The following is a 96,569-nucleotide window of genomic DNA, read 5'->3' as shown; positions in this document are numbered from 1 at the left end:
TCCCCTCTCTTGAGGCAAGAGAGGGGATTGAGGGGTGAGTTCGGGTTGAGAAAAGGGGCAATAACCAAATCAAAAACAATACACATGCCGGTAAAAGCCCTATTTACAAGATTTTTCGAATATTTATTACAATTTTAACCGGACACTACTGGGATTCCCGATTGAAGATTCGGGAATGACGGCGTTACGGGAACTCACAATACGAATTTCCACATCGCAGTGTCTTAATTCCGGATTATAAAGCATTGCAGAGACATACGATAGGAGGCAGGGGCTTTTACACCGGGAACCGTAGATGCATTTTCAGATAAATCCGGGTTACATACATCTTTAATCTTTTTGAAAAGGAGACAGTATCCGTGACACGAACCATCAACAGACGACGAGCCCTTGCGGCAGGAGCAGCCACGGTGGGCATGGCGACCGCGCTTACGGGCAGGAACGCCGAAGCAGGCCCTCTCCCCGATGTCTGGGGCCAGGATTTCCTCATGCAGTGGAGCCCGCCGAATGATGTCAAACGCGACCTCACTCCCGGCAAGTCCCATGTCCGGCTGAGCTGCTCCTCATACCGTCTCTCCAACAAGGAAGGCACCGATTACGCCGCCCTCGTGAAGTCGATCCGTGACGCCGGCTGGGCGGCATGCGAAGCGGGAAGCGCCGGCTGGCGTAAAATGCCCGATTCGGAGATGCGCGAGCTCAAGGATGTGCTCAGGCAGAACGATCTCCTGTTCTACGCCCTCCATGTGTGGGTCAATATCATCCATCCCGACGCAGCGGAGCGCGAAAAGGCCCAGCAGCATGTCATCGAATCGGTCGCCCGCGCCGAAGAGATGGGCCTCAAGTTCATCCTCACCCATACGGGCGGAAGGGACGCGAAGAACAAGGACAAGCCCCATCCCGAAAACTGGACACGCGAGACATGGGAGCAGTCGGTCAGGGCCACCCGGCGCATCATCAAGGATACCTCCGGCAGCACGGTCGCCCTTGCGTTCGAGGCGGTGAACTCCTGCAACAACAATACTCCGCAGTCGCATGTCCGGCTCATGAAGGATGTGGGCGATCCGCGGGTGAAGGTGACGCTCGATCCGACGAACATGCTCCATCCGGGCGTCGTCTTCCGCACCACCGAGCTCATCAACACATGCTTCGACCTCCTCGGCGAGGACATATGCTATGCCCACGGCAAGGACGTGCAGTGGAACGACATGCTCCCCGGCCTCGAATGGGTGATTCCCGGCACGGGGGTCATGGACTACGCGACCTACCTCGTGCGCCTGAGCAGAATGAAGGAGCCGCGCCCGCTTTTACTCGAATTCCTCAAGAAGGAGCAGTTCCCCGAGGCGAAGAAAAATGTCGAGGACATCGCCCGGAAAGTCGGCGTGACCATCTATTCGTAAAGCGCCCGGCTGTCATGATAAAACGCAGACGCCCCGCTCCTGTGTTCTCGGAACGGGGCGTTTTTGCCGGTGATGTGGAGTACAAATATCGGTTTATTCATAACTCACCCCGCGCATAACACTTTAATAATACGAATGCTGGCGGCGCTTCCCCTCTCTTGAGGCAAGAGAGGGGTCAGGGGTGAGTTCGGGTGGAGAAAAGGGGCAGCAAGTATCTCCGTAATGCGCAGCCGGTCATGCACGGGTTCGGACTGGCAGGATTAAAACAGGTCCTGATAGTATCCGGCCGGATAGAATCCCACCGATCCCTGGCCGAAATCTCGGATTTTCTTACCGTTCAGTTCCTCTTCGCTCTCGACTTCGACCTTGATTTCATGGGACGCCCCGTACAGTCTGCCGTCCGCGGGATAGACCTGGGCGATATACATCACCTGGTAAAGGTCATAGCCGTCGTATTCGGGAATCTGTGTCAGGCTGAGAACCGGGTGCGGCTTCCCGTCGATCCAGATTTTGACGTTTTCCGCGGTGAGCTCCGGGCCGATGGCGGTGCAGGAATGTTTGAGCGCTTCGCCCATGGCGTTACGTTCGCTTCCCTCGACACGGCCGTTGCCATCCTTGTCGAACCTGAGTATCCGTGAGAGCGCGCTTGGCCGGAACGCCACAACGAGCGTCGGGGGCCCGCCGATGATATCGAATGCCCGTATGCTGTAGAGTTCGGTGCGCCCTATGGTGAACTCGTCCTCACGGTCTCCGGTCAGATCGTAATCCCATCCCCAGCGTTCCATGCAGTTGTAAGCGTATCCCGTGCCGCATACATTCATCACATGGTAGATGCGGGCCGGAACGATCTCGTCGAAACTGCCGTCCTTTTCGACCGGGATGTTGATGTATCCGGGGGCATTAAAGCCGATCGGCTGGAGATCGATGGATACATCGGATGCATCCTGCGGATTTTTGAAAACGACCTTCCCATGGAACCGTGACCACCTGAGCGGCGCGACACCATTGACCGGCGGGATGTCCTGTCCTTTCAGCTCCCACCGCACCTGTTCCGCCGAAGGGTACCGTTTGTCGAGTTTCACCTCCTGCGCAAATGCGCCTTTTTTCACCGTCCCGGTAAATGAGCTGTCACAGAGCGCTTTCCCTCCGCTTTCGATGGAATACGTGACCCGTACCTCGCCATCCGGCAAGCCGATTCCGGCGATCACCAGGTACGGATGATATTCTTCCGTTTTGCTTCCCTGCTGATACGGAACGGTAAACGCAGCCGAATCCTTTTTCGGATTGTAGAGATACGCCTTCACCCTGACATCGGCGAACGCAGTGGCTGTCAGGACGAGAACGGCGAACAGGATTGCCGCAGCCCGTACATAGCGCATGGTCGAACCTCCCATTTTGTGTAAGTCATTGAATTTTTTGCGGGTATACCTGCCATTCCCCGCGAACGGGAATATGAACCGCTGCTGTTTTCTTACCATTAGACGAGAGCCGGTGAGGAAAAATTGTACGGATGGCGAAAAATTTTTTGAATCTACCCTCACCATCAAAGGCGCTGACTTAAGGTGAATTATAATAAATTTTACTGAGGAAGATTATAATGAACAGTCTGAACCGCTGATTACGCTGATTAAATGATTTATATGATTAAATTTACTCAAATCTAAAATACCTTGTAAACAGGTCATTTATCAGTATGTGGAGTGTTTTGGATGTGATTATTACCCCCCTTTCTCCACCCGAACTCACCCCTGCCCCCTCTCTTGCCACAAGAGAGGGGAAGCGCCATCAACATCATTATTATCAAAGTGTTATACGCGGGGTGAGTTTCCATCATAAACAGTGTTAACCAGTATATTCTGCTGTATGCAAAGGATGCTCGATACTTTTACCGGACAGTTCTGGATTTATATGATTAAACCCGGAAAATTCACCATGTTATCATGGCAATCAGTTAATCAGAGTAATCAATGGTTCAGACAATTTTAAAAAATTCTTCAGAACATTTTATGTCACTAACGCATATGCCCCTCACCCTCATTACCCTCTCTCCCACGCTGCGCGCGGGCAAGGGGGAGTTTCGATCCGGGCGTTGAGAACGGCCGCATGGGAGAAGGAATCAAAAGGTGAGGGAATATGAACGCGGAGAGAGGTTGGATTTGGGAGTGTTGAATAAACACATTATTTTAAATATTTTTCTTGCTTATGATGCACAAAAGAGATTTATTTGCAATATGGGAATAGTATTATAGTGTGAATGAGGGAGTTTTTCACTAACATACTCAACCGAAGCAGTCGAGGGTTATTTAGTCCTTATGACATCCTGTGAGGAGGAAGCGGTTGCGTATTATACTGAAACCATATAACACTTAGGATAATGCGGAATATTTCTGTAATGTATTGGCGGTTATGCGCTTAGGATAGTTTCATTTCGGCGTGTTATACTGATAGGCCGAACCATGGTGAGTGTTATATAGAAACTATATTAACAGTAGTTAGGCATCAAGAGAAAGAATCGTATGACGAAAAAATCTAACCCTCCGTCAATTAACAAGCAAGCTTTTGATTGCCCGTACTGCGGGGCATACACAACACAGTATTGGTACAATGTACTCAGTGATAGTAGAAAAGATAATGCCCCACCAACCATAACTACCAGTGAATATAGAGAATATCTAAATCAGTATAATGAAGAGCAAAAAGATGATAAGATCGAACGTCTTGAATGGTGTGATATGATGGATTCTGGGATAATATTCTTTAGTGAAAGAAGAACAACCCATCCCGATTATTCTGCTGACAATATTCACTTTAGCAAGTGCTATCACTGTAAGAAAATTGCAGTCTGGATACACGGAAATCTTATATTTCCAAATGAAAAGATAGGTGTAATTCCAAACCCTGATTTACCAGAAGAAATAATTCGAGATTTTGAAGAAGCAAGATCAATTCTTGGAGAATCACCCAGAGGTGCAGCAGCTTTACTTCGACTTTGTGTTCAGAAGCTATGTATACATTTAGGGGAAAAAGGAAAAAATATTGATGATGATATCGCGAGCCTCGTGAAAAAGGGCCTAAATCCGTTGGTACAAAAATCACTTGATATTATACGCGTCATCGGAAATGAAGCTATCCATCCTGGAGTAATTGACTTAAACGACGATAGAGATACCGCTTCACAACTTCTCAGTCTTATTAATTCGATAGCCGACCAAATGATTAGCCATCCAAAGAATGTTGAAGCAATGTATGAGAAATTGCCTGAAAGTAAAAGGAATGCTATCGAAAAACGGAATGAAAAATTAAAAAACTAACAAAATACATCTAACAAGGTACTCCATCCGACCACTTAAAGCGGCGGGTAAGTTTAGTAGTTAGCGTCTTGATTCCACCGGTGATACCTTTGTACAATCTCCTCGACAATTTTTTTTATTAAACTCTATATCATATTCTATTACATGCCGGTCTAAACCAATAAACAGAAAAAACCCATTTATTTTCCCCCTTCCCCCTTCCCACCATAGCGCCAGCTTTAAAATGTAAAGTATCATCTGGCTTACCGACCTGCCGTGTCGAACAGGGCTTCACATTCATGAATTAAAAAGAACAAATCCGCGTATATCCGCTCAATCCGTGTTCTATTAGAAAAATCAATTTCTCAGGAAGGCTTCTCTTTTATCCTCACGGCTTCAGCTGGCACATATAGGTCCAGGTATTGACCTGAGAACCGCCTTCCAGCTCGGTGTCGTTGACATTCACCCGCCTGAGCAGCATGACCGTTCCGTCATCCCGCTTGTAATCGTATCCCGTGGAGTGAATGACATAGTGCCTGCCGTTCACTTCGCCCAGGTACAGGATCACATGATCGCCGCTGCCGAGCAGGGTTATGGCCGGTTCGCACTCGCGCAGGTACTTGTATTTCACTTCGGACGGCGTTTCCTTCGGATACGAGATCACATGGTCGGATGCATGGAGCTGGAAGGTTGTGGAGTCCATGACCTTTATACCGAAAGTCCTCAGCACACCGCGAACGGTCCCGCAGCAGTGGCGGGCCTCATAGGCATCGCCTCCCGACCAGGGATCGTTGAGCTTGGCGAAAAAGGTGTTGATGATATTCCGCTGGGTAAACGGCTGATAACCGGCACAGACTCCCGCATCCGGTTTCACACGGCCGGGAACAGTCTGGAACGTGCCGTCCGGCTTACGGAACGGTACGAGAACATGGAAGCCGTCCGCTTCCTTACTCACGAGCCTGACCCGGGCGCCCATGTACAGGTCCATCAGGAAATTATAAGGAGGATTGTCGCTGTACACCGGAACCTTGCCGGTCGTCACCATGATGAAATCCCTTGCTTCCACATAGTTCCGAATCTCATCTTCGGAACCTGTGGCGATATCGAGCGCGGGAATCCAGCCGAAGTTGAATTCGCTGCGTACATAATACCAGTCGCCATCCCTGGAAGTATGGAGAATTGCCACCGGCGAGGCGGCATCGGCGGCGTTGAATGAGGTACTGGAAATCCAGCCGTTCTGCTCTCTCCACCGTTCGTTGTGTGTCGGTATATATCTGTGGGTCGAAGGGGCGACCAGAATCCCGTACCGTGGGGTGACGATGTCCGGGATAGCGTCGGCATTGCCCTGCTCGGTGATCTTTTTCTTTACGTCGTCTTCATATTTCTTCTTGCGGAAATCATAATACGTGCCTGTTTCCATGCCTTTTAAATTATTTTTTATGAGGACACGGAGGCTGTCGCCGGGAAAGGATCGTATGGAAAGCGGGTCTTCCACCAGCGTGTTCGTCCTCAAGGTGTACGGCTTCCCGTTGATATCCTTGTAATCGTACGATTTGGTGCTGTTCTTCCTGTTCATATCAGCGATCTGCTCCGCGGTCAGGATCACCCGGTCGGGATTCCCCCTGATATTCGCGATCCAGAATTCCGGATGCTGCATTTCCTCTGTGGTATTCGGCGACAGTCTCGGAGCATTTTCGGATGCGACTTTGCTGACATCATACTGCGCTTCACTGCTCCGGACAAGAAAAACAAGCAGTATACCGCACAGGATGGATTTGATGGTTGCAGTCATTTGAAGGGCCTCCCATGCAAGAAAACAGAATTACTTCTTTGAATACAGGGCAGGGTCTAAACCCGGATTTATCTGAAAATATCCATAAAAATATAACCACGGAGACCTGAAGGAGGGGTAATTCATGAATTACCCCTGCAATAGATACATCGGTCAGGTACGAAAACCATATCCGCGTTCATCCGCTCGATCCGCTCAATCCGCGTTCTATCGAATCTTTTGAACAATCCGCCCCGGCATTCATCACTGGTTCATCGTGCCGAACGAGATCGTCTTCGGTATATGCTTGGCCACAAAGTTGCACTCGATGAAGCTCGGGTGCCCGGCGACGCCGAATTTCGAGACAGCCCGCATTTCGAGGCGGTTCGCGCCCTGGTGGAAACGCCAGACATACCGGTCGTCCGAGTCCTTCCATGCGCCGCCGTCCGTGCGCACCTGGTACGTTTTGAAGCTCGGTGTGAAGGTTGTCATGGTGATGAATACCATGTCCCCGTTGATCTCGGGAACGGCTTCGAAGTGCACACGGTTGATGGTGGGCCAGAAGTCGCATTCACGGTCGGTGTGCCACGAGTACTGGAGCTTGGGCGTCGCGAAACGGTCGTACCAGTTCAGGTAGCCGTCCCACGGCCACTGGATCGTACCCTGGGCGAGCGGCTCCGGTATGGTCGTCGTGGAGAAATCGTTCCGCGGCATCATCCTCATGAAATCGAGGAGCTCGTAATATCCTTCCCACCCGACATGGGAGAGCTCGATACGCGGATCGGTCGTGGAAAACGATGTCGGGAGGCTTGCGGCGTCCGGCTTCTTTGTCCGCCAGGCTGATGGGGCTTTCATCCAGTCGATGGGTGTGGAGACTCCCCAGTACTCGTAGTAGATTTTGTGCATGTCATAGAGGCTCAGCGGCACTCCCGTCTTTTTGTCGTACATGTAGAGATCGACGGCCTGTGTCGGATCGAGGTACACCCACTTGTCGAAATCGTTCGACCAGACCTCGACCACCTCGTGGTACTGGATGTTCACATGACGGGCATGGAATCCCATGACGGTCAGGATATGGGCAAGGTACGCCGAAAACTGGATGCACATTCCGCCGCCGCCGAAAGAATCTATCCGCTCGGAAATGTCGACCGTGTTCCACTTCGGATATTCGAGCGTCGGGCTGCCCCACACCCACCGCCGCGCGGAGTAGTCGAGCAGACGGATGATGGCGTCGAACTCGCTTCCTGCGCCCTCGATAACTTTGTCGAGGTCGTCGCGCCCTATCACGATCTTGTTCAACGGCTCGTCGGCGGACTGGTAGGTGAAGCCGGTGGATGAATACATGATTTCGGGGTTGTGATACCCGCCGACCATGATGTTTTTCGGTACTTCCATGATGCGTGTCATCTCACGGTCGACCGAGACCGACTCGACGGATGGGGATTTGAGCGGATCGGTCGTTCCGAACACTGCCCGCCACTGGAAATATCTGATCTTCGGCAGGGTTACGGCGCGTTCCGGGTCCCAGTGGGTCAGCGGCATCGCGACTCTTCCCTTCGGTTCGACCACTGCTGAAGGTCCTGTCGCCACGGTTATCCATTCAGACCAGTCGTCTGTGCTGTACGGGTCCATGCTGAGCCCCGCCCGTATCTGCCAGGTGAGGCTCGTTCCCTCCGGCGTCGAGCCTTTGAGGGTGAGCGTAAGCTTTTCGACCTCGGTTAACGGAATGAGCGCAGCAGGGTTGTCGGGTTCGCTCCAGAGGTCGATCACCGGTGAAATGAGCGTGCCCTCGCCGACGAAACGACGGAGGTTGAGGCGCACGGTGTATTCTCCGATGACGCCGTCACGGTCGTTGATCGTTTCGGTTCCGTACGTGTCGGTGATGCGCGGATGAAGGCCCTTGCCTTTGACCGACCACGATTTCCCGCCGTTCGTGCTTATCATGGAGCCGCTGCCGATCGCTCCGGCCGGTTCAGTTGTCACCGGGGTTTCCGCCTGCCCTTTTATGAGGAGGTTTATGCCCCCGTACGGGCTCGGCTGCCCGGAAACGGCGGGTATTGCGGGATTTCCGCCTCCCGGAACATACTCGTCGGCGCGGGCGATGTAAAAGATGTAGCCGGTATCCTGGTCTTTCGCTTCAGGGCAGGCGAATGTAACCTCGTTCGCTCCCTTCCTGAGCCACGAGGGCTGAACAGGTACGTAGAGGTAGGATTCGGGCCCTTCGACCTTCGCCGACACCTTGTGGCCGTTGAGCGTCATGACGAGCGGCGGCTTGTCCTGGAGCTTCACCTTGCCAAACGAGGAAAGGAATATCACGACATGAGCTTCATCGCACCGTGGATCGTCGACTGCGAGCACCTTTTTGATCATGCGTTCGCCGTATACCGGCTCCAGGAACGCTCCCTTGTTGCTCGTTCCCGCGCCGGGCCCGTCATTTTCGATAAGCTGGTGGTTCCAGAGCCGGACTGCACGGTCGCCGTCCCGCATGATACCTTTCGCAAATCCGTGCTCGTAAGCATCCACAGCCGGTCTGAGGTCCCTGACCGCAATCTTCCTGCCGTTCACCGCGTGGGCGGGCGTGTGCGCCATTACGGCCATCAGGCATAGAACGGCGCTAAAACCATATATCTTCCGCATGATCGAAGTGCCTCCTCTGTGAAACCATTTACCCAAATAATTTAAAAAATCTCGCTGTGAAGCAAAGCTCAAATAATTGTAATATCACATTGTGTTCATTTAACTAATAACGTATGCAATAGTCTTTCAAATACATTCAGGGTGTCATGAGCGCTGTCATGAGCATGAGATGATGGATTCCCGTTTTCACGGGAATGACGCTTGACATGTAAAAAAACACTCATTCGAAAATTTTATGCATAAATTGAATAATCAGAAAATTTTTATTCGTGTAATCCGTGTTTATCCGTGGTATATCGAATTCTGGAACATATATCTCGCTTTTTCAGTTTATTTCTCTTTCACCCGATTCCGCCGTTATACGATGCTCTGCGCTACCCGGAATCCCATGTACCAGCTCTGGTTGATGTCCGCCCAGTTACAGAAACAGGATCGCGCCGCCGAACGGCACACGGAGGGCTCGCTGAACCAGCTTCCGCCGCGTGTCATATTGAGGCTGTGGTAATAGTTGAATATCGGAACAGGCTCGTGTTCGAGAAGGTACTTCCCGAAGCACATGGCGGGAATCCAGTCGTCGTCGCAGTATTCGAACACATTGCCGTGCATGTCGTGGAGGCCCCATGCGTTCGGCTCCTTCTGCGCCACCGGATGGGTTTTACCGCCGCTGTTGCCGATGTACCACCCGGCCCTGTCGAGGTCCTTCTCGGTATTCCCCGTGTAAAAGTGCGTGGTCGTCTCCGCGCGGCAGGCATATTCCCATTCGGCCTCCGTCGGCATCCTGAAACCGTTCTTCGAGAAATCGCACACCCGCGTCTTTTCGTCGTAACAGGCATCGAGACCGGCGGCGCGGCTCGCCTTGTTGCAGAATCTGATGATCTCGAGCGGGCCGATGTTCGTTACAGGAAGATTGTTCTCCCCCTTGAACGTGGAGGGATTTGCCTCCGCGATACGGGAATACTGTTCCTGCGTTACCGGCGTCCGGGCAAGCCGGAACGTCCTGAGAGCGATCTTCCGTACAGGCTGCTCGTCCGGGTAATAGGCGTTGACCGTGTCGGGGAGGGACGGGTCATATTTGTACACATGCCCCATCAGAAAACTCCCCGCCGGTATGGTTATCATGGTGATTCCTGCTATGGTATCCGATTTATTCATGGATGACTCCTCGTATGGTTTGAAACTCCTGTCCGGTATGTTTTGAAATTACTTATAAGGCGGAATGTCGCGTTTCAGCGCCCAGTGAGCGCCGCGCCACAGGAGGGGAAGATAATTCGGGTCCTCGTAAGCGAAATAGGTGTGACCGGCGAGGAATCCGACAACGCGTCCTTTCCCCTGTTCGAGGCACCATCCGCCGATATCGTGACGTTTGTCGATCATCCCGGTCGTCTCGTAGAGCGGCACGACATCTTTCCGCACCACCTCGGCACCGAAGTTTTCATCGATGGGTATTTCAAAATCCTTCATTCCCTGCGTGATTGGATGGCTCTGGTTGAAATTGTGAAGTTTAACAGTCTGCAGGGGGCCGTGAATGATAGGATTGACTCCGAGCAGCTCCATGAACTTCGGTTTCCGGAACGACCAGACCGTGCAGTGGAGGCTCATGAATCCCATGCCGCGGTTACGGACATTGTCTGAGATGGCATCGGTGAGCGCATCGCTCATGTAGCCGTCCTCCTCAGGGGCTTTTTCGTAGATTGGACCCGGAACCCATCCGGGGAGGGAACCCATCCAGCGCTGGATGACAAGCAGGTCCGCGGTGCCGACCAGTTCCGGCGTTACATACCGGGCGTCATGCACCGAAAATACCTTCCAGCCCGCTTTTTCGCAGATTCCCCGGATCGCGGGCTCCTGCGCCATGAAATTGTGGAGCACATCGCCGCCCAGGAATATCACCCGGGTTTCGCCCGCAGCTTTGGGCTTTATATCCTTCGGCAGAGCCGCATGAGCCCCGGGAACGGCGACAGCGGCCGATGCCGCCGATGCAAGACCCGCCTTCAGCATGGTGCGGCGGGTTGTTTTTGACGTTATTGACACGTATGCCTCCTTGTGCCGTCGAGTGACCGGCCCGATTCAACGGATGAATACACTATTGTCATTATCAATATAATTCAATCACAGGAATAACCGGTTTATAGTATACGTGCTTCGGCGTATACTAAATTCGGCGAATTCAGAGTTTGCCGATCAAGCGGATACGTACGATCGACATACGGCTTTATACAGATAGTGGTATAATCCGGATTATTTATAAGAATATATTTAACCACAAAGACACAAAGGCACAAAGATATATAATATACAAATCCGCGTAAATCCGTCCGATCCGCGTAAATCCGTGTTCTATTATAATTCGAAACCTTTGAAGTAATTATCAGCAATATGCTCGAATGCCTGTTTTAATGCTTTTCTTCCCTCTCCTGTTTACGGGAGAGGGACCGGGGGTGAGGGTAATAATTCTATGAAATACAGTAAATTGCACTTATCTCTAACCCTTATTCCAAACAGGGAATAAGGGGACTGATGATCAACACGAGTATGATCTTTTTATTTTTTCAAAGGTTTCAATTCATGATTATTTATAGATCAGACAGTTTTTCCCTACTTCAAAAACAACTCGACAACCGGAATCGCCACATCGGGCTTGACAATCGGCAGATCGAGCGTCAGCGTCTGACTCCCTGTTTTTTCCACCGATGCCTGCCACTCATGTATGCCCTGGAATTTGACCTCGGATGCATCATGCAGAAGCTGGGCGTACTTGACTTTCCCGGCGTACCCGTCGAGATGCAGTTTGCCCATGGGCCAGTCGAGGATATGGACATACAGGCGGTTCGTTTTCGGATTATAGGTCAGCAGGCAGTTATCCGGCTTTTGGAACTCATCCGGCGCCTGGGTGCAGCCGTAGATCGAGCGGCCGTTCACCCTCATCCATTCGCCGATGCCGTCCAGACGGTCGTATGCCCGGTTGTCGAACGTACCGCGCGCAGTCGGGCCGACATTGAGCAGCAGATTGCCCCCTTTGCTGACCGTATCGATCAGGAGTTCGAGCAGCTGGTTTACACTTTTCCAGGTTGCTTCGTCACGGTAGTAGCCCCATGAGCCGGAAAAGGTCTGGCAGGTTTCCCAGGGCACACGTTTGCCGTCCATCTTGATCCATTCGCGGGGTTTGAACTGTTCGGGCGTCCTGTAATCCCAGCCGCCCGGCACATCGAGCAGGTCGAGACGGTCATTCACGATGATGTCGGGCTGAATCTCGCGGATCATCTTGAGCAGTTTCACCGACTGCCAGTCATCCCTGCCCTTTCCGTCCTCGCCCGGATACGAGAAATCGAGGAAAAGGCAGTCGATCTTGCCGTACATGGTCAGGATTTCGCGCACCTGATTTTGCAGGTATTCCTGATACTTGGTGATGTCACGGTTTTTTTCCTTTTCCCTGAACTCCTTGTTGTCACGCATGGGGTGAATACGGTCGACAGGAAATTCGGGATGGTGCCAGTCGATAAGGGAATAGTAGAAACCGACCTTAAGGCCCTCGTCACGGAACGCTTTGACAAAGGGTTTCAGCAGATCTTTGCCGTAGGGTGTGTTGGTCGCTTTGTAATCGGTGTACTTTGAATCGAACAGGCAGAAACCCTCATGATGTTTCGAGGTGATGACCACATATTTCATGCCCGCTTTTTTTGCGGCGCGCGCCCATTCAACAGGATCATACAGGTCGGGATTGAAAAGCTCGAAGTACTTCTGATACTCTTCGTCCGGAATACGTTCAACGTTTTTGACCCATTCGTGACGGGCGGGGAGCGCATAAAGCCCCCAGTGAATGAACATGCCGAACCGGGCATCCGTCCACCATGCCATACGGGCTTCTCGCTGCTGTTCGGTTTCCCCGAATATGTTCTGTCCCGATGCCTGCGCGATACACTGCTGCGACGGCGCAAGTAATCCGGCCGCTAAAAATGCGAGCATAATAACTGCCAGTAAACGTTTCATGATCCCTCCCTCAGGATATGTTGTGCTGTAATATGCGATTTGTAAATATGGTAATCGTTTTCGGCAAAGAAGCAAGACAAAAAATAATACAGTATAAAACATTTCAGACAAGCGGGATGGTGTTTCAAAAACAAAATACTTGCGATAGAATTATTGAAAGGTAATATTTGCCTATCACTAAGGGGGCTATGAAAAAGTATATTTTTCACAAGCCCCATGATGAAATGTGTTATTTCGGTGCTGTCAAGGGCATGTAAATCGGCACTTCGTGCCAACCCTTGACAGCTTTTATCCACACAAACGGGATTTTTCACAAGGCTTCTAAGTTTTTGGAGAATATTGACTGCTCATGATTTTGACATGGGAAAAATCCGGATAAAAAGCTGGAATAATCTGTATTGACAATTCTCATCAAAGGCGGGGGGTTATTCATGAAACGTTTCGCAATTCATAACAAGAACCTTTGGAATACAATACTCCAGGTAATTGCATTGTTGGCTCTTTTTTTCATTCCTGCGGATTCATTTGCCGCCGCGCCACCGGCGACGGTTGTAACATGGGAGGCCGATGCCGAAAAGGTTTACGATACCGGCTTTATGCACATGCTCATGAAGAACGAAAACAAAGAGGTCATGCTGTTCGATATGGATCTTGTGGAAAATGACTCCCCTGGCGCCGGAAGCAGTGAAAAAGGTGTTGACCGTGATGTCATCTGGGGGCATGTCATGGCAAGGAAAGTACTGACCATTCAGGATCCCCGGACCCGTGCCGCGTACCTGGTCGTTTACAACCATAAACAGGGCAATTATCCCCTGACTATCAATGTGAACGGCAAGGAAACCACCATGAAAACATGGAACGTCTCCTCCTATTATCAGAATTATCTGTGGGGAGAGTTTCCGGCCCAGTGGTTGAAAAAAGGAGAAAATGTCTTTACTCTTTCCTGTCCCCAGGCAAAAAGCGAAAAAGAGGGCTGGGTGTTGTATTTATCACGCGCAGACGAATTCGAAAGAGGCGGCGGCGATCCGGCTGATGTGGGAAAAACTTCCTTTAAAACCACTGACGGCGGCGAAACATGGAAGGAAAGCCCTTTCGGCCCGCTGGGTGACACGCGCGCAGAGTATTCGATACGCCTGAGTATGGACCGTCACGTGAATGACGGCTGGCTGGCAACTCCCGTTATCGATCTCTGGCGCGGCGATTCGAAAGATTTCTATGTCAGACAGCACACCATACAGAAGCTGGAAATAGCGTTGAAAGCCGATGTTCCGGAAGGGGCCCGAATCGAGTACTATATGCGGAGAGGAACAAGCCCCGATCCATACTCGGACAAATGGGAAGACTATGTGTTCATAGGCGAAGGACGGAATGTCGACTGGACAGCGGGACGTGAATTCAACCGCCGTTACCTCCAGCTTCGCATGGTGTTTACAACAGACAATCCGCTGGTGAGCCCGAAATTCAAGTCACTTTCGGTCAGGGCTGAGCTCCAGGAGCGTTTCCCGATCCCCGAACACAAAAACATCAGGCTGCTTGCCGTATATAATCCTGAAATCGAGTATTCTTCACTTGAGTGGGAGTGGGAAAAATGGGACCGTCCCGAGTTCAAGGAGCTCCGGGATCGAGAGAATCTCGACGAACTCCTCGAGGGAGCGCAGACAGAGTTCGAAAAACAGGTAAGGCTTCTCGAATACGCTTCCGAACGCTGGAACTGGACTGAGCCCCAGCCGGATTATCCCGACTGGGACGCCCTGTCGATAGTGGAACGGATCAATATGGCGGGCGGCGGCGGCATGTGCATCCAGCACAATAACTTTCTGGCAGGACTGTGCATGTCGTACGGCTGGCAGGCCCGTCTGGCCAATGTGGACGGCCACGAGGTATGCGAAGTATGGAATGACGATCACGCCAAGTGGATATATATAGACGCCTCCTACAACCATTACCTCTGGGATGAGGAAACCATCGAGCCGATGAATATGATGGATATCCACTGGAAATATCTGGACTACTTCTTCCCCGGGAAATCAATCGACTGGACGACGTATTCGCGCGGCAACTTCGATCCCCAGACCGAGGATGCCGGCCTCAAACGCGGTTCGCTTTCTCATCATTTCCGCTCGTCCCTGGGTGGTTTTTTCAACGGTGCCTTTTTCCGGTATGTGCCCCGTAACAACTTTTACGAGAAGAAATACCCTCGGCCGTTGAGTCATGGTAATTCACTCTGGCCATGGAACGGTTATATCAACTGGTACGACACGCGCACACCCAGACGCCGCCAGTACACATGGTATACCGACCGCAAACGGGATATCTATCCCGACCTGAACACAGTCCATATCCATGCCACCGTAGGGCCGCCCAAAGACCGCATTTTTCTTGAATTCGAGACTTACACACCGAACTTCAGTCATTTCGAAGTAAATTCCAATAACACCGGTTGGCGGGACGCTCCGGCCAACTGGACATGGATACTCCGGTCCGGCAGAAACATGCTCGAGGTCCGATCGGTCAGCATGATGGGAGTAACCGGCAAGCCATCGACAGTAGAGTTGAATTTTGCCGATGTTCAGTTCGAAACGCCCTTCTGAAAAAATCACAGGGACTGCAGGGGGGCGATACCCGAAAGGATGTATCGCCCTCATTCGGCAGTCGGTTTCCCCGGAGATGAAAAGGCAGAGCGAACGCCTTCCTGCATTGATATAATAGAATATCAGGAGGAAATTACCGTCATTTTCTTGACAATTTCTCCGGAACCCGATTTCAGACGGTAAAAATAAACTCCGCTCTTAAGCTTGCCGACATTCCATTTCACGGTGTATTCGCCTTCCGATAATTCCTTGTCGACCAGAACGGCAATTTCGTTCCCTTTAACATCATATACTGCAAGAGCCGTATGGCCGGACTTCGGAAGGGAAAATATGAACGTGGTCGATGTGTTGACGGGATTCGGGTAATTCTGCTTAAGCACCATTTCCTGTCCGGGACTTCCATCCGTTCTGGCAAGGACGATACCTTCAATTTTAACTGATTCTTTTCCGGCGCTGGCACATGAAAGGGTAAAACTCACCGCTGTCACGATAAACAGCATAAAAACCGACAACAATGTAAGACTGGTGTATGGGGTATAGTCTTTTCGCATGATTCGTTTGATCCTTTCGCTTATCGTGGAGTTCCTTTCCGAAAAACCGATCCCGATATAACCGGGCACCGGCATACGACATGTCTCTTCCATGACCCTCAGCATGCTCATGGTATAATGTTTCCGGCCGGAAACGAGATAACGTACGGCAGTATCATCGCACAGTTCCTCGCGGAAATACCGCAGTCGTCTGTTAACAAACCATACGAGGGGATGGAAGAAATAGACCGCCTGAACGATCATCTGCAGGCAATTGACCATAAGGTCAAATCTCTTTATATGCGCGAGCTCATGAAGCAGAACCGGTTCGATATCCGTCAGCTCCCATGTCTCGACTATAACGCGGGGAAGCAAAATTCGCGGTTTCATGATTCCGATTACCGCCGGAACAGCGGCTGCCTCATCTTCGAAGGAATACAGAGAAACAGTCTGCCTGACCCTCAGACTGTGTCTCAGTGTATCGAGCAGAGCACAAAGATCCGTCCGCCCGGCACGTATCCATGTACCCGAGAATTTCCTGATATGATATATTCTGAACACGATCGATACCGCAACCATTCCACACACGGCCATCCAGACAAAACCGGCAGATGTGTACCAGTGCGCCGGGAATGATGATTCGGGAATGAACGGGAAGGCGACGGCGCCGAATGAATCCGACATCCATGCCCGACCGGGAAATCCATTATCCGTGAGAATCCCGTTATGTGCAGCATATTTAACAATCCATCGAATTCCGCCCGGAATATCGAGGTTTACCGGAATACACAGCCGCGCAAGCACAATAAGCCACAGCCAGTAGCGAAAGAGCGATGACGCCCTGAAGCTGAGACGGTCGACAATCCATATGACAGCAACGAGCACGGTCACCTGGAGGCTCACAGTCCAGAGATGACGGGCTGTCGATTCAGCCATAAAGCCGAGAAAATCCATCACTCTTTCTCCTCGTCATGTTCCACGATAATTTTTTTCAGGGCATCGATCTCTTCGCGCGAAAGGTGCTCTTTTTCCGCCAGACGGGCGAAAAGAGGAGCGAAGGTCCTGTCGAGCACAGTGTCGACAAACGTGTCTATCTCACGTGCCAGAACCTGAGCCCGTGATACGGCGGGTTTGTAGAGCCAGATGGGGCCGAACTTCTCACGTTCGAGATACCGTTTGATAACGAGACGGTCGAGCATGGTCTTCACCGTCTGGTAGCCGCGCTTTTTATTTCTGAGCGTTTCATCGTATATGTCGCGAGCGCTTGCCTGCCCCTTTTTCCAGCATATGTTCATGATGGACCACTCCGTTCTGGACAGGTCTGATCGTTTTATCGTCATAGCCTTCTCCTTTCAGTAAGCTGTATTAATAATAATACAGATGTATTATTCTGTCAAGCACAAAATTAAGACAAGTGTATTATTCGTTTGACGGCACTCGTATAACTTCCGCAACAATTAGTATTTGCAGATTGTTGCGTGATATTTATATGTGTGTATTCATGCTTCGATGAGCGCTTTTATTATATCTTCACCAGCTCCTCGACAGCGATCGGCCGCTGTTGTTCGATGCTCCGCCGCGCGGTCACGCCGATCATGATGGAAAGGGCGCCCGCCCTGCTTCCCGCGGTCTGATGAAGAGGATCGGGTATCGGCCCGCGGAATATCATATCCTGCATTTTTTCGTCCGCGCCCCAGTGACCGGGCCCGGCGTTCGGAACGGTGTATAACCGCGAATCGCCGAAAATCCTGGTGACCCTGATGTCGGCGAGACGGTCGACTTCCCAGGGCTGCTGGTGGTATTCACGGGCGTCGAGACGTCCCTTGGTGCCGTTGAAGCCGACCAGATACCCCTCGTAGGGCATGCATGAATTGAGGGAATAGTTGAGGAGCACATCGTTGTGGTACCGCACCTGAACTGACATCGTGTCCCAGATGTTGATGTCCTCGCTGAAGAGGCAGTGATCCCTGATGTAGCCGTCCTCGGTCTCCGGTTTGACATAGAGGTTCATAAGGAATTCGTTTGTGGTAATGTCCCAGAAGAAGGGGCAGGTTTTCTTGTGCTGGCAGGTCATGCAGCGCTCGCCGCGGAAGGGACTGTTGAAGCCGTAGTGACGGAGGTCGCCGTGGGCGTTGACCATCATCGGTTCGGCATCGAGCCACCAGTTGAGAAGATCGAAGTGGTGGGTTGCCTTGTGCACGAGGAGCGAGCCCGAGTTCTGCTTGTAGCCGTGCCACCGGCGGTAGTACGAAGCACCGTGGTCGGTATTGAGGTAGTAGGAGAAGTCGACCGAGGTGATCCGCCCGATTTCGCCGGACATGAGTATCTCCTTGACACGGGCCGCGGCAGGACCGTACCGGTAGTTGAACGTCACCCGGATATGCCGTCCCGTGCGCTTTTCGGTATCCATGATCTGCTGGCACATTTTCTCGTCGGTGCACAGGGGCTTTTCGGTGATGACATCGCAGCCGAGCTCCATGGCGCGGCAGATGTACTTGGCATGGAAGCAGTCCATGGTGGTGACAATGACCCTGTCGGGTCGGGTTTTCTCGATCATCGTGTCGAAATCGGTGTCGATAAACAGGGGGCATTTCAGGCCGAGGTACTGCTGCACGAACTCCATCCGTTTCGGATTACGGTCGCAGAGACCCACGAACTCGATGATATCGCTGTAATTATCGATGAGCGGTTTACCCCAGGTGCCGCTGCCGCGGATTCCGGTTCCCACAAGAGCAACCTTGAGTTTCTTCCCCGTTTTTGTCTGCGCCGAAGCGGACTTCACGAGCGGAGTGGCCGCCGCTGCAAATGCCGTTCCGGCTGCGATGCCCATGAATTTGCGCCTGCTTGCGCCGGTTTTCCGTTCAGACATGATGCTCCTCCTTTTTAGTGGTATTCTATTAAGAGTATTATCATTAATTTTCTTGTGTCACTATGCGATTTTCGAAACAAAAAATCAACCGGTTTTGTTACCCTATTTATTCATAAATGTGAATTAAGAATCCCGGGATGAATGCCCGGGCTATTACCGAAAAGTTCCTTAGGCGCTCACCCGGGGCATCGGCGGTTCAAGGAGTCACGAAGGACTTCTCGACCATAGACAGGCATTTCAATACCGGGTATACGGAAGCATAAACGCTTATGCCCACTGTTGGGATAACATCACACTGGTGTTCAGAGAAAGGCTCACGACCGTATCATGGTAAGAATCATCTTGAACCGCTCCGCCGCGTTGACTGCATGGGGTATATTCGCGGGCATGATGAAGAACCGTCCGGCGGAAACAAGCACTTTTTCGCCGCCGATCGTAAGCTCTGCCTCACCTTCAACCACATGGACGAGGGCATCGAAGGGAGCAGTGTGCTCGCTGAGCTTCTGTCCCCTGTCGAACGCAAAGAGGGTGACAGTGCCGGTTTTTTTCTCGATGATGGTCTTGCTCACGATGGAATTTTCGGCATATTGGATGTGGGACGTTACCGCTGTCGCTTTTTCATTCGATTCGTCCTGCGCACCGCTCATGGGGAACTCCTTTTCTATATCTAGACATTGTTTGGTCGGGTAAAAGACAACGACTGTTCCGTACCGCTGTCACTCATCCGGCATCTCCTCGTAAAACTTGTAATTCGCTTCATGCATGCCGAGGGCGGCGTATGTTCTCTGGGCAGCTGTGTTTCTCTTTTCCACATAGAGCCTGAAGCCGCATACGTTTTTCTGCGCGGCCGCCATCTTCTTCACCTCCGCATAGAGGCTTCTGTAGACTCCACGGCGACGGTATTCAGGCCGGACATACACACTCTGTATCCACCATATAACTCCGTTCCGCCAGTCGCTCCATTCGTATGTCACCATGAGCGAGCCGGCGACCTCTCCATCGATTTCCGCAACCACGTAAAAACCGTGCTCCGGATGATTCAGCAGATATCGCACACCTGCCGAAAGAGCCTCGTTTGAAAGTTCCTTTCCCTCGGTTTCATATGCCATGGCTTTGTTGAAGCTGACGAGCGCATCCGCGTCGCGTTCTTCGCCGGGCCGTACCAGAATGTTCTGTTTGATGACTGACCTCCATGTTAATCATTTTTAACCGGTTATTCGATAACAACGTGATCGAGAGTACATTTCCGGATCGCTGCCGGATCGGGCTCGACGCCGATGCCCGGCGCATCATGTGCGGTGAACTGCGATGGCCCGGAATGAACCATGGGCGGCGCAGCGATGTCGAGCTCATAGAACCGTGCGGTCGGGAAAATATCCGACGGATAACGGATGTTGGGAAGCGTTGCGAGAGCAAGGCAGTGTGAGGCTCCGACAGCGGATTCGAGCATTCCGCCTATCCAGCAGGGTATTCCCGCATCGCGGCAGACATCATGTACGATCAGGGAATTCGTGATTCCGCCGACCCTGCCGGGCTTGATGTTTATATAGCGGCAGGCGCCGATCCCGGCAGCTTTGCGGGCTTTGTCGGGAGAAGTGATACTCTCGTCGAGGCAGATCGGTGTACTCAGATGCCGCTGGAGGGCGGCATGATCGATGAGATCGTCGTACGCGAGCGGCTGTTCGATCATGGCAAGGCCGTAACGGTCCATCCGGCGGAACATGTCGAGATCATCGAGGGTATAGGCGCTGTTGCAGTCGACGTGGATGGTGATATCGGGAAATTCCCCGCGAACCGTATCGATCATGTCGAGGTCCCATCCGGGACGGCATTTGAGCTTGATCCGCCGGTATCCATGTTCGTTCGCCTCACGGATTGTATCGAGCAGGAGGCCGAAACTCTCCATGATACCGAAATCCGCGCCGGCATCCACGGTCGGCCCTACTCCCCCGATAACCTTCCACAACGGTTCGCCGAGTATCCGGGCATGAAGGTCCCACCACGCCAGGTCAAAGGCGGCTTTGGCGAACTGATTGCCCTTTATTCCCGACAGCAACTCCGAAAGCTCCGCTCCCGAACGGATATCCCTTCCGAGTATCAGTGGGGCGATGATATCCCGTGACAGGACAAACTGAGTTACGGAGCATTCCGCCAGATAGGAAGGCTCTTTTCCGGAAGCCGATTCGCCCCAGCCGTACCGGTCGCCCGAACCGAGCCGTACGATCACCGATTCGGTGGTGTAATCGTCGCCGCACGCCGTTCTGAACGGGTAGACAAGCGGCATGCTGACACGAAAAATCCCGATTGAATCGATGTCCATTCGAATGATTCCATTCCTGCTATGTCGGTTTTATCATAGAGCGATTCGGCAGTGCCCGAATAAACCGATCCACTGCGGATTGTGACTGAATGAATATTAATGTGTGTTTTTCCGGAGTCAATTAAATTTTTTGAGACAGGGTCGGGATAAAAACCGGAGGATTCCCGTTTTACCTGACAAGCAGTATTTTCGCCAGCGAGATTCTGTCGCCCGATTGCAGGCGCGCGATATAGAGACCGGTCGAAACCTGATGCCCGTTCTCATCGGTTCCGTTCCATGAAACGGTGTAGTCTCCCGCCTGCCGGGGCTCGTCGACAAGCGTACGGACACGTTGGCCGTTGATCGCGAAAACGGCCAGCTCGATGGAATCCCCGGCACGAAGTGTATACCGTATTGTGGCCGCAGAATTGAAGGGATTCGGATAAACACCCTGAATGATGCACCGTTCGGGAACGGCGGAAGCCGGTTCGATATTCGAAGGATCCTGACCCGGTTGGTCAAGGAAGCTTGTTATGCCGTTATACGAGGTGAACCATTTACGATTTTTACTGTCGACTGCAATGTCGGTCATCTGGTCGGATGCAAGCCCGTCGCGGCAGGTAATCGTCTGCCACGAGGAACCGTCGTACCTGATGATACCATAAGGCTGACCGTACGCGAACCATTTTACATTGTTCCTGTCGACCGCGGCTCTGACGATCGAGTTGTCAGCGAGCCCGGAGTTTTCGGTGGTGAACATTGTCCACAAGGAGCCGTCGTACCGCCCGATTCCGAAATAGGTACACACCCAGACTGTCCGGTCGAGATCAATGGCAATATCCTTGACAACTTTTCCATCGAACAGACCGTGTGAGTCGCCCGTTGTCCATTCCAAGCCATCGAAACAGGCAAGACCCCGATTGGTTCCAACCCACAGACAGTTGCGTTCATCGACGGCGATGACCGTTACGGCCAAATCCCCCATCCCCGCGCCGACCGTGTACGTTTCCCAAGCGGCCCCGTCGAATTTCGAGACACGGCCCTCCATTCCGAACCATACGGCTCCGTCGTGATCGACCGCCACCGCAGTCACGTTATCCGAAGCAAGCCCGCTGTTTTCGACAGTGTAGTGAGTCCACCGGGAACCGTCGTAGCTCAGCGCCCCGGCGCCCGTCGCGAACCAGCAGACACCGCCGTTCGCCGCAAAATCGTAAAATGTCCAGTATGAAGGTAATTCCGGCGGTGTGACCTTTGTCCATGTCTTTCCGTCAAAGATCGATGTTCCATAGCCGACAAAGGCAAACCACCCGATATCGTCAGCGCCGATTCCAATCCGCAGGGCGGTGTTACTCGGCGGCCCTTCGGTCTGATGGATGCGCCATACGGAGCCGTCGAAACTGGACAGGGCGTGCACCGGAGACCCGGCAAGATACGCGAACCACTTGGTGTTGTCGGAGTCCACTGCGATGTTGCGGATTTCGCGATCCTTGAGCCCGCTGTTGCCGGGTGTGTACACTGCCCATGATGTCCCATCGAACGATGCGGCACCCCATGGCGTGCCAAGCCAGACGACGCCGGTGCTGTCGATGGCGACGGCATACACGGGATTCCAGACTATATCGTCGTTGACGGTTTTATCGGTATAATACTCCTTTGAATACGACCTCCACGATGCACCGTCGAATACCGCCAGGCCTTTCGATGTCCCGGCCCAGAGATTACCCCTGCCGTCCGATTCCAGTGAAAGAATCCTGTTGTCGGGGAGGCCCGATTCAGTCGTATACGTTATCCGGTCAGCCCCATCGATACAGACGAGTCCCTTTCGCGTCCCGATCCATACATGACCGTCGCCGTCCATGACAACCGGCTCCGAGCTGCCCTCGCCGAGGGCGCAGTCGGTCCACGAATCACCATCGAAGCGCCAGGCCGAAGCGCCCGTACACCAGACGTTTTCTTGGGAGTCCACGGCTATCCGCTGCACGTTTCCACCGTACAGGCCGGGATTGTCATATGTGTGAAAAGTGCCGCCGTCCATACTGGTGAGGCCGTACCAGCTTCCGGCAAGCCAGAGCACTCCACCCGGTGTTGCGGTGACGGCATGAACATCGTTCGACGGGAGGCCGTCCAGGGATGAAAACACACGGTATGTGTCATCCCTGATGTCCCATCGCACGAGTCCGCCCGATGTGGCGCACCAGATGTGACGGTCATCGGCGGCGATATCGTTCACATCGTTGCTGTTGAAATAGAGCGTGATTCCATCGATGCAGTATGAGCGATTACAGAGCATGAGAAAACATAGTGCGGTATATGAAAAAAAGCGTTTCATGGTAAATCTGCATGGCAAATGAAATAATTTAATAAACATAAGCACTGATTGATTTTAATATACATACTTTTATTGTATCGTCAAGAAATTTTAACAAAATTTATATAGTCAGATACAAGTATGAATACACCAGATAAAATCAATATTCTATATGTATTCAGGCAACCACTCACTGTCAAAGGGATACGTTCCTTTCTTTACGTTTCATCGTGACGGGTGAGAGTGCAAAAGAATGCATAATCTTAAAAGGTTCTCTTAAAAAATGGGAGAACCTCCAATTAAAAAATATTACCTGACAATTATTTTATTATCATTATATTTACCATAAGACTTTTGTAGAAATCGTTTTACGATGTTATAAAAGGCCGGTACAATTCATACGATTACCGGATATTGATACCCGGGGAATACCATGAGTAAACTTTCATACAGGGCACTTGAAGAAAAAGTCAGGGAACTCGAAAAAACTCTTCAGGGCCATAATCCCGATTTTTTCTGGGATATTTATGCTTTAAGCCCCGTTCCCACGCTCATAGTTGACGTTGAAGGGGCTCTTATCAGGTATAACCAGGCCATGGCTGAGCTGACAGGTTATATGCACGAAGAGCTGCCCGATATCGAAACAATGCTGCCGAAGTTCTTTCCGGATGAAAAATACCGGAAAAAAGCGTGGGAAGAATGTAATAATTCCCTGTTGGTAAAGCATGCAAGAACCCATGAGTATAGTATCATCTGCAAAACGGGCGGAAAACACACTGTCCGGTGTATCATGCTTAATATACCCTCGATGGATGAGCAGAAGGGCTTTCATATCATTCAGTTTATCGATATTACCGAACATAAAAAAACCGAAGAAATGCTTGAAAAAGCCCGCGAGGAGCTCGAAAAACGGGTCAGTGAACGCACATCCGAGCTGGAAAAATCCAACAAAGAGCTCCAGCGGGAGATCATAAGCCGTTTTTTTGCGGAAGAAAAGCTTCGCGAAAACAACGAGCTTCTGGAGAAAATATTTTCCAATACCCATCTCATGATCGCATACATGGACAGGGATTTCAACTTTATCCGGGTCAACCGCGCTTATGCCGAAGCGGATGGCAGAACACCGGAATTTTTCAATGGTAAGAATCATTTCACTTTATACCCGAATCAAGAGAACGAAGCAATTTTCAGACGGGTGATCGAGACCGGCAAAATATTTACAGTGTACGCAAAACCCTTCGTGTACCCCGAACACCCCGAGCGGGGAATGACATTCTGGGACTGGTCCCTGATACCGGTGATAGATATCTCGGGAAAAGTTGAGGGAGTTATCCTCGGACTCGTGGACGTTACCGCGCGGATCAGGGTTCAGGAAAAACTCGACGAACGCGAGAAGGTATACAGGGAACTCATGGATTTTCTGCCCCAGACAGTCGTCGAATTCGACATGAACGGTAACCTGACCTTTATTAACAGGAGCGGTTTCGAAATCTTCGGTTACTCCATCGATGATTTCAAAAAGGGTATAAACATTTTCGATATAATCAGCCTCGAAGACCGTGATAAAGCGCGGAAAAACCTTGGTGATGTTATAAAAGGGCTGCGATCTGGTCCCGGTGAATATGCCATCAAAAAGAAAGACGGCACGCCGGTTCACATTATTACCTATTCGAACGCTATAATCCGGGACAACAAACCTGTCGGAGCGAGAGGTATTATCATCGACATCACCGACCTCAAACAGACCGAGCAGGCTCTCCGTGAAGAACGGTCGAAAATGGAAGTTTTGCTCAATAACGAGCGTTTGCTTGCCACAGTCGCCTTCAGCCTCAATTCCTCCGATTCTCTTCATGAAAGCATGAATGATATACTGAAAATGATCTCCTCGGAGCTTGAAATCGATAATGTCTGCATGTGGAATCCCTTTTCCCGGAGCGATGATACGTTGAGCTTCCATTATCGGATACAGGGCAAATCCATGCGGTATGCAGAAGACAGGCCGGCTTTTTCGCCCCATTTCCAGAAATTACTGCAGGAAGGGCAGGCAATCATCGTTTCGAATCTCGATGGTCTGACAGCGGAAGAAAAAAAGTACTTCGCCGAGCGAAATATCCTTTCGGTTGTCAATTTCCCGATGAAGATATCCGGGGACCTCATGGCATCCATCTGTTTCTGCCAGAACCATCCATACACATGGCATCAGGAAAAACTCGATCTTTTAAAAACAATCACCGAAATAATCGCAAGCACCCTGAAAAGACACTATCATATCCATGCCCGTATCGAGGCGGAAAAGAAGCAGACCGAGGCGATTCAGATTGTCGAGCGCGCATCGCGCCTCGCTTCCATCGGTGTGATCGCCGGCGGAATAACCCATGAAATCAACCAGCCCCTGAGCGCCATAAAGGTAACGGCGGACAGCATCCTGTTCTGGCACAAGCATAACGAAGGAATCCTGCCGGAAACATTTATCACCATGCTCAATAAAATTTCGGAAAGCGTGGACCGTATCAGCGACATTATCCGGCATATGCGCTCATTCTGGGTAGCCACCGATCAGATAGAAAAGACAACCACCGACATGAACAAGGCCGTGAACAAAGCAGCTTCCCTCGTCAACCGTCAGCTCCATGCGCATGGCATCAAACCGGTGCTTTCCCTGTTCGACCGGAATCTGATGGTTTCAGGAAATCCCATTCATCTCGAACAGATTGTCATCAATCTGGTTACCAATGCCATGAATGCCCTTGACAGTACCAGCCGGAAAGATAAAACCATAACAATTTCCACCGGTCAGAACGACACGGAAGCGGTGCTCGAAGTTATCGACAACGGAACCGGTCTTCCCGAAGGAATCGGCGAAAAAATATACGATCCGTTCTATTCCACGAGTAAACCGGGAGAAGGAACAGGTCTCGGGCTTGCCATAGTGAAACGATTTGTTGACGAGCACAATGGATCGATCGAAGCATGTAATAATTCTGACGGGGGTGTAACCTTCACCGTTCGTTTTCCACTTTCACCTGACACTGTGAGGCCGGACAATGAACATTCTGCTCGTTGACGACGAACCCCTTGTCAGAGACTCTCTGGCCGTTTTTCTTGAGGATATACTCGGACACCGGGTTTTACAGTGTGATAACGCGCGGGAAGCTATCGATCTCTTTAAAAACAATCCGGTTCCCCTTGTTCTGACCGATATCCGTATGCCGGAGATGGATGGACTCGAGTTCCTCCGTAACCTGAAAGCTCTTCGGGAGGCTCAGAATACCCTTATCGTCATCATTACCGGGTTCGGAGACATGAAATCGGCGATTCAAGCTCTCCGTGCCGGCGCCTATGACTATCTCCAGAAGCCGGTCAATGTCGACGAGCTCGCTGCCGTCGTCAACCGTATAGCCGACCATCTGTCCTTACGGCATGAGTACAATGAGCTGACACACCGGTTTGAAGAAAAAGTTGCGGAAGCAACCCGTGAAACCGTATCAAAGCTCAGCAGCCTGAGAGAGGCATATGCAGAGATCGTCGGCATAGGCAGAATCGGTGTTTTTTCCGATGAAATGCGTCATGTCGTGACCATGGCGGAACAACTCCACGGGGACCGTTCCGTTCCGGTGCTCATCGAGGGTGAAACCGGAACCGGGAAAGAGGTTGTCGCCCGCCTGGTACATTATGGAAAAGGAGATGAGACCGCACCGTTCGTATCAATCAACTGTTCGGCTATTTCACCTACTCTTTTTGAAAGCGAGCTGTTCGGGTACGAGGGCGGTTCATTCACCGGTTCACGGAAAGAGGGCATGAAGGGCAAACTCGAATCGGCGCAGGGCGGCACGATATTCCTCGATGAAATCGGCGATCTTCCGATCGAGCTCCAGCCCAAACTGTTACGGTGCCTCCAGGAACGGGAAATGTACCGTGTCGGGGGATTCAAAAAAATCATACTCGATGTCCGCTTTATCTGCGCCACCAACCGTGACCTGGCAAGGCTTGTCGAGGAAAACTCGTTCAGACGGGATCTCTATTACCGTCTCAACATGGGCAGAATGTTTATCCCACCGCTCCGTGAGCGGAAACAGGCCATAGCCCCTCTGGCGCAGATGTTCCTCGAACAGTATGCCCGCGAAAAAAAGCGTAGATTCAGGTTTATATCGAAGGAAACGGTAAAAATTCTCGAAAACCATTCCTGGCCCGGTAATGTCCGCGAGCTTCAGAATGCCATTGAACGGGTGGTAATCCTCTATGACGATATTGAAATCAGACCGCACCATATCCGGTTTCTCCTCTCCGATACGGAAAAAACACCCGAACTCGATAGTGTACTGCTCGATCCGGATACACTGTGCCTCCCTGCGGATTGTCTCGATCTTCAGAGCCTCGAAAACACCATTATCAAAAAAGCGCTTGCCATGTTCGAAGGGAATAAAACAAAAGCAGCAGCCTACCTCGGCATGACACGGAGCGCTCTTCGCGGAAAGCTCAGGAAACTTCTGTGAATCTTCTGCATTACCGCACCCGTCACCGGTTAAAATGAACCATCGGCCCATTATAACCGGCTGGAATGAGCCACTGCATTATATCGCCCACCAAATACTTTTTTCACAATATAATCTATCATCTTGAAAATAATTTATTTGCACGGTTTGTACTTACGATACGGGCACATTGGCACGAATTTACAGTATACAAGCAGCCATAAGGCCCTTTAAAGGTTCGGGAGATGATGAATATAAAGCATCCCGGATAAAGCTTCATTATTCGATTCAAAGGACGGAGTTACCAATGAACATTCTTGTGATCGACGATGATATCCGTTCGCTTGAAATCATGAGTTTCGCGTTTGATCTTCTGGGGCTTCCTCACCAGGCGTTTTCTGATCCTCGTGAAGCGGTTGAGGCATATAAAAGGGGGAATTTCGATGTCGTCGTATCGGATTTCTCCATGCCCGAGATGACCGGTCTCGATGTGTTCAGGACTGTCAAAGAGCACGACCCTCAGGTAAAAGTGATAATACTGACAGGATATCCCTTTGAAACGACGGCCATGAAAGAAATCAGGGAAAAAGCATATGCCTTTTTTCATAAACCATTTGAAATCAACATATTCATGAATGCTATAAATGCCATAGGGAACGATTGAACTGCGCACGCGGGTTAACACACCGCAAAACATGCAGAGAGTACTGATGATTTCGGAGCGAATAACAGCGGATCACGATAATTATCGGTAACAGACAGGATCATGGAACATCGGCGGGACTGATGCAGACGTTGTCCAATACAGTAAGGCGGAAACCATGCACAACAGGACGATCAGAGTAATTGAGCATCCCGGATATTTTGAAACAATCGGGGATATTTATGACATCAATCCCGGGACTTATCAGTTTGAAGTGGAAAATAAATCGAACAAGGATGCGGGATTTGTTTTGATGAGGGAAGGTGAGAAACCGATAACTCGCATGATAAAAACCGGAGAAAAAGTGTCCGTGCAGGTGGAACTGAAGAGCGGCGACTATACATACTACTGCCCGCTTATCCCGACACCGTCCTATCCGCTGAGAGTGAAATAACCGGCGGTAAGCGATAAGGCATCACTATTTCATATTATCCTTGTTTTACTAATAGATACACATTTTAAACAATTAAAAAATGAGCGTACTATGAAAAACGATACTGCACTGTTTTCGGATAAAGACATTCTGTACAGTGTCAGAGACGGAAATGCCGAACATTTCGATATACTGGTCAACCGGTACAAAGACCGCCTTCTTAATTTCGTATTCCGTTTCACCAATGATTACCAGACTTCGGAAGACATTGTGCAGGAGACGTTTTTACGGGTATTCACAAAGTGCGGTGAGTACAGGGCTATCGCGCATTTTTCAACATGGCTTTTCACTATTGCGGGAAACCTTGCCAAAAGCGAGCTCAGGCGAAGAAAACGGTGGAAATACCTCGTCATCGATGCGGATAATGACAATCAGGTAAAATACGATATCCCCGATCCCCATATGAAACCTGACCAGATAGCCGCTTTCAGAATTCTCGATGAGAAGGTACAGGAAGCCATCGATACCTTAAATATGAAATATAAAGAAATTCTCATTCTCCGCGATATCGACGGTATGAGTTATCAACAGATTTCAGAAATTACCGGTCTCCAGGTCGGTACGATTAAATCGCGGGTAAGCAGAGCCCGTAAGAGACTGCAACGGAAGCTCAAGGGGCATTCCCCCAGCGATGAGCTTTTCCAGTGGAATGTCCCGCTGCCGAGGTATGAAGGTGTCGAACAGCCCGTGTATATTTAACCTAAGGGACAGAGCGACAAAGCGGTAATACGAGCATTCCATGCGGTGAATATCAGGCAACCATCTCCCGGTATAACCGTTTCCGCTCAACAGTATTGTCATCGTTTTTCACTTCTTTTTATTTATATATACATTTACTTCGCTTATTATTATACTATCCTGGCAGGCAATGCCGGAGACAGAATACTTTTCTCCCATTGGCAGAGAACGGAGCTATATGGATCATTACGGATGCCGCGATGCAACCGAACTCATGACCGATACGAGTATGATCTTTTTCATGATTTCTAATGTTCCTGTACATGATGACGGAAACATAAAAGATCGTGAAAACAATCATGCATCTTATACTATAACCGAAGTGCAATCACCAACAGGAGTCGTTTATGATATCATTTCCGGTAAAAAAAGACGACATTACCATTGTCCTCTGCGGCGCCGCAGGCCAGGGAGTGCAGACGGTCGAGCAGCTCCTTACTCACCTGTTCAAACAGACCGGGTACAATCTTTTCTCCACGAAAGAGTATATGTCGCGTGTCCGGGGCGGCAGCAATTCAACCGAGCTCCGGGTGTCCTCACACAAAGTTCAGGCTTATCTGGACACCATCGACCTCCTGTTCCCCCTGAGCCGGGAAGCCCTTGACCATGTCAGGCGACGTATTTCGCCCGGCACAATCATAATCGGCGAAAAGGAAAAACTCGCACCCGGCGGCGATGACATTCCCGGAATTGTCGATATTCCGCTTTCCGGGCTTTCGCAGAAAATCGGCGGCGCCATCTACTCGAATATTATCATCGTCGGTGTAATCGCCGCGCTTTTCAACATTGACCGGAAAGCTATCGAAGAGTATCTCAGGGATCGTTTCGGGAAAAAAGGCGAGCAGGTTGTCGCAAAGAACATCGAAGCTGTTGACGCAGGTTATGAATTCGGGGATGGATTGACCTCATCGGGGACGGTATCCATCGAGCTGACGAGGGATGCCGGTGTTGAGGACGATATCATCATCAATGGCGGTGAAGCTGTCGGTCTGGGAGCGATTGCAGGCGGATGCAATTTCATGTCGTCATACCCGATGACTCCCTCAACGCCGGTCCTGACATTTCTCGCCCAGCATTCGAAGGAATTCGGCATCATCGTCGAGCAGGCGGAGGACGAGATCGCGGCGATCAACATGACTCTCGGCGCATGGTATGCGGGAGCGCGCGGCCTGGTGACCACATCGGGAGGCGGATTCGCCCTCATGGCGGAAGGATTGAGCCTCGCCGGTATCATCGAATCGCCGATGGTTATCCATCTCGCCCAGCGCCCCGGACCGGCAACCGGCCTCCCGACACGGACGGAACAGGGCGACCTCGAGTTCGCACTTTATGCGGGGCACGGCGAATTTCCCCGGGTTTTATTCGCGCCCGGCACTCTCGAGGATGCGTTCCATCTCACCCGGAAGGCATTCGCTGTCGCCGACAAATACCAGGTTCCGGTTTTTGTGCTGACCGACCAGTATTTCATCGATTCCTACTATAACATCCCTCAACTCGATATATCCGACGGAAAGATCGACCGGCATATCGTGGAAACCGACACCGGGTACAAACGGTACGCTTTTTCCGATAGCGGTATCTCTCCCCGCGGGATTCCCGGTCTGGGCAAGGGACTTGTCGTGGTTGACAGCGACGAGCATGACGAGGAAGGCCATATCACGGAAAACCACGACATGCGAATCCGAATGATGGATAAACGGCTCAAAAAACTCGATGCGGTTGTCAATGAAGCGGTTCCGCCCGAGCTTATCGGGAAAAAAGACGCCTCGACGGTCGTCATATGCTGGGGCTCGACCTTCCCCATTGTCCGCGAGGCGGTCGAGCGGTTAAGTCGTAACGATATGGCGGTGCTCTATTTCAAACAGGTCTACCCGCTCCATCCCGGTACCGGCAGTTTTTTCAAGCACGCCCGTAAACGGGTGATCGTGGAAAACAACGCGACATCGCAGTTTGGCCGCCTGCTGAAACTGCATGCGGACATTGACATTACAACCAGGATTCTCAAGTACGACGGTCTTCCGTTTTCGGTCGAGGAACTCGAAAAGAGACTTCTTGAAGTTATATAAAAAGGGGGAAATCATGGAAACGAATATATTTGACAGCGGCGTCAGGGATATGGCATGGTGCCCCGGGTGCGGCAATTTCGGAATACGGAACGCCATTATGAAAGCCCTGACGGAACTCGGTATCGAACCCCGCAACCTCGTCATGGTATCCGGTATCGGGCAGGCGGCGAAAATGCCGCACTACCTGAGATGCAACACGTTCAACGGCCTCCACGGCAGGGCGCTTCCTCCCGCGACTGGGATAAAAGCGTCGAATCCCGGCCTTACGGTCATCGCTGAGAGCGGCGACGGCGACATGTACGGCGAGGGCGGCAACCACTTCATGAGCACCATCCGGAGAAATCCCGATATCACGAATATAGTCCACGACAACATGGTATACGGCCTCACAAAGGGGCAGGCATCTCCCACGAGTCCGAGAGGGTTTGTCACGCCGGTTCAGGTGAACGGGGTCATTCTCGAGCCGTTCAATCCGCTCGCGGTCGCGGTGGCGCTCGATGCTTCGTTCGTTGCACGGGCATTCAGCGGGGACATGGACAAGACGGTGGATATTCTCAAAAAGGCGATTACCCACAAAGGCTACGCCCTCGTCGATATTCTCCACCCCTGCGTTTCGTTCAACAAGATCAATACCTTCGCATGGTTCAGGGAACACACCTATTATCTCGATGATTCCCACGATTTCCACGACCGGAATGCGGCGTTCACACGGGCGACCGAAAAGGGGCGGCTTCCCCTCGGCATCCTGTATGAAAACCCGGACAAGCCAACATTCGAGGAAAGCCTTGCTGTCTACCAGGACAGCGCCAGCCCCATCATAAAACGCGAGCTCAACATGGAAAAGCTCAGCGAACTGATCGATTCGAAACAGTGAGTTTGTGGTTAACCGGTAAATTCAGGCTACATCCGGGAAAAAAGCACTGCTCCAGTTTACCGGCTGTCATCGAAACGGCGGCCCGGCGAAATCCACAACGCCTGCAATCCCATGAGTCCTTTCCGAAAAGGAGTCATCACCATGAAAACACCACAGTTCCTCACACGCAAATTGTCGTCAGATTATGTTGATGCACAGATAGGATTGGTATTATTCAGTATCATAGGAGGCGGGGCATTATTTCTCGGAATCCAGATTCTCTTGTCCCTCATACTTACTGCGCCCGAGAGATTATTAGGGTTCCTTCTCTTATTGGTTATTTTTCTCCTTTTCATGATTACGGGTATGCTGATACCAATTACTCAGTACTGTTCCAAGAAATTGAAGGAAAGTCAAACACGGGACTGAGCATAGCTTCCTGCGAAAATCGCAGCGGGAGCCGATGTATTTTTCCCTTGTGCCTTATGCCTTATGCCTGTCTTTACCCCTTCCATGTCGGATCGATACGGCCTCCTGTTTCCCTGATGATACCGAACATTCTCTTTTCGAGGTCGTTCACGAGATTCCTGAGCTCCGGCTCTTTGAGCAGGGTGAGCACGTCGTTGGGCTCGGAAGTTTCGCGAACATGGCCGAGGAGATTGACCATCTCGTCGGGGTCTTTCTCGACATCGTACAGCTCATACACATCCCAGACTCCCTGATGGCGCATGTACGCGTACCTGTCCGTTCTGAGGCCGAGCACGGTCGGTGTCTGGGCATACGCGCGCTCCCAGAAGTATTCGTAGAGGAATTCGGTGCGCCATTGCGGTTTTTCGCCATGGATGAGCGGCAGAAAAGACCGTCCGTGCATGGACTGGGGTATCTGAATCCCCGCGGCATCGAGGATTGTCGGCCCAATATCGATATTGAGCACCATCTCGGTGCGGGTTGAATTTTTCCCGGTAAGCGCGGGACAGTGCGCCAGCATGGGAACGCGCATGGAAGGCTCGTACATGCACCGCTTGTCGATGAGCCCGTGCTCGCCGAACAGGAATCCGTTGTCGCCCATGAAGATGACGAGGGTGTCGTCCGCAAGCCCGGCCTCTTCGAGCGTTTCCATGAGACGGCCGATGCTGTCGTCCACCCCGAGCACCGTCTCGCAGTAATCCCGGTAAAACTGGTCGAAATCGGTCGTATGGTTGTACATCCCGTCGACACCGTGCCAGCTCTTGCGTTGACGGCGGACCCAGTCGGGCTTCCCCCGGTAGTTTTCCTCGGTGTTGTAAAACGAAGCCGGCTTGGGGACTGTAACGCCGTTGTATTTCCCTTTGTGACGGGGCGCCGGGACAAAGCTTGCATGCACCGCCTTGTGCGACATGTAGAGGAAAAACGGGCGGTTCCTGTTCTGTTTGATGAAGTCCACCGAATAATCGGTTATGAGGTCGGTAACATATCCCTCGCGTTTCACCTGCTGTCCGTCGATGTTGAAGGTCGGGTTTTCGTACACTCCCTGTCCCCTGAACGACACCCAGCGGTTGAACCCGGGCCGGGGCTCATCGGTCTCGCCGCCCATATGCCATTTCCCGGTAAATCCGGTCGTGTAGCCAGCTTTCTGGAGCAGTTTCGGAAAGGTGATCGTCGAATCGGGCAGACGGGTTGAATTATCGAGAATCTGGTGCTCGTGCGCATAGAGACCGGTGAGGATCGACGCCCTGCTCGGCGAGCAGAGGGATGTAGTCACGAAAGCATTTTTGAGATGGACGCCGTTCCCTGCCAGACGATCAATGTGGGGTGTCCTGAGCACAGGATGTCCCATGAATCCCATGGCATCATACCTGAGATCGTCGATGAGAACGAAAACGATGTTCCGCCGTGAGGATTGTGCTCCCGCGACAAGCGGCGAGGCAGCAGCAGCCGCTCCGGCGACTTTCATGAAATTTCTCCGGCTGAACGTGTTCCCCGGGCTCGAACCATGATGACTGTTCATGCGTATTCTCCTGTCATGAGGAATCAGGATTGATATGAAAACAGACCATTCACATTGCGAATTTTAAGAATTTGTAAATCTGAAATCGTAAATCGTAAATCGAATTACATATCCCCGTATGTTTTGAACATATTGCACCGGGGGGCGTTTGTCAACGAATGTATTGTTTTGATAAAATTTTTTAGGAAAAAATCACTTGACAAAAATAATTTACTATGGTAGATTTCCCTTAATAGAAGATGCACAAATACCCATTCAGTGGTTTTCAATTCCGGACGAATGATTTTAATCGGTATAACAGCAGTCACACTTTCAATGCAAAGGAGAAAAACCTTGAAAACTGTTAAATCGTGTATTCTGCTCCTCGCGGTCATGATGATCGCCGCCCCTGTTTTTTCGCTCGACTATGGCACCATGGTTCCGCTCCGGTTCGGGACGACCGAGAATGTTACTTTGTGGAAAACAGACTGGTCGCCAGACGGGAAATGGATTGCATTCGGGGGGGATGAGGATATATGGATCGTTTCTACCGAAACCGGCGAAATGAAAAATCTCACTGCCGATATCGACGATCGTTGCAGTGTTCCGGAATTTACCCCTGATGGGAGCGCAGTCACATATTCAAGGATGATCGTCGATTCGGAAACGAAACAGGCGCGATGCAAAATAGAAAGTATCGACATCGATTCCGAAAAACGCATGACGTTCATGAACGAGGCATTCGCCGGTACACTGTCACAGGATGGTTCCCTGTTCGTTTATATTTACTGGCCCGATCCGGAAAAAAAAGAGAACATGACCTATGCAGTATACGATTTCGGAACTCAAAGTCCCATAAACCTCGGTATCGATTTTCATAACGGAGAGCCGATTTTTAATTTTGGTCATTCGTCAATCAGCCCCGATAATACCAATTTCGTGACCACACTCATTGAGCCTTCGGAAAACAGGGATGCAAGTAATATGCATGCATTCTACAGGATTTTTTTTGATGGACGAGCGCCGGAAATGATACTTAACGACGCTGATCCGTGGTATCCGAAGTATTCGCCCGACAGTAAGTGGATACTGTACACACGTCATGACTATACCGACATGGACACTGCACGGAACCTGCCCGCCCGCGACATGTATGTCTTTAACACCGAAACGGGTGAATCAACGAATCTCCTTCCGGACAATCCCTATGGCAGCCTCTGTGGAAGCTGGTCCCCGGATGGAAGTAAAATCTGCTATATTCTCGATAAAAACGGGGAGTATGAACTCTATATCCGTAATTTTGAATTTTATACTCCGGTCGACGATGGCCTTCAGCTCGGTGTCGATGAACAATCACCTATGCCGTTCGCACTTCGCGGTAATTACCCGAACCCGTTCAACCCGACAACGACCATCGAATTTTCGCTGCCCGATGCCGGACAGGTCAACCTTACAGTCTACAATGCGGCCGGCCAGAAAATCCGTGACCTCGTGTCCGGTATGGTGAATACCGGCGTTCATTCTGTAGTCTGGAACGGCCGTGACAATACGGGTGCCCCTGTTTCCGCCGGCGTATATTTTTCGAGGCTCGAAATGAACGGGCAGACAGCGACCGGAAGAATGATACTCGTGAAATGAATTCTCTGACTACTTTTTTTTAAAAGGAGGCAGTGTATGAAACCGGTCACTATATGTATGCTTTCCGTCGTAATCATTGTTGCGGTCCTCACCGGATTCGCTCTGGCGGACAAGTACGGAACTCCCGTATCCACCGGCGGGAATAGCTTCAAATCCGTTACCGCAATTGACTGGTCTCCCGATGGCAAATGGATTGCGATGGCGGTGCAGGGGAAAAGTATCATTATTCACGCAGAACAGGATGCCTCCACAAGCGATATCTGGATTGTCCCCACCGAGGAAGGCACCGCGATCAACCTTACGAAAAACGATCCCGCACAGGGGATTTACACTGGTTGTTTCGGCTGGCCGGATTTTACATACGACAGCAGCGAAGTAACCTTCACAAAAATGTTCGATGTGTTCGATGGGGATGATCGCAGACAGGAATTTACCATAGAAGGCATCAATATCACCACCGGCGAAAAACGTGTTATCCTGGGGAAAAACTCAAATCTCGGGTATTGGAACAATGACGGGCGGTATATGGTTTATATCGACATGACGGACAGGCCGGTGATAGAGAATCAGGATGAATTTGAATTCAGAGTGGTGGAATATGACACCGGCAGCGAAGTATATGCCAGCACGTTTCCGGGAGATGCATGGCCCCGGTTCGGATTTGGGATTTCAAGTATCAGCCATGACAATACACACTTTCTTACATCGCTCTATGAAAAAGAGGACACCGATATCGATGACGAGTGGGCACTTTACAAGATTCCATTCGACGGTGGCGCTCCCGTGCTGCTCGTATCGCAGGGATCGCCGTTATATCCGGTATATTCTCCTGACGGGAAATGGATTTTATATACGAACTGGTGGCTGAAAAATTATGGGGGTACCAATTACGGACCTTATCCGGACCAGTTCGCCCAGCTCTGTGTCTACAATGTCGAAACGGGGGAAGTGACCACACTGCTCCCTGATTGTCCTTACTGGAATTACTATGGGTGCTGGTCTCCGGACGGCAGGCAGATATGTTACATTCTTCGAAACAAAGACACCTCTGAACTGCGCATTCTCGATTTCGAGTTTGCGGAGGAAGAATTGCAGCTGGATGTCGAGGATAATGCTCCGGTGGACTTTGCCCTGAAAGGCAACTACCCGAATCCGTTCAATCCCTCGACGACCATTGAATTCTCGCTGCACGATGCCGGACAGGTAACGCTTTCCGTCTACAACGCAGCGGGTCAGAAAATTCGTACCCTTGTTTCAGGGTCCATGAGTTCCGGTATTCATTCGGTTGTCTGGAACGGCTGTGATGATGCGGGCATTCAGGTTTCGGCCGGTATATATTTTTCGAGGCTCGAAATGAACGGTGCTGCTGAAACCAGCAAGATGATACTCATGAAATAAGCTTTACCCGCAACACCTGCCTGTAAAGCTCCCGAAGGGTGTCCGGTACTATCGGACACCCTTTTTATTGTATACTCCACAACCGTATTCTAAAACAAATACTTGAAATTTCTTACAGATTATATGACATTTATATTCATGATTAATATTGTTTCTCTCTGTTGAACAGATTTACTAAAAAGGACTGCGGCATGAACAAGGTAAAAATCACCGTCGTCAAACGTCTCGATTTCAATGAGATTCATTCCGGCTCGAATCTTCCCTGTTCGACTGATCTCGCCCCGGTTTGCGAGGTGTTTTCAGAGGGACAGGAATTTGTCACCGACATGACCACTGTGCCCGAAGGCTTCTGCACCTTTGCGTTTGTGGACCTTGCGCGGTATATGAGCGGTCTTAGGGCTGGCGCCGACTATCACTGGATGAACGAAAAAGGGAAAGTGCTGGCCTGCTGCACCGATGGTTTCAGACCGGTCGTTTTCTGCCTTGAACGTATCGAGGAGTGAACAATCCGGGCTTAATTCCCGCATGCATATCTTACAGATGTGATGTTTACGTTTCTATTTGCTTTAACTGAAGGGACCAGGCATGGGTAGCAGAAATAAAAATCTCTGTTTCGTGAAAAAGCATATCATTCCGGGTATTGTCATTACAGCCGCTCTCCTTGTCTTCGCCGGTATTTCCTGTTCCGGCGGAAACGGAACGAAACCGTCAGGTGAAACATGCGATATCCTGATCGCCGGCGGAGGTACCGGTGGTGTCGCTGCGGCGCTTCAGGCCTGCGACATGGCAGATGAATGCGGAATAAAAAGGATCATCATTACCGAGGAGACATCATGGCTCGGCGGACAGTATACCTCGCAGGGAGTGACCGCCTCGGACGACAACGGTCTTGTGGAGCAGGGCCGCTATTATGAAGCCGCTTCCGAGCTCTATTTCCGGTTTCACGAGACTGTTCGCGACCTTTACAGGCCGAAGGCCCTTGAAACAGCCGAAAAAACCGGGCGGACAGGCGCCGGAGAAACAGCAGCGCGAAAAGCCGAGATAGAGTGGATACGGGGTACGAAATTCTCGCCGGGGAACGCATGGGACTCGCGTATGAGTTTCCTTCCGGAGGACGGAGTCAGGGCAATCGATGCGATGCTCAAACCATATCTCTCAAGCGGCCTGCTTACTGTCATGTACAACACAGTCCCGGTTGCGGTGATTAAGGACGGCGACCGTGTAACGGCGGTGAGAGTACGTGATACCAAGAAAGGCGGAGAGACTGTCATCAGAGCCTCCATTACCCTCGATGCGACCGAACTGGGAGACCTCTTCCCGCTCTCGGGAACACCCTACCGCGTGGGAATCGAGGCATCGACCGATACGAACGAGCCCTCGCTGTTCGACGAGAAAGGAAACGTTCTCTATCCCGAGCCGCTTCCTCACTGCACGCAGGCGTTCACCTATCCGTTCGCAGTCGAGTGGCGCCCGGAGGGCGAGGACAACCGTCTCCCATGGGAAAACCGTCCCGCAAGCTACGAGCGTAACCGTTACCGGTTCACCATGGTTGACAGCGACCGCTGGTTTCTCATGACACGATGGAACGATTACGCCCGTGCAAAGGTTTGGGAAAAAAACCGCAGAACCGGCAGTAAGGATATCCTGCCATGGATACCCTCGTTCTGGACCTATCGCCGTATGCTCGATGCGCGGCTTCTGAATCCCGACATCAAGGCCGATCTTTTCCCGCGCTTTATCGACGGCTCTTGGAAAACGGCGTTCGATCCTGAAAAAGACCCCCTCTATTTCATCCCGAACTGGCAGCACAACCGTCCCGCCGCAGGCGATATCATTGAGGTCAACTGGATCAGCAACGATTACGCCGGCGAAACCATCATCGATGTCACTCCGGAGGAATGCGCAGAAGTTCTTCAGCGGGCGCGTGAACTGTCTCTCGGATTCATGTTCTGGCTCTGGTATGAAGCGCCAAGGGACCCGGGCGACCCGAAACTCGATCCATCGAAGGAGGAAAACTGGTCGGTCGACCCGGTCACCGGTAAAAACCGCGGGTGGGCAAACCTGAAATACCGCCCCGATGTCATGGGCACGGAGGACGGGCTGAGCATGTACCCCTACATCCGTGAATCACGGCGTGTGAAAGCGCTCTATACCGTCCGTCAGCAGGAACTTATGGGACCACGGACCGGACGCGCGAAACTGTTCCACGACACGGTCGGTATCGGGCACTATTTCCTCGACATCCACCGCTGCGATCTTCACACCGACAAGAAAATCGACGTTCAGTTCAAGCATGTCCAGTTCGAGGACGGAAGCTGGGGCGGAGAGAACTCGACCGGCCGGTTCCAGATACCGTTCGGCTCGCTCGTACCGGAGAAAACCGACGGTCTCCTTGCGGCGGCAAAAAACATTGGCCTTTCGCGGATCGCGGCATCCACGTACCGTCTCCATCCCGTTGAATTCCAGATCGGCCAGGCTGCCGGAGCCGCTGCCGCCCTCTGTCTGAAATGGAACTGCCAGCCCCGCGACTTCTGGGTCGAGGCGCCGGGCGCAACTCCGGGAGAAGCGGAACAGCGGCTCAGACAACTCCAGCATGAGCTGATCCGCCGTCATGTGCCTCTGTTCTGGAACGAGGACTGCGGCTGGGATACCGGAAATTTCGAATCTGTTCAGTGGGCATGCCTCCTCGAAATTATGGAACCTCACGGTCCCCGGTTCGAGCCGGATGCACCGCTCAGCCGCGCGGAAGCGGCGCTCGCTCTCGCCCGCATGGCTCCGGAGCCGCGCAAAGACGGCATATGCACCATCCGGTTCACCGATGTGTCGTTCGATAACCGCAGCCTGATCGAGGCGCTCTCGTTTCTGGAACAAAAAGGCGCGCTCGGATGGATCGGGGGAAGTATATTCGAGCCTGACATGCCGATATCGACAGAAGAATTTTCATCGATGCTCGCATCGGTTGTTCCTGATATACAAGCAGCTGCTCCCGGAGGTCAGCATGACAATATAAGCCGTGGCACAGCGGCGCAGATACTGTACAAGGTGGTTGCCCGACGGTTCATATTATCCGGTATACGGTAATGTATTTTCCGATTAAGATTTCCTTTGTCTTAACGAGAATACGGTGACTCGCCGTGCTGCCGTTCTGACGCTGCAAAGTTGGAGCCGATTGTTAACTGATAAAAATATATAACCGGGATATTTTTTCTCTTTGATATTTCAAGTTTCAATGTTATACTTTAAATAATGATTACTAATATTTTTTCCTGATACATATATAAGTTGTTCATTGAATTGTTTTTTACTCCCCAAACATTTTAATCCTTCTATATTCAGTTTCATTCGTGCCTCTGATTGAACGGTTTTGCGGTTTAAAGCATTTAGAATATATGTTCATTTGTATATTTTAATTATAATTTATATTCGTTATTATCACCATTTGTACTGTTTCATTTTCACGAAAGGAGCTACATGTGAAAAAGATCCTTGCACTGCTCTTGATCGTTTCCATGGTCTTTGCCGTCGGGTGTCTGACCAGTGACAGCAGCAAAAACGATGACGAGGTCGATAACGGCGGCGGAACAGGTGGGTCGCTCAAAGCGGAAAACTACATTCCGCTGGTGAAAAACGCCACATGGAAATGGCAAAGCACCGATGAATCAGGTTATTCCTACACCTATACCGATGTATTGACCGGCACAACGACACGGGACGGGAAAACATACTGGGTCATGAATGAAGATAGTTCAGACAATCTGTTCCGCCTGTCAAATAACATCATGTATTCATACGCGGAGGGTGAATACCTCGAAAAAGCTCATGCCCAACAGTTCAATCTCGGGAGTACCGAAATCCCGTTATATAATTTCAACAAATCTGTCGGCCAGACATGGACAATTTTTTCCGATACCATGTCCGAAGAGGGATATTCTGCAACCATAAACTGGACCGGAAAGTATATCGGCCTCAAAGACGTAACCGTTCCTTCCGGAACGTTTAAGAACTGCGCTGTATTCGAAAGTACCATGAAGACAGAATACACATCAGAGTGGGGAAAAGGGAGCTATGACGAGATCAGCACCACCTATTTCGCTCAGGGCATAGGTCCCGTCAAAACCATTGATAAATACACGGATTATGAAGACGGCAAACTTTCCTATGATTATACCTCTACCGACGAGGTGATTTATTACAATATTCCCGGCGGTCCGAGCGGAGGCGACAATACCGGCGGCGGCGGAAGCGGAACATACAATGTCTCGGGATATATCACGGATTCCACCGGCAAACCGCTCCAGAACGTCCTGGTAAGCATTACCGTTTCCGGCGAGAAGCTCGAAACATATACCGATTCCGATGGCGAATATCTGATAATCGAAGTCCCCAACGGAACCTATACCCTCACTCCTTCAAAATCGGGTTATACGTTCACACCCGCATATATAACCGTTACAGTCAATGGAGATGATTTCTCAGCGACAACGGCAATAGTCGGAAAAACCGAAAGCGGTGGTGGCGGCGGAACTACCGGCGGTACCTATTTCCCGACTACAAAGGACGCTACATGGAACTGGAAGTCTGTCATCAAGAATGCCGACGGCGACCTCTTATACGATGATACGTACCATGTGACGATGTCGATCTCGAGCCCCTTTGACGGTAAAGATTTCGTCCTCATGGACATTTCAAACGACTGGAACGATCCGTTCGTCAGGTATGAAACTTCCGAAAATGTTGTCTATTTCCATTACGATGACGATTCATATATCTGGTTTAAAGCAGCTGCAAACGCCGCGGACGAAGGAGGTACTTTCCCCTTCTATAAATTCGGCGTTTCGGCGCAGGCATCCTGGGATGTGTTTTCATACCAGTATGACGAGAACACGCTTATCACCTGTAAGGGAACATACCTCGGAAAAGAAGCGGTGACGGTCGCGGCGGGAACATTCTCCGATTGCGCTAAAATCCTGCTGACATTCACGAAAACCGAAAAGCACTACTCGCTCATCACCAACAGCTACATAACCGAAACGACGGTGCTTGCTTCCCAGCGATGGTTCGCTGCCGGTGTAGGAATGATCAAGAAAGAATCGACCCGGACAATCGATATGGTGGTCTCCGATATTACTGTTGACGAGGTAACGGGCTATACAATTCCTTAACAGGCGGCAATAACCCTGATATATTATTCTTCAAACCGAAAAATCAAGATGGCTGGGTGTTCTGACCCAGCCATCTTTTTATGCTGTTACGTCGAGTTCCGAAACCATAAAACCGGATTCTGTTGAATTATACGAATGGATCCGTATTTCACCGGTTGAGCACATCGACCGGGGGTGCAGGTTCCCAGCCGTAATCAGGCTCGAAATGCCGCCAGAGGAGCCTCGATATATCCCGCAAGAGCACAAAACCCTCGTTGGTCTCTTCCCAGCTCTGGTCTTCCTGGTTCTTGGTGATGACACAGAACACATAATCACCGGATGGCGCATTGACGAGCACAACCTCGGATCGCGACCGGTTCAACGCCCCCTGTTTCGATGCGGCCTGCACATACGGCGGTATCTGCGAGAGCGCCTCGCCGTTCCAGTAAATGCGGGTGAGTATTCGGTACATCGCCTCACACGCAGAGGGGCTTATGATATCGTTCCTGCGGATTCTGACGAAGAGATCACACAGCTCGCGCGGTGATGTCTGTCCCCAGCCGTACTGCTCGTAGGCGTCCTCTCTTCCCGGTGTGCGGGCATTGATCCGTAGCGATCCGAAGCCGTTTTCTTCGAGCACACGGTTGATATTCATTCCCGAACCGGCGAGCTCCTGGCACCAGATGGAGGCGGAATTGTCGCTGATGGTGATCATGAGCATGATGAGCTTGCTGAGCCTGATTTTTTCGCCAATCTTGAAACAGGCGAGGATATCCTCGTTCATACCTTTGTATGTATACGTCCCGTCATATTCAAGCACCTGATGGAACGAGAGTTCTCCGCGGTTCATGCGGTCGAAAAGGGCGAGCATGATCGAAACCTTAATGAGGCTGGCTGTGGGAAAGAGCTCATCGGCGCGGTGCTCCGCCGTTCTCCCGCTCGGCAGGTGGTGAACATAGACTCCCACATCGCCGCGAAACGGCTTGATGAGATTTTCGATCTTTTCGGTCAGCTTACGGTCGGGTTTCATACGTGTTTTTTGTGCGGCGGCGGCATGTGCATCGGTCGGGGTCATGCCTGATGATATATACCCCAAGCCTGTCAGGCCAACCGTTGAATTCACGATAAAGGAGCGACGTGTGCTGTTGCTGTCCATACTGGTAACTCCGGCATTATTCGTTTACGCTTTTTCCGTGAAAAATTATGGCTGTCGTAGTGCTTCGACTGTTATTCCTCCACTATCTTCGAGTCCTGGTATATGTGTACCGTCCTCTTCGACCCGCCGGGAACAGTCGTTGTCACCCGGGCATGCCACCCGTCGCCGGTCGTCTCCATTACCGGCGGACCATCGAGGCTTTCCTGACGCGCAAAGGTGTAGCCGAGCTCCTTGAGGGTTGCTGCCCACCGTTTATTTTTACCGTAAAAATCGCGCTGTGCATAATAGATATCGAGCAGCACACGACGCGCAGATATAGTCGGGTCCGGACGAAACGTATCCGTTCCCATGGGTGCTGTGGAAAACTGGACATACCCGAACATTTCCGGGCAGTGCATGTTGCAGACACCCTGATCCGACCATGTCCAGTTGTCACAGGCGATGGGGCCTTCCCGTCTGGTACGCTTGTAGGCGTTGTTCGGTACATCCTGCGGTGTCAAGTCGGCGGTTACGATCTCGAAGGGCCATTCGACCCGCGAAAAATTGACTCTCCACTGGTCGCCGTTACGGGGCGGGCAGGGACGGTGTGCGTATTGTTCGAGCGTTGTCCATGGCATGGCTATCTCGATAGACCATCCCCGGTCGGTGTCACGGGGGTCGTTGATCGTGCCGTCTACAAATACCGCTGTCCTGAGACCAGCGATATTCCACGAACAATCCGCCGGGCCGCCGTCACGGTACGCTTTTTTCAGGAAAAGGTCCCACGCGACGTTGAGCACGTTCATTTCGAGCTCGTAGTATTCCTGGTTGTCTCCGTTCGGGTCGATGAAAACCTCGATGTCGTTGTCGTTGCAGATAATCTGGTCACGGTAAAGGAGCGTTCCCCAGACGTGCGGTTCCTCGATCTCGACTCCGAAATAGAAGTAGTAGTTGTCCCAGAGCATCTTCGCCCGTGTCCTGAACCGCGGGATCGGCTGAAGCCCCCCCTCGATATCGGTAAAATAGTTTGTCCACGGCGCCTGTTTCCAGGACGTTTCGTCGAGCCTGCCATCGAGCTCGATGCCGCCGGCGGTTCGATAACAGATGTACTGCTCCTGGTCTACTGTTCTCATATGCTGCCACCGTGCACGGTCGGGTACCTGGGCATATGCTGCACAGGCAGATACAATAATGGCGCATACCATGAAACAGACGCTGGTGGTTTTCAACCCGGGCATAAGTACCGGTCGCTCCTGTGCTTTTTGACATTTCATCGTTTACAGCCTCCGTTGTATCTGTTATTCGACGGTTACTTTTGAAAACTGGTCTATGCTCACGGTTTTCTGGCTGCCGTCCGGCAGTTTGACCGTAAGTGTGGCAGTGTATCCGTCGCCGGACCGTTTGATGACCGGCGCCTTGACCACGCTCTTGTGTGTCGGAACAGCGAGACCGAGATCATCGATCGTCGTTGCCCACCGGTTGTTTTTCCTGAAAAAATCGCGTTGTGCATAATAGATTTCATGGAGGATCATCCGGGCGGGTTCAGTCGGGTCGGGCCGGAACTCAACCGTTCCGGGAATACCGGTCGAGAACTGGACATATCCCCATTTTTCCGGACAATGCATATTGATGATGCCCTGGGGCGACCATATCCAGTTTTCGCACCGCGTTCCATCCGCTTTCGTGAGGAAACTCTTTTCCGTTTTCCGGACATTCGTGGTAAGGATGATTTCGGGAAGATACTCGACCCGTGAAAAGTTCACGCGCCACTGGTCGCCATCACGAGGCGGCGCCGGTTTATGGGCAAATTCCTTGAGCACTGCCCACGGCAGCGCAAACTCGACCGACCATCCCTGATCCTCATCCTTCGGGTCGTTGAGTGTGCCGTAGACATGAACCGCGGTCTTGAGACCGGGGATTTCCCAGCCATTATCGGCACCCATGCCGGGACTGAAATCCTTGTACGGCCGCTTAAGAAAGAGGTCCCATTCTGTGTTGAGGGCGTTGATTTCGATTTCGTAGTACTCGTGGTTGTCGCTGTCGGGATCGATGAATATCTCAAAGTCGTTGTCGTAAAATATAACCGCATCGTGTTTGGTGAGCGTCGCCCAGACATGGGTATCCTCGATGAATGCGCCCACGTAGAAATAGGTGTCGTCCCAGAGCATTTTCGCCTGTGTGCGGAACCGCGGCCTCGGTTTTGCATCGCCCTCGATATCGCCGAAATACTCGGTCCAGGGAATGTATGTCCATGCCTCTTCATCGAGTTTGCCGTCGATCACCACCGGTTTTGTCGCACGGTAGCACACGTATCCCCTCGGCACGATGAACCGCATGCGGGTGAAATCGTCCCAGCCCTGTGCTTCGGCAGCGTGGACATACAGCATTTCCGGACAACAGATCACAGCGAGCAAAAACATACCCTTTATCATCTCCTGAAATCGGAGCTGCGCAACCATGCTGCGGAATCCGTTAACCATTACCAGCCTCCCCGGTCTATTGATGTTGTATCATCTGGTGCTCTCAGTTTTTTTCATACCACCGCGAACGGAGGACAGTCACCGTATCGCAAGCCTGAACGGGATAATCCCGTACGGTTATGGTGTTCCCCGCCACGGATTCGATTTCGAAGCCCGTCTCGCCCGCAAGAACATAACTGCCTTTGAGATCATTGCCCGCCGAAACGGGATCGGCACAGGTGAAGTTCCTTCCCCCGGCAGCCGAAACCCTGAGAGTCGTGCGGGCTTCGGGGATTGTAATGGCAGTCTCTCCGCAGCGCAGCCCGGTGCCGTCGAGCAGGTATCCCTGCATCATCGTTCCGCCGGAATCGAGCGATACGAATCCGAACCGTCCCGCCATCGTGACAGGCCCGTACGAACGCTGCTCATCGTCGGGTGATGATATAATGTAATCGGTTCTTCCCTCGAGCTCAACAGCAACCGCCATAGCGCCGCTCACGGGATCCTCGGCCACAAGATGTGCCGACCTGACCGGAGATACTCCGCCGGTGTAAGGCGCGAGAACGACCGCATATGCGCTTTCCGCATCTTTCCGGGCGGTCCGCTCGGCCAGTATCTGCTGAATGGGCGGGGCATTGAGTTCATCGCCGTGGTAGCTCCGCCAGCCCGGCGCATCGGCGATGATGAGACGGTCGACTCCGGTGAGCATGGTCATGTCCATACGGACGCCGTCCTGTTCCCATGTCGCGGTGAACGGTCCTTTCGGCTGCATGGCGCGGAGATTGCCGAGCCATTCGATCTTATCCCTGCACGGCTGGGGTTTGCCGCCGGTTACAGCGACCAGGTTCCCGTTGCAGTTGAAACAATACTGGTGACGGGTACCGCCGCGGACGCGGAAAAAATCGACCGCATACGTCTGCCCGCCGGGTATCTGCACGAGCGCCGTCGTGCGGCGGTAACGGTCGCACTGTTTGTAGGCATTGGCCGAAGCCTGAACGACTTCCACTCCGGGAGCGGCGCCGAACAGCTCAAGCACAGAATGGCATCCTTCGCCGTCCTGCGACATGCCGTCCACGGTCACGATGTTGTGCGACAGGGTGCTCTTCGTCCAGGCGTTCCGCGGGTCGTCCCAGATATATCCGCGGTCGGTGGCAACTTCCTTGCCGTGGGCGATATAGATGAGGCCGAGAGTGTCGTAGTGACGGTGTCCGCCATGCTCGTAGCCGTTCAGATAGAGTGCGGTATGCTTCTTTGCGGAACCGCCGCGCAAGACAGCCACATGCCATCCGGGGAACCATTCGGTATACAGAGGAAAACCTCCGCTTCCGGTTACTTTCAGGTCGGGGTCACGGTGCCAGAGGGCATATTCGCTGCCCTTTTTAGCCAGCGGGGCGCCCTGGGCCTCTTCGAGCAGACCGGCGTACGAGGGATCGTAACGGTCGGCAAGAAGCTCGGCGTACATTGGATTGATCCCCTCTCCGTAATGAGTGTCGCCGACAACCGGATACCGGCGATTGGGATCGAGCATGCGCACCATGCTCTCCTGTGCGAGACGGTAGCGGTCGAGGCTTGTGAACGGGTTGAAATCGCGGAGCGGTTCGCCCTTTTCCGGGACATATCCGGAGGGGTCGGAGTAACCCGCGAGAATTTCGGGAATATCGCGCATGAGACCGAGATGCATTGCCGAATAGGAAGGCGATTCCCTGCAGAAGCCATCGAAATGGAAGCTGTGCTCCATGAGCGCTTCAAGACCCTCGAGGGCACGGCGGGCGCTTTCGGGACGGTTGAACAGGATGCCCACTGCGGCGCTCAACGCACGGGAGGGTCCGCATTTGTTGTTGATCTCATCCCAGTTCTCCGAATCGACGCAGCCCGCAATGATGAGGTCGTTTACGATGTGTTTTTTCATCTCAACGCTGATGACCGGTTTCCCATCGGCTGTTCGTGCATTTCGTATGAGATCATAAGCGACCGTCATATCGAGGATAAAATCGCCGTCGGTTCCGCTGCAGCCGAATCGCCCGGCTCCCCAGAATCCGTTGTTCAGCACTGCATGATCGCCCTGGGTGTGGAGGCCCGGGAAAGCGGTTATGATGGTTTCGATGGGAAATCTGCCGCCGCGGGGATATTCGCCGAGCGATTTCGCTGCTTCGGCGGGCGGGCAGTCCGCATAGGTTCCGTTGTAGGAATGATACAGCCAGTTCGGATACCGCCGTGCCATAATATCCATGATCAGGGCGGCGCGCTCGGCATATTTCACATCGCCGGTGACCGCATAGAGTCTGGCAAGTGTAAGTACCCTGCCGATGCACCAGCTCGCCTTGCAGTAGCGGATGACGCCGCTGAAACTCGTATGCACCGGCCATGAAGCCCATCTGAACGCGTATTTCCCCGATGTATCACCGGGGTGCGCCCGCTCTTCATCGGTCAGGAAGAAAGTGAACGTCTGCCCTGTTTTCGGAGCTGTCATGCTGCCCGTTTCCGGGTATTCGGGATTGGGATACACCGTGCCACAGTACTTGCAGGTCAGCTTGTCGGGGTCTTCGACACTCCACCGGTAGAGGCCCGTCTCGCCCATCGAGGAAAGCCTGCCCACGCAGGCGGGACAGTTCTGGCCGTAGGTGGGCCACATGGTCAGCTCGGAGATCATGTGTTCGAAGAACTCAGGTTCCTGCTTCATGGCATAATCGACATTGCGCTTCCAGCCTTCCACGATTTCCTGCGCCCAGGGGTAGCGCTTTACATTCTCGCGGGCACGAGCGACATCCTGCTCCTTATACAGTGTGAATGGCCCGGTACCGGTCTTTTTCGAGCACCCCGGACACAGCGCAACCATCAAAAGCATAAAAAACATCGACCATCTTACCATTGCTTCCTCCGCTTTAACAGTTCCATGCCGGGCGTAACCAACTCAAGTCTCCCGCAGGAGCCACCTGACCGCGTTTTTCTGGAGTTTCATATACTCCGGGTTCCACATCACCGAGATCATGTGTCCCGGCGCCATGAAGCACACACGTCCCTTGCCATACTCATACGCCCAGCCTGCCTCACACGATATACCCTGGTCGCCATAGACAAGGCCGTCAGCGTTAACACTCCGCATGAGCACGTACTTCGGGTCCTTATCGTACGTCACATAGTGCTGCTCGTCGGTGACAAGGAAATCGTTCACTCCCCTCGTTATGGGATGGCTGCGGTTCGTGATCCGCACATGAAAGGGGCGGACCGCCGGATGCCCGGTGTAGATGGCACCCTCGACATCGCGGTAGTCTTTGTTCGAGAGCGACACGTGGCTGTTGTTGTGGAAGAAAAAGGCCGAGCCGCCGTTCTCCACGAATTCCTTCACCGCACGGCCCTGGTCGGGCTGCATCCACATGACCGGCTCGCTTTTCATTTCCGGCAGTGGCGGAACGCTCTTGATATCCGCGCCGGACCCGGATTCGTACCCCGGATACGAGCCCATGTAGCCGTCCGGCCAGAGCATGCCGTCCCGAAAGACGATGAGCATCTTGTAGCCATCGAGCGTCTCCGCATTGAGCAGGGTGACCTCGTCAGTGAAATCGATTGAGAGACCCGCCTCACGGACGAGTGTCCTGCCGAGCGAAGTGCGGATGTAGTCGGAGTTGTGATAACGGTCTCCGACGAGGGCGAACGCCGTGGCTTTTTTAAGGGCTGCATGTGAACGCTTTGGAAAAACAGCCGTCCCGAGCGCTGTCAGCGCACCGATGCCGCCGAGCCGGAAAAGCGACGAGCGGCGGGAGAGAGATTTACGTGATTTCATACAGCGGACTCCTTGATTTTATAAATTATAAAGTTTGAAATCATTCCCCGATGTATAAATTTTCATTCCCTATCAATCCGCTTAATCCTTGATTCATACATCCCCTGTCACATGAGCTCCAGAAATGTCACTTTCTCCCTGAGAAAATTCCGCGGCAGGCGCATATCCCCGACAGTACACCGTCTGACTTCCCACCATACACCCTTTTCGTCGGGATAACCGTAGCCATGCTGGTCGAAAACAATTGGTTTTCCCCTGTATTCTCCAAGATAGAGCTGGCAGTGGTCGCCGCAGCTCTGGAGGGTGACAAATGGCTCGTTTTCATTCATCTTTTCATAATATTTCTCCGCGCCCATGTCGGGGAGAAGAACCGTGGCATTGTTGTTGTTATAAAAGGTGAACAGGGCGTTGTGACAGGGCAGAACGAATCCGAAACAGGCAAAAATATCGCGGTAGATTGTCTCGTGCTGACGGCCGAACCAGGCGCCGCTCCAGTCATAGGGAGTGCCGAGGAGCCTGAATGCTATCGTGACAATGTTGCGCCGCGTATAGGGAACAAGGCCGACATGGACATCACCCGTATCGGCAATCCACGCCGTCTCGGTGGCGAACTTCCCGTTCATTTTACGGACAGGAACCTTCACTAGACGGGGATTTGCTCCGGAAACAAGGGGGAGCCGTGTTCCAAGGCCGAACCACCCTGAAGCATAAGTACAGCTCTCATCGGTATAAAACTGCACACGGTCGTTTGTTGCCACAATAAAATCAGGGGCATTGACAAATTCATCGATCTCTTTCACGGTGCAGAATGCGATATCATCGCTCCTCGTCCAGCCATATCCCGCCTCGCACAGCACGAACAGATACTCGCCCGATTTCGATACATGGAGTATCTGCACCGGCATGCCTATTTTGATTACTCCGATATTCCAGAGGTCCCAGCGTTCTTTCCTCGATTGCGTCAGACCGGTCTGCTGGGGGAAAAAAGAGGGTATATTCCTGAGCCGTGCGGTGCGGACAGCGATACCATGATGTACGGTGACCGTATCTTTCGCCGTATCGAGCGATATTTCGCGTTCGAATGCATCGATTTCCTCTGCGCTGTACCGTATGGCCAGCGCGTTTCCATACTCCTGCTGACGGAGATATGCTGTTTCGGCCTGGAGCCTGTTTCTGACCGTATCGGCAACAGCCTGAGGAGATAAAGAGCCAATATTCGGAACGGAAATAGAAAATCCGGGCCACCATTGAATCAGAACTGGCCTGCGTTCCGGCGGAACATCCCTGAAGGGATCGGGAGAGGTTATGAACCGTTTGTAGACCGCATTCATGATCTCAATTTTATCCGGGGTCAGTATAACCTCATCCGGGTTTTTCATCCGCGCTGTCCAGTAAGCCGGATCGAGCATTTCAGGAAGAATCCAGGGAAGGGGATCGGGAGCTCTGTTATAGAGGGCATCTCCGGTTTCGGGAATAACAAACTGCGTTTCAGGGTCAATTTTATCGGAAATAATTACCGTGGAAAAGCAGCCAAACACAACGGCAATAAAAAGAAAGACCCTGACCTGATTCTTCATGCAGAACCTCCGGAATTGAAAGATTACCGGGATTAAAATTTATGCTGATCCGGATTATTTAAAAATATTTATAACAAATCTGCGAAAATCCGCATTCTATCAGATTATTATGAACGGCTCGGATCAGGGAATTCCCGTTTCAATTATTCCATAATGAAAAAAGTCTGTCCCTGTTTGTCTTATCGTCGACGCTTCTGCCCACCGGGATATACCGTATGGTGGCCTTTCCCGCGAGCTCTTTTTCGAGGATGCGCCAGAAATCGAAAACAACGACCTTTTTATCTCCGAAATCCTCTGCCCTGAGAGCCTTGAACTCCGGGTCCGGTGTGGTGATGAGCACGACATCAGCCTGATCGAGGCATTCTCTAAGGGAATCGAGTATCACCGTTCTGTCGCCAATCTCGTTCCGGGCGGCATTCCCCGCGAGCGGGTCATATCCGATGACTCTGACCCCCGCTTCCGATAAAGCCTGTGCTATATACAGCGATTGAGATTCTTCGACAACGTCCGAATACGGTTTATATGCCAGCCCAAGTACTGCCACGGTAGCGGGGTGTTTAATTTCGCTGATCAGCCGTCTGACAATTTTTTCTGCCCACTGAAAGTTTGAGCGATGGGTGGTTTCCGCAATTTCGGCTTTTACATTCATGCGTGAAGCGAAGAAGCTGAGCGCCAGGTTATCCCTCGGGAAACACGGGCCGCCATAACCGAGAGCGCCCTTGAGGTACTGCTTCCCGATGCGCGAATCGGTTCCGATGGCATCGGTAACCGCATCAACATCGCCGCCGGGAATCTGCTCGCAGATTTCGGCGATCATGTTGGCATAGGCGATTTTCGTGGTTACGAAGGTGTTGAGCGCAACTTTCGCGAGTTCGGCGTTTTCGAGGGTCATACGTTTGCACGGGGGACTATTGAGCATGACCTGCGAGTAAAATTCCCCGAGAAGATCGCCCGAGCGCCTGTCGAATTCGCCGACGAGATTAAAATCGGGATTCAGATAATTATGTATAATACTCCCGAGCGCGATGAAATCGGGACTGTAGCAGAGCCCGAAATCGGGCCCGCATGTTTTCCCCGATCCTTTTTCCAGCACTGGAAGCAGGCCGTAACGGGTGGAACCGGGAAGTACCGTGCTTACGAGAACGACGAGATGATATGAATTTTTATCTTTGAGCCCCCTGCTCATTTCACGGAACGCCCATGCGGCATACTGGAGAGAGAATGCGCCCCGTTTGTCACTCGGCGTGGGAACGATGACAAACGAAATGTCAGAATGTATCACCGCATCGTAGTGACTCATGGTTGCACGGAGCCGTTCCCTGTTGGCGGCAACATAGTTTTCGAGGTCCGTCTCATGCACCGGAGCATGACCGGCATTGAGCAGATCGACAGCTTTTTTATTTATATCAACGCCGATAACCTGAAATCCCCGGCTTGCAACAGCCGCGGCCATCGAAGCGCCGAGCTTCCCGAGACCGATTACGGAATAAACTTTCTCGTTATTCATCACGCTTTCCCTTGTATCTTGTTATGGTATGTGAAAAGTCATGGATAATTCCATACTGCACCGGTATATAAAAGATAATAGTGATTGATTCAATAAAATACAATCTGATTATTCAATGAGCTCATAATCACTAATTTATTGTACAAGTACTGTCATTCCCAAGAACGAAGTGAATTGGGAATCCAGTATTGACACTACTCTTTATCGAGTATGGGGCGATGGATTCCCGCCCCCGATTAATGATTCGATGGGTGACGTCTTTTACGGGAATGACATTTTTAATGTGTCAAAACATCACATCCGTTAATTATATGCACTTATTGAATAACCAGAAAATACAATTAAAAAACCTTCCCGATTTGCATTTCTTTCTCGGGAAATAACCCATGAATATTATTGCGTTTGACTTTATACGACTTATTTTTGTAACTTGTAGCTTTATAAACGAATCGGTGAATGTGTCACAGACACACACAACAGCATAATAACGGTGAATTGTGCTTTTGACAGAACAGGAAGAATTCCATGTGTGGAATAGCCGGTGCTCTTGTTTTTAAAAACAGTAATTTTATCGTTACACCTGCCTATATCATGAACATGCGTGATGTCATGGATCATCGGGGACCGGACGGCGCCGGATTATGGATCGATGAAAAAGGGCGCTTCGGTCTGGGGCACAGGAGGCTTTCCATTATCGATCTCTCGGAAAGCGCCACGCAGCCTATGAGCAACGAGAACGAGACGCTCTGGGTATCGTTCAACGGCGAGATATACAACCACCAGGAAATACGCGCCGAGCTCGAAGCGATCGGCGGCCACCGCTGGAAGACCGATCACTCCGATACCGAGGTGATCATCCATGCGTTCGAGCAGTGGGGCATCGAATGTCTCCACCGTTTCAGGGGTATGTTCGCCATAGCGCTCTGGGACTCGGTAAAACGCGAGCTCTGGCTTATCCGTGACCGCATCGGCATCAAGCCGCTCTACTACAGCATCCATCATGGCCGTATCGTCTTCGCCTCCGAGATCAAGGCCCTGCTCCAGGACCCCGAACAGAACCGCGCGGTCAACGAGGAGGCCCTGTATCATTTTCTGACGTTCATCACCACTCCCGCTCCGCTGACCCTGTTCGAGGGCATCGGGAAACTTGCCGGCGGAACATGGCTCAAAGTACATGAGGACGGCCGGATTCAGGAGAACAGGTACTGGGATGTCTGGGATCATACCGAGCCTCTCACCGGAGTCAGCGAGGACGAAATAGCCCATCGCATTGTCGATGAGCTGCGCACGACGGTACGGTACCGCAAGGTGAGCGACGTCCCGGTGGGCGTTTTCCTTTCCGGCGGGATCGATTCGAGCACCAATGCGGCATTTTTCTCGGAGGGCGAAAAGAACCCGGTCAAGACCTTCACCATCGGGTATGTCGGCGAATACCAGAGCTACAAGAACGAAGGCTACTATGCAAAAAAGATGGCTGACATTCTTGGAGCGGAACATCATGAAAAGCTCCTGACCATCGACGATCTCCTCGATTTTCTCCCCCGAATGGTCTGGCTGCAGGACGAGCCGATAGCCGATCCTGTATGTATTCCCGTCTATTATGTATCGAAGCTGGCCAGGGACAACGGCGTCATCGTCTGTCAGGTCGGCGAGGGCGCCGATGAGCTCTTCTGGGGATATCCGTGGTGGAAGAGTCCGCTCAATGCGGCGAATTTCAGCGATTATTTCCTTTTCCCCTGGCTGAAGAATATCGGGATGTCTTTTTTGAAAGACCGGCCCATATTCCGTAATGATTTCAAGCTCGAATGGCTTCGCCGCATATCGCTCGGCCAGCCCATCTTCTGGGGAGGGTGTGACATTTACAGCGACAGTCAGAAAGCCACGATACTGAGCCCGCGCCTGCGGCAGAAATTCAAGAATTTCTCCACATGGGAAGCGCTCCAGCCAATCCGGAAACGGTTCGAAGAAAAAGCATGGGAAAAATCGAACCTGAACTGGATGAGCTATGCCGATCTGAGCGTCCGGCTGCCGGAGCTGCTCCTGATGCGGGTCGACAAGATGAGCATGGGAGTGAGCCTCGAATGCCGTGTGCCGTTTCTCGACCACAAATTCGTGGAGCTCGCCATGAGCATCCCGGAAAAAGTAAAAACGAAGAACGGCGTGACAAAATATATCCTGAAAAAAGCGGTTCGCGGCATCATCCCCGATGAGCTCATCGACCGTCCCAAACAGGGATTCGGAGTGCCTGTGTACGAATGGTTTTTCGACCGTCTCGGGGAAAAATCGAGAACCGAGATGAATTCATTCTGCGACAAAACCGATTTTCTCGACAAAAAACAGATTTCCCAATTTCTGGACAACGGGCAGGGAGTCGATATTTGGTTTTTGCTCAATTTTGCGCTGTGGTGGAAGGAATATATCGGTTCATGAGATAACCCTGCCCCCTGTCAGGGCCATTGGCTCACGGGAATGAGATTCACCTGTCTGCGGATAAATTGTATTCCTCTTATGTATTGTTATACTTGAAGAAACATTTGAAATAATTATGAGTAACATACTTGAATGTTTGATATAATGCTTTTCTTCCCTCTTCTGTTTACGGGAGAGGGACCGAGGGTGAGGGTAATAATTCCATGAAAAAAAAGAGCGATACGCCCCCCGGTTCGCGTTTTACATTGCTGGAATCCTTCCTGCTTCCCGCCGGCTCAGTCACCGCGCTCGAGACGGGGAGAAAAAACGGTCTGCTCATGTACGGATATTTTCAGGATAACCGGACAGTATCATATCTTGTCATCAAAGGGAAAGTCAACGATGATATCGTGGCATATTGTTCGGAATATTCTCCCGAAATATACTCGGTTCTCGAACAGTGCATGGAAAAGGGAAGTCTCCTTCTGGATTTCGACCATAACGAAGCGTACACACCTTCCGGGAAAGACACCCGGCCTCTGACTCTGGCGCTGCTCGATGCGCTGGGAACTGTCGCTCAATTCCCGAAGAGAACGATCGATGCCTCTTCCGGGATCGTCTCCGTTATCCTCTGCGGCGGCAAGGGAACCCGGATGCAGTCGAAAGACCTCCACAAGGTCTGTTTCCCCATTGCCGGACGGCCCGCAATCAACCGTCTTATCGACCAGCTCGAATCGGTGGGAATTCATGAACATATCGTTGTTGTCGGCGAAAAGGGGAGACAGGTGGTGAACGAAGTATCCGAAATCAGGGACAATGTCGCATATGTATTTCAGATAAACCAGAATGGTACCGGCAATGCCGCCAAGCAGGCCGCTCATCTTCTCAAAGCCCGGAGTTTCAAGGGTAATGTGCTGGTTATATACGGCGACAAGGTTGTCGAAACGAGCGCTCTCGAACGGCTGCTCGGTAATTTCAGGGAAAGCGGAGCCGATCTGGCTGTCATGACCGCCGAAAAGACATTCTGGCCGGATTCGGGACGGGTCGTTTTCGACCGTAAAGGACGCCCGATAGACATCGTGGAGAAACGCGACATCCAGAAGATGATCCTTGCCCGAAGGCTTCACACCCTGAAACGTGAAAAACCGAAAACCTCGCCGCGCATGCTGCTCAGGGAAATCCTCGATGTGATTCCCTCGCTTGCGAAAGCTCACAAGATGTTTCCGGGTCTCATCGAGGTTCTTGAAAAGAATACCGCTCTGTCGTTCGGCGAGCTCAATACTCTGGTCCCGGAACGGGATACGTTCTATATGGTTGATACGGAAACCGGCGAGGAAGCAATATCGGGGGAAGCGCTTGAAAATACTACTCCTGCGATCAATGCCGCTGTTTATCTGTACTCAGCGGATGCGTTCATCGATTCTTTGTTCAGGATACGCTCCGATAATGCCCAGAAAGAAGAGTATATCACCGATACAGTCCGGATTCTGGCCCGTGACACCGCGCAATCCCGTAAAATCATCCCGGTTCCCGTCAGGGGGCAGTATGAGGTCATGTCCTTCAACAATCCGGAGGAGCTGTTAAAGATAGAGGAGTATTACAGCAGGAAGGAATCCCAGCCATCGTTTGAAAATTCCTGTTTCGGACGGATCGATATAAAGCATCTCAATAAGGCGCTGAGGCCCGTGGATGAATGGCTCCGTATCTTCGAGGATCTGAATCCAGAGGTGAAAGCCGGTCTTGCCGGTGTGTACGGAGGCGACGAAGATGTGCTGGAGGAACGCCGCGAGGCATATCATCAGGCTCTGCTCAAATATCTCAGGGTATTCGGAAAAAACAAGCCGGTCATCATTGCCCGCAGCCCCGGGCGTGTCAACCTGATGGGCCGTCATGTCGAGCACCGCGGCGGATACACCAACTACATGACCATCAACCGTGAGGTGATCCTTGTCGCCGGGGTCAGGGAAGACGATGTCATCACCATACACAATGTCGATGCGCAGAACTTCAGACCGCGGAGCTTTTCAGTCGGGGAGGAGCTCTCACGGCTTCCATGGGATGACTGGCTCAATATGATAAACTCCGAGACAGTGAGCTCGATGATACGGTCGAGCCGGGGAGACTGGGCAAACTATTTTAAAGCTGCCGCCCTGAGGCTTCAGGAAAAACTCAAAGGCCGGCTGCTCTTCGGTTTCGATGGCGTGCTATCCGGCCAGATACCTCTGGCAGCAGGGCTGAGCTCCTCGTCCGCGGTTGTGGTTTCCGCCGCGGAAGCGCTGACATTTATCAACAGCCTGTCGTTTGTCCCAAAGGAGTTTGTCGACCTCTGCGGTGAGGGGGAGTGGTTTGTCGGAACGAGGGGCGGCAGCGGCGATCATGCCGCGATGAAATTCGGCGAGCGGGGCAATATTCTCCATATGGGATTTCACGAGGTCAGGATCGAGGATGTCATTCCGTTCCCCGAAGGAGTATCGCTCGTGATTCTCCAGTCCCATCAGTATGCGAAAAAATCCGGCGGCGCCATGCAGATATTCAATGAAAAAGTCGCAACATACGAGATTGCTTATGAGATTGTCAGATTACGGTTTCCGAAGTTCAGGGAGCGCCTCGCATACTTCCGTGATATCGATGCCGGGCATCTCTGCCTTGAGCCTCACGAGATATACGATATCCTTCTGGCAATCCCCGAACGTGTCTCCCGTAAAGAGCTCCTTGGGATACTCGACAATGAAGGGAAAAACCGCATGGGGAAAGTATTTTCGACCCATGAAGAGCCCGGGGGCGGTTATGAGGCGAGAAGTGTGGCGCTTTTCGGGATGGCGGAGATAGCCCGTGCCCGGGAGTTCGCCCGCATCATCAAACAGGGTGATATCGAACGGGCGGCTCATCTCATGAACATTTCGCATGACGGTGATCGTGTCACCCGTCTCAACGAGAAGGGTGAGCGGGTCAGGTATGATAATTCCGCCCCCGATTCACTGATGCGGTCACTCCGTGATCGTCTCAAAGCCGGCGATCCGGGCGCGGCGCTCCATCTGCAGCCGGGAGGATACGGGTGTTCGACGCCGTTGATCGATGAGATGGTCGATACCGCCCTGACCATAGACGGTGTCCTCGGAGTCCAGCTTTCCGGAGCAGGCCTCGGCGGATGTATCATGGCATTCGTGAAAAACGGCGCTGTCAACGATTTCCGGATGAAAATCGAAACGCTGTTCTATGCAAAGCACGGTCTGCCGCAGCAGGTTCTGATCTGTACCCCGATATCGGGTTCGGGAATTTTTTCGGCATAAGCTTTATTTTACATATACTGGCTTTTACAAATAATCCGGGTCACAGGGAATATCTGTTATGACCGAACCTTTTTCGACATCCGATCTGCCCCTTTCCGTGGGCTGTTATTACGCCTTGAAAGATACGATTGGCGAAGATGCCGTTATTCTGGAACGGTTGTCCAGGGCAATCGATACACCGGTCAGTCTGAGCCTTTCTCAGTATTTCCACTGGTATGCCATGGTTTTTGCCTTCAAGCCCGATCTCATTATCGAACTTGGACGCGGCCCCGGTAATTCCACGAGTGTTTTCTGCCAGGCATCCCGGCGCCTGAAAAACACCATCGTGAAAAGTTTCTGTTTCGGCCCGGGCTGGGATAAGAAGAAGAACATCGTACCCCTCGTGGATGCGGACTGGTTCTCTCGGCTCGAAATATATTCCGGTGATCTCACACGGGTCGATTTTTCACCGCATATTCAGCCTTTTCAACGAGTAATGGTACTGTGGGATGCGCATGGTTATGAGGTCGCCAATCACGTTCTCGGGCATATCATGCCTCTCTTACAGCAGAAACAGCACATTGTTATATGCCATGATTTCTCTGACAATCGCGTCGTATCCTGCCCGAGGAGTTATGGGGGAAAATCATTCTGGATGGGGATGAACGACTTTGATATAAACAGTGATAAACGTGAGCGGCTCAATCTTTTCTGGATTAATACCGTCGTTGATCAGGCCATTCCGCTCGTCGATTTCTGTTGGAGAAATTCCATCGAGCTCCATTCAGCCGATTTCGAGCTGTATGAGATCAAAAGAGACCATCCGGAAATCATACGGGAAATTCAATCGTTTATCCCCGGACATGTATTCTCGGAGATCAATCACTGGGTGTACTTCAGCCTCAATGAATCGAATGGCGACTACCATTTCCCGGCGCTGCTGAAAAAAAGATTTTCGCTTCTTAACTCTATAAGAAATAATTATTTGTGTTATACAGTCATTAAAAATATTTTAAAAGTATTCCGGTAATCGATAACCAGAATAATGCATAAATTTGTATTTTTTTTCTTATGACAATTATTTCCCTGCCTGATGGCATTCTCTCTTTTTGAAGGGAAAGAGGGTGTGGCTCCTGCTTTCATTAATAAGGGGAGACGGCGACTCGCCGCGCTGCGCAGCGTCGCAGCGGGAGCCGGGCGGGATCATGTGAAAACAGGGAAAACAAATTGAATATGGAGATCGAATGGGACTGAAAAAAATAATAAACGGGACTTTGCGTCGTTTCGGCTATGAAATACGCAGAACAGGGTATCGGAAACACGCATCAGATACAATGGACGCCGGTTCGGAGTCTACAGCGACCCAGGAATGGTCACAGCCGTTCGATGTCCTCCGGAGAAAGTGGAACGAGGTTCCCACAAGCCGCGCCAAACGGCAGAAAACACAAAGTTTATACAAGCTTTCCGATGAAAAACTGCGTCATGAATGGTTGTCATGCCGGACGGATATCACAACGGGCACCCAGTTCCGTCACCGCGGCTGGTACCATGCGCTCTATGCCGACAGCATGAACGGTAAAAAGGTGCTCGATGTTGGAAGCGGTTTTGCCATTGACAGCATCACCTATGCCCTGCATGGCGCAAAGGTGACTTTTGTGGATATCCATGAGAGCAATTTGAATGTACTGAAACGGCTCTGCGCCATCTTTGAAATCGGGGACGCCCGGTTTTGCCTACTCGAAAACATGGAGTCGCTCACACAGCTCGATACGGATTACGATGTGATCATGGCAATGGGGTCGCTTCACCATGCCCCTGTCACGGTTATCAGGCCCGAGGTCAACGAGCTGATCAGGCATCTCAGGATCGGCGGGCGGTGGCTTCAGCTTGCGTACCCCAGGACGCGCTGGGAACGTGAAGGCTCTCCCTCGTTCGGCGCATGGGGCGAGATGACCGACGGCGCCGGGACACCATGGGCGGAATGGTATGACGTCGATAAGCTGCTCGGATTGTTCGATCATGCCCAATTCGAGGTCGTTCTGTGCCGGGAATTTCATGACAGCGATTTTATCTGGTTCGACCTTCTCTATACAGGCAACGGGGGTGCCTGAGCACCGCTATTTCTTCGCTGCAAGGATGCGGTCTACCTCGAAGGCGATTTCCATCGCCTGATACTGCTGCCAGAGAGGAATAGGCGCGGTTTTTTTCTCCGAAATTGCAGCCGCGAAGGCTTGAATCTCCTCGAAATGCCCCTTGACACCCGCTGAGGAAATATCCGCTTCGCTTGTGCCGTACCCGGTGAGCGTAGTGTAATTATCGAGCACAAGCACCATGCCGTCGCAGAAAACATCGAGGTTTTCCTTCGGGTATTCGGCTGAACCGAGCGCCGTATAGGTAAGAGTCGCAATCGAACCGTCCTCGAACGTCATCGTCGCGGCGAAATTATCGCGGTAACTGCAGTAATCGGTCGCTGGCCTGATGGATTTTGCCTCGATGGCGGTTACCCGTGCATCGACGAGATAGGTGAAAAGATCGTAAATATGACATCCCTCGCCGATGTTCCGTCCACCTCCCTCCTCGCCGTGCACCCAGTGATCGAGCGGAATGTATCCGGCATTCATGCGGTAGTTGAGTATCATCGGATTTTTACGGCCGTTCGTGAGCTCCCGTATCCGCCGGGCGAATGGCGAAAATCGACGGTTGAAACCGGTCAGCAGAACCGGAGCCGCATTTTCGCCGGACGATTCAAAGACCTGCCTGATAGCTTCGAGCCCTTTCCTGTCCATGGAGAGCGGTTTTTCCACGAAGACATGTTTGCCTGCCCTGAGAGCCTTTTCGGTAAGCAGGGCATGGAGATGATGGCGGGTTGTGATGAAAACTGCATCGATATCGGGGTCTTCGATGACCTCCTGGAAATCCGTCGTCGAATAAGCGGCTCCGAACTGCTTTGCCGTCGCCACCGCATTATGCCCCACTACATCCGCTATGGCATGGATGGAATACACCTCGGACAGCTTTTTAAAGTTAGGCAGATGGATGCCCTTAGCAAATCCGCCAGCGCCGACCACGGCGACATGTATGCGTTTATCCACCACTACGGGATGGACTTCGGGATTCGGTATTTTCCGTCCGGGCTGAACGTCCATTCCGGCTTCGGGATACGACAGAAGGGCAATGAGCGGCTTGTCGGGGGAATATTTCAGGGTAAAATAAGCGTCCGACGCCGTTTCGACCGGAAACACCTTCTGTATGAGGGGGCCGACCGAAATTTTCTTCTCCGCCGCAAGACGTAGATATTCCATCATGTTACGGTTCTCGGTCCAGCGCACATAACCCGGCGGGTAATCGATCCCCTTTTCTTCATACCGTGCATCATATCGTCCGGGACCGTACGATGTTGAGATGAAGAAATCGAGCTCCTTGCGGTAAATATCGCCGCGACTGATTGTGATGGCCACATCGCCGACCAGAACAACTCTCCCCTTTCTCCGGCACATCTGGAAAGCCGTCGCCAGTATAGCTGACGGGCCGGAGGCGGTGATGATGACACAGTCTGCTCCCGTTCCTCCGGTAAGACGGTTCACCAGTTCGACTGGAACTCCCTGGCCGGGGTAGAGTCCGGTGTTCATCCCCAGCTTTTTTGCGAGGTCGATACGCTGCGGATCGAGGTCTGTCCCGATTACCCTGCAGCCGTTCGCTTTCAGAAGCTGGACGGTCATCTGCCCTAAAAGGCCAAGTCCGATGACCACGAACGTTTCCCCGATCTCCGGCTGAGCACGGCGCACACCCTGCATGGCTATCGAACCGAGCGCTACAGTGCTTGCCGTATCGAAATCCAGGCTGTCCGGCACGGGAACGAGGAGATTCCGCGGAACAACGATATATTCGGCATGATGCGCACACTGGGCTCCCGCACAGGCAACCCGGTCGCCGGGAGAGATGTCGCGGATGTTTTCTCCCGTTTCAAGCACGATACCGGCAGCAGAGTATCCAAGGGGATAAGCCACTGATATCTGCGCCGCGACCGATGTCGTCGCGAACTCCAGTCCGCGCTCCCTGATGATTCCCAGGAAGCGGAGTATTTTTCTCGGGTCCTTGATCGCCCGTTTCCACATGCCGGGCGATGTGAGAATCTGAACCAACAGGTAGGATCTCAGCCTGTTTATCGGCCATTTCAGTGCGCTCACGAAAAGCCTCCACAGGAAGCGTACGATTTTCCGGGGGTCTTTGATCGCCCGCTCCCACATACCGGGATCGGTGAGTATCTGCTTCCAGAGAGGGATGTGCACAACCGGTTGTTCAGGAACTGCTTCGGGAATAGCTTCAGGAACCGGCTCGGGCGGCTTCATCGCGGTTATTCCGCTAAGCTCCGTGCCGGTCGAGATGCACGAGCGAACGACTTTGACGAGAACCTCATCAGCACCCGGCGTCGGGGGCGGTATTTCCTCAACGACTGCCTTACCGTCTCTCAGAAAAACCTGTTTCATTCCAAACCTCGTATAGAGCTGCGTATCTTTATATTATCCATGTTGTCAGGGCATTTGTTATTCCTGACATCGTTCCGCTTGCTTCACGGTGGAATCAGACTCGTAATGGTTATTCCGGCGATGTATCCATCAGGAGCCTTTTCATCTCGAATGCAATATCCATTGCCTGAACCTGCTGCCAGAGGGGAACCGGCCACGGGCCTCCTTCGACTACAGCACGGGCGAATGCTTCGATTTCCTCCCTCTCCCCTTTCCCGTTCTGGCCGGACATGCGGACATCGGCGATACCATACCCGGTGAGCGCGGAAAAATCGTCAAGAACAAACACCCGGTTGTCACAGTAAATCTCGAGGAGATCCTTCGGATATCCGGATGAACCGAGCGTTGTACAGGTCAGTGTCGCGAGCGAGCCGTCCCCGAATGTAATCGTGGCGACAAAATTATCGCGGCTACTAAATTTCCCCTGCGGAGGCCGTATGGACAGTGCTTCGACAGACAGAGCGGGAGAATCGGTCAGACAGGTGAATAAATCGTATATGTGGCATGCTTCGCCGATATTTCTGCCGCCGCCTTCCGCGCCGTATAACCAGTGGTCGGGCGGGAGGAACTCCGCGTTCATACGGTAGTTGATCACCATCGGATTCGTACGGTTCTCCAAAATCTCACGGATACGGCTGACAAGGGGTGAAAACCGCCTGTTGAATCCTGTCATGAGCAGCGGCGCTCTCTTTTCCCCGGATTGCGAATAGAAATCGAGAATCGTATCGAGCTCCGTCCTGTTCATTGCGAGAGGGTTTTCCACAAGCACATGTTTGCCCGACTTCAGCGCCTTTAGGGCAATGTGCGCATGGAGGTTGTGACGGGTCGCGATAACAACCGCATCGATTTCGGGATTTTCCAGAATCTCTTCATAGTCGGCAGTGAAACGGCTGATCCCTAACTTTTCGGCGGCAGCTCGGGCATGTTCCCCGGTGCGGCAGGCAACCGCTTCAAGCGCATACAGGTCGGGATTCTGCCTGATATTCGGGATATGTACCGCCTGAGCGAACGATCCCGCGCCGATAACGGCAACACGGAGCGGTTTTGTTTTCACTGTCCTGATGGGAGTATCACACACCGTTTGTACGGGCTGTCCGGTCTCCGCCGTTTCCGGAAAGGACACGAGAATCGCGGAAGGTTTTCGGAGGGAACCGTTAATCGCGTCACAGGCATCCTGAATATTTTCGAGAGGATAGACTCCCTCGACAAGATAACGGGCGGTGACTATGCCTTCCGCCGCAAGGCGCAGATATTCCGCCATGTTCCGGCTGTCTGTCCAGCGCACGTATCCGAGGGGAAAATCGACACTTCCCCTTTCCCGCTCGCTATCCGATATGCCGGGTCCCATTGAAGCCGCGATGGAGATATCGAACTCATTCCCCTGAATACCGGCGAGGGAAAGAGAACAGATTCCCTCATCAACCAGCACTACGCGGGCCTTTTTACGGCATACGGCATATACCGCCATGAGGATGTCATCCGGACAGGGAACGGTGAGTATGATACCATCGGCGCCCATTCCCCCGGTTATGCGTTTAACATTTGCAACAAAGTCGCCGCTTCCGGGATCGAAACCCGAATCGAGACCATGTTCAAGCGCTTGCTGTAACCGCCCGGACACCGTATCGATACCCGTTACCCTGCATCCCTCCGCTTTCAGGAGCTGGAAGGTAATCTGGCCGGTCAGTCCCATTCCCACGACAATAAAGTGCTCCCCGAGCGTTGGCCGCGCCCTCCGTACACCCTGTAATGCAGCGGCTCCCGGCGCGACAAGAGCGGCCTCTTCGATGTTCAGTTTATCCGGCACGGGAACCGTAAGACTGTGATGGAAGCTCTTATACCCGGCATGACCTGCGGCATCCATGCAAACGCAGGCTACCCTGTCGCCGGGGAACAGGTCATGAACGTTCTTTCCTGCCTCCGCCACCGTTCCTGCAGCCGAAAACAGAGGTGGCGGATTTTCCCCTGAACGGACGTTTCCATTGCCCGGTGCGCTTCCTGTACCGATTGCCAGATACGACCGCTCGATCTTTACCAGTACCTCATCGTCGCCCGCAGCCGGAACGGGAACTTCATGAAACATCACCCGGCCGTCCTGCACTGTAATCTGTTTCATTCATTACCCCGTAATATCACTGTATATCGAAATGGTTGCGTATTTACATAACTAATTGTATTATAAATGGTTAGATATTGAAATGAGTTCGGGATGACCGTCATGCCGAACTCGTTTCGGCATCTATTTCAAAAAGAAGCGTAATAAAATATTTCGTCATGTATAAGTCCCGTTTATCTCATCCTTATCAACCGTTTTCATGTGTTCAAGCGCCCTTGAAATCCGCCCGTCCACCGGTTCCGCATCCGTTTCGATGGCAAGCGCCAGCAGAAATTCCTGTGTGGTATCCCATGTAAACACAACTTTCGGGGCGCTCAGCTTCGAGCCATACCCGGGTGCTACCGAGCTATCCTGCACGGTCATCACGGACGATTCCGGGCCGAGGGATACCACGTGAAGTTTATGCATTGCACTGTCGACTGCCGCGGTACGGTGTTCATAGAATCCCGGCGTTCCGATGCTGATTCCCGGAGTAAACGGGAGCGTGAACATATACGTGTGTTTCCCGTCTCCGGCAAACGTATCACGAATGAGCCAGACCTCGTCGCGCCTGTCGAAAAAAATTGCCCGACGGTGCATTACCGGGCTTTCCAGCCGCATATAACCGTCATGTTCCCCGACAAACAGGCTGTATGCGCCGGTTTCTTCCCACCGGAGAACACGGGGATGAGCGTCGTCCTTCATCTGGAACAGGATCATGGGATCAACGCGGTTCTGTTCCTCATCATCGACAGTTACCGTACTGTGCATCTTCGATGATCGGAAAAGATTCCGCGCATCGTAATCGGAGGTGTAGACATACGTTCCCGGGTCCATGATCCATGTCGTGCCTGCACCGTAGAGCTCGAATCCGAGCGAGTCGTTATGCGCATGACCGGCGTTCCCTTTCTGGCCGTTCGGGCAGGCGTTGATATTCATGTACCACGATCCGCTCCTCATAATATAAAAGCCGGAATCCCTGAAACAACATGAAGATAATTCAAGCGGCAGATTATCGGTGCTTTCGAACGCCACTTTGAGGTCATATGCCTTCTTCCCAAAAAGCCAGAGCGCCTCTTCCCATTCGTTTCCCGCCGAACGGGCGAAATCTTTACGGTCGAACAGCACCGCCCCGATGGAAAGAAGATACCGGTGATCGTACCATTCCCTGAGCGGGTCGTCCATCCATGCTTTCAGCCTGTGCAGGCGGCCATTGTCGTTGTCGCCGACAATGGGTACGGTGCCGTCCGGCTTGGTGAGGTGCATGACGAACTCCACCATCTTTTCGAGCCGCTCCATATACCCGGCGCTGAACGTATGTCCGTTCAGCCGGGCGAGAATCGTGGCCGACAGGAAAAACTCCGTCACCATCCGGTGGTAGGTCACCGATGCCTCGAAATCGACACCGTCCTCGTAAACCTGCCTGAACATCTCGTTTTCCAGCTCCCTGAGGCCGAATTCGCGCCATGACTGCGCCTCCCCGAATTCGGTAAAGAGAATTCCGAGGTATACGAGAGCGACGATGTTCGAGAGGTAGTGATTGCTTGTCAGCCATTCCGACCATTCGAGATTGTTTCTGATATGACGGCCGTGAATGAGGAGGCTTTTGAATAATTTTTCGAGAAACGGTTTGGTGAGCGACGGCGATTGTCTGAAGAGGTAATACCCCCATATCCAGTTGACCGCCCGTATCGCCACATCCATCGTGCAGGTCCAGTTGATTCCGAACTGGGGGGGATTGTGTTTTATCCAGCCGGTCACTTCGGAGACAAATTCACGGGCGTACCGTTCATCTTTGGCGAGCAGATACGCCTGACCGAGCCAGACAAGGTGCTGGGCGCGGCTCAGCTCCCATGGAACCTTGATGTCGAAGCCCACTTTATACGGCGCATACCGGACATCGGTGTAATATACCCAGGGGTCGAACCGGTGGCCCGTCTTGAAGTCCGTATGCCAGTCTATCGTGTCACCGAGCCGTATCGGACCCGAACCGAGGAGATCGAACACATGACCGCACACACGGTCGGCGGCGATTATAGTCTGCAATTCATGCTCTTTGAATCCGGTTTCGATTGCCATACGGATTTCTTCCGTGGACGTACCTGCGAAGAAAAAACGGGGCTCGCTCCGGGTGGCCATATGGTCGAGATACGATTTCCACGACTGCGAAAAAGGCAGCTCGAGACTCTGTAAAAAAGCGGCGTCGGAAAGTTCGGTTTTCCCGAGCTTTGCCTGAAGAATTCGTATTTTACGTGACCATCGAGCTTTAATCCTGCGTAACACCGTACGTATTCCCCCCGACAGTGTGATCGTCGCCATGCGATTACCGTAGTTACGGAGCCGTCCCATCAATCCCCTGAATATTCTTCCTGCCAGTGATACCGGATTCATGCTGTCTCACCCGATAGGCCGTGATCGCTTTCAATGATCGCGACGATACGCTCCGCGGCTTTCCCATCCCAGAATTTCGGCACTCGGGGAGCAGGTGTGATTCCCTGACCGATGATGGTGTTGAAGTGGAAGAGGATATCACGGGTGGTCAGGGGAACGAGACGGTTGGTTCCTTCAGTTATCGTCACCGGCCGTTCCGTATTTTCACGGAGCGTCATGCACGGAACACCGAGAATCGTCGTCTCCTCCTGAATTCCGCCGGAGTCTGTCAGAACGACAGCGGCATTATTCATGAGCCACAGAAAATCGAGATAACCGAGCGGGTCGGTAATTTCAAGATTTTTCATGGAAGCTATACGATCCGAAAATCCCATGTTCCCGATATTTTTACGTGTCCGGGGATGGATGGGAAACACGATCTTCATCTCATGCCCGATTGTCTCGAAAGCGCCGAGAATACTCCCGAAATTTTTGTAGTCATCGACATTGCTCGGACGGTGAAGCGTCACGGCGACATAGCGGCGTGGCGAAAGACCGAGCCTGCCGAGAATTGACGATTCCCGGGCTTTTTTGATGTTGGCGAGGAGCGTATCGATCATGACATTGCCGACAAAATGAATCTTTTTCCGGTCGATACCTTCCCTGAGAAGCTGGTCGACACCCGACTGCTCGCTGACGAACAGCATGTCGCTGATGGAATCGGTCAGAATCCTGTTGATCTCCTCCGGCATCGTCCGGTCGAAGCTTCGCAGGCCGGCTTCGACATGGATGAGCTTCACGCCGAGCTTCACCGCAACGAGACCGCAGGCGATGGTGCTGTTGACATCACCAACCACGAGAACATAGCGGGGCTTGAAATCGAGGACAACCGGCTCGAATCCCATCATGATTTTCGCAGTCTGGACAGCATGACTGTCGGAGCCGACCTCCAGATTTATATCGGGTTTGGGGATATCGAGCTCTTCAAAGAACTGGCGGGACATGTTCTTATCATAGTGCTGTCCGGTATGCACGAGAAGAGTTTCAAAATCCGGTTTTTGTTTCAAAATATGCATGAGGGGGGCAATCTTCATAAAATTGGGACGTGCCCCGCAAACACAGATAATACGTATCACAATCGTTATTCCTGTATAACAAGCCGGGTGGACAGTTTACCATATTCCTTATATTAACTGCTTTTATCGCATTTTACAATTCTCTTTTGCATATGTACATCAAAAAAATAAGTAATCCGTGTACATCAATCGTGTTTCTCCGATACCGGAGCTGCCCGGGAGGTCGCGGTGCAAAATGTTAGTCCGATTGAGTACTGGTACTGTGCTACACCGTTGCAGCAGAGGAACACTCCTGTGTCAGGAATCGGTTTACTCTCAGAAGCCGATGGGCGACAATTATCGTTACCGGGTATTGATAGGTAGAATTTTCATTTGAAACGAGAGAACAAACTATTAACATTATCCATATTACCTTTTTAAGCATCATATCGATTACGTTCACTCGATAATACGACTCGATAAAAAGGAGAATCGCATGCCAGGCAGGGAGCTCTACCAACGTTTGAAAACCGAAATCGATTCCATGGCGGTTGTAGACATGCATGAACACCTCATGTATCCGGAAGAGGACTATCTTGAAAAAAACGCCGATTTCGGGAGATTCACATCGTGGTATACCATCGATGATCTCATGAGCGCGGGTATGGAAATTCCCAATCTTCTGGAATACAGGGAGACACTCGGATCGGTGCTGCGTATCAACGGGCGAGCGCTTTCGCTCGATGAGAAATGGAAGTATATAAAGCCGTACTGGGAACATTCCCGCTATACCGGATACTGCCGCGCCGCGCGGTATTCAATGAAAAAACTGCTCGGAATCGACGACCTGACCGACGGCACATACCATGAAGTTACGGAAAAACTCGCTGCGCTCATGAAACCGGGCGTCTATCGGAAACTGTTCGGAGAAATCTGCGGAATCACGCACATTGTGAACGATATCGACACCATGGCGCTTCCGGGGGCATACGAGCGGATGGACCGCGAGCTCCTGCGGTTTGTCTCGCGGTTCAGGCATTTTTCCTATATGTACCTGCCGGGAGGACTTGCCAATCTGGAAAAAATGTTCGGCAGGACAATCCGTAACATCGATCATCTCCTCGATGTCATGGACGAACAGTTCGACCGCTGGAAAAAGGACAAACGGATCGCGCTCAAGATTGCCGATGCCTACCTGCGGGACCTGCACTACGAAGACAGCACCCGTGACGAGGCCGAGCGGGTGATGAAGCGTATCTTTACGCTGCGGCGGCTCCCGCATCTCGAAGAAACTCTCTCGTTCGCAGAAGCCCGCCCCTTCGAGAATTTCGTCCTGCACCGTATCCTCGACCGCGCCGAGGAGCATGGTTTCCCGGTGATTGTTCACACCGGCATCCAGACCCACATGGGCAACGAAGTTGTAAATTCGCGGGCTTCCCTGCTTACGAATCTTTTTGTCAAATACCCGAAAGTACGGTTCCATCTCCTTCATTCGGGCTACCCGTGGATGAAGGAAACGGCATGCCTTGCCAAACAGTTCCCCAATGTGTCGCTCGACCTGACATGGGTACATATCATTGTCCCGGAAGGCGCCCGTGAGGGGCTTTCGCATATGCTCGACCTGGTTCCGGTAAATAAAATCCACGGATTTGGCGGTGATGCGCTCGTACCGGAAACGGTCTGGGGTTCTCTCGAGATTGCGCGGGAAAATATCGCCCATGTTCTTGCGGAGAAGGTGACCATGGGGCTCATGACCGAAACCGAGGCTGTGGACGTCGCGGCACGGATTCTCAGCGGAAACGCCCGAAATCTGTTCAGGCTGGAATGAGGAGCTGAGCGGTAAATGGACAGGATTCTCAGCCGTCACCAAAGACTGACTATTCGTGAAATATGCTTAACCATAAAGGCAGAAAGAGACATAATATATTATTAATACTATATATAGCTACAATTAAAAAAGTCGACATGCATACAACGGTATATAAAAATCAAATCCGCGAAAATCCGTGTTCTATTTAAAAATGTGAACAGATCGAGCTAAAAGGGAACGGAGTAATACAGGAGCTCGGATTCGATGATTTCCGGCGGATTGTCGCCGCTCTGAATTTCCTGGGTCTGTTTAACCAGACCTATATCGCGGGCGAGCCACCATGTCACCGTGTTTTTCTCATTCCTGGCGGGACGGTTATCGGAATAGACGGTTTCCCTTACCGTGGTTATGGCGAATATCGCGCAGTCCCCGTATGACCCGCTTTCGACTTCAACAGCGCCGGTTGTCAGTTTTCCCGTAATCACAACATCCGTTACCGCATCAACGAGACTGAGCTTATCCCGGTAAATTTCCCACGTATCCCCGATTTTCGCAGAGAAATCGAAATAAGGCCATTCGTGCTCTCCGGCACTCATTACGAAGGCAGGCATCGCCGCTCGCCGGCGCTGTGAATTTTCCGGCAGAGGCAGCGCTGCGGTATTGCCCATGTAGACGTAGACAACGTTATTCTCGATACGGAAATAGTTTTCGGTCTCTGTCCCTTCTACACAAAAAACAGCGTATTCATGACCTTCTTGTGTTTTTTTCCCGGTTATAGCCAGGGTGCTGGTTCCTTCAAGGCCATTTCCGTACGTATCCCGGTATGTCCATGAAGTGTTTTCCTTCAGGGGAAAATACCGTTCGGCCCGAAGCCTGTCTCCGCTGTCATCATGATCGAAAATACAACCTGCCAGAGAAAGTACAAGAAGCGCCGGAGCGATAAATGAAAACCGTTTCATATATAAAATCCACCGTTATATGATTTTCGATAACTTACAAACTATATGATATAGTACGCCCGGCAGAAATGAAAAGAACAAAAAAATCTGCTGCCATTTTTCATGATTGAATATCGTATGCGTTACGGAACAGGAGAACAAACTGCTGGAACATATGCGGGTCGAACTCTTTTGCCATTTCCTTTCTCAGGATAAGTAATGCGGAAAACGAACTTTTACTCTCCTTTTTGTAAGGACGATGAGATGTGAGCGCTTCAAAAACATCGGCAATACTGCAGATTTTACTGTACAGGTGGATTTCATCTTCATGTAAACCGTACGGGTACCCTCTCCCGTTGTTACGTTCATGGTGCTGCATGACGATTGTTTTTATGTCATTATTGCAGATTTTAAATTGATTCAGGAGTTTATAACCTTCCGTCGGATGCAGCTTGAGACTTCTCCACTCGTTATGAGTCAGAGGGCCGGCTTTATGCAGAACTGACTGAGGTATCATGCTTTTACCGATATCATGGAGGAAAAATCCGGCGGCGATTTCACGCATATTATGGAACGGGTCATTACCCAGAAGCATTTTTGCCAGACCCAGCGCAAAGATACCGACATTGACAGAATGTGTCGACAGACTGAAACTGTATGATGTCAGGCGAATAAGCTCGCTGATGGCATCTTCATCTTCGAGTACAAAATCAGTCACGGATGATATCGAGGATTTGAATAACCGTATTATTTCAAGCTTTGGCTGTTCGAAAAGAATCCGGGCAACACCGGTGATTCCCGCATGGGAAAATTGCGCCTTTTCATTGACAGTCATGTTCGGATTGCCGAGAATGTCAGTGAGATTATCGGCCAGATATTGGCTGTAGTATTTGGAATCGTTCGCATGGATAAAAACCGACATGATTCCTTTGCTGAGAAACCCGTCGAGATTTTCATCGGTAAACGGTTCTCCCTTAGAATGAAAGAACTTATATTCATCCTCTATCTTATTATAAATATTGAAATACGGCTCTGAATCGATCCTTATCGAATTAAGTGGTACCTCATAATAAACCTGATCCATAGTCTGAAACATAAAACTCTGTCTCCCGAATAAACGTATTTCTTGTTGAAATACTCACTATCATGCTACTATGCTACCTGAATTTACTAAAGTCAAGTTTAAAAACAATCTTAAATCAAAAATCAGTAAATGTTTTATGTATTTGGCTGTAATTTAAAACGATTAAAAGGACATACAAAAACCGGAACAGCCGGACACTCGATTATTTCATCAAACACATATACTTATCCGGTTATATCTTATAAAAAGCATGGAAGTTCAAATATTTTCACTACTGAGACACGGAGGGCATGGGAACAGCAGGAATGATTATCGGAAGCCAGATAATGATATCTGTCAGGAACAGAGGATATTCAAGGAAAAGTATCAGGCAATCATTACGATAACTGTACGACAGTTTTAGGTTTCGACTGCTCGAGTGCTTCGCGGAACAGAAGGACAAACTGCTGGAAAAAGAACGGATCGAATTCATTCATCATTTCATTCTTCAATATCAGGAGAGCGTTAAAGGAGCTTTCGTTCCTTTTTTTATATGGTCTGGTCGCAGTAAGGGCTTCGAACGAATCGGCGATACTGCATATCTTACTGTATATGTGAATACCGTCACCTTTGATGCCGATGGGATAACCTTTACCGTTTTTCCTTTCATGGTGCTGTGTTGTGATGATTTTTATTTCATTACTGTTGAGATTGAACTGATTGAGGAGTTTGAATCCTTCGGTGGGGTGACGTTTCATGGTTTTCCATTCGCTGTGAGTCAGCGGACCGTTTTTATAGAGAATCTGTCCGGGTATGAGACTTTTACCGACATCATGGAGAAAAAATCCCGCCGAAATTTCCTTGATATTATGACTGGGATCGTCGGCCAGGAGATTTTTCGCGAGGCCTGTCGCATACATACCGACATTGATAGAATGGGTTGAAATACCGTATTTGTTCGAAGTCAGGCGTATGAGGGTATAAATTGCTTCTTCATATGTAAGGATATATTCGGCCAATGTTGCGACGGATGTCATGTACTGTTTAAGGGTTTCTTCGCTGGGTTTATCAAAAAAGGTAAAGGCGATGCTGCGTATAGAAACATTGGCGATTTCGGATTTTTCCTTGAGAGAAACATCGGGGTCTTTGAGCGTTTTTGAAAGATTTTCCGAAAGATACTGTAAATAAGCCTCCGTATCCTGCTTACGGATATAGACATAAACTATTTTATTTTCAATAAGCTTGTTGAGAACACCCTCGGTTAATTTTTCGCCTCCGCTGTGATAGAGTACATAATTATCGACAACTTTAATGTATATACTGAAAGACTGCAATGTGTTGACACGCATAGTTCGGAGATAAATGGGAATGAATTCTGCAGGTGGTGTCTGATCCATTTCAGTCTATAACCTCGAAAAAGTACCGTATTATATTTTTCAGTACAAACCATAAACATTCCTGGTACAGGTAACTATTATTAATAACCTTTGTCAGGAACGGAGTGTTTCATTGTAATACGATTAATCAAAAGCCATATCAGATAATGCAGGTGTTGTCAAAACCTGATCCGTAGTAGGAAGGATATAAAAATCTTGAGCAAGAGGAAAGTTATTTTTTAGCAACCCCCTATTTTTTTAAAATACTTCTCATGGTTGTGCCGTGGGAAATACTCAGTATCCTCACGGAATTTCTTATAATAAGGTATGATCAAACAGGGCAACCATACCGGATGAACGGGAATTCCGGGCTTTTATATGCAGAGCATGAATCCGATTCATGTATTACGTATGGTATTTTTTTATATATGGGATGTCCCGAAGGTATTTCGGAAAAGGAGAACGAATTGCTGAAAAAAGAACGGATCGAATTCCTTGAGCATTTCATTTTTCATGGTGAGAAGAGCGTTGAACGAGCTGTCGTGACGTTTTTTATAAGGCCGGTGGGATGTGAGCGCCTCAAAAATATCTGCGATCAGGCATATCTTGCTGTACATGTGGATCTGATTCCCTTTCAAACCCCGGGGATACCCTTTTCCGCTGTTACGCTCATGGTGCTGGGTAACGATTATTTTGATTTCCTCGCTGCGGATATTGTTGTTCGTAAGAAGCTTGAATCCCTCTGACGGATGGAGTTTCATGGTTTTCCATTCGCTGTGGGTCAGGGGTCCCGGTTTGTTCATGATACTCTCGGGGATCAGGCTCTTGCCGATATCATGGAGGAAAAATCCCATTGCAATTTCCTGTATTTTGTGCGCCGGATCATTGCGTAAAATTGTTTTTGCGAGTCCCGTGGCAAAAATACCAACATTAATGGAATGATTCGGAATGGTGAAATTGTATGATGTCATACGGATGAGTGCATATATTGCTTCTTCATAATTAAGGATAAAATCCGTTGCCGAAACAACGGACTGCCTGAAGAGTTTCAGATTGGCGGGGTCAGGCTGTTCGAAAATATAATGGGCGATGGTTCTAATGGAGTAATTAGCTATTTCGGCTTTTTCTTCGACAGATGTAACTGGATCCCGAAGAATCAAGGAAAGATTTTCGGCAAGGTACTCATTATAAGCACCGGTATCTTTTTTCCTGATATACACAAACGTTATTTTATTATAGATGAGTTTATTGAGCACCTCCTCGTTGAGTCGTTCACCCCCGGTATGATAGAGCACATAATTATCAGCAATCTTGATATAAATACTGAATAGCTGTAATGTGTTGGCTCTCATGGTGCCGAGATATATCGGTACATACGTTTCCTGATCAGGAACGGCATTCATGGTTTTTCCGGATTCCGGTGCTCATCAAGAGATCGAAGAAAAGATATCTTCTTGCATGCTCGACGGCGAAAAATGTTGTCAGGTTGTTTAATTCATAAAAAAAATTACCACTAAAACACAAACACACATAATAGATTATTTTTACTATCATTAGTAATTATTAATCGTTCACATCTTAAAAGGTATTAACAATTCTTGAAAATCCACCCGATCCGCAAAAATCTGTGTTCAATTAAAATATGTGAATAGAGCGGGCCAGGTTGTTGTCCCCGAATCATTAATCGGGGATCAGTTCTGACCCTTGACGGCTCAGACAGTGTTTTTCGCTATGCTTTATATCTGTTAAATAATGCACATTATAAGAAAAAAAACCACATATTTTATTGTTAATGCGTAACATTATTGATTATATTATTATATGAGGTTGATATAATGTCAAGACATAATTAGTGATTCCAAAAGAATCCTGAAGACAGGATGGTTGTATGGCAGGGACAAATGGTGCAAAGAATCGAGGCGGGCAGTGATTTTTATTGTTCATAGTGACAATGCCCGGTAAATTGTTCCATTAAAAAATTTTATAAATGATAGAAGTGATTTATACCCTGTATTGTCAATGTCTGATAAAGACCATAAGCGCTCTTGTCAGAATGGAATTGTTGTCGTATTATATAACAACTCCTGTTTCACTTGAAAAAACCTGTTCCTCATGATATGGAGAACTTACGATGGACCAGAAACAAGACAACGCGTCCGAACAGTTCGGATTCAATGATATAACGAGGCTGATCACCGATGAGGATGCGGACCTCCTCATGAATTTTTCATCCTCCCAGGAAACAAAATGGGAGATACTGATAGGGTCTCCGGACGATGCCCTGTGTAAACTTGTGGCGGAACTCTTCGAGAACGATCATCGGATCAACATCACCATTGCGCAGACAGGATGCGATACCCTCGTCGACTGTTCCAGGATTCTTCCCCATCTCGCGATCATCGATGAAAAATTCCCCGACATTCCTTCATCGGAAGTGATAAAGTGCATCAAGAGACGTGATGAATTGAAAGATACCAGGATACTGTATGCCATGGAGTCCGAAAAGAGCGCGCCGCCTCCTGAAGGGGAAATTGACGATTATTTTTACAAATCCAATAAAGACAATACCTACATGACGAGAAAACTGAACACACTTTTATTTTCGTCCAATCAGATTCCCGCTCTGAAACGGCGATGGCCCCGCCTCGATGTGGATATCGCGGCGCAGATCCAGGTTTACAGTACTTCCGATCCCATCCATTGCATCAACGGCTCTGCACAGGTAAAAAACATCAGCAGCACCGGCGCCTTTCTTGCAAATATAAACCTCGATGAAAAGCTCAATCCCGAGGATACATACAGAGTGCTCCTGAAAATCGACCAGCCGCCCCTCAGCAACTGGGTGGCGGAGTCAATCATGCTGCATGTGAGACCCGATAATACGGCGGGATTGAAATTCATCAACCTGTCGAAACAGAACCGTCTCAAAATGGCGAATATGTTCGAACAATAACTCCGGAGTTTTTCACTCCCGGCAGGAACTTCACCGGAGTCGCACCGGATAGGGAATGATTTCGATGGGCGGAATGGTTTTCAGGCTTATGGTTATTTCTTCAGGGTATAGGTCTCGAGCTCGATCAGATAATTTCCGAAAAAATCCCCCTCGGATGTCGCCTTGACAAGTCCGACGCTCTTCGCATACCATGTGCTGTATCTCATCTCCATTCTCTGCGTGTTCTCGCCTTCCCCGGTGCTGTATACATTGACAAATGTTTCGTAATTATCATACCGCGTACACCCTTCGAATGTTCCGGCCGGTACCTGAACCGTTTCAAGCCCGACATACGTTGCGGTGAGAGTATAGGTGGTTTCTCCGTTTGTTTCCGGAATGGTGTTGTCGACGACAAGCCAGGATTCACCGGGATTTTTCGTAAAGTCGAGAAGAGGCTCCTCGTGAGCGAAGGGAACGAAATATTTTTCGTTTTCAAAGTAAAAACGATAGAGAATACCGTTGTCGATACGGTAATACGAATACTTGTCGCTGTCGGTCGATTGAAGAATATAGTAGGGAGTACCATGGAAGTTCATTATCCCGGAAAAAAACCGGATCATGGTACTGCGGGATTCGAGCGAATCCAGAAAGGTCGTTACCGTGTAGTTCCTTGTCAGCTTCGGATTGAGCGGGAAGTATGAATCGAGATACTCCCCCTTGATGTCGTCCTTTTTATCGCTGTCGAAAATACAGCCGGCAGTTCCGAGAACAAGGATTAAACTTAAGAGCAGCGTCAGATATCTCATAGTACTTTCAAACGGTATTCATGAAAACTAACTGTCGAGAATTTCAACCGGTTATAATATACCATCTTTCGTCTGCCAGTGCAATACATCCCTGATGCGGTGTCGTACAGGCATATGCTGTTTATACGGCAGGTCACCCTCCCGAGGCCTATAAAACTCAGGTATAATCGGGATTGAGATTACCTGTACTGTGCTTGTCGCTCCATTTATTCGATTGTTTCCGGCACTGTTTTTAATTATAATAGCGGGTAAATTATTTTATTAAATATATACATATGTACATTCATACAAACTGCTTTCTGCAGAATGGGGATTTATTTGTCTTTTTGCAAAGCGGGAACTGAATTCGGAGTCGGTCGTTTAAGCCTCAATGATATCGGGACCGGAAGGTGGTTCACATATCAGGCGATTTGGAGAACTATTCACCTATAAACTATAAGTGTAAAAAAGTACTGAGGGAGAAGAATTCATGAGTAAAGTGCTGAAGAGTATGAGCGTATGCTTTGCATTATTCGCCATGATTGTTTCCGTTGCACAGGGCCAGGCAAACGCGCCCCGTGGTGAACGTCAAGGTGAACGTCAGGGCGAGCGTAGACAGGCGCTTACCGCTCCGAAAGTCGTTCCCGGATCGACTGCAGAGATGCAGTCGGCCGATTTCTGGATTTCCCGTATCAAGGATCCCGACAAGATCATATTGACCCCGGCACAGATACGGGAGCTCAATAAAAAGAACAGCACGCGCGGTTCAGAATTCACCGATGCTTTCGGGAATCCTTATTCGATTCAGCAGGTACTCGACGATAAGGACCTCATCGGAATCATGTACCATGTCGAGGATCCGCTCTCGATCACTTCTTTTCCCGCCGACAGCCTCCGCGCTCGTATCGAGCGCTCGAACAACTGGTTCAATAACCGTAACCTCTACGATCGAAGAAACATGAAGTACGACGAGGACATGAAAAATGAGCTCATCGACATGACCAATGTGTCTTCGATTCCCGCAAAGATCATTACCCCGCGGTATGGAATTCTCGTGAAGCATACGCTCGACAGAGTGATGCCCACCAACCTGCCGGCAAGCGGCGGTCCGGGCGGCTGGCTCGATAGTTTCCAGTCGGGAATGATTGATTACGGCCAGCCGGTTGCGGTTCTCCATGTGTCGAAGGATCATGACTGGTATTACGTGCGGAGCGAAATCTGCTTCGGCTGGATACCCGCGGTCAATGTGGCTTTCGGCTCTCCGAAGGAAATCGGCGACTACATCAACAGCACGGATTTTATCGTCGCTACCTGCCACAAGGTGCCGATTTATGCCGACAAAAACTTCGATGTGTTTATCGAGGATTTTTACATGGGCGCAAAAGTCAGGCTCACCAGGAAAACCGCCGACGGTTACGAGGTAAGCTATCCGTACCGCAAGCCGGATGGCTCGTTCGGCATGGCTGCCGGATGGGTGAAACCCGATGCGCGGGTCAGTGTCGGCTACCAGCCTTTCACCCAGCGTAATGTCATCAATACCCTTTTCACCCTGCTCTACCGTCCCTACGGCTGGGCGGATTCATACAACGAACGAGACTGCTGCGGGATGGTTCGTGTTGTCCTCAGAACGTGCGGTATTTATACCGGCCGATGGACAACCCACGAGCTGCATGCTTCAGACCATGTCGTCATGTTCCCCCGCTCGACTCCGAAAGAGAAAAAATACGAGTTTCTCAAGGGATGCGAGCCCGGAATATGCTTTGTCGGTGACGGCGGCCATATATCGACGTATCTCGGCGAGGTGGACGGTAAGCATTATGTGATCCACCAGTCCGGTTACAGCTATAACAGCGAGGACGGTACAAGAATGAATGTCAACCGCGTCAATGTCAACGATACCGAACTCGAAGGCGGTTCAAACATCGGCAGCTGGACGGAGATTACAACAATCAAGCCTTGATACACCGTAAAATGTTGTACTTTTTCATTGAGCTCCGCTGTGCATTCTGTAAAACAGAAGATGCAGCGGCGTTTTTTGTGGAAGGTTTATGGTACAATGGTGTTGTTTTCATTTCCGGTTTTGCATATTTTCTGAAAAGCTTGGTTTTTTCTCTTTTTTGTTTATTCAATAAGCTCATAATCACTAATGTATTTCCCAAGTATTGTCATTCCCAAGAACGAAGTGAATTGGGAATCCAGTATTAACTTCGCTCTGTCATGAGCATCAGGTGATGGATTCCCGTTTTCACGGGAATGACACGTTAACATGAAAAAAACATCTCATCTGTAAGTTTTATGCACTAATTGAATAACCAAATTTTTTTTAAAACGAAAGGCCATCCTTGGATTCTCATATAACCATACGGACAGCTGCCGTGGGTGATTTAGCGGATGTATTTTCTTTGGAACAGGAAGTGTTCGGGGTTCATGGCTATCCACTGTTTTTTTTCCGTCAGGCGCTTGATGTGTTCGGCAATCTGCTCCGCATCGCCGTAAACGATACGGGAACCATCGCCGGGTATGTTCTCGGCGCTTTGAAGCCGGAAAACGGAGCGTGCTGGATACTTTCGCTCGCCGTGAAAAATGAATACCGCCGCATGGGTATTGCGACGGGACTCATGCTCGATGCGATCGACGTATTGTCCTCCAAAGGAGCGGATGAAGTGTTTCTGACCGTTGCACCCGGAAACACAGATGCACGGGCATGTTATCGCGCCCTCGGTTTCCGTGAGACGGAGACCGTGGATGATTATTTCGGGCCCGGGGAGACACGCATAATCATGCGTAAAGACCTGTGACATCTCCGGAGCAGGGTCTCCGTTTTCAGACGGCATCCACAGCAATCGTTGTTACCCGGATTGTTCACACGCATGCGGCTTACGGTTTTTCCTTCTTCCTGAAAAATAGCGGTATTACGTCTCTATCCTGTACACCTCGTGGATCGCGAGCGGCTCCGCGGTGAAGGTCAGCCAGCCGTCCGAATAGGCGGACGGTATGGTTTTCCCGCCGGGAACGGTTGTGACTCCCGCCGGTTTCCGGGCAAGCTGCAGCCTGATACGAATACCATGCACGACGGCGAAATCCTGTACCTGCGGGGTACCGACCTCGCGCTTGTCGCCGGAGTAGTTGACGAGGTGGACGAACAGTTCCTTCCCCCGGCGGTTATAGAAAACCTCGACGTTGACAGGGGTGTTTTCGAGAACAATGGTGCGAGCTTCGGGCGGGTACACCTGTTCGAGCATCCAGAGGCCGAGCTTCCGCTGCACCGGTGTGCTTTCACGGTAGTATGAGTCGAACAGTTTCGCGGCGCAGTAGACAGCCCTGCCTTTTCCATACATGTTCACCGTCACCCCGGGGCCTTCCGGTGAAAGAGCGGGCGGCGGTGTGCCATTTTTGATTCCCTCGAACGGCGGAACCAGTTCGATCAGTGTCTTCGCGGTCGTGGTTTTAACCCGGCCATACGGGCCCATGACCTGTATATCCATTGCCGGAATGCCGTGACTGTCGATTCCGGTTTTTGTCCGGAGGTAACAGTTCGCCGTATCGGATGTGCCCAGGTAATCCACACCGAGTACATCGGCGAGCGCGCAGTTTTTGAGGGATTTGTTGTCCGTATCTCTCGTTCCTGTCTCACCGGTTGCAAGGAGCGCCCCGCCGTTCTTTACGAAGGCCCGTATCGTTTCGCATTCACGGTCGCTCAGGATGCGCTGGTCGGGTAGTACAAGCGCCCGGTAAAGGCTCAGACTGTCACATAAGCCTCCGCTGTTGAGGATTCCCATCTGGATATGCCCATCGATTAGCGCCTTGTGGGCGCCGCACACAGGGTAGTATGCCGGACTGGGAATCCATGCCGGTGTAGGCGCCATGGGCATTTTTGACCAGACCGAGTCGGGCGAATGAAGCACCGCTGTATCGGTGACCGGCATGCAGTTCTTCACATAGGGTTCGAGCTCGCGGGTGCGCCTGTTGACAGCGCCGAACACTTCCATGACCGCCGGATCGGGGTTGCCGTGCGGGTAAGGGATATCGGAGAGATAGGTTCTTCCGCAGGCGGCGAGAAGAATGGCGCATTCGCTCATGAACGCCTCGGGCTCGCGGAGCGAGTATTCTCCCCAGGTATTTCCGCGGGTGTTCATGCAGCTCCAGGTAATATCCGGGAGTGTGGAGACATACCGGGCTTCGAGGGAAAAATTCCATGAATAAAGACCGACTTTCGGTACAGGAGTGTCCCATGTTATATGGTGGACATACCGAGGCGGGGTTACCGGATACCGCATCATCCATGCGTAATTATTGATGATTTCAATATCGGGCTTGACTTCGGCAAGGGCGCGCTGGACCTTTTCCATGTGCGCTTCCATGTGACGGTTCGCCCATTTGCGATAGGCGAACGCTTTCGGATCGCTGTCACCGGACGGCATCGCGCCCCCAACCTCATTGGCGAAATATTCGCGGCAGTATTTGCACCAGCAGTTGTCCTGGAGATACTGCTGCATGACAATGTCCACAAAAAATCCGTCGATGTCGTAGAGCGCGATAATTTCCTTCATCTGGGGTATACCGATTTCATCGACATAGGGAGAATTGAAGCACATCATGGCGGATTCGGGGATTGCGCTTTTTTCGACAACCGTCTTCTTTGAATCGGTGTTACGGATCCACTCGGGGTGCTCGTACTGGTGACGGCGCTCCATACCGAGCATGAAATACAGGATTCGCCGTATTCCCCTTTTTTTCAGCGCGGCGGTCAATTCCCCGGTGAAATCCCTGTCAAGCCCGGGATGCACGACGCCGATTTTCGTGGGATAGTACGAATATCCCGCCCAGCATTTCGAGAAGTAGCTGACCATCTGTATTCCGGCTTCTTCATACATCTGAGCGGTCGCTTCGGCATCGAAATTCCTGTATATCTCTCTGAAGCCTCCGAAATGTGCATCGATGTGAAACTGCCGGTACATAGTGTCAAACCAGCCCGCGGAATGTCCGGTTTCCTCGGCTGATGCGTTGTAGACGGGCCTGATACCGGCGGCGAAAGCTGTTCCTGCGGCAATTCCCGCGTTCCGCATAAAATGACGGCGTGAAAGGTATGTCTGACCGGATGATGCCATGGTTACCTCCGTATGTACATGATGAAAAACACGATAATCACCGTGTATGACACAAAACCGCAATGCAGCTCCTGATAAAGGAGCTGATAGCCTAATTCCCATTAATATCGTGTAAGCATAGGGGTGTTTCCTGTAATTGTCAATATCCTTTTTGATCCGATTAATACATGAATGTGAGCTCAGCCTCCGACTTGATCGGTGGTGAAATGAATGTGCAAGGGGATTCAATGCCGGGTATATCCTGACAGAAAGAAAATCATTCAGTGGCGTAAAATTGCTGTTTAAACGTATCCGGTTATCCAGTTAAATCAGCTAACATGATTGATCCCCCTCGGCTTCGCCGTGTCCCCCTTATTAAAGAAAGGGGGATGAAAGTGCCCAAAAAGCCGCGCCCGCCTTAAAAAGGGGGGATGCCGCAGGCAGGGGGGATCACATACTATCGGAAGAAAGTATCAATTCTGATTAAAAAGGTTTCCTATGCTTATCAAACTGGATAACCGGATAAACGTATTGCGCGGGAGTATGTTCTTGCTGATCGCAGTGGTCTTTGAGATGATATTGGTAAGGCTGATTAATACCGGTGAACTTTGAGGATTAACAATGAAGGAAACCTTTATTCATGGAATTTACCATGAGACAGGCAATGTCCTATGAGAATACCGTCAGTTTATCCTTTTTTTTTCTTTGTTTCCATGTCCGGATATAAATCTGAAATACAGTCGGCGCAGATACCGTGAGTAAAATGTATATCGAGCATCTTCCCGAAATAATCCTCAACTTTCTTCCAGTTTCCCTGATTATCCCGAATTCTTTTACAATTCGAACATATAGGAATAAATGTCTCTTTTTGATCAGAGGTATCATTTACACTATGGTTTTTATGATTTTTCCGCTCAATTTCCCTGGCGACGCCCACAGTTCCCATGAACTTCCTGAAATTGTTTTCAACTACCGAGTAATATCCTTCCGCTGTAACGGTAACAAGAAGCGGAGTTTCAATGTTTGCGGTCTTTACCTCAAACGGAATTGCGGTTTTATTTTTCGCCAGCATACGGATATTATAAGCTTTTGTTTTTCGAGTACCCGTTCTTCTTTCCTTAATTCTGTATACTGCTTTAGGCTTATCCTGCGGGTCAATAATATCCATGATATCGGTGCCGATTAATTCGTCCGGAGAATAACCATACTGTTCTATGGAATCGCTTATGTAGGTGATTTGTCCTTCAGGGTTTAACATGTAAATTATATCGGGGACGTTACTGAGTATCAATTTCAGCCGTTGTTCGCATTCCTTTGCGGAATTTTCAAGAATTCTGTATTTCATTTCCAGCTTTTTCAAAGCTTCCATCGCACTATCCCTTCCCTATACACCTTTTCCCGCAGAAAAAGGAATATTTTTCTTTATAAGCCTCGCGATAAACACCATAGTATGGATATAAACTCTCCATGATCATTAAAAATGCTGATTTACCGGTCATAGACAGCAACACGTTCGTCGATTACATAACAGAGTGCGTGAAATATCATGAAAAACAGCAATTAACATTTGACTCTTACTGAAAATGTGACATAATATTGTTTCATTGATTATCCATGCAGAAAAACATGATTTTAAGAAAATATGTCATTATTTTATACTGTCATATAATTTATGAAAGAGCAAAAAATATTCCAATATTGTGTTTCAATCTTTTTTTTATAATTCCATCACGATATAATTATATGAATACTATGGTGCATTAACTTAACTAATAAGAGTATATCATTTCTTATATCACGAATTACGGGGTAATTACGCAAGGAATATTTTTAATGTTATTTATTTATAACCGGGAGAAGCATCGAAAATAACTGCTCGTTATAAAAAAGGATATTTCTTTACAAGATCATTAAAGTATTATAATTTGATTAAAAGCACATCCGCCCTTATATTAATTTGTAAATTTAAATTCAAATTATTGCTAATGTCAATAAGTTTATACAAATTCTGAAAAAAATTTTCCGGTTTATGCGGTTCCTGGGAATAATGAACATGGCACGGGAAAGGAAAACAGGTATGAACGGGCAGTTTTCAGGTATTTCTCGTCGGGCATTCCTCGGTATGGGCGCTGTCGGAGTTGCCTCGCAGGCTTTAGCAGCGAATCCGAAGAAAAAATCCGGCAATGAACTCCTCAATATCGGCCTCATCCTCGGCGAATGGAGTCATTCGGAGAATGCATGGACACGCATGATAAACGGTGTGCCCAATGTAAATGATGTGCCTTATACTCCAAAAAGGACAGGTATGTATTACACCCATGTATGGCATATCGATCAAACGGTCGCGAAGGCTTTCGCCGATCGTTTCAATGTGCCGAATGTTGTTAAATCGTTCGATGGCATGGTCGGCAAGGTGGACGGTATCATAATCGATGTGGTTTTCCAGATACCATGGACGTACAAGCTCGCCCGGCCCTATCTCGAAAACGGCATCCCGGTGTATATCGACCGGCCGTTCACCGATTCGCTCCGTAAGGCGCGCGAGATGACCGAACTCTCGAAAAAATACAACACGCCTGTATGGAGCGGCTCTTCCCTCGAACATATGTGTGTAACATATGAAGCAATCGGGCACAACCCGCCGGAATCTATCCTCGGGTACGAGACATGGAGCGAGGGAGTGCCTGATTATTACACGCACGGCCTTCACGGTATCTGGTGGGCATACAGGACCGCCGGCGGCGGTATTCATGCAATCGCCCAGAAAACGGACGACTGGAGCAAAGGCTCCGGCACATCGACGATTGTCTATAACGACCGTGGAAAAGGGCCGTTTCTCGGAACGATTAATCACACATCACGTGACAATACCCTCATTTATACACAGTTCAAGGGGCAGGACCGCATATTTCTGTGCGATGGCCAGACAAACTGGGATGAATTCGTTTATGGGCCGATGCTCACCAGAATACAGGGGATGTTCGAGCTCGGTATCGGGGGTATGCCCGAAACCCATGAATCCCTGATCGAAAAACTGCGGCTGTTTCTTGCCGGTTTCCGCTCCATACTGCGCGAAAAAGGCGAGTTCGTGGAGCTCAAATCACTCGACGAGGACTGGTCGGTCGGTTGTCCGTGGGGTCAGAGCTATATGCCGGGCATGGAAGCCTATCAGGCTTATACGAAGCTTCTGGGAGCCGAGAAAGGTGAAATCAGGCCGCCGAAATGACTGATCGCTCCCGCCCGTCGTGTGTATCGGAATTCCAAGAAATTTCATTATGGACAGTGCCTTTGGGGTTTGAGACGATAAGTCATATAAAGTGAGATTGCGGTCATGTTTTCGGTTGAGGGGGCTTCCATGGATATGCGGATTAAAGAAGAATTTATACGATTATGGCATAAATATTTTCACAGCGCTGATCTGCCCATCGTATTCTGGTATACTGATGAGGAAAATCCTGCGGAAAAGATGAAACCTGCTGCGGGACACCGGTGTATTATCGGTGAATTATCGAGGGTACGGAGAGGAGAGACGCTCTGTTATTCAGCCGGAGATGTGGGCTGCGGCGGCGGCAAAAAATTTCTCGGCTTTACCGATAAGGTAGGTCCGAATTTTGAGTATTTCCTCTCGTGCGGGATTCCGGGCAAAATGGAAGGTGAACGGTACAAAAAATCTCCCGATCTGGTCTTGAAAGCGCTCAGGGAATCGTCTGTTTTCAAAGCACCGTCGCGTTTTATCGTGTTCAAGCGATGGGACATGCTGGAAGGCCATGAAAATCCTGAAGTGGTTATTTTTTTTGCCGGTCCCGATGTTATCTCCGGTCTGTTTACCCTGGCCAACTATGATCGGGCTGAGCCGAACGGTGTCATTTCACCGTTTTCTTCCGGCTGCGGGTCTATCGTATTCTATCCGTACCTCGAAAACGACAGCAGTTGCCCGAGAGCGGTTCTCGGTATGTTCGATGTTACCGCACGGCCTTATGTTGCCCCTGACATTCTCACGTTTTCGGTTCCGTATGCAAAATTTCTGGGAATGATTGATAATATCGAGGAAAGTTTTCTTATAACCCCTTCCTGGAAAAAAGTTCGTGAACGGATTATGTAGTTATGCAGTATGTCGGTTGACTTCCTCACTCAGAGGAAACAGCATATGAAGTTCGGTGCGTTACGAGATGAAGCAATCATATCATAAGGAAACCAAATGAGTTTTTTGCTGTTAAAAAACTATATGCGGTATTATTGTGTTTTGAACCATTCGTTTTTCTGTTCTTTTTGAGTGTACTCTATATAATAACTATACAAGAAAAGGATTTACCATGAGGCGAAGAAGATTTTTGCAGGGAATCGGCGTAACTGCTTCGGTCATGTCGCTGGGAGGGTGTTCGGTAATGCCCGGCAGAAAAACCGAGTACCGGCCGCGAGGTGTGGTGCCGAAAAGAGCGCTCGGGAAAACGGGTATCGAGGTGTCCATGCTCGGCTTCGGCTCGCATCTCGTTAAAAAGCTCATCGGGAAGCCCCGGCTCAGAGACAGGTTGATCAAACTCGGGTTCGAGGGCGGAATCAATACGTTCGATGTGTATGACCATGCGGGGTATAAACAGTTCGAGCCCATGAGCGAGAGCATCAGGGATTTCCGCAGGGAAGTGATCGTATCGCTCGTTGCGGTGCAGCCGACCCCGGAAATGGAGAATGAGATCGATGGCGCTCTCAGGACTTTCCGAACCGATTACATTGACCTCTATCGTCTCCAGAATGTCGATGACGACCGCATACGGGTTCTGGAAAAAAGCCGTGATTCAGGAAAAATCCGCAAAATCGGCATAGTCTCGCATGACGCAAACCTCATGATGCGGTATATCGACAATTACCGTAATGTCCTTGACTATGTCATGATCATATATAATTTTCATCATAACATGGGCCGTCCGAAAGGCGGGCAGACATGGCCGTGGAACGATTACAATGCGCTTATCCCGCGATGCAGCGGCATGGGACTCGGCATCATCGGCATCAAACCCATGGGAAGCGACGATATGGCTGCTTTTGCGCACAAAAAAGGCTTTTTCAAGGATAAACGCGGTTCTCTCGCCAAGGCAATGCTTCGCTTCATCTATCAGGCGCCCGAGGTGCACTGCACCATGCCCGCGATGAACAGCATGGATGAAGTTATCGCCAATCTCGAATCGGCATATGCTCCCGCCATCTCGCCGGAGGAACGGTCGATGCTCTCAGACTTGAGCAGGGAAGCCGACGCCCTGAAAGGGGCTTATCTGTCTCCCCGCTACCGGTGGCTTGAGAACTGGGCTGTCAGAAACGCATGATCGGTAAAATCACATCAGATACATGGAGCGATAGATAACATACCGCCGTGCGATCGGGAGGAAGAAGATACAGTCGATTCTTTTAATCCGATTTATTCATAAAATTTAATAGAACGCGGATTTTTGCGGATTTATTTTTATTTATATATTTTTTAGGTGTTAATGATTATTAATTTTTAATGATAGTATAAATAATATGTTATTTAAATTTGTGTCTTCGTGGTTAAATATATTCATGAATATTCCGGGTTAAATCAGGCGTGGAGCATTTATATTCATTCTTGAACTCCATTATCATCACAGAATACTATTAATCATACCGGACAATACATGGAACGAAAAAAACTGACAATCATCCATTCTCCGATGAGCTACGAGTTTGTCCTCGATAAAAACACTGTCAGGATTACCAGAAAAACAATCCTGAAGCATCTTTTCAGATACCATGAGGTTGAATTCATCCCCCGGTGCAGTGCCGGGCTTGCCGTTACATTCAGAACGCTCTTATTGACAAAAATTCTGAGCAGGGGGAAATCGGTTATTGTGTACCCGGACGGGCATACTAAAAACATCACGGTATTCAGTCTCATTAAGCCATGTGTTTCATTTCTTAAAAGTACTGCTGAAAAATCACTGGTGCTCCGGGAAATAAAAGCTGCATGCGAAAGGTTTGCCCATGAAATCGAAGACCGTGGAAAAGCCCATGGAAGCCTCACCCGTACGCCGGTTGACTTATCAAAGCCGGCTGTTTATCTGAGGACAAACCTGCAATTCAATGTAACTGCCGGCGGCACAGTCGGACACATCGCGGGCGTGCTGAATAATCTGGGATTTTATGGTCCATCACCGTTTTTTCTGACTGTCGGTCATATTCCGACCGTCGATTCTGCCATTCAGACCATTATCATGGAACCTTCACCGGAATTCGTGGATTTCCGTGAAATCTGGGATATGCACTGCAATACCGTTTTTTTCAATAAAGCATGTGAAGCGCTCTCCGGTACCGAACTGTCGTTTATTTTCCAGCGGTATTGCCTGTATAATTACACCGGAGTTGAATTGTCACGTCATTTCAGGGTTCCTCTCGTTCTCGAATATAACGGCTCGGAAGTGTGGGTGACCGATAATTGGGCACGGCCATTGAAATACAGGCCATTGGCCGTAAAGATAGAACATGTCAATATCCGTTATGCCGATGTTATAACGACCATCAGCAGACCGCTTTTCGACGATCTTGTCAGACGGGGTGTCGATCCGGGGAAAATTGTGCTCAATCCCAACGGTGTCGATCCCGGACGCTATTCACCCGATGTCGATGGTACGGAAGTGCGCAGGAAGTATGAACTTGAAAATTATATTGTCATAGGATTCATCGGCACGTTCGGACCCTGGCACGGAGCAGAGGTTCTCGCCGAAGCATTCGGGATATTGATGGCGCGATATCCGCATTACAGAACGACAGTCCGGCTCCTCATGATCGGCGACGGAACGACCATGCCCCTTGTCAGGAACAATCTCGGAAAAAACAATGTCGAAAACTGCTGTATACTCGCAGGGATGCAGCCACAGGAGGAAGGGCCGAAATATCTCGCCGCCGCCGATGTTCTCGTGTCACCTCATATGCCCAACTCCGACGGGACGCCGTTTTTCGGGTCTCCGACAAAGCTGTTCGAATACATGGCCATGGGAAAGGGTATCGTTGCTTCCGACCTCGATCAGATCGGGGAAATTCTCGAACATGATAAAACAGCATGGCTGGTTCCACCAGGCGATACGGATGCGCTCGCGGAGGGACTGCATGTTCTCATAGACAATGAGCAACTGCGAAAGAGATTAGGCGAAAATGCCCGGAAAGAAGTTGTGGAAAAATATACATGGCGGGAACATACCCGGAAAATCATCGAAAAATTAAAGGAGGTGACGGGCGCGTAAAAAAAAATTTTTCGCCACCTTCCTAATCACCGGACGATTGTGCATAATCGACCGCTTCTTTCATAAAGCTTATGGCATCCCGTATCCTGTCCGGTTCCTCGAAACCATACGATAATCTCAACTGCCTTTTCCCCATGGTTACCATATCCCCCCGTGAATGTACACAGTATTCTCCGGGAATATATATAACCCGCGGTTTCCTGTCATGAGGAGGCCCGTCAACGGAACTGACACCCGTGGTTCTGGTCAGATACCTGAAAAAAGGCGATCCCTCGAACGTATCGACATCCTTGAAGGTCAGATAGAAATAGAATCCGGCCTGTCCGCCGCTGCACGCTGTAATGCTTCCGCCTAACATTTCCTGAATCCATCCTTTGACAAGCCGTGCTTTATCCCTGTATCCCTCATTGACACGGGCTACCTGCCCGGCAACATGATGATCGAGCAGATAACTTGTGATTTCCTGGGAAAGCAGGGGAGCGCTGAAACCGACATCGCTTGTTTTCTGTATCATCGCCCGCAAGAATGGCCCGTCTTTCCCCATCATGTATCCGATCCGCAATGCCGGCGCGAGAATCTTGGAGAGCGTTCCCAGCTCGTATACGAGGCCATAGTCATCAAAATGGAATCCGGACATGAGCGGCGGCACATCAGGGTCATGCACGAGATGTTCGTAAGCCTTATCGAGGAACAGCGGGACAATCCTGCCGAGTTCCTGAGACAGTCTCCCGGCGAACTGAACGAGGTCTTTACGCCGTCGGTTTGACAGTATGGTGCCTGTCGGATTGTTGACCGTCACGACGTAGAGAAACCGTATATCGTTCTTTTTCGCGCCAAGAACCTGTGTTTTCTTTTCGAGCAGGTCGGCCCGGATTCCCTCTTCATCTTCGGGAACGGCGACCAGATCGAATCCACGGCGTTCGAGATAATTGCAGTAGATGTAGTACATCGGATCGGTGGTTATCACAATCCCCGGCTCCATGACATGAGCGATTCCCTCGAGCAGGCTCGTTGCGCCGTTGGGGCCGATGATGATCTCCCGGTCATCGAGAATTGCCCGTGTCAGGCCACCGATGCCATTCTCCCCGTAGAACCGCCGGATGGACCCGATGAGGTTCCGCGAGCCTTTCGAGCCCCCGTAATTGAGCGCCGCCGGGTATTTGTCCGGTTGTGAAAGGACTTGCTTCGTCGCCTCGACAATCAGGTCACGGGGAATTGTCCGTTCATTCACATACCCCACGCCGAGATTTATGTCTTTTCCCTGCCGGAAGTCGTCCGCAAACGAAGCCATCATTCTGTTGACAGGCGAAGGAATGCTCGACAGATTCCCGTATTCGGACAAGAGGATTTCAGTCAGTCGCATATGTCGTTGTAAACCCGATTAATACAAGGAAAATGTGTAATCTTGTTATAAAGATATTTACCACCAAGACACAAAGACACCAAGACACAAAAAGATATAATAATTTATTATTGTTATTCAATGATTGTATTAAACTTACGAATGAGATGTTTGTACAATTTATGTGTCATTCCCGTGAAAACGGGAATCCATCATCTATACTCATGACCGAGCGATGTTATTGCTTCGGCGATTAAACAGTGATATCGGATGATGTCATGCCGAACTTGTTTCGGCATCTATTCCTGCTATTGGTATCATTATTTATCCGCCGGAGCAATAATACTGGATTCCCAATTCACTTCGTTCTTGGGAATGACAATATTCATACAATAAATTAGTGATTATGAGCTCATTGAATTACCAGATAAAATATTTATTCTATATTTGGTAATTATCAACCAATTACATTAAAAACAGATATATATAAAAAACAAATCCGCGTTAATCCGTCTGATTCGTGTATATCCGTGGTCTATCGAATCCTTTGAAAAATCCGGTCAGAATATTCCGGATCATGCGCCGTTCAGCCTTTTTTGAACATGGACTCATCGATCCAGCCCGGCTGGGATGGCGGAGCTTCCCAATCCACGGGTACGGTTCCCACTTTCACCGGCGCTCCGCCGCGCTCGGCATGAGAATAGAACCCGGTCAGGAAGATTTCCGTTTTCTTCCGTATGATGTCAAACGGCTGAAACTGTCCCCCCTCGAAGGTACGCTGCATCTCGATAATCTGGTTGGACTGGTTGAACAGGAGTTCGTCCCGCCAGTTCGGAGTGAACATACGCTCGGTATGAAGGTTATCGTCCGCTCCCATAATCGTTATCGAGTAGAAGTCTCTGCTCGGGGCCCCGTGGATTGCGCACGGAAACGCCGGCTGATTCTCCCATCCCTTGAAGATGTACGTTTCCTGAAGATAGCTATTACGCATGATATCATCGGTCATTACCGCCACTTCGGAGACATCATAACCGAATATCCGAAGCATGGTATACTGCATATGGAAATGCATCGGGTAATCCCGCGCCCAGACAGTGCCGTGCGCGCAGTTGATCCGTCCGATTTTTTTCATGCGCTCCCTGAGCGGCTCGATCTCGTAGAAATGCTCGCCCATGTCTGTCGCCATAAGGGGAGTATTATGCTTTGCAGCGGTATCGAGCATCTCATCGGCGGCCCTGAGTGAATAGGCGAACGGCCTGCTGAGATAGGTGGGTATTCCGGCTTCCAGATAGGGCATGGCGAGCTTGTGATGCCAGGGCACCTCGTTGAATCCGGCCTGAAGGAGCGCATCCACTTTGCCGACCATGCCATCATAACGGTCAACAACGGTCGCACCGAGGGGATCGGCGAACTTGTGGGCCGCTTCCGAGCTCTGATCCCAGACATGCGTGATTTCCATGTTCAGGAACGGGGTGCCGAAATTGACGTGGCTGGCTCCTTCCGGCTTCGGTATGGTAGAGGCAATCAAATCGGCCCATGAATAACTCATGAACGAACCGCGGCCGACACCTATAACGCCGACTCTTATCTTTTTCAGAGGTTTATCGGCTTTCTCTGCCGCAGCCGCGCGGCCTGTTGACATGAAGGCAGCCGCACCTGCTGTTGCACCGGCCGAGATAAAACCGCGTCGCGAATGTTTTTCGTTTGTCATGGCATACCCCACACGTAACGAGTTCTGAAATCACATGGTTTCATTGAGAAATTTCTGCACATCGAAAAGAACGATGGCTCACCGAAATGAACTACCCTGCAGTAAACTGCGAGGTATCAGATCAGGCCTCCTAACCCTTAATCCCTTTCCCCCTGAAAGGGAGCAAGGGAAGTCGATGCGACTCCGGTAGTTACCTGCCCCCGATACGGGGGAAGGTGTGTCACGAAGTGACGGAAGGGGGCTTTTTACCCCGCTGCAAGCTGCGAGGAATTATCTTGATTAAAAGTTAGGCGTTGCATTACCGGGGTGCAACTGTTTTCTGCAGACACGGATACATCCTCCCGGTCACAAAAAAGCCGTCACTCATAAAAAAAACACCCGGCGCTTCCATCATGAAACTCCGGGTGTCGTGTGCAATGCATGTCAGAACCATTACGCCTTTTTCAGGGCGATGTCATACACTTCATTGAAGTCTTTGAAACGCAGGCGGTACTGATACTTACCCGCTGTATACTTTCCGGTATTCCATGTCGCAAGGTGGAATCCCGCGTCACAGATGGCGTTGGTGATTACTTCGAGGTTTTTACCGTTCTGATCGAGTATCTCGACAAAAACCCACCCTTTTTCGGGAACGCTCACCTCGATGGCTAGTTGCGGATAGTACGAAGTGGGATAGTCCTGGTTGAGTACACGGGATGAAGGCCGTGAAGGAATTGCGAGCTTCTTCTCGCTAACGGTGCTGTAATCGAACGGTTCATCACAGAGATGCCAGAACGGTTCATTCGTCTGATGCTTCAAAAGATAAAACGATCTCAGCGGTGTACGAGTGAAGCTTGTCAGCGGGCGTCGGACCGCATAACCATCCTGCCACTCGTATACCGGGATGTTCATCGGGTTCAGCGTGCCAACTTTTCCACGTTCCATGGCAATGTGGAACAATGCGAAATTCCCCGATTCATGACCCCCTAACCAATGGCCAATGTTATCAACGAGATATGGATTCTTTCCAAATATGACGATGTTTGTCATATAATCCCAGGCCCTGCCTATGGGATTCCTGCTGTCTTCAAAACCAAATGGATTGGGACCCCAGTTGAAATCACCGTCACGCCCGTAAATCCCTTCGACAACATGGAGTTTGTAATCCGACGATGCTATATTATCGATTGTCCTGTGTGCCCACATTTCCATGCAGAGAGGATCATACTGTGTTAACAGTTCCGCAGCCAGATTACCGCTCCCCGGGAAATCCGGGACATCGAAACGAGGAAGTGTTCTTTTATGACGGTCGAACATCGGTTCGAGAACATCATGTATTTTAGGATTGATGACCTGTTTTTTTAATTGCTTTTCAAGTTTCTGCATCCTGTCGATTGCCTGCCATTTCTGGCAATATCCCTGAAATGGCGATGCATTCGTACCCTGCAGATTCTTGCAGGTAAGGGTCAGACCCATCTCGTGAGCCTTGAATTTGGCCAGATTGATGTTCCATGAATTCGGGGCATTGAATGGCCACAGATACGGCATCTGTTCATAGACAACACCATCGGGAGTCTCTTTCCAGACAAATTTGCTGGTATCATTGGCATCGTCTTCTTTTGTAATACGGGTCGTTGCGCCGGTAACTGTCGCGCCGGTCCGTTCAGCCATGGCAACATAACCGCGGGGCTCGACAACTCTCGTACCATTGACGTCGCGTGTGTGCATGTTTTTTCCCGATACACCCATTTCCATCAATGAATTGAATATACCCTCAACGAAGAATACATCGGTGCAGATTCCCATAGTATCTTCAAGGGTGAAGCCATTCTTCTCATCGACCGCGTCGTGGGCAGTGAGATTTGCCTTAGTTGCAATTAAGCTGGATACCGGAGTACCCGTATTACCCATGGGGACCAATACCGACCGGCCAAAATCGAGACCGACCTGCTTGCATGCCTCGGAATTGGTCTTGTAATCCACATTCGTCCGCATGATGAAAACCGCTTCCGGGTGCTGTTCAACAAACGGGTGCACGCCGAAATATCCGGAAGGTTTCACCGGGGCGGAAAAGGCTCGTCTGGAACGCGCCAGGCTCACTCCGCCAGCCAGAACCGAAGCCGTTTTCAGAAAATTTCTTCGATCGACCATTTCATGTTTCCTTTCAGGAAATTTCATATCTTGTAAATTATCGATATTGTTAATGCTTACACAGTAAAAAAACACCGGTATTTATGGTAACACTTTAATTCCTTTTCGTCAATATGAATATTTAGTATTTAAAAAGTTTCTCATTATTTATTCACGCGCAAAGGAACGGGATGTTCCATAAAACCTTAAATTCTTTTCTGTTCTGCCCCTTTCTTTATTCTTTTCCCCTCTGTCTCTTTGTCTCTCTGTCCCTTAGTCCCTGTCTTTATTCTTTTCCCCCTTATGCCTTATGCCTTGTGCCTTGTGCCTGTCTTTAACGCCTTGTGCCTGTCTTTCCTCAATTTCTCACCCACTCGCCGAAATCGAACCGGGCGCCGTTGATGATCCTGAACCGGCTCGAAAGCCCGTTGGGATTGGTGCGGGATGCCCAGTTCTTGCCCTTGACAATGGTGAGCGCGCCGGGCTTCATGGCGAGGTACAGGCGCGGCTTTTCGAGGGTGGCGATGCCTCCGCGCCCGATGTCGGTGTTGAGGTTCTTCTGGAGGGCGATGACCGCGATGCCCTTCCTGAGACGGTCGAAGACTGCCTTTATCTGCCCGCCGAGACGGTAGAAATCCTCGTGGATTTCGAGGTAATCGATGATGTTGACCGCGTCCGGGCGGATCACATCGGCGAAGTTCGTGCTCCGCTCGCGGGGGTTGAACCGCCAGTCGTCGAGGGCGACATCGCTGAAGTTCGAGAGCCGTTTCCGGAACTCTGCGGCGCCCATCTCCGAGGTGAAGTAGTGGATGTCGTGACGGGCCATGTTCATGCGGACTACATTGAGGAGGTAGGCGGTCTTGCCTGCGTTCGGCTCACCTGCGATGACCACGACA

The 96,569-nt window shown here is 50.6% G+C and carries 64 protein-coding genes; 27 read left to right on the top strand and 37 right to left on the bottom strand.

The window, feature by feature from the left end; all coding sequences use genetic code 11:
* The first annotated feature begins 359 nt into the window (after positions 1-359).
* Entirely contained in the window at positions 360-1,397 is a 1,038-nt protein-coding gene (locus LLG96_04115) for a sugar phosphate isomerase/epimerase (GenBank protein ID MCE5249386.1), read from the top strand.
* A gap of 260 nt (positions 1,398-1,657) precedes the next feature.
* Here LLG96_04115 and LLG96_04110 read toward each other — a convergent pair whose 3' ends face one another.
* Positions 1,658-2,776 (bottom strand): hypothetical protein, encoded by a 1,119-nt coding sequence (locus LLG96_04110; GenBank protein MCE5249385.1) that lies wholly within the window; start codon positions 2,774-2,776, stop codon positions 1,658-1,660.
* 1,137 nt (positions 2,777-3,913) lie between these two features.
* Between LLG96_04110 and LLG96_04105 the strand changes: the two genes are divergently transcribed.
* Positions 3,914-4,708 (top strand): DUF4145 domain-containing protein, encoded by a 795-nt coding sequence (locus LLG96_04105; GenBank protein ID MCE5249384.1) that lies wholly within the window; start codon positions 3,914-3,916, stop codon positions 4,706-4,708.
* A gap of 367 nt (positions 4,709-5,075) precedes the next feature.
* Here the strand turns inward: LLG96_04105 and LLG96_04100 are convergent, their stop codons facing one another.
* From LLG96_04100 to LLG96_04080, 5 genes are all read right to left on the bottom strand, one after another.
* Entirely contained in the window at positions 5,076-6,479 is a 1,404-nt protein-coding gene (locus tag LLG96_04100; GenBank protein ID MCE5249383.1) for an SH3 domain-containing protein, read from the bottom strand.
* Between the two features lie 243 nt (positions 6,480-6,722).
* Positions 6,723-9,095 carry a transglutaminase-like domain-containing protein gene (locus LLG96_04095; GenBank protein MCE5249382.1) on the bottom strand — a complete coding sequence of 791 codons (2,373 nt, stop codon included), beginning with the start codon at positions 9,093-9,095 and terminating at the stop codon, positions 6,723-6,725.
* 357 nt (positions 9,096-9,452) lie between these two features.
* A complete protein-coding gene (locus LLG96_04090) occupies positions 9,453-10,247 on the bottom strand; it encodes a formylglycine-generating enzyme family protein (GenBank protein MCE5249381.1) in 795 nt (264 codons plus the stop codon).
* A gap of 48 nt (positions 10,248-10,295) precedes the next feature.
* Entirely contained in the window at positions 10,296-11,126 is an 831-nt protein-coding gene (locus LLG96_04085) for a ThuA domain-containing protein (protein ID MCE5249380.1), read from the bottom strand.
* A 564-nt stretch (positions 11,127-11,690) separates the two neighbouring features.
* Positions 11,691-13,082 carry an alpha-L-fucosidase gene (locus tag LLG96_04080; GenBank protein ID MCE5249379.1) on the bottom strand — a complete coding sequence of 464 codons (1,392 nt, stop codon included), beginning with the start codon at positions 13,080-13,082 and terminating at the stop codon, positions 11,691-11,693.
* Positions 13,083-13,513: 431 nt separating this feature from the next.
* On the opposite strand from LLG96_04080, the gene LLG96_04075 reads away from it, so the two are divergent.
* Positions 13,514-15,673 carry a hypothetical protein gene (locus LLG96_04075; protein MCE5249378.1) on the top strand — a complete coding sequence of 720 codons (2,160 nt, stop codon included), beginning with the start codon at positions 13,514-13,516 and terminating at the stop codon, positions 15,671-15,673.
* A 122-nt stretch (positions 15,674-15,795) separates the two neighbouring features.
* On the opposite strand, the gene LLG96_04070 is transcribed toward LLG96_04075, so the two are convergent.
* From LLG96_04070 to LLG96_04040, 7 genes are all read right to left on the bottom strand, one after another.
* Positions 15,796-17,157 carry a T9SS type A sorting domain-containing protein gene (locus LLG96_04070; protein ID MCE5249377.1) on the bottom strand — a complete coding sequence of 454 codons (1,362 nt, stop codon included), beginning with the start codon at positions 17,155-17,157 and terminating at the stop codon, positions 15,796-15,798.
* Positions 17,157-17,543 (bottom strand): BlaI/MecI/CopY family transcriptional regulator, encoded by a 387-nt coding sequence (locus LLG96_04065; protein ID MCE5249376.1) that lies wholly within the window; start codon positions 17,541-17,543, stop codon positions 17,157-17,159. The genes LLG96_04070 and LLG96_04065 overlap by 1 nt, the downstream gene beginning before the upstream one ends.
* Before the next feature lie 182 nt (positions 17,544-17,725).
* Positions 17,726-19,072: a Gfo/Idh/MocA family oxidoreductase gene (locus tag LLG96_04060; protein MCE5249375.1), complete on the bottom strand. Its 1,347-nt coding sequence runs from the start codon at positions 19,070-19,072 to the stop codon at positions 17,726-17,728.
* A gap of 314 nt (positions 19,073-19,386) precedes the next feature.
* The gene (locus LLG96_04055; GenBank protein ID MCE5249374.1) at positions 19,387-19,719 is read right to left on the bottom strand and encodes a cupin domain-containing protein; all 333 of its coding nucleotides are present in this window, start codon (positions 19,717-19,719) and stop codon (positions 19,387-19,389) included.
* A gap of 69 nt (positions 19,720-19,788) precedes the next feature.
* Entirely contained in the window at positions 19,789-20,181 is a 393-nt protein-coding gene (locus LLG96_04050; GenBank protein ID MCE5249373.1) for a GNAT family N-acetyltransferase, read from the bottom strand.
* Positions 20,182-20,285: 104 nt separating this feature from the next.
* Complete coding sequence (gene menC, locus LLG96_04045; GenBank protein MCE5249372.1) at positions 20,286-21,392, bottom strand: o-succinylbenzoate synthase; 1,107 nt, start codon at positions 21,390-21,392, stop codon at positions 20,286-20,288.
* A 169-nt stretch (positions 21,393-21,561) separates the two neighbouring features.
* A complete protein-coding gene (locus tag LLG96_04040; protein ID MCE5249371.1) occupies positions 21,562-23,700 on the bottom strand; it encodes a T9SS type A sorting domain-containing protein in 2,139 nt (712 codons plus the stop codon).
* 412 nt (positions 23,701-24,112) lie between these two features.
* Here LLG96_04040 and LLG96_04035 point away from each other — a divergent pair, with 412 nt between their 5' ends.
* The 7 genes from LLG96_04035 (at position 24,113) to LLG96_04005 (ending at position 32,965) form a co-directional block, all read left to right on the top strand.
* A complete protein-coding gene (locus LLG96_04035) occupies positions 24,113-26,743 on the top strand; it encodes a PAS domain S-box protein (protein ID MCE5249370.1) in 2,631 nt (876 codons plus the stop codon).
* The gene (locus LLG96_04030) at positions 26,724-28,172 is read left to right on the top strand and encodes a sigma-54 dependent transcriptional regulator (protein MCE5249369.1); all 1,449 of its coding nucleotides are present in this window, start codon (positions 26,724-26,726) and stop codon (positions 28,170-28,172) included. The genes LLG96_04035 and LLG96_04030 overlap by 20 nt, the downstream gene beginning before the upstream one ends.
* Positions 28,173-28,458: 286 nt before the next feature.
* On the top strand, positions 28,459-28,815 hold the full coding sequence (locus LLG96_04025) for a response regulator (protein MCE5249368.1): 357 nt from the start codon (positions 28,459-28,461) through the stop codon (positions 28,813-28,815).
* Between the two features lie 157 nt (positions 28,816-28,972).
* Entirely contained in the window at positions 28,973-29,248 is a 276-nt protein-coding gene (locus LLG96_04020; protein MCE5249367.1) for a hypothetical protein, read from the top strand.
* Positions 29,249-29,338: 90 nt separating this feature from the next.
* Positions 29,339-29,986: a sigma-70 family RNA polymerase sigma factor gene (locus LLG96_04015; protein ID MCE5249366.1), complete on the top strand. Its 648-nt coding sequence runs from the start codon at positions 29,339-29,341 to the stop codon at positions 29,984-29,986.
* Positions 29,987-30,372: 386 nt separating this feature from the next.
* Positions 30,373-32,091, top strand: a complete 1,719-nt coding sequence (locus LLG96_04010) for a 2-oxoacid:acceptor oxidoreductase subunit alpha (GenBank protein MCE5249365.1) — start codon at positions 30,373-30,375, stop codon at positions 32,089-32,091.
* Positions 32,092-32,104: 13 nt separating this feature from the next.
* Positions 32,105-32,965, top strand: a complete 861-nt coding sequence (locus LLG96_04005; GenBank protein MCE5249364.1) for a thiamine pyrophosphate-dependent enzyme — start codon at positions 32,105-32,107, stop codon at positions 32,963-32,965.
* Positions 32,966-33,446: 481 nt separating this feature from the next.
* Here the strand turns inward: LLG96_04005 and LLG96_04000 are convergent, their stop codons facing one another.
* Entirely contained in the window at positions 33,447-34,931 is a 1,485-nt protein-coding gene (locus tag LLG96_04000) for a sulfatase (protein ID MCE5249363.1), read from the bottom strand.
* A 333-nt stretch (positions 34,932-35,264) separates the two neighbouring features.
* Between LLG96_04000 and LLG96_03995 the strand changes: the two genes are divergently transcribed.
* The 5 genes from LLG96_03995 (at position 35,265) to LLG96_03975 (ending at position 43,108) form a co-directional block, all read left to right on the top strand.
* Entirely contained in the window at positions 35,265-36,548 is a 1,284-nt protein-coding gene (locus LLG96_03995; protein ID MCE5249362.1) for a T9SS type A sorting domain-containing protein, read from the top strand.
* Between the two features lie 36 nt (positions 36,549-36,584).
* Complete coding sequence (locus LLG96_03990) at positions 36,585-37,946, top strand: T9SS type A sorting domain-containing protein (protein ID MCE5249361.1); 1,362 nt, start codon at positions 36,585-36,587, stop codon at positions 37,944-37,946.
* Positions 37,947-38,137: 191 nt separating this feature from the next.
* Positions 38,138-38,449 carry a TIGR04076 family protein gene (locus tag LLG96_03985; GenBank protein MCE5249360.1) on the top strand — a complete coding sequence of 104 codons (312 nt, stop codon included), beginning with the start codon at positions 38,138-38,140 and terminating at the stop codon, positions 38,447-38,449.
* 82 nt (positions 38,450-38,531) lie between these two features.
* Positions 38,532-41,027: an FAD-dependent oxidoreductase gene (locus tag LLG96_03980; GenBank protein MCE5249359.1), complete on the top strand. Its 2,496-nt coding sequence runs from the start codon at positions 38,532-38,534 to the stop codon at positions 41,025-41,027.
* 392 nt (positions 41,028-41,419) lie between these two features.
* The gene (locus tag LLG96_03975; protein ID MCE5249358.1) at positions 41,420-43,108 is read left to right on the top strand and encodes a carboxypeptidase-like regulatory domain-containing protein; all 1,689 of its coding nucleotides are present in this window, start codon (positions 41,420-41,422) and stop codon (positions 43,106-43,108) included.
* Positions 43,109-43,256: 148 nt separating this feature from the next.
* Here the strand turns inward: LLG96_03975 and LLG96_03970 are convergent, their stop codons facing one another.
* The 7 genes from LLG96_03970 to LLG96_03940 form a co-directional block, all read right to left on the bottom strand.
* Positions 43,257-44,243, bottom strand: coding sequence for a class A beta-lactamase-related serine hydrolase (locus tag LLG96_03970; GenBank protein ID MCE5249357.1), 987 nt, complete (start codon positions 44,241-44,243; stop codon positions 43,257-43,259).
* A 71-nt stretch (positions 44,244-44,314) separates the two neighbouring features.
* Entirely contained in the window at positions 44,315-45,496 is a 1,182-nt protein-coding gene (locus LLG96_03965; GenBank protein MCE5249356.1) for a carbohydrate-binding family 9-like protein, read from the bottom strand.
* Positions 45,497-45,520: 24 nt separating this feature from the next.
* Complete coding sequence (locus tag LLG96_03960) at positions 45,521-46,702, bottom strand: carbohydrate-binding family 9-like protein (protein ID MCE5249355.1); 1,182 nt, start codon at positions 46,700-46,702, stop codon at positions 45,521-45,523.
* Positions 46,703-46,745: 43 nt separating this feature from the next.
* Positions 46,746-49,550 carry a heparinase II/III-family protein gene (locus tag LLG96_03955; GenBank protein MCE5249354.1) on the bottom strand — a complete coding sequence of 935 codons (2,805 nt, stop codon included), beginning with the start codon at positions 49,548-49,550 and terminating at the stop codon, positions 46,746-46,748.
* A 42-nt stretch (positions 49,551-49,592) separates the two neighbouring features.
* Positions 49,593-50,462: a ThuA domain-containing protein gene (locus tag LLG96_03950; GenBank protein ID MCE5249353.1), complete on the bottom strand. Its 870-nt coding sequence runs from the start codon at positions 50,460-50,462 to the stop codon at positions 49,593-49,595.
* 107 nt (positions 50,463-50,569) lie between these two features.
* Positions 50,570-52,039 (bottom strand): SH3 domain-containing protein, encoded by a 1,470-nt coding sequence (locus LLG96_03945; protein MCE5249352.1) that lies wholly within the window; start codon positions 52,037-52,039, stop codon positions 50,570-50,572.
* Positions 52,040-52,178: 139 nt separating this feature from the next.
* Positions 52,179-53,546 carry a nucleotide sugar dehydrogenase gene (locus LLG96_03940; GenBank protein MCE5249351.1) on the bottom strand — a complete coding sequence of 456 codons (1,368 nt, stop codon included), beginning with the start codon at positions 53,544-53,546 and terminating at the stop codon, positions 52,179-52,181.
* Positions 53,547-54,071: 525 nt separating this feature from the next.
* Between LLG96_03940 and asnB the strand changes: the two genes are divergently transcribed.
* The 4 genes from asnB to LLG96_03920 all read left to right on the top strand — a co-directional run bounded on the left by asnB (position 54,072) and on the right by LLG96_03920 (position 61,335).
* Positions 54,072-55,976 (top strand): asparagine synthase (glutamine-hydrolyzing), encoded by a 1,905-nt coding sequence (gene asnB / locus LLG96_03935; protein ID MCE5249350.1) that lies wholly within the window; start codon positions 54,072-54,074, stop codon positions 55,974-55,976.
* A gap of 203 nt (positions 55,977-56,179) precedes the next feature.
* Complete coding sequence (locus tag LLG96_03930) at positions 56,180-59,245, top strand: NTP transferase domain-containing protein (protein ID MCE5249349.1); 3,066 nt, start codon at positions 56,180-56,182, stop codon at positions 59,243-59,245.
* Between the two features lie 58 nt (positions 59,246-59,303).
* A complete protein-coding gene (locus LLG96_03925) occupies positions 59,304-60,254 on the top strand; it encodes a hypothetical protein (GenBank protein ID MCE5249348.1) in 951 nt (316 codons plus the stop codon).
* A gap of 214 nt (positions 60,255-60,468) precedes the next feature.
* Positions 60,469-61,335 (top strand): class I SAM-dependent methyltransferase, encoded by an 867-nt coding sequence (locus tag LLG96_03920; protein ID MCE5249347.1) that lies wholly within the window; start codon positions 60,469-60,471, stop codon positions 61,333-61,335.
* 6 nt (positions 61,336-61,341) lie between these two features.
* On the opposite strand, the gene LLG96_03915 is transcribed toward LLG96_03920, so the two are convergent.
* The 5 genes from LLG96_03915 to LLG96_03895 all read right to left on the bottom strand — a co-directional run bounded on the left by LLG96_03915 (position 61,342) and on the right by LLG96_03895 (position 69,394).
* Positions 61,342-63,711, bottom strand: a complete 2,370-nt coding sequence (locus tag LLG96_03915) for a bi-domain-containing oxidoreductase (protein MCE5249346.1) — start codon at positions 63,709-63,711, stop codon at positions 61,342-61,344.
* Positions 63,712-63,820: 109 nt separating this feature from the next.
* Entirely contained in the window at positions 63,821-65,866 is a 2,046-nt protein-coding gene (locus tag LLG96_03910; protein ID MCE5249345.1) for a Gfo/Idh/MocA family oxidoreductase, read from the bottom strand.
* Between the two features lie 156 nt (positions 65,867-66,022).
* Entirely contained in the window at positions 66,023-68,236 is a 2,214-nt protein-coding gene (locus LLG96_03905) for a heparinase II/III family protein (GenBank protein ID MCE5249344.1), read from the bottom strand.
* Positions 68,233-69,309: a UDP-N-acetylglucosamine 2-epimerase (non-hydrolyzing) gene (gene wecB / locus LLG96_03900; protein ID MCE5249343.1), complete on the bottom strand. Its 1,077-nt coding sequence runs from the start codon at positions 69,307-69,309 to the stop codon at positions 68,233-68,235. Before wecB ends, LLG96_03905 begins: the two co-directional genes overlap by 4 nt.
* Positions 69,260-69,394 carry a hypothetical protein gene (locus tag LLG96_03895; GenBank protein MCE5249342.1) on the bottom strand — a complete coding sequence of 45 codons (135 nt, stop codon included), beginning with the start codon at positions 69,392-69,394 and terminating at the stop codon, positions 69,260-69,262. The genes wecB and LLG96_03895 overlap by 50 nt, the downstream gene beginning before the upstream one ends.
* 372 nt (positions 69,395-69,766) lie before the next feature.
* On the opposite strand from LLG96_03895, the gene LLG96_03890 reads away from it, so the two are divergent.
* Entirely contained in the window at positions 69,767-71,098 is a 1,332-nt protein-coding gene (locus LLG96_03890; GenBank protein ID MCE5249341.1) for an amidohydrolase, read from the top strand.
* 209 nt (positions 71,099-71,307) lie between these two features.
* Here LLG96_03890 and LLG96_03885 read toward each other — a convergent pair whose 3' ends face one another.
* The 4 genes from LLG96_03885 to LLG96_03870 form a co-directional block, all read right to left on the bottom strand.
* Positions 71,308-72,039: a hypothetical protein gene (locus tag LLG96_03885; GenBank protein MCE5249340.1), complete on the bottom strand. Its 732-nt coding sequence runs from the start codon at positions 72,037-72,039 to the stop codon at positions 71,308-71,310.
* Positions 72,040-72,139: 100 nt separating this feature from the next.
* The gene (locus tag LLG96_03880) at positions 72,140-73,114 is read right to left on the bottom strand and encodes an HD domain-containing protein (protein ID MCE5249339.1); all 975 of its coding nucleotides are present in this window, start codon (positions 73,112-73,114) and stop codon (positions 72,140-72,142) included.
* A 365-nt stretch (positions 73,115-73,479) separates the two neighbouring features.
* Positions 73,480-74,478 (bottom strand): HD domain-containing protein, encoded by a 999-nt coding sequence (locus LLG96_03875; GenBank protein MCE5249338.1) that lies wholly within the window; start codon positions 74,476-74,478, stop codon positions 73,480-73,482.
* Positions 74,479-74,879: 401 nt separating this feature from the next.
* Entirely contained in the window at positions 74,880-75,860 is a 981-nt protein-coding gene (locus LLG96_03870; GenBank protein ID MCE5249337.1) for an HD domain-containing protein, read from the bottom strand.
* A gap of 728 nt (positions 75,861-76,588) precedes the next feature.
* On the opposite strand from LLG96_03870, the gene LLG96_03865 reads away from it, so the two are divergent.
* Entirely contained in the window at positions 76,589-77,410 is an 822-nt protein-coding gene (locus tag LLG96_03865; GenBank protein ID MCE5249336.1) for a PilZ domain-containing protein, read from the top strand.
* Between the two features lie 92 nt (positions 77,411-77,502).
* Here LLG96_03865 and LLG96_03860 read toward each other — a convergent pair whose 3' ends face one another.
* Complete coding sequence (locus LLG96_03860) at positions 77,503-78,195, bottom strand: DUF3108 domain-containing protein (protein ID MCE5249335.1); 693 nt, start codon at positions 78,193-78,195, stop codon at positions 77,503-77,505.
* A 469-nt stretch (positions 78,196-78,664) separates the two neighbouring features.
* On the opposite strand from LLG96_03860, the gene LLG96_03855 reads away from it, so the two are divergent.
* Positions 78,665-80,134: an SH3 domain-containing protein gene (locus LLG96_03855; GenBank protein MCE5249334.1), complete on the top strand. Its 1,470-nt coding sequence runs from the start codon at positions 78,665-78,667 to the stop codon at positions 80,132-80,134.
* 415 nt (positions 80,135-80,549) lie between these two features.
* The gene (locus tag LLG96_03850) at positions 80,550-80,972 is read left to right on the top strand and encodes a GNAT family N-acetyltransferase (GenBank protein ID MCE5249333.1); all 423 of its coding nucleotides are present in this window, start codon (positions 80,550-80,552) and stop codon (positions 80,970-80,972) included.
* Positions 80,973-81,086: 114 nt separating this feature from the next.
* On the opposite strand, the gene LLG96_03845 is transcribed toward LLG96_03850, so the two are convergent.
* Positions 81,087-83,282: a beta-galactosidase trimerization domain-containing protein gene (locus tag LLG96_03845; protein ID MCE5249332.1), complete on the bottom strand. Its 2,196-nt coding sequence runs from the start codon at positions 83,280-83,282 to the stop codon at positions 81,087-81,089.
* A gap of 667 nt (positions 83,283-83,949) precedes the next feature.
* Positions 83,950-84,630: a PAS domain-containing protein gene (locus tag LLG96_03840; protein MCE5249331.1), complete on the bottom strand. Its 681-nt coding sequence runs from the start codon at positions 84,628-84,630 to the stop codon at positions 83,950-83,952.
* 684 nt (positions 84,631-85,314) lie between these two features.
* Here LLG96_03840 and LLG96_03835 point away from each other — a divergent pair.
* From LLG96_03835 to LLG96_03820, 4 genes are all read left to right on the top strand, one after another.
* On the top strand, positions 85,315-86,487 hold the full coding sequence (locus tag LLG96_03835) for a Gfo/Idh/MocA family oxidoreductase (GenBank protein MCE5249330.1): 1,173 nt from the start codon (positions 85,315-85,317) through the stop codon (positions 86,485-86,487).
* Positions 86,488-86,616: 129 nt separating this feature from the next.
* Entirely contained in the window at positions 86,617-87,363 is a 747-nt protein-coding gene (locus tag LLG96_03830) for a DUF169 domain-containing protein (protein MCE5249329.1), read from the top strand.
* A gap of 211 nt (positions 87,364-87,574) precedes the next feature.
* Positions 87,575-88,579: an aldo/keto reductase gene (locus LLG96_03825; GenBank protein ID MCE5249328.1), complete on the top strand. Its 1,005-nt coding sequence runs from the start codon at positions 87,575-87,577 to the stop codon at positions 88,577-88,579.
* Between the two features lie 330 nt (positions 88,580-88,909).
* On the top strand, positions 88,910-90,511 hold the full coding sequence (locus LLG96_03820; protein MCE5249327.1) for a glycosyltransferase family 4 protein: 1,602 nt from the start codon (positions 88,910-88,912) through the stop codon (positions 90,509-90,511).
* Positions 90,512-90,533: 22 nt separating this feature from the next.
* Here the strand turns inward: LLG96_03820 and LLG96_03815 are convergent, their stop codons facing one another.
* The 4 genes from LLG96_03815 to LLG96_03800 all read right to left on the bottom strand — a co-directional run.
* Entirely contained in the window at positions 90,534-91,874 is a 1,341-nt protein-coding gene (locus LLG96_03815) for a pyridoxal phosphate-dependent aminotransferase (protein MCE5249326.1), read from the bottom strand.
* Positions 91,875-92,439: 565 nt separating this feature from the next.
* Entirely contained in the window at positions 92,440-93,564 is a 1,125-nt protein-coding gene (locus LLG96_03810) for a Gfo/Idh/MocA family oxidoreductase (GenBank protein ID MCE5249325.1), read from the bottom strand.
* 432 nt (positions 93,565-93,996) lie between these two features.
* Complete coding sequence (locus LLG96_03805) at positions 93,997-95,694, bottom strand: hypothetical protein (protein ID MCE5249324.1); 1,698 nt, start codon at positions 95,692-95,694, stop codon at positions 93,997-93,999.
* 337 nt (positions 95,695-96,031) lie between these two features.
* Positions 96,032-96,569, bottom strand: a 538-nt coding sequence (locus tag LLG96_03800) for a DNA primase (protein ID MCE5249323.1), incomplete at its 5' end; no start/stop codon positions are given.

It is taken from the genome of bacterium, assembly GCA_021372535.1.
Taxonomy (GTDB): Bacteria; Latescibacterota; Latescibacteria; order Latescibacterales; family Latescibacteraceae; genus JAFGMP01.
Note: the sequence above shows the minus strand (reverse complement) of the source record. Positions and strands in the feature narration are given on the sequence as shown.

What these genes read in the sequence shown, in the direction of transcription:
- LLG96_04110 (MCE5249385.1), bottom strand. Translation starts at nt 2,776, where the DNA reads ATGCGCTATGTACGGGCTGCGGCAATCCTGTTCGCCGTTCTCGTCCTG.
- LLG96_04105 (MCE5249384.1), top strand. Translation starts at nt 3,914, where the DNA reads ATGACGAAAAAATCTAACCCTCCGTCAATTAACAAGCAAGCTTTTGAT.
- LLG96_04100 (MCE5249383.1), bottom strand. Translation starts at nt 6,479, where the DNA reads ATGACTGCAACCATCAAATCCATCCTGTGCGGTATACTGCTTGTTTTT.
- LLG96_04095 (MCE5249382.1), bottom strand. Translation starts at nt 9,095, where the DNA reads ATGCGGAAGATATATGGTTTTAGCGCCGTTCTATGCCTGATGGCCGTA.
- LLG96_04090 (MCE5249381.1), bottom strand. Translation starts at nt 10,247, where the DNA reads ATGAATAAATCGGATACCATAGCAGGAATCACCATGATAACCATACCG.
- LLG96_04080 (MCE5249379.1), bottom strand. Translation starts at nt 13,082, where the DNA reads ATGAAACGTTTACTGGCAGTTATTATGCTCGCATTTTTAGCGGCCGGA.
- LLG96_04075 (MCE5249378.1), top strand. Translation starts at nt 13,514, where the DNA reads ATGAAACGTTTCGCAATTCATAACAAGAACCTTTGGAATACAATACTC.
- LLG96_04070 (MCE5249377.1), bottom strand. Translation starts at nt 17,157, where the DNA reads ATGGATTTTCTCGGCTTTATGGCTGAATCGACAGCCCGTCATCTCTGG.
- LLG96_04065 (MCE5249376.1), bottom strand. Translation starts at nt 17,543, where the DNA reads ATGACGATAAAACGATCAGACCTGTCCAGAACGGAGTGGTCCATCATG.
- LLG96_04060 (MCE5249375.1), bottom strand. Translation starts at nt 19,072, where the DNA reads ATGTCTGAACGGAAAACCGGCGCAAGCAGGCGCAAATTCATGGGCATC.
- LLG96_04055 (MCE5249374.1), bottom strand. Translation starts at nt 19,719, where the DNA reads ATGAGCGGTGCGCAGGACGAATCGAATGAAAAAGCGACAGCGGTAACG.
- LLG96_04050 (MCE5249373.1), bottom strand. Translation starts at nt 20,181, where the DNA reads ATGGCATATGAAACCGAGGGAAAGGAACTTTCAAACGAGGCTCTTTCG.
- menC (MCE5249372.1), bottom strand. Translation starts at nt 21,392, where the DNA reads ATGGACATCGATTCAATCGGGATTTTTCGTGTCAGCATGCCGCTTGTC.
- LLG96_04040 (MCE5249371.1), bottom strand. Translation starts at nt 23,700, where the DNA reads ATGAAACGCTTTTTTTCATATACCGCACTATGTTTTCTCATGCTCTGT.
- LLG96_04035 (MCE5249370.1), top strand. Translation starts at nt 24,113, where the DNA reads ATGAGTAAACTTTCATACAGGGCACTTGAAGAAAAAGTCAGGGAACTC.
- LLG96_04030 (MCE5249369.1), top strand. Translation starts at nt 26,724, where the DNA reads ATGAACATTCTGCTCGTTGACGACGAACCCCTTGTCAGAGACTCTCTG.
- LLG96_04025 (MCE5249368.1), top strand. Translation starts at nt 28,459, where the DNA reads ATGAACATTCTTGTGATCGACGATGATATCCGTTCGCTTGAAATCATG.
- LLG96_04020 (MCE5249367.1), top strand. Translation starts at nt 28,973, where the DNA reads ATGCACAACAGGACGATCAGAGTAATTGAGCATCCCGGATATTTTGAA.
- LLG96_04015 (MCE5249366.1), top strand. Translation starts at nt 29,339, where the DNA reads ATGAAAAACGATACTGCACTGTTTTCGGATAAAGACATTCTGTACAGT.
- LLG96_04010 (MCE5249365.1), top strand. Translation starts at nt 30,373, where the DNA reads ATGATATCATTTCCGGTAAAAAAAGACGACATTACCATTGTCCTCTGC.
- LLG96_04005 (MCE5249364.1), top strand. Translation starts at nt 32,105, where the DNA reads ATGGAAACGAATATATTTGACAGCGGCGTCAGGGATATGGCATGGTGC.
- LLG96_04000 (MCE5249363.1), bottom strand. Translation starts at nt 34,931, where the DNA reads ATGAACAGTCATCATGGTTCGAGCCCGGGGAACACGTTCAGCCGGAGA.
- LLG96_03990 (MCE5249361.1), top strand. Translation starts at nt 36,585, where the DNA reads ATGAAACCGGTCACTATATGTATGCTTTCCGTCGTAATCATTGTTGCG.
- LLG96_03985 (MCE5249360.1), top strand. Translation starts at nt 38,138, where the DNA reads ATGAACAAGGTAAAAATCACCGTCGTCAAACGTCTCGATTTCAATGAG.
- LLG96_03980 (MCE5249359.1), top strand. Translation starts at nt 38,532, where the DNA reads ATGGGTAGCAGAAATAAAAATCTCTGTTTCGTGAAAAAGCATATCATT.
- LLG96_03970 (MCE5249357.1), bottom strand. Translation starts at nt 44,243, where the DNA reads ATGGACAGCAACAGCACACGTCGCTCCTTTATCGTGAATTCAACGGTT.
- LLG96_03965 (MCE5249356.1), bottom strand. Translation starts at nt 45,496, where the DNA reads ATGAAATGTCAAAAAGCACAGGAGCGACCGGTACTTATGCCCGGGTTG.
- LLG96_03960 (MCE5249355.1), bottom strand. Translation starts at nt 46,702, where the DNA reads ATGGTTAACGGATTCCGCAGCATGGTTGCGCAGCTCCGATTTCAGGAG.
- LLG96_03955 (MCE5249354.1), bottom strand. Translation starts at nt 49,550, where the DNA reads ATGGTAAGATGGTCGATGTTTTTTATGCTTTTGATGGTTGCGCTGTGT.
- LLG96_03950 (MCE5249353.1), bottom strand. Translation starts at nt 50,462, where the DNA reads ATGAAATCACGTAAATCTCTCTCCCGCCGCTCGTCGCTTTTCCGGCTC.
- LLG96_03945 (MCE5249352.1), bottom strand. Translation starts at nt 52,039, where the DNA reads ATGAAGAATCAGGTCAGGGTCTTTCTTTTTATTGCCGTTGTGTTTGGC.
- LLG96_03940 (MCE5249351.1), bottom strand. Translation starts at nt 53,546, where the DNA reads ATGAATAACGAGAAAGTTTATTCCGTAATCGGTCTCGGGAAGCTCGGC.
- asnB (MCE5249350.1), top strand. Translation starts at nt 54,072, where the DNA reads ATGTGTGGAATAGCCGGTGCTCTTGTTTTTAAAAACAGTAATTTTATC.
- LLG96_03930 (MCE5249349.1), top strand. Translation starts at nt 56,180, where the DNA reads ATGAAAAAAAAGAGCGATACGCCCCCCGGTTCGCGTTTTACATTGCTG.
- LLG96_03925 (MCE5249348.1), top strand. Translation starts at nt 59,304, where the DNA reads ATGACCGAACCTTTTTCGACATCCGATCTGCCCCTTTCCGTGGGCTGT.
- LLG96_03920 (MCE5249347.1), top strand. Translation starts at nt 60,469, where the DNA reads ATGGGACTGAAAAAAATAATAAACGGGACTTTGCGTCGTTTCGGCTAT.
- LLG96_03915 (MCE5249346.1), bottom strand. Translation starts at nt 63,711, where the DNA reads ATGAAACAGGTTTTTCTGAGAGACGGTAAGGCAGTCGTTGAGGAAATA.
- LLG96_03910 (MCE5249345.1), bottom strand. Translation starts at nt 65,866, where the DNA reads ATGAAACAGATTACAGTGCAGGACGGCCGGGTGATGTTTCATGAAGTT.
- LLG96_03905 (MCE5249344.1), bottom strand. Translation starts at nt 68,236, where the DNA reads ATGAATCCGGTATCACTGGCAGGAAGAATATTCAGGGGATTGATGGGA.
- wecB (MCE5249343.1), bottom strand. Translation starts at nt 69,309, where the DNA reads ATGAAGATTGCCCCCCTCATGCATATTTTGAAACAAAAACCGGATTTT.
- LLG96_03895 (MCE5249342.1), bottom strand. Translation starts at nt 69,394, where the DNA reads ATGGTAAACTGTCCACCCGGCTTGTTATACAGGAATAACGATTGTGAT.
- LLG96_03890 (MCE5249341.1), top strand. Translation starts at nt 69,767, where the DNA reads ATGCCAGGCAGGGAGCTCTACCAACGTTTGAAAACCGAAATCGATTCC.
- LLG96_03885 (MCE5249340.1), bottom strand. Translation starts at nt 72,039, where the DNA reads ATGAAACGGTTTTCATTTATCGCTCCGGCGCTTCTTGTACTTTCTCTG.
- LLG96_03880 (MCE5249339.1), bottom strand. Translation starts at nt 73,114, where the DNA reads ATGTTTCAGACTATGGATCAGGTTTATTATGAGGTACCACTTAATTCG.
- LLG96_03875 (MCE5249338.1), bottom strand. Translation starts at nt 74,478, where the DNA reads ATGGATCAGACACCACCTGCAGAATTCATTCCCATTTATCTCCGAACT.
- LLG96_03870 (MCE5249337.1), bottom strand. Translation starts at nt 75,860, where the DNA reads ATGAATGCCGTTCCTGATCAGGAAACGTATGTACCGATATATCTCGGC.
- LLG96_03865 (MCE5249336.1), top strand. Translation starts at nt 76,589, where the DNA reads ATGGACCAGAAACAAGACAACGCGTCCGAACAGTTCGGATTCAATGAT.
- LLG96_03860 (MCE5249335.1), bottom strand. Translation starts at nt 78,195, where the DNA reads ATGAGATATCTGACGCTGCTCTTAAGTTTAATCCTTGTTCTCGGAACT.
- LLG96_03855 (MCE5249334.1), top strand. Translation starts at nt 78,665, where the DNA reads ATGAGTAAAGTGCTGAAGAGTATGAGCGTATGCTTTGCATTATTCGCC.
- LLG96_03845 (MCE5249332.1), bottom strand. Translation starts at nt 83,282, where the DNA reads ATGGCATCATCCGGTCAGACATACCTTTCACGCCGTCATTTTATGCGG.
- LLG96_03840 (MCE5249331.1), bottom strand. Translation starts at nt 84,630, where the DNA reads ATGGAAGCTTTGAAAAAGCTGGAAATGAAATACAGAATTCTTGAAAAT.
- LLG96_03835 (MCE5249330.1), top strand. Translation starts at nt 85,315, where the DNA reads ATGGCACGGGAAAGGAAAACAGGTATGAACGGGCAGTTTTCAGGTATT.
- LLG96_03830 (MCE5249329.1), top strand. Translation starts at nt 86,617, where the DNA reads ATGGATATGCGGATTAAAGAAGAATTTATACGATTATGGCATAAATAT.
- LLG96_03825 (MCE5249328.1), top strand. Translation starts at nt 87,575, where the DNA reads ATGAGGCGAAGAAGATTTTTGCAGGGAATCGGCGTAACTGCTTCGGTC.
- LLG96_03820 (MCE5249327.1), top strand. Translation starts at nt 88,910, where the DNA reads ATGGAACGAAAAAAACTGACAATCATCCATTCTCCGATGAGCTACGAG.
- LLG96_03815 (MCE5249326.1), bottom strand. Translation starts at nt 91,874, where the DNA reads ATGCGACTGACTGAAATCCTCTTGTCCGAATACGGGAATCTGTCGAGC.
- LLG96_03810 (MCE5249325.1), bottom strand. Translation starts at nt 93,564, where the DNA reads ATGACAAACGAAAAACATTCGCGACGCGGTTTTATCTCGGCCGGTGCA.
- LLG96_03805 (MCE5249324.1), bottom strand. Translation starts at nt 95,694, where the DNA reads ATGGTCGATCGAAGAAATTTTCTGAAAACGGCTTCGGTTCTGGCTGGC.